The sequence below is a fragment of the Curtobacterium sp. NPDC087080 genome (genome assembly GCF_044745105.1).
GTDB lineage: Bacteria > Actinomycetota > Actinomycetes > Actinomycetales > Microbacteriaceae > Curtobacterium.
This window is the reverse complement of the sequence record NZ_JBIUZP010000004.1, coordinates 395062-485084: the sequence shown is the minus strand read 5'-3', so window position 1 is coordinate 485084 and position 90023 is coordinate 395062. Positions and strand designations below refer to the sequence as shown.

Here is a 90023-nt window from a genome sequence, read left to right as displayed (position 1 = left end):
ACCACAACCAAAGCTGCAATCGCACGGGGTCAATAAATTGGCATTGACAATGTGCACGCTGTTGAGTTCTCAAGGACCAGACGCACCCCCCACTCGACTCCCAGAAGGAGCTCCGCCAGAGGGGCATGGTGTTCTTGGTGTCACCGGCAACTCGTCGGACCGAGGTCCTGTGGCTCATCCCGTGGGAGAGGGCCAGTAGAGTAGTCATCCTAAGCGTCGAAGTGATCAAGCACAAGGCCTGATCTGAACTTCGGTGGAGGATGGTCCCGCTTGAGGCCGGCAGGCTCTGGGCTCTCGCTCCAGCCGCTCCGCCGCACCTTTGGGGTGACGAGTAAGAACTCTACGCAGCAGCGACGAGGAGCGCCAACCGGGCCGCCGTCCGGGCGTGTCGCACGGTGCAACTCCCCCGGACGCAGCGGTGCCCGGCCTCCGTCTGGAGACCGGGCACCGGGTGCACCGAGGGTGGATCGATCAGCCGAGGGTGACGCCGGCCAGGGTCTTCTTGCCGCGACGGAGGACGATGACCCCGCCGGGCAGCGCGAGGCTCGCGAGCTGCGCGGTCGGGTCGTCGGCGCGGACGTTGTTCACGTACACGCCGCCCTGGTCGACCGCCCGGCGCGCTTCGCCGAGCGACTTCACGAGTCCGGTGTCGACGAGGGCGCGAGCGACGTCGGCCTCGCCCGGCAGCGACACCGTGCCGGGGAGCTCGGCGACCGCGGCACGCAGGGTCGCATCGTCGAGCGCGGCCAGGTCGCCGTTGCCGAACAGCGCCGCCGAGGCGTCGATCGCCGCCCGGGTCGCAGCCGCACCGTGCACCAGCGACGTGACCTCGAATGCCAGCGTGCGCTGGGCCTCGCGCCGGAAGGGCTCGTCGGCCACGGCCTGCTCGAGTCGCCCGATCTCCGCACGGTCGAGGAAGGTGAACTCGCGCAGTCGGGCGATCACGTCGGCGTCCGCCGTGTTGAGCCAGAACTGGTAGAAGGCGTACGGCGAGGTCATCTCGGCGTCGAGCCAGATCGCGTTGCCCTCGCTCTTGCCGAACTTCGTGCCGTCCGAGTTCGTGATGAGCGGGGTCCCGAGCGCGTGCACGGACACCCCTTCGGTGCGCCGGATCAGGTCGGTGCCGGAGGTCAGGTTGCCCCACTGGTCCGAACCACCGGTCTGCAGCGTGCAGCCGTACTGCCGGTACAGCTCGCGGTAGTCGAGTCCCTGCAGGATCTGGTAGCTGAACTCCGTGTAGCTGATCCCCGCGTCGGAGTTCAGGCGCGCCGCGACGGCGTCCTTCTTCAGCATCGCGTTCACCCGGAAGTACTTGCCGATGTCACGCAGGAAGTCGATCGCGGACAGCGGCGCCGTCCAGTCGAGGTTGTTGACGAGCCGCACGCCGTTCTCGCCGTCCGGGCTGAGGAACCGGGACACCTGCGCCTGCAGCCGGCTCACCCACTCGGCGACGGTCTCGGGGGTGTTCAGGGTGCGCTCCGCGGTCGGCCGTGGGTCGCCGATGAGCCCGGTGGACCCGCCGACGAGCGCGAGCGGCTTGTGCCCGGCGAGCTGCAGCCGCCGCATCGTCAGCAGCTGCAGCAGGTTGCCGCAGTGCAGCGACGGCGCGGTCGGGTCGAACCCGCAGTAGTACGTGACCGTCCCGCCGTCGAGGGCCTCCTGGAGTGCCGTCTCGTCGGTGGAGACGTGCACCAGACCGCGCCAGCGCAGTTCGTCCCACACCGAGGCGAAGGTGGGGTCGTTCTGCTGGCGTGTCAGGACATCGGGATCGGTTGCGCTGGACACCGGACCATCGTAGCGACCGGCGGGAGCCGGACGGGAGGCGCGGCTCGCCCGGTCAGTCGACCGCGCGCTGGTGCCGTCGGTACGGCGAGACCGTCGGGTCACCGGTCAGCCAGGAGCGCCAGGGGAACGTCGCCCCGCCAGCGACACCGGCGACGCCGGTGCGCGGTCCGCGCGAGATCCGCCGGACCGGAGCCGTCCCCGCGGGGCCGGCCACCGTCTCGGCGAGCAGCTCCGCGACCACGTCGGCCGGGTCGGCGGTGGTGAGCCGCGCCTCCAGACCGGGTGCGAGCGTGAGCCTGAACGGTCCGGATCCGTCGAGGACCGAGGTGCCGTCGTCCTCGCCGAGCACGGCGCCGAGGGCCTGCCCGAGGTTGCCCGGACCACGCGCCAGCGCGACGTCCGCGACCGACGGACCGCGGCGTGCCCGAGCCGCCTCGACGCCGTCGACCACCTCGGCGCCGCGCAGGAGCGAGCCGGACGAGGTGCCCTCCGGCCCGCTCACCACGTTGACGCAGGTGTGGATGCCGTACGAGCGGTAGGCGTAGAGCGTCCCCGGCGGCCCGAAGAGGTGCCGGTTCCGCGGTGTCGGCCCGCGGTGGCCGTGCGACCCGGGATCGGTGGGACCCCAGTACGCCTCGACCTCGGTGATGCGCAGCGTCACGCCACGCCCCGTGATCGTCGCGCCGAGCAGCGCCGGTGCGCAGACCGGAGCGGGCTCGGCGAGGAGCGCGAGGAGCGCGTCGCTCATCGCGTGAAGGGCGCGCCCTCGGCGAGGTCGTGGACGCGACGGGTCAGGGCGGCCAGCTGCTCGGCGACGCGGTCCGGCGCCGTGCCGCCGACGCCGGCGCGGGACGCGACGCTACCCTCGATCGTCAGGACCCCGCGGACCTCGGGGGTGAGGTGCTCGGACACGGCGCGGTACTCGTCGTCGCCGGGTTCGTCGAGCTCGATGCCGCGCTCCTCGCAGTACCGGACCAGCGCGCCCGAGATCTCGTGCGCGTCACGGAAGGGGACGCCCTGCCGGACCAGCCACTCGGCGACGTCGGTCGCGAGCGAGAAGCCCTGCGGCGCGAGCTCGGCCATCCGCTCGGTGTCGAAGGTGAGCGTCGCGACCATGCCCGTGAAGGCCGGCAGCAGCACCTCGAGCTGGGCGACGGAGTCGAAGACCGGCTCCTTGTCCTCCTGCAGGTCGCGGTTGTACGCGAGCGGCAGGCCCTTGAGCGTCGTGAGGAGGCCCGTGAGGTTGCCGACGAGTCGACCCGACTTGCCGCGCGCGAGTTCGGCGATGTCCGGGTTCTTCTTCTGCGGCATGATGCTCGACCCCGTCGAGAAGGCGTCGTGCAGCCGGACGAACCCGAACTCCTTCGTGTTCCAGAGGATGATCTCCTCGGCCAGGCGGGAGACGTCGATGCCGATCTGCGCGAGGACGAACGCGAACTCCGCGACGACGTCCCGGGCGGCCGTGGCGTCGATCGAGTTGTCCGCGGGGCGCGCGAAGCCGAGCTCACGGGCGATGGCGGTCGGGTCGAGCCCGAGGGAGCTGCCCGCCAGGGCCCCGGCGCCGTACGGGCTGACGCTCGCGCGGTCGGCCCAGTCGCGGAGTCGTTCGAGGTCGCGGACGAGCGGCCACGCGTGCGCGAGGAGGTGGTGGGCGAGGAGCAACGGCTGCGCGTGCTGCAGGTGGGTGCGCCCGGGCATGATCGCCGTCGGGTGCTCGCTGGCCTGCTGGGAGATCGCGTCGACGAGGTCGATCACGAGCCGTCCGATCCGCCGGCCGTGGTCGAGCATGTGCATGCGACCCAGGGTGGCGATCTGGTCGTTGCGGCTCCGGCCGGCGCGGAGCTTGCCGCCGAGTTCCGGACCGAGGTCGGCGATGAGCAGGCGCTCGAGGGCACCGTGCACGTCCTCGTCACCGTCGTCGGGCTGCAGGGAGCCGTCGGCGTGCGCGGCCTCGAGGCGGTCGAGACCGGCGGTCATGCGCTCGAGCTCGTCCGCCGACAGGTAGCCCGCGGTGTGCAGGGCACGGGCGTGGGCGCGCGAGCCGGCGATGTCGTACGGGGCGAGCTGCCAGTCGAACTGCGTCGACCGGGACAGCGCGGCGAGTTCGGCGCTGGGGCCGTCCGCGAAGCGGCCACCCCAGAGGGCGCCCGTGTTCGTGGCGTCGGTCTTGCTGGGCTGGGTCACGTCGGTCATGTCGTCCTGCCTGGGTGGTGGTCGGTCGTGCGGGGTTCGTGGTGCCGGGGCCGGCGTTCGTGCGGCTCGGTGCCGGTGTTCCTGCGGCTCGGTGCCGGTGTGGGCGGTGTTCAGTTCGCGCGGTCGCGCCGTGTGGCCGTCCGTGTCGGTCGGGCCCGGGCGTCCGCGAGCGGGACGCCCTCGGTGGTCGCGGCCCCTGCGAGCTCGAAGTCGACGAGGCTCTGCTCCGAGCGGCGTCCGACGACGCTCGCGACCCCGCCGTGCAACGAGAGCCGGACGTCGCCGGAGACGTGCCGCTGCGTCTCCTCGATGAAGGCGTCGAGCGCGCGCCGGAGCCCGCTCGCCCACCGGCCGCCGTCGACCAGGTCCGCCCACGCGCGGTCTGCGTCGTCCTTCGCGCGCAGCACGTCGCGCTCGAGGGTCAGGCGTTCGAGGTCCCGGTGCGCGGCCACGAGTGCCGTCGCTCCCGGGGTCTCCGCCAGGCGGCGGGCCTTGCGGCCGTCGAGCAGGTCGACGACCAGGTCGTGCCGACCGACGCCGTGGCGACCGGCGAGGGCGTCGAGTTCGCGCAGCAGGCGCAGGACCGGGAAGCGTTGCCCGTCGAGGGCGACCGGGACACCGTGCTCGAAGGTCACGGTGACCTCGTCGGGCTCGGTGTCCGGCTGCGTGGCCGGGTCCGCCGTCCGCGCCCACGCCGAGGGCTCGACGGTGGCCCACGGGTCCTCGACGTCCTGCGTGGTCAGGACCCGTCCCCACACGTCGTGCTCGGTGCCACCGACCGGGACGACGCCGGTCGGGACCGGGAGGACCCGGAGGTCGGGGTCGTGCCCGGCGACCGTCGTCGTGAGGGCGACCTCGTCCGGGGCGGCGGTGAGGTGCGCCACCGCGTCGGCACCGAGCTGCCGGGCCGTCCGGACCAGGTGGTCGGCGACGATCGGCAGACGGAGCGCCGGGACGAGCGGACGCCCCGGACCCCCGGCGTTCGCCCGCACCGCCGCGACGACGTACCGGTCGGCGTACTCGGTCTTCGCGTCGACCACGACGGCGTCCACGGCACCGGCCGCACGCACGCGCTCGCGCACCGCGTCGACCTCGCGGGAGCGACCGCCGAGGTCGACCACGAGGGCCAGGACCTCGTGGTCGACGGCGAAGTGCTCGACCGCCGCCGCCGGGTCCACCCCGGCGGAGCAGGAGACGACGATGCGGTCGGTCACGGGACTCCAGTCGAGCGGGGTCAGGCGGTCGGGCTGGACGCCGCGGCCGGGCTGCCGGTCGCGTTCGCGGCGAGGAGCCAGGCGAGCAGGGCCTTCTGCGCGTGCAGACGGTTCTCCGCCTCGTCCCAGATGATGCTGCGCGGCCCGTCGATGACCTCGGCCGTCACCTCGAACCCGCGGTCCGCCGGCAGGCAGTGCAGGAACACAGCGTCGTCGGCGGCGTGCCCCATCAGCTCGTCGTCCACGCGGTACCCCGCGAAGGTGTCGAGTCGCGCCTGCTTCTCGTCCTCCTTGCCCATCGACACCCACGTGTCGGTGACCACGACGTCGGCACCCGCGACCGCTGCCACCGGGTCGGTGACCACGAGGACGGAGCCGCCGGTCTCGGCCGCACGACGCTCGGCGTCGGCGACGACCCCGGCGTCCGGGCTGAACGCTGCCGGAGCGGCGACACGGACGTGCATGCCGGCGGTCGCGCCTGCGAGCAGGTACGACTGCGCCATGTTGCTCGCGCCGTCGCCGATGAACGCGACGGTCTGACCGGCGAGGGTGCCGCGGTGCTCACGGATCGTGAGCAGGTCGGCGAGGAGCTGGCACGGGTGGAAGTCGTCCGACAGCGCGTTGACGACCGGCACGCGGGTGCCCGCCGCCATCTCCTCGAGCCCGGACTGGGCGTAGGTGCGCCAGACGATGGCCGACACCATGCGTTCGAGCACCCGGGCGGTGTCGGACGGGGTCTCCTTGCCGCCGAGCTGGCTGTTCGCGGTCGTGATCACGAGGGGGCTGCCGCCGAGGTCGGAGATCCCGACGTGGAAGGACACCCGGGTGCGGGTCGACGACTTGTCGAAGATCACCGCGACCGACTGCGGCCCGGCCAGGGGCTTCTGCCCCCAGCGGTCGTCCTTCATCCGGGCGGCGAGGTCGAGGATCGCGGACTGCTCGGCCTGGGTGAGGTCGTCGTCGCGGAGGAAGTGGCGAGTCATGCGGAGGTCTCCTGCTCGGCGGCGACGGCCGCGAGGCTCTGGCCGAGGATCGACACGAACTCGTCGATCTCGGCGTCGGTCACGATGAGCGGCGGTGCGATGCGCAGGCTCGACTCGTTCGGGGCGTTGATGATGAGGCCGCGCTCGAGGGCGGCGGCGTTGACGGCCGGGCCGACGGGCGCGGTCAGGCCGACACCGACGAGCAGGCCCGTCCCGCGGACCTCCTGCACCAGCGGCGACCCGAGGGCGGCGATGCCGGCACGGATGCGCTCGCCCTTGGTGACCGCGCCGGCCACCAGGTCTGCGCGCTCGATCTCCTCGAGCACCGCGTTCGCGACGCGCGTGCCGAGCGGGTTGCCGCCGAACGTCGAACCGTGCTGGCCGGCCGAGAACAGCTCGGACGCCCAGCCGAAGGTCACGAGGGCGCCGATCGGGAACCCGCCGGCGATGCCCTTCGCGATCGTGACGGCGTCCGGGGTGAAGCCGTGGCCCTGGAAGGTGAACCAGTTGCCGGTCCGACCGACGCCGGTCTGGATCTCGTCGAGGATGAACAGCGCGCCGTGCTCCTCGGTCAGGTGCCGGGCGGCCAGCAGGAAGCCCTCGGGCAGGTCGACCACACCGGCCTCGCCCTTGATCGGCTCGAGGATCAGTGCAGCGACGGTGTCGTCGATCGCGGCCTCGAGCGCCTCGACCGTCGAGTCGATGTGCTCGACGCCGGCGATCATGGGCAGGAAGTCCTCCTGCAGGGCCGGCTTGCCGGTGAGCGCGAGCGCGCCCATGGTCCGGCCGTGGAAGCCCTGCTTCAGCGCGAGGATCCGGGTCTTCCGACCGTCCGCGCCCTTGTTCAGCCGCGCGAGCTTGAACGCGGCCTCGTTCGCCTCGGCGCCGGAGTTGCCGAAGTACACGCGACCCGCGTCCCCCGCTCCGGTGATCCGCTTCAGGCGCTCGGCGAGCTCGAGCTGCGGCGGCGTCGCGAAGTAGTTCGACACGTGCACGAGCTTCGCGGCCTGGTCGGCGACGGCCTCGACCAGCGCCGGGTGGGCGTGTCCGAGGGAGTTCACGGCGATGCCCGCCAGGAAGTCGAGGTACTCGTTGCCGTCGACGTCCCACACGCGGCAGCCCTTGCCGTGGTCGAGCATGATCTTCGGCGGGGTCAGGGATCGCATGAGCGACGCCCCGAACCGGTCGTTCCAGGTCTGGGTCTGCGTCTCGGTGCTCACTGCTCGGTCCCCTTCTGCGTCGTGCTCGTCTGCTGCGTCGTGCTCGTGTGATCGTCCGCCGCGTGTCGACCCGGGTCCGCTGCGGACTCGGGCACCCGTCGGCCGACCTCGGCGTGGGTGTTCTGGTTCTCGGTGCGACGGCTCGGGTCCGGGATCACCTCGGTGCCGGCACCCCGCAGGGTGAAGACCTCGAGCAGGATCGAGTGCGGGATCCGCCCGTCGATGATCGTCGCGCCGCCGACCCCGCCGACCACGGCGTCGAGGCACGCGGTCATCTTCGGGATCATCCCCGACTCGAGGCTCGGCAGCAGCGCCCGGAGCTCGTCGACCGCGATCAGGTCGATGATCGAGTCGCGGTCCGGCCAGTTGCGGTAGAGCCCGGGCACGTCCGTCAGCATCATGAGCTTGGCAGCGCCGAGCGCGATGGCCAGCGCACCGGCCGCGGCGTCGGCGTTGACGTTCAGCGCCTGGTCCGGGTGGGCGTCGTCGATCGCGATGCTCGAGACGATCGGGATGCGCCCGGCCGCGATCGCGGCGAGGACGCCGGTCGGGTCGACGTGGGTGATGTCGCCGACGTGGCCGAGGTCGAAGTGCTCGCCGTCGACGACGACGCCCTTCTTCTCGCCCGTGAACAGCGAGCCGCCGTCACCGGAGACGCCGACGGCCAGACCGTCGCCGTGCTCGTTGACGAGGTCGACGATCTCGCGGTTGACCTCGCCGGCGAGCACGTCGCGCACGACGGTGATCGCCTCGGTCGTCGTCACGCGGTACCCGCCGCGGAACTCGGACGCGATGCCCTGTTCCTTCAGTGCTGCCGAGATCTGCGGACCGCCGCCGTGCACCACGACCGGGTGGAGTCCGGCGTAGCGGAGGTAGACCATGTCCTCGGCGAACGCCCGCTTGAGGTCGTCGTTCACCATCGCGTTGCCGCCGAACTTCACGACGACGGTCTTCCCCGAGAACCGCTTCAGCCACGGCAGGGACTCGATGAGCGTCGCGGCCTTGACGGCGGCGAGCTCGTGCTCTTCTTCCTTGGTCAGGTCGTCGCTCATCAGCTGGAGTACGCGCTGTTCTCGTGGACGTAGTCGTGCGTCAGGTCGTTCGTCAGGATCGTCGCCGCGTGCGCGCCCACCCCGAGCTCGATCAGCACGTGGGTGTCACGCGGGGTCAGGTCGACCTCGTCGATCGGCCGGTCCGGGGCACCGGCGTGGCAGACGCGGACGCCGTTCATGCTGACGTCGACCGCGTACGGGTCGAACTCGGCGTCGGTGGTCCCGATCGCCGCCAGCACCCGGCCCCAGTTCGGGTCGTTGCCGAAGACCGCGGCCTTGAAGAGGTTGTTGCGGGCGACGCTGCGCCCGACCGTGACGGCCTCGTCCTCGGACACTGCGCCGGTGACCTCGATCGTGATGTCGTGGCTCGCACCCTCGGCGTCCTGCTGGAGCTGACGCGCGAGGTCGGCGCAGACCGCGGTCAGGGCCTCCTGGAAGTCGCCGACCTCGGGGGTGACCCCGCTGGCACCGGACGACAGCAGCACGACGGTGTCGTTCGTCGACATGCAGCCGTCCGAGTCGACGCGGTCGAACGTCACGCGGGTGGCCGCGCGGAGCGCCTGGTCGAGTTGCTCGGGCGTCTGCACGGCGTCGGTGGTGAGGACGACGAGCATCGTCGCGAGGCCGGGCGCCAGCATGCCGGCGCCCTTCGCCATGCCGCCGAGCGTCCACCCGTCCTCGGTCACGACGGACTGCTTCGGCGTGGTGTCCGTCGTCATGATCGCCGCCGCGGCGTCGGGCCCTCCGTCGGAGGACAGCGCCGCGCTGGCCAGGCCGACCCCGCGGAGCACGCCGTCGCGGAACGTCTGGTCACCGCGGCCGATCAGGCCCGTCGAGCAGACGACGACGTCACCGGCACCGATGCCGAGGGCGTCGCCGACGGCCTCGGCCGTCATGTGCGTGGTCTGGAAGCCGAACGGGCCGGTGAAGCAGTTCGCGCCACCGGAGTTGAGCACCACGGCCCGAGCGACGCCGTCGCCGACGACCTGACGCGACCAGATCACCGGGTGCGCCTGCGCACGGTTGCTCGTGAAGACCGCCGCCACTGCGGCGTCGGGGCCGTCGTTCACGACGAGGGCGACGTCGGGCTTCCCGCTCGCCTTGAGTCCGGCGGTCACACCGGCCGCGCGGAACCCCGCGGCAGCGGTCACACCCTGGAGGCCCGTCCCGGGCTGGTCCGTCGAGGTCACGTCGGTCACGGTGCGACTCCGTCCACGCTGAGGCCGAGGGTCTCGGGGAAGCCCAGGGCGATGTTGGCCGACTGCACCGCCGCGCCGGCGGTGCCCTTGGCCAGGTTGTCGAGGGCGCTCACGGCGACCACGCGGCCCGCGGCCTCGTCGACGGCGATGCCGACGAGCGCGGTGTTCGCACCGACGGTGTCCGCGGTGCGGGGGAACTCGCCCTCCGGGAGCAGGTGCACGAAGGGCTCGTCGGCGTAGGCCTGTTCCCACGCGAGTCGGACGTCGCGGGCGCTGACCCCGGGCGAGAGCCTGGCGGTGGTGGTCGCGAGGATGCCGCGCGCCATCGGGACCAGCACGGGTGTGAACGAGATCCGGACGTCGCCGGCCCCGGCGGCCACCAGGTTCTGCTGGATCTCCGGGATGTGCCGGTGGGTGCCACCGACCGCGTAGGCACTCGCGGAGCCCATGATCTCCGACGCCAGGTAGGTGGTCGCGAGCTTCTTGCCGGCACCGCTCGGCCCGACGCTCAGCACCGCGACGAGGTCGTCCGTCTCGACGAGTCCGGCCTGGACGCCGGGCTGGATGCCGAGCGTCACCGCCGTGACGTTGCAGCCCGGCACCGCGATCCGCTTCGTCGCGGCGAGCTCCGTCCGCTGCCGCCCGGGTCCGGTGATGTCGTCGACGTCGCGCCACTCGTCGGCCGTGCCCGGTGCGGGTGCCGCGTGCAGCAGCTCCGGCAGCCCGTAGGTCCAGGCGCCGTGGTACTCGCCGCCGTAGAACGCGTCCCACGCCGCCGGGTCGGTCAGCCGGTGGTCCGCGCCGCAGTCGACGACGAGGGTGTCGTCGTCGAGCTCGGCCGTGATCGCCCCGGACTGTCCGTGCGGCAGCGCGAGGAACACCACGTCGTGCCCGCGCAGGTTCGCAGCCGTCGTCTCCACCAGCGTCAGGTGCGCCAGCGATCGCAGGTGCGGCTGCGTCGCGATGAGCGGCTGCCCCGCGTTCGAGAAGGCCGTCACCGTCCTGACGTCGAACTCTGGGTGGGCGGCGAGCACGCGCAGGAGCTCTCCGCCCGCGTAGCCGGAGGCTCCCGCCACGGCGACGGATACGGACATGGGTTCCACCTTTGGTCGGACTGGTCGTCGAGAGAGTCGGAGGCGGCGGCCCCGGGCGGTGCTGATCCGGTGGATCAGTCGCGCAGGGTCGCCCCGAATCGCTCGCCGGCACGTCGGACGGCGCCGTCACGGGCCTCGGAGGCCTCGGCAGCGGTCAGCGTGCGGTCCGTGGCACGGAAGCGCAGGGCGAACGTCAGGGACTTCTGTCCCTCGTCCACGCCCGTGCCCCGGTAGTCGTCCACGAGCCGAGCATACTCCAGCAGCGCTCCGGCGCCGGAGCGGACGGCGTCGAGCACGTCACCCGCCGGGACGTCGACCGCGACCACGAGGGAGAGGTCCTGCGTCGCCGCCGGGTAGGACACGATCGGCGCCACCGCGACGAGCTCCGGAGCCGCGGCCACCAGGGCGTCGAGGTCGAGCTCGAGGACGGCGACCACGCGCGGCAGCACCGCGGCCTCGGTGAGGACGGGCAGCAGTTCACCGGCGACGCCGACGACGGTGTCCCCGACGAGCAGCGAGGCCGCACGCCCCGGGTGCAGGGACGGGTGGCTCGTCTGCGCGACCCGGAGCTCCACACCGACCGCCCAGGCGACCTCGCGGGCGACGTCGAGCGCGTCCGCGATGCCGTACTGCTCCGGCTGCACGCCGGGCTGCTTCACGACGCGGTTGCCGGTCAGCAGCGCGGACACGTGGAAGGGCTGGGGCGGGAGCGACGCGTCGAGCGCGGCGAGGGTGTCCTGGTCGGGTCGGGCCGCGCCGGCCGGCACGGAGTCGGTACCGAGCTCCGCGTCCGTCGACGGCAGGAAGACGCGCGACGTCTCGTACAGGGCGACGTCGACGAGCCCGCGGGACACGTTGCGGCGCGCGGCGTCGACGAGGGCGGGGAGACCGCTGCGGCGGAGCAGCGACTGCTCGCTGTCCAGTGCGTTCGCGAGCACCACGCTGGGACCGCCGTCGCCGTCGATGCCCGGGTAGGCGTCCTGGGTGGACCGTGAGACGAACGGCGCGGTGACGACCTCGACGAGGCCCTGCGCGGCGAGGGCGGCGGACACGCGTCGACGGGCCTGCTGGTGCCGGGTCAGACCGCGACCGGGCGGGGCGACCGGCAGCACGCTGGGGATGCGGTCGTACCCGACGATGCGGGCCACCTCCTCGACCAGGGTCGTGTCGTCGGTGAGGTCCGGTCGCCAGGACGGCGGCGTGACGACGAGCAGCTCGCCGTCGACGTCGACCGTCGCCCCGATCGCACGGAGCGTGTCGACGACCTCGGCGTCGGTGTACTCGACACCGACGAGGTCGGCCGGGCGGGACGCACGCATCGTGGTGGTCGGGCGGGGCTCGGCGTCGACGAGCGTCGAGCCGAGGGCGTCGGCCGTCCCGCCCGCGAGCTCGACGAGGAGCTCGACGGCGCGGTTCGCGGCGGCCTCGGCCACGAGCGGGTCGACCCCGCGCTCGAAGCGCTTGGAGGCCTCGCTCGGGAGCTTGTGCCGTCGGGCCGTCCGGGCGATCGAGACCTGGTCGAAGCCGGCGGCCTCGATCAGGACGTCCGTCGTCGTGTCCGAGATCTCCGTGCGTGCCCCGCCCATCACGCCGGCCAGGCCGACCGGGCCGTCGTCGTCGGTGATGACGAGGTCCTCGGGGTCGAGCGTGCGGGTCGTGTCGTCGAGGGTGACGAGGGTCTCCCCCGCCGCCGCGCGACGCACGCCGAGCCCACCGCTGACCTTGGCGAGGTCGTAGCCGTGCAGGGGCTGGCCGAGCTCGAACATGACGTAGTTCGTGATGTCGACCGGCAGCGAGATCGAGCGGACACCTGCCAGTGCCAGACGCGACACCATCCAGGCCGGTGTCTTCCGGGTCGGGTCGACCCCCCGGACGACGCGGGTGACGAAGGTGTGCGCGCCGACGCGACCGCGGACGGGTGCCCGGTCGTCGATGGTGACGCGGAACCCCTCGCCCGAGCGGGGCGTCACGCGCTCGACCGGGTCGTGGAAGCTCGCACCGGTGGCGTGCGCGTACTCGCGGGCGACGCCGCGCATGCTCATCACGTAGCCGCGGTCCGGGGTGACGTTGATCTCGACCGCGGCGTCGTCGAGGCCGAGCAGCGCGATCGCGTCCGCCCCGACCTCGGGCTCCATGCCGAGGTCGGCGAACCGGAGGATGCCGTCGTGCTCGTCGCCCAGGCCCAGTTCACGGGCCGAGGCGATCATGCCGTCGGACACGTGGCCGTAGGTCTTGCGCGCGGCGATCGGGAACGGGCCGGGGAGCACGGCGCCCGGCAGCGTCACGACGACGAGGTCGCCCACGTCGAAGTTGTGCGCGCCGCAGACGATGCCACGGGGCTCGGACTCCCCCACGTCGACCTGGCACCAGTTGATCGTCTTGCCGTTCTTCTGCGGCTCGGGCTCGCGCTCGAGCACACGGCCGACGACGATCGGGCCGGTGAGGTCGTAGGTGTGGACGTCCTCTTCCTCGAAGCCCACCGACACGAGGGCCGCGTGGACGTGCTCGAGGGAGACGTCGTCGGGCAGGTCGACGGACTCGCCGAGCCAGCGGAGTGGGACGCGCATCAGACCACCGTTCCGAACTGCTGCGAGAAGCGGATGTCGCCCTCGAGGAAGTCACGCATGTCGTTCAGGCCGTTGCGGAACTGGAGCGTCCGCTCGATGCCCATCCCGAACGCGAAGCCCTGGTACTCGTCCGGGTCGATGCCGGCCGCACGCAGGACGTTGGGGTTCACCATGCCGCAGCCACCCCACTCGACCCACCGCGCGCCGCCCTTGGCGTTCGGCTGCCAGACGTCCATCTCGGCACTCGGCTCGGTGAACGGGAAGTAGTTCGGGCGCAGGCGGATCTGTGCCTCGGCGCCGAACACCTGGCGCGCGAAGTGCTCGAGCGTGCCGCGCAGGTGTGCCATCGTCAGGCCCTTGTCGATCGCGATGCCCTCGACCTGGGTGAAGACCGGCAGGTGCGTGGCGTCGAGCTCGTCGGCCCGGTACACGCGCCCCGGGGCGATCACGTAGAGCGGCAGGTCGCGGGACAGCAGCGAGCGGACCTGCACCGGGGAGGTGTGCGTGCGCATGACCAGGTGTCGGTCGACCGGCTCGACGAAGATCGTGTCGGCCATCGCCCGCGCGGGGTGGTCCGGGTCGAAGTTCAGCGCGTCGAAGTTGAACCACTCGTGCTCGAGCTCAGGGCCCTCCGCGACTTCCCACCCCATGCCGACGAAGATGTCGGCGACGGTCTCGTTGAGGACCGAGAGCGGGTGGCGGGAGCCCGGCGCGCGACGGACCGGCAGCGCGGTGACGTCGACCCGTTCGGCCTCGAGCCGGGCGCGTTCCTCGGCCTCGGCGAGGACCGACTCCTGCTCGGCGACGGCGGCGTTGACCCGACCGCGCGCCTGGCCGACGAGCTTGCCGGCCTCGGCCTTCTGCTCCTTCGGCACGCTGCGCATCGACGCGTTCATCCGCGCGAGCGTCGACTGCTCGCCCGTGTGCTCCGCCCGGGCCTGCTTCAGCTCGGCCACGGTCGTCGTCGCGCGGACCGCGGCGAGGGCCCGGTCGACCGCGTCGGCGACGGCCGCTTCGCTGATCTCGAGGTGTTCTGACACGAGGCCCAAGCCTACCGGCCCCCGGGATACCGCCGTCCTGCACCGATCGGACGGTGAGTGGGCGCGGACGAGGAGCGCCTGTGCAGGACTACTTCGTCCGGTGCGCGAACGCCGACTCGTACAGGCAGACCGACGCGGCCGTCGCCAGGTTCATCGACTCCGCTCGGCCGTAGATCGGCACCTTCACGGCTCGGTCGACGAGCGCGAGGTCCTCGGTCGTGAGCCCGCGGGCCTCGTTGCCGAAGACCCACGCGGTCGGCCCGTCGAGCATGCCGTCGGCGCGGACGTCGGGCAGGTCGTCACCGGACACGTCGGCGGCGAGGACCGTGTAGCCGAGGGCCTTCGCGCGGGCGACCGCATCGGCGAGCGTCACCCCGACCGAGACCGGCACGTGGAAGAGCGACCCGGTGGTCGAGCGCACCACCTTCGGGTTGTACGGGTCGACCGAACGGCCGGTCAGCACGACCGCGTCGGCGCCCGCCGCGTCGGCGGCGCGGATGATCGTGCCGGCGTTCCCCGGGTCCCGGACCTGCTCGAGGATCGCGACCAGTCCGGGCAGCGCGCCGTCCGCGGCGGACGCGCCACGCGCCTCCAGGTCGGGTCCGGCGTCCGGGAAGACGTCCTTCACCGACGTCGGGAACTGCTGGCACACCGCGACGACCCCCTGCGGGGTGACGGTGTCGGCCATCGTGTCGAGGACCTGCTCGCTGACGAACCACGTGTCGACCGGCGCGTCGTCGAGTCCGTAGCGGGCGGCGGCCGTCGGCGTCACGTAGAGCTCGCGGAGGAGCTCAGGCCGGTACTCGATCGCCTCGCGGACGGCCTGCGGCCCCTCGAGCAGGAAGAGTCCGGTGTCGGCGCGGACGTCCTTCTTGGCCAGGGCCGCGACGGCCCTGACACGTCCGGACTTCGGGTTCTCGAGGAGATCACTCACGGGTCAAGTGTCGCAGCATGCACGAAGCCCCCGCTCCGTGGACGGAGCAGGGGCTTCGGGAGCTGGCGTGACTACGCGGCCTTCGGTGCCGAGGTGTCGGCCGGCAGGGCCTTCTTGGCGGTCTCGACGAGCGCCGCGAACGTCTCGGGGTTGTTCACCGCGAGGTCTGCGAGGATGCGACGGTCGACCTCGACGCCGGCCAGGGAGAGCCCCTGGATCAGGCGGTTGTAGGTCAGGCCGTTCGCACGCGACGCAGCGTTGATGCGCTGGATCCAGAGGCGACGGAACTCACCCTTCTTGGCGTGACGGTCCCGGTACGCGTAGACGAGGGAGTGGGTGACCTGCTCCTTGGCCTTGCGGTACAGGCGCGAACGCTGGCCGCGGTAGCCCTCGGCGCGCTCGAGGATGACGCGGCGCTTCTTGGCGGCGTTGACCGCTCTCTTTACACGTGCCATGTTTTCGTTCCTTTACGATTCCGCCGGCTCAGTGGCCGAGAAGCTTCTTGACGTTCTTCGCGTCGGCCTTGGCGAGGACCTGGTCCTCGTTGAGGCGGGCCTTGCGCTTGGCGCTCTTGACCTCGAGGTTGTGACGCATACCGGCCTGCTGCTTCATGATCTTGCCGCTGCCGGTGACCTTGAAGCGCTTCTTCGACCCGGAGTGGGTCTTCTGCTTGGGCATCGTGGTGCCTTTCCGTGGGGTGGATGGGTGGGCCGCGTCATCGCGGTTCGCAGAGCGCCGCGCGGGCGATCTCCGGGGACCTACTCGGCGGGAGCCTCGGCCGGCGCGGACTCGGTGGCCTCATCGGCCTCCTTGCCCTTCGCTGCGTGCTCCGTCGCGCGACGTTCGGCCTTCTGCGCAGCACGCTTGGCGTTCTGCTCGCCCTTGACGTCGGACTTGTTCTTGAGGGGGGCGATGATCATCGTCATGTTGCGACCGTCCTGGGTCGGACGCGACTCGACGACACCGAACTCGGCGATCTCCTCGGCGAACTTCTGGAGGAGACGGACGCCCTGCTCCGGGCGCGACTGCTCGCGACCACGGAAGAGGATCATGGCCTTCACCTTGTCGCCACCGAGGAGGAAGCCCTCGGCACGCTTGCGCTTCGTCTCGTAGTCGTGCACGTCGATCTTCAGGCGGAACCGGACCTCCTTGAGGTCGGTGTTCACCTGGTTGCGACGGGCTTCCTTGGCCTTCTGCGCAGCCTCGTACTTGAACTTGCCGTAGTCCATGATCTTGGCCACGGGCGGCTTCGAGTTCGGGGCGACCTCGACCAGATCCAGTTCGGCTTCCTGCGCGAGACGCAGGGCCATGGCGATCGGGACAACGCCGACCTGCTCACCCTGGGGGCCGACGAGTCGGACCTCGGGAACGCGGATTCGGTCGTTGGTGCGGGGATCGGTGATGCGGAGCTCCTTCAATCAGGTGGTGGCCGTCCGGCGCTGCTGCGCTGGACGACGGCACGAGAGAGGAGATCTGACGCACGGATCGGAACCCGTTCGGCAGCCGCCCGACGCCGACCCCGGAGGGGCAGCCGACCGGCGCTGACGCCGGCGGAGCGGTTGGGACCCGGTAGCCTGTGGTGCACGGCCGCGGGTGGGAGAGACTCCTCTTCTACGACGCCGTCCGGAACTCGGTCCGCCCCCTGTGGAGGCGATCTGGGCACACGGACAGCATCTGCCGCCGACGAGTCTAGCAGAGGAGCACCGTGCCCGACACCCCCGAGAACGAGACCGCCGCGAACCACGACCCCGAGGACGCCGTCGGGACGGACGAGCGGTTCGACGCCGGCGACGAGGCCCGGGACATCGCCGAGGTCCCCGCGGTCGAGCTCATCAACACCGTCGCGGTGCACCTGCTCAGCGCGGCAGCCGTGAAGGTCGGGCTGGCGGACGACCCGCAGCAGCAGACCGACCTGGACGAGGCACGGAAGCTCATCACGGCCCTCGCCGGGCTCGTGACGGCGGCCGCCACCGAGATCGGCGACCACCACGCCCGTCCGCTCCGCGACGGGCTGCGGTCGGTGCAGCTCGCGTTCCGCGAGGCCTCGAGCATCCCGGACGCGCCGGGCAAGGGACCGGGCGAGAAGTACACGGGCCCCGTGAACTGACGACGTCGGTCGACGTCACCACGTGACGGACGGGAGGCGCGGTGCCGGCTGGCACCGCGCCTGCCGTCCGTCAGCGGGTCAGGCTGCGCCGTCAGCGGCCAGCCGCGCGACCGCGGCCAGCGGGATGCCGACCCAGTCGGGGCGGTTCCGGGTCTCGTAGACCACCTCGTACACGGCCTTGTCGAGCTCGAAGGCGTCGAGCAGTGCGCGGTGCTCGGTCAGGTCGCCGCCGGTGCCCCGGCGGTACCCGTCGAGGAACGCCTGGCGTGCTGCCTGCGCCCAGGTGCCCGCGTCGACGAACTCGGCGTCGTGCGCGAGCGCGCCCGCGACGTAGTCGAAGGACCGGAGCATGCCCGCGACGTCACGGAGCGTCGAGTCGGGCAGCGACCGCTCGGCGAGGGGGCGGAGCGGCTCCCCCTCGAAGTCGAGGAACACCCATCCACGGGGTTCCGGTGCAGCGAGGACCTGGCCGAGGTGCAGGTCGCCGTGGATGCGCTGCAGGTCGGGCCAGTGCGCAGCGGCGGCCCGGTCGTACACCGCACGGATGGCGTCGACGTGCGGCTCGACGGTCGGGGCCTCGCGGACGGCGGCGTCGAGCCGTGCCCGCATCGTCGCGATCGCTGCGTCGCGACGGGGCTCGTCCGCGGGCTGGGTCGGCAGGGCGGTGGCGAGCGTGCGGTGCACCTCGGCGAGCGCCTCGCCGAGCGCGGCTGCCTGGTCGTCCCACGGGGTGCCGGTCCGGGCGTCGCCCAGTGCCACGCGCCATGCGTCCTCGAGGCCGGGCAGGAACTCCTGCGCGAACGCGAGGTGTCCGGTCGCCGTGCCGTCGGGGCGGCCGGGATCGGGCCAGGTCGCCCGCTGCGCGCCGTACACGGTCGGCACACGCTCGCTGCCCGCGGCCGACAGTGCGAGCTGCGTGGTGACGTCGGGGTTGTCGCCGTGGTGGAGCACCCGGAAGACCTTGACGATGACGCGGTCGCCGGACGCGGTGTCGCAGATGACCGAGGTGTTCGACTGCTCCCCTGACAGCACCCGGGACGCGGTCACCTCGCCGATCGGGCGGAGGCTCTCGGGGTCGGCGTCGATGCGCGCTGCGAGCTGCCGGACCCAGTCGGTGTCCGTGGTGGCGTCGACGAGGTCCGCGACGTCGTCGTCCGGGCTGCCGACGACGGGCACCTGGTACAGGACCGGCCCGGTCGCGGCGTCGTCGAGCACGAGTCGCGTGCCGTCGGTCTCGGCGACGGTGCGCAGCGCCGGGGTCCCACCCTTCGCTGCGTACCAGCGCTGGCGTGCGATCCAGTCCTCCAGCGTGCGGTCGTCGACGTGCTCGGGTGCCTCGGCGCTCATGCAGCGAACGGTACGCGCCGGTCCCGGGGTGCGCCCCGAGTCGCGGACAGCCGGTTCGTGCACCGTGCTTTACAACGATGTACGGAGCGGCCAGCATGGAGGCATGACCTCGCTCGACGGCACCGTCGCCGCCCCACTGCCCCCGCTCCCGCGCGCCTCCGACCAGGACGGCTCGTACCCCCGACCGCAGATGCTCCGCGGTGCGTGGGCGGACCTCGACGGGACGTGGTCGTTCCGGAACACGGGCGACGACCCGGCCTGGCGCACCGGGTTCCCAGACGCCCGGGACATCACCGTGCCGTTCCCGCCCGAGTCACCGGCGTCGGGCATCGACGAGCCCGGGTTCCACCCCGTGGTCTGGTACGCCCGGACGGTCACCCGCGCCGAGCTCGACGCCGCCGGGTACGGCGACGCGGCACCTCGGCTCCTGCTGCACTTCGGCGCCGTCGACCACCGCGCCCGTGTCTGGGTCGACGGGCAGTTCATCGGCGAGCACGAGGGCGGGCACACCCCCTTCACGCTCGACGTGACCGAGGCGCTCGGCACCGACCCCGACGCCACGCACACCCTGGTCGTCCGCGCCGAGGACGATCCGCACGACGTCACGCAGCCGCGCGGCAAGCAGGACTGGCACGAGCACCCGCACGCGATCTGGTACCGCCGCTCCACCGGGATCTGGCAGACGGTCTGGCTCGAGGCCGTGCCGACCGCGTCGATCGGGGCCCTGCGGTGGACGAACGTCGACCACGCGACGGTGCGGCTGACCGTCCGGCTCGCCGGCGAGCGCCCGGTCGGCGCACGCGTCCGGGTCGCGGCACGCTGGCACGAGGGCGACGAGGACCTGGCGACGGTGGAGACGACCGTCCCCGCGAACGCCCACGAGGTCGAGGTCGTCGTGCCGGTCGCCCGGCAGCACAACGGCCAGGCCGAGGACGAGCTCGTGTGGACCCCCGAGACTCCGCGCCTGGTCGACGCCGTCGCCACGCTGCTGCCTGCCGAGGGCAGCGAGCCCCTGGACGCCGTGTCGTCGTACTTCGGGGTCCGCACCGTGGGTGTCGACGGTGGCGCCTTCCTGCTGAACGGCCGCGCCTACGACGTCCGCAGTGTGCTCAACCAGGGCTACTGGCCGGAGTCGCACCTGGCGGCGCCGTCGCGGCAGGCACTCCGCCGCGAGGTCGAGCTCATCAAGGAACTCGGCTTCACCGCCGCGCGCAACCACCAGAAGATCGAGGACCCGCGGTTCCTGTACTGGGCGGACCGGCTCGGGCTGCTCGTCTGGGGTGAGGCCCCCGGTGCCTACGCGTTCTCCACGCTCGCCGTGCAGCGACTGGTGCGGGAGTGGATGGACGCCGTCGAGCGCGACGCCTCGCACCCGTCGATCGTCACCTGGGTGCCGGCGAACGAGAGCTGGGGCGTGCAGCACGTCGCGACGGACCCGGCGCAGCAGGCCTACGCCCGGTCGCTCGCCGACGTCACGCGGGCCCTCGACCCGACCCGGCCGGTGATCTCGAACGACGGGTGGGAGCACACCAACTCGGACATCGTCACCGTGCACGACTACGAGGGCGACGGGGCGCGGCTCGCGGCGACCTACGCCGACGATGCCGCACGGACGGCGCTGCTCGGCGGGCGGGGGCCGGCAGATCGTCGGATCCTGGTGGGCGGCGCGGTTGACCAGGGGCAACCGGTCATGCTCACGGAGTTCGGCGGCGTGGACTTCCAACCCGGAGCGAAGCGCGAGGACGGGTGGGGGTACACCTCGGCCGTCGACGGTGACGACTGGGTCGCGCGGATCACCGCGCTCTACGACGGGGTCCGGGCGAGCTCGTTCCTGGCCGGGTCGTGCTGGACGCAGCTGACGGACACGATGCAGGAGACGAACGGGCTGCTGCACGCCGACCGCACCCCGAAGGTCCCGATCGAGCGCATCCGCGCCGCGGTCACGGGGCGCTGAGCCGAGTCCCGCGGGTCTCGCGGGTCCCGCAGGTCCCGCGAAACGCAACGTGGGCGGCTCTGCGCAGCGATGTACCGCTGCGAGGAACCGCCCACGTTGCGTCTTGCGGAAGGGGGAGGGGTCAGGACGCCAGGAAGCGCAGGACCGCCTCGTTCCACTCGTCCTTGTGCGAGGCGAGCACCCCGTGCGGGCCACCCTCGATGACGTGCGTCTGCGCGTTCGGGATCGCCGCCGCGGTGCGCTTGCCCGAGGCCTCGAAGGGCACGATGCCGTCCGAGTCGCCGTGGATGACGAGCGTCGGGACGTCGACCTTCGTCAGGTCGTCGCGGAAGTCGGTCGTGGCGAAGGCGACCGTGCAGTCGAGGGTGCCCTTCGGCGAGGCGAGCTCGGCGATCGCCAGGTCGTAGGCGCGCTGGTCGTCGCTCACGAGCGGCTTCTTCAGCAGACCCGGCTCCCCGCCCGGCGTGTAGAACATGTCGACGAACTGGTGCAGGAACGCCGGACGGTCACCCGTGATGCCGTTCGAGAACCAGTCGGCCAGGTCCTGGTCGACCGCGCCGTCCGGGTTGTCGTCCGACTTCCACAGGTACGGCGGCACCGCACTGGCGAAGACGAGCTTCTTGACCTTCGCGGTGCCGTAGGTCGAGACGTAGCGCGCGAGCTCACCGCCGCCCATCGAGAACCCGATGAGGGTGACGTTCGTCAGGTCGAGCTCGGTGATGAGCTTGTCGAGGTCCGCGGCGAACGTGTCGTAGTCGTAGCCGCCCCACGGCTGCGACGACTGGCCGAAGCCGCGGCGGTCGTAGGCGATGACGCGGTGGCCGGCCTCGACGAGCGCCGGGACCTGGCCCTCCCACGAGCGGCCGGAGAGCGGCCAGCCGTGGATCAGGACGACCGGGTCGCCGGTGCCGAGGTCGTCGTAGTGCAGGTCGATGTCGTGGCCGTTCTCGGCGCCGACGGTGATGAAGGGCATGATTCCTCCTGTTGCTGGTTTCCAGGGAACGTGCCAGATGCAACGCTCGGCAACCTGGCGATCCCTGAAGGTGCGGCGAACGGACAGTGGACGACTGCTGTGGAGGTGGGAGGATCGGTCGGTGACCGACGTGGCGGAGACGACCCGGGCCTCCCGGCCGGTGCTGCCGTCCCGCGTCCGTCACCTGTTCGTGACCGGTCTGGAGGGACGGGGCCGCGGGTGGACGGCTCCCCTGGCCGTGTGGCTGGCGTCCCGCGCGGTCAGCACCGTCCTGCTGCTCACGGTCTGGGTGCTCGCCCGGGCGAACGGCTGGCCGTTCGCGTCGGTCCGGCGCGAGGGGACGTTCCTGTCCTTCCTCGGGTCGTGGGACGCCTCGTCCTACCGGACCATCGCCGAGCACGGCTACCCGACCACGCTGCCGACGGACGCCGACGGGCACGTGCTGCCGAACCCGTGGGCGTTCCTGCCGGTGTTCCCGGCGCTCGCCCGGGTCGTGCAGCCGTTCGTCGGCGGGTCCTTCTGGGCGGCGGGTGTGCTCGTCGCCACGTTCGCAGGAGCCGGCGCGTGCGTCCTGCTCTGGCGGCTGGTGCGCGCGGTCTCCGACGACCGTCGGGCGACCCGGGCGACGGCGCTGTTCGCGTTCGCACCGACCGGGTTCCTGCTGCAGGTGGCCTACGCCGAGAGCACCTTCCTGCTCCTGCTCTTCGGCGCCCTGCTCGCCCTGGTGCGCCGGCGGTACTGGGTCGTGCTGCCGCTCGGGCTCGTCGCCGCGTTCACGAAGCCGGGGGTGCTCGCGCTCGCCGTGGCCCTCGCGGTGCACCTGGTCGTGCGGCTCGTGCAGGAGCGCCGGGCACTCCCGGTCTGGGACACCGTGGCGATCGTCGTCGCGGGGCTCGGGATCGCGGCGGCGGGGCTGGCATGGCCGGTCGTGGCCTCGGCGGTGACGGGGCGGCCGGACGCGTACCTCGAGACCGAGCTGTCGTGGTGGGTCGGGTTCGTCGGGCGGCAGCACTTCGCGCCGCTGACCCCGTGGTTCACGATGGCCTCGACGTGGCTCGGGCCGCTCGGGATCGTGCTCGTGGTCGTCGTGCTCGCCGGCGGGTTGTGGTTCTGGACGCGCCGGGGTGTGCGGGCGCTCGGCGTCGACGTCGAGTCGTTCACCGCCGCGTACGCGCTCTACCTGGTCGCGGTGTTCCTGCCGCAGCAGAGCCTGCCCCGGCTGCTGTTGCCGACGGCGCCGCTGCTCGGGGCCGACGTGTTCGCGGGGACCCGGCGGCGGACGGTCGCGTGGCTGGTCGTCGGCGTGTGCCTGCAGCCGGTCGCGATCGTGCTGCTCTGGTTCCTCGGGTACCCCTGAGCGGAGCGCGATCGCGGCGCCGCGTGCCGCGCTACGCGTCGAACGTGTGGAACCAGGCCGTGCCGCCGGGGTGCTGCACGGTGATCATCTCGTCGAGGTCGCGGTACGGCCCGTCCTGGTTGTGGCTCGCCGACTTGATCCGCACGGTGCCGTCCGGCTCGGTGAACACCTCGGACACGATCGTCACGTGGTCGGGCGACCGGTTGGCGTTCCAGTCGTAGAACACGATGTCGCCGACCTTGACCTTGCTGCGCTCGTCGAGGGACCGGCGGGTCAACCCGAACGTCGCCGCGTTCGCCGTCATCCACGGGTCCATCGCCGGGCAGTACGTCCACGTCGCACTGTGCTGCGCGCCGGCGGACCGGCTGTACCAGTCGTCTCGCTGGTCCCACCCGCGGGCGATCAGCGTCTGGCTGACGTAGTTCGCGCAGTCCCCGCCGATCGGGTTCATCGTGCCGTACTCGGCGAGGTTGTAGTCCTTCCAGTACCGCATCGCGTACTCGAGCTGCCGGTCGACGTCCGTGAGGGCCGCGTAGGCCACCGAGGTCGTCGCGACCGCGGTCGAGGCGTCCGGCGTCGGCGCGGTCGTCGGGGTCGGGTCCGCGGTCGCCTGGTCCTGCGTGGCGCCGGCCTGCCCGTCGTTCGCCGCGCTGCCGTTGCCGTCCGACGACTGGTTCGCGGAGGGGCTCGGCTCGATCGCCGACGTGAAGAGCGCGACGTCGGCCGACCCGGCCGTGTACATCGCCTGGTGCGGCGCCGTGAAGGTCACCTTCGTCGCCGAGGCCTCGACGTCACGCGCCGCGATCCCGCCGACCGTGACGCCCCGCACCGCCGCGAGGCCGGATCCCGTGACCGTCACGGTGACACCACCGGCGAGCGGTACCTGCGCGGGCGTGACCGAGGACGCCACGGCGCCCGAGGACGAGCCGGACGACGGCGCCCCGCTCGGCTCACCGCCGGCGCGGGAGGATGCGGCCGGGGACGCGTCGTCTCCGCGCGAGCAGGCCGCGACGGCGACCCCGATGCCGGCGACGCCGGCCAGCGACAGCAGGGAACGGCGGGTGAACGAAGCAGTCATGACCCGACCAGGGTAGGCGACGGTACGGCAGGATCGCTGGCAGCACACCATCCACCGGAAGGATCCGACCGAACATGCCCGAGAGCCACGACTTCTTCGTCGCCGCCGATCCCGAGTCCACCCGCGCCACCGTCCGTGACGCCCTCGTCCGCGAGGGCTACACCGTCGCCGACGGCGACCAGGGCACGCTGCTCGCCACCCGCGGCAGCCTCGGCCTGACCCTGTTCGCCGGCGGGCTGCTGAACGACCGGACCTTCCACACCCGGCTCGACGTGCAGCTCATGGTCGCGCCCGACGGCCGGACGGTCGCGCGACTGCTCCGGGGGTCGGGCCGGTCGGCGGTCAAGGGCGGAGCCCTCGGCGTGGCGCGGGGCAACCGGGCGTTCGAGCAGGCCGCGAACGCGATCCACGCGGCACTCGCGCAGGCCGGCGTCCTGACGGACAGCATCCCGAGCTGACGCGTTCGCCACCGGGAACGACGAAGGGCCACCCGATCGGGTGGCCCTTCGCTGCTGCTTGGTGGAGCTAAGGGGATTCGAACCCCTGACCTTCTCATTGCGAACGAGACGCGCTACCAACTGCGCCATAGCCCCAAGTGCTCGACCACACTAGCACCACCGGGAGCGCGAACCGAAATCGGCTCGCCACAGCCGGGCGCGCCGCACTCCGGGACCCCGGAGGGTCGCGTCAGACCGCGCGGCGCCGACGCATGACCGCGTCGAGGTCGGTCTGCTGGTAGGCCTCGTCGCCGATGACGCCCATGCCGGCCCAACGACTCGGAGCCGCCGACTGCTCGGGCTCCGGCGCAGCCGTCGCGTCGGCCACCGCGGGAGCAGGAGCTGTGGCAGCAGGAGCGGCGGGGCGGGACGCAGCAGCGGGCGCGCGCAGGCCCAGCCGCTCCGCCAGACGGCCCTGGTCGTGCGCGGACAGCGACGCCGCGGCGTCCTCGACGTCGGAACGCATCCGCGACACCCGCGCGAGCGTCGGGTCGGTCTCCCCCGCCCGGATCGCCGCTGCCTCGGCCTCGGCCTCGGCCTTCGCCTCGGCCACGCGCTCGCGGAGCCGCGCGGCGAGCTCGGCGGACGACTCCGGCGAGGGAGCGGGGACGGCGGGCCGCTCGACGTACAGGGGCTTCGGCACGCGGGCCGGGGTCCAGCTCCGGTCGCGCGCGGGCTCGGCGGGCTGCTCGGTGGACAGCGGCGGCGCCGGGTCCGTCCACGCGGTCGACGGCCGGGAGGCACGGGTCGCCTCCGCAGCGCCCGCCGCGGCACGCGCCTTCCGCGCCTGGGCCACCTGGTGCAGCTGTGCGAGGACCGCTGCGGACCCACCGGCGGCGACGAGCCCGGCGACCCCGACGAGCCAAGCGCCGGGGGCGACGACGAAGACGACCGCCGCGACGACGACACCGAGCGTCCCGAACAGGGTCGCCCCGAGCCGGGAGCGCCGCATCCGCATGGCGGTCAGTGCGGGGACCGAGGACGCCCGCTCGAGCTTCGGCTGCTGCTCCGCGAGTCGCCGGGTGATCTCACGCTGCCGCGCGGCCTCGTGCGCACGGACGATCGCGGCACGCTTGGCCTCCTCGGACCGGGCGACGCGCTGCGCCTCGGCGAGGGACTTCGCGTTCATCTCGACCCGGACCTCGTCGGGGAGCTCGGCGGTCTGCGCGAGGATGCGCAGCGTCTGCTGCAGCCGGATCGCGTTCCGTTCGGTGGCGAGGTACTGCCGACGGGCCGCCCACGACGGCATGAGGTAGACGACCCAGAGCACGGCCGCGATGAGCAGGACGATGCCGCCGCCCCAGGAGCCGATACCTGCCATGGGGACACGGTAGGGGTGCGCGTTCCCCGGACCGCCCATTGCCGGACGCGTGTTGCGCGAGTCGCGGCGGAATCCGTGGGCGGTGGGGCGAGCCTCCCTGCCGGTGCGTCGGCGTGACGGGGAGGACCGTCAGATGCGCGGTCGGGTGTCGAGCGGTGTCGCGGCCTCGTCGCGGGCGGCGGCGGGCACGCTGCCCGCACCGGGCGGGACCCGGCCGGCGACCCAACGGTCGAGGACGCCCTCGCGCACCTCTTCTGCCACGAGGGCGAAGCAGAAGTGGTCGCGCCAGTCGCCGTTGATGTGGATGTACCGGCGACGCAGGCCCTCGAAGCGGAAGCCGAGCTTCTCGACGACGCGCAGGCTCGGCGCGTTCTCCGGTCGGATGCAGATCTCGATGCGGTGGATGCCGACGACGCGGAAGCAGTGGTCGACGGCCATCGCGACCGCGATCGGGGTGACGTTGTGACCGGCGGCACCCTCGACCACCCAGTAGCCGATGGACGCACTCGCCAGCGACCCGTAGCTGATGCCGGACACGTTGAGCTGACCCACGAATCGGCCGTCGAGCTCCATCGCGAACGGCAGGCCGAGTCCGGCGCGGGCGTTCGCCTGCAGTGCGCGGATGCTGCCCCGGACGTCGGTGGAGACGTGCCCGGAGGGGTTGGTGGCCTCCCACGTCCGCAGCCACGAGCGGTTCGTGGCGAGGGCGACGTCGAGGTCACGGGTGTCCCGGAGCCGGAGGGGCCGGATGGTGACCCGCCCGTGGGACAGGGTCGGGATCGTCGTCATCGCTGTGGTTCCTCCGGTGCCCGGCGGTCGGCCGGGTGGACGCACGAACGGGCCCGGGGCGGACCCCGGACCCGTTCGTGACGGGGTGGCTACTCTCCCGCGTTGAAGTCCTTCAGCCAGGCCTTGAGGTCCGGGCCGAGGTCGTCGCGGTCCGAGGCGAGCTGCACGATCGCCTTGATGTAGTCCAGCTTGTCACCGGTGTCGTACCGGCGTCCACGGAACACGACGCCGTACACGCCGCCGGTCCACTCCTCGGCGCCCGCCATCTTCATGAGCGCGTCGGTGAGCTGGATCTCGCCGCCCTTGCCCGGCTCCTGCTTCTCGAGGACGTCGAAGACCTCGGGGCGGATGACGTAGCGGCCGATGATGGCCAGGTTCGAGGGGGCTTCACCCTGCGGGGGCTTCTCGACCAGGCCGGTGATCTTCACGACGTCGTCGGTGTCGGTCTCCTCCACCGTCGCGATGCCGTACATGTGGGTCTGCGACTCCGGGACCTCGAGCAGCGCGACGACCGTGGCGTTCTTCTCGCCCTGGACCTCGATCATGCGCTTGAGCAGCGGGTCGCGGGCGTCGATGATGTCGTCGCCGAGCAGCACCGCGAACGGCTCGCGACCGACGTGCATCTTGGCGCGGAGCACCGCGTGCCCGAGACCGAGCGGGTCGCCCTGGCGGACGTAGTGCATGTCGGCGAGGTCGGTCGACTGGTTGACCTTCTGGAGCTTCTCGTGGTCGCCCTTCTTCTTGAGGGTCTCCTCGAGCTCTGCCACGTGGTCGAAGTGGTTCTCGAGCGCGTTCTTGTTGCGCCCGGTGATCATCAGGACGTCGGTCAGGCCGGCGGTCACGGCCTCTTCCACGACGTACTGGATCGCCGGCTTGTCGACGACCGGGAGCATCTCCTTCGGCATCGCCTTGGTCGCGGGGAGGAAGCGCGTGCCCAGCCCTGCCGCCGGGATCACCGCCTTCGAAATCTGGAAGCCCATGCCGACGAACGTACCGGACGGCCACTGAGCCAGGACATGGGCCTTTCGGGGGACACGGCATCGCGCGAGCCACGGCGGGATGCCGCAAACCCGCACTCGCTAGACTCCCCGCCATGACCGCCGACCTCGGGAACGAGAAGCGCGCCCTGCGAGCCGAACTCCGGCAGCGGCGGCGCACCCGGACCACGACGGAGCGCGACACCGACACGACGGACCTGACCGCGACGCTGCAGCGCTTCGTGGAGGAACGGCAGGTGCGCTCGCTCGCGCTCTACCTGTCGGCGCCCGACGAGCCCGACGTCCGACCCTTCCTGCGGTGGGCCCAGGAGCAGGGTGTCCGGGTGCTGCTGCCGATCACGCGCGAGGACGGCCTGCTCGACTGGGCCGTCGGCGACGGGGTCTCCGAACAGCAGGGGCTGCACGGCATGCCCGAGGTCGTCGGCGAGGTGCTCTCCCCGCTCGCGCTCGGCGACGTCGACGCGATCCTCACCCCGGCCGCGGCGGTCGGGCACGACGGGTGCCGGATGGGCTGGGGCCGGGGCTACTACGACAAGACGCTCGGGTCGATGGCGAACCGGCCGCCCGTCTATGCTGTGATCTTCGACGCGGAGTACCTCGACGAGGTCCCGCGCGAGGCCCACGACGAACCCGTCGACGGCATCATCACGCCGTCGCGCATCATCACCTTCCGGAGCTAGGGTGCCCACCTACTCGTACCGCTGCACCGAGTGCGACAACGCCTTCGACGTCAAGCAGTCGTTCTCCGACGCCACCCTGACCGAGTGCCCCGTGTGCGGCGGCGCCCTGCGCAAGGTGTTCTCGCCGGTCGGCGTCACCTTCAACGGTGGCGGCTTCTACCGCACCGACTCACGGTCGACCCCGAAGAGCGAGGGGTCGTCGGGCTCGTCGACGTCGTCGAGCACGCCGGCGAAGGCGGAGCCGAAGAAGACCGAGTCGAAGCCGGCCGCACCCAGCGCCTCCTGACGAGGGTTCGTCCCCGTCGGTACGGTGGGGTCTCCTCGACACGGAAGGAGGCCCGCGTGAAGGGCTTCAAGGAGTTCCTGCTCCGCGGGAACGTCATCGACCTCGCGGTCGCGGTCGTCATCGGTGCGGCGTTCACGGCCATCGTGACCGCGATCGTGAACTCGCTCATCAACCCCCTCATCGGCGCGGTCTTCAACGCGTCGAGCCTGGACAAGGCGCTCATCGTGTCGATCCCCACCGTCTCCGGGGGTTCGGCGAAGATCCTGTTCGGCGCGATCATCGGCGCGGTCCTGAACTTCGTCATCGTCGCGGCGGTGGTGTACTTCGCCCTGGTGGTCCCGGTCAACCGGCTCAAGAAGCTCGCCTTCGAGCGGGTGAAGAACGACGAGCAGCAGACGCCGCAGGACGTCCCGCCGACCGACGTCGAGGTGCTGCTCGAGATCCGCGACCTGCTCCGCACGCAGAACGGCGTCGCAGCGGACTCGGGCGGTGGCGCGCACGTCGCACCGTCGACCGCTCCCGAGGGTCCGGGGATCGCCGGCTCGACGAAGCTCTAGCCGCGGGCCGCACCGCAACACGCAACGCAGGCGGTTCCTCGTAGTGGTCCACCGCTGCGAGGAGCCGCCCGCGTTGCGTTCCGCGGAGGGGGACGACCGGGCGGGGTCGTCAGGCGGTGCGGGCGACGGCGCGGTGCTTCGCGGCGAGGGCCCGGGCGTACTGCACGCCGGCGACCACGTGACCGATCGTGCCCGCCCAGACGAACACGAGCGCGAGCACGCGGATCCAGTCGTGCTGCGAGGCCCAGGACGTCGACGAGAACAGCAGCAGCGGCAGGCCGACGAAGAGCAGCGCCGAGCGGACCTTGCCGGTCCACGTGACGTCGAGGTCCGGGTTGCCGCGGAACCACAGGCCGGACAGCAGCGCGAGCACCGCGTCCACGAGGACGATGATCGCGACGCTCGGCCACGGGAGCAGCCCGACGAGCACGAGCGACAGCACGATCGCGATGATCGCCAGGCGGTCGGCGATCGGGTCGAGGGCCTTGCCGAGCTTCGAGCCCTGGTCGAACCGTCGTGCGATGAAGCCGTCCGCCCAGTCGCTGACGCCGAGGACGACGAGCGTGACGAGCGCCCACCCGGGGTGCCCGGACACGACGAAGCCGATGAACACCGGGATGAGCAGGAAGCGCACCAGCGTGATCAGGTTCGGCCACGTCTGCCAGTCGGGTCGCTGCCGCGCGGTGTCAGTCATCGTCCCCAGGCTACCCGTCACCAGTGCGGGGGCACGTCGCGCAGGAGCTGGGCGTCGTTCTCGCCGTCGCGGTGGCGGGCCGGTTCCGGCGCGGCCGGGTCGTAGCCCGGCACCGGCGCGGTGGTGACGCGCCTGGTGCGGCGGGGCGCGCCTCCCGGGCGACCGGTCGTGTCGGCGCCGGCACCAGCACCGGTGCCGGTTCCGGTTCCGGTTCCGGTTCCGGTTCCGGTTCCGGTTCCGGTTCCGGTTCCGGCAGCCTCATCCGCGGAGCGGACGGGAGGCTCGGCCTCCGTCACGTCGTCGGCCCGCGTCCACGAGCCCACCAGCTGGTCCGTCCCCGCCGTCACCGGACCGGCCGCGCGGGACGCGCGCCGGGACCCGCTCACCGGTGCGCTGGGCCCGACGTGGGCACGCCGGGGCGGAGATCCGACGTGCTCACCGGCGGGCGGGGATCGGTGGGATCGAGATCTCCTGCGTGGCACCGCGGTCGACGCCGAGCACCGACGCCACCGTGTCCGCGACGCGGTCCGGGTCGGAGAACAGCTGGAAGGCGTGCACCCGCACGTAGTGCCACCCGAGGCGACGCAGCACCTCGGGACGGAGCCGCAGCGACTCGCGGAGGGAGCCACGGACGAGCGACGCGTCGGTCTCGATCGTCACGCAGACGCCGCCGTGCGCAGCCACCAGGCCGAGCTTGCCGCGGTGCCCGAGCGCGACGGGGATGCCGCGCATCTCGAGGCGTCGGGCCAGGTCGACGAGCAGGGGGTCGGAGTCGTCGGGCACGTACTCGGCGGCGGTGCGGGCGCGGACCTCGGCGAGGATCTCGGCCAGCGCGACCGTACCGTGGCCCATCCGCTCGGCCTCGATGTCCGACGGCTGGAAGCACGTGACGATGACCATCGAGCGGCGCGCCCGGGTCATCGCGACCGCGAGCAGGCGCTCCCCGCCGGGCTTGCCGAGCGGACCGAAGTCGCGCAGCACGCGCCCGTGCGGCGTCCGGCCGTAGCCGATCGAGAACACGACGCGGTCGCGGCTCTGCGCGACCGACTGCTCGAGCGTCGCGACGATGAACGGCTCGGCGCGGTCGCCGATGACGAACTCGGTGAGGTCCTTGTGGCCCTGCGCGGCGGTGAGGACGGCCTGCTCCACGCGGACCGCGTGCTTCGCCGACGCGGTGATCACCATGAGCGACTCGGTCGGCCGGGTCCGGGCGTGCTCGGTGACGAGCCGGACGACGCGGTCCACCTCGGCGTCGACGCTCTCGACCGCTCCCGAATCGGGGTCCGGCACGGCCTTGCCGTCGCTGACGTAGTCGATCGCGATCGAGCCGTGCCCGAGGAACGAGCCGGCCCACGGGAGCGACTCGATGCGCCCGCCGTAGAAGCGACGGTTCACGAGCTCGGCGAGGTCCTCGCCGCCGGCGCGGTACGACCGCGTGAGCGACAGGGTCGGCAGGAGCGTCGAGAGCTTCGCGAGCGCGGAGTCGGCGTGCAGGGCGTCGAGGGTGCCCTCGTTCACCTGCAGCGCGCGGTGGTCGGGGTCGACGGCGGTCCGGAAGGGCGACGGCGTCTGCGTCACCGGGTCGCCGAAGACGACGGTCTGGCGGGCACGACGGACGGCGCCGACGGTCTCGGCGATGGTGACGGCACCGGCGTCGACGAGGATCACCGTGTCGAACGGCATCGTGTCGGCGATCTCGGGCACCTCGTACGGCGACGCGAGCCACACCGGGGCGATCGACCGGGACAGGTGCGGCGCGGAGTCCTGCAGCAGGCGCGAGGTGATCGCGCCCTCCTTGAGCTGCGTCTTCAGCGCCGTGGCCTCGTCCGGCCAGTCGACGAGTCCGACCTTCCAGTTCTCGGCGAGCTGCCACGCCAGGCCCTGGGAGACCCCGGCCGCGTGCGCGTCGTCGACGAGCCGGAAGTCGGCCTCGACCCGGTCGAGCATGTCGGTGTTGCCGCCGAGCAGCGCCCGGTCGGACTCGAGCATCGTCTCGAGCGCGGACTGCCACCAGGCGAGCTCGAGCTCAGCCGGCACCTGGGTGTCCGGCACGTGGCGGTTCGCGAGGTCGGTGATGAGCGGCTCGAGCTGCAGGTCCCGCAGGGTCTGCATGAGCTCGGTGCGCTCCTGCAGGTTGTGCAGGACGTCGGACTCCTCCGCCAGGCGGGCGACCGTCGGGACGAGTTCGTCGATCGGCAGGTTCGCCAGCTGCTCGTCGCGGGCGGTCCGGCCGAGGGGCTCGTCGAGCCGGGCCAGGTCCTGCACCACGTTCGAGAAGAGCACCTGCACGTCACCGATGCCGGTGGGCACCTCGGGGTTCACGCCGGCGGCGACGTAGCGCTGCCAGAGCACACGCTGCTGCTGCACACGGGTGAGCGCCTCGTGCAGGTCGGACACGTGCACGCCCGGGCGGACGTACTCGCGGGCGAGCTTCTTCAGCCGGCGACGGTTGGTCGACGACATCGGGGCGCCCTCACCGCGCGGGGCGGTCGCGGCGACGAGCTCCGACACCGACCGGTCGAACACGACGGGCAGGAAGCGGTCGAGGGTGTCCCGGATCTCGGTGAGCAGGCGGAGGTAGATGCCGAGCTCGTTGATCGTCGTGAACTGCCGCATGTGCGTCGACGCCACGAGGTCGTGCGCACGCCGCAGGAGCGTCGGCAGGCCGTCGGCGTCGAGGTCCTTCGCGGTCTTGTGCGCCCGCTGCGCGCCGTCGCTCGAACCGAACTTCGCGCCGTACCAGGGCGAGTCGTCCGGGCCGTAGCGGAACTCGCCCAGGTTGGCGGCGCTGACCATCGTCTCGGCGACGCGCGAACGCCCCGCGACCATGCTCGTCACGGACCGCTTGGACAGGCGCGCGGTGGTCGACGGCGGGACCGGCAGGAGCGAGAGGCGTGACAGCTCGACCAGGCAGTCGAGCACCGAGACGCCGAAGTCCGGGTCGACGCGGGTCAGCGAGCCGCGGTAGTCGGTCAGGACCTTGCGGAGCCGGACCAGGGCGTCGTCGACCTCGCGGAGGTTCGGGCGCGCGGCCTTCTCGTTCCGCGCGATGGCCCGGACGACGTCGCGGCGCAGGGTGCCCGGCGTGACGGCGACGCCCGGCAGCTGCACCTCGGCGAAGCGCGCCGAGATGCCCCGCAGGGTCGCCCGGCGCGGGCTCACCACGAGGACGCGCTTGTTCGCGGCGACCAGGCCGCCGAGCGCGTTGACGATCGTCTGCGTGCCGCCGGTGCCCGGCAGGGTCTTCACGACGATCGAGTTGCCCGCCGTGATCTGCGCGATCACGTTCTCCTGCTCGTCGTCGGCGTCGAGCAGCAGCGTGTCGGTCTCCGGGCTGCGCTCGTCCGACGGGGTCTGCTCGACCGGGTGGTACGACTGCTCGACCTGCCACTTCGCGCTCGGGTTCCCGGCGAGGGCGTCGAGCACCGGGTGCGACAGGTCGCCGGTGTCCTCGACCATGCCGCTGGCGACCTCGGCGAAGGTCGAGACGACCAGGCGCGCGTGCACCGAGAACCCGGGGATGTGCGCGGTCAGGCCGCGGAGCCGGTCGATGACGGGGTTCGGCGTGAACGAGCCGTCCTGCTGCGCGAGCGCGACGAACGACTGGGCGTCGAGGATGACGCCGTACTGCTCGTGCAGTGCGTCGGCGAGACCCGGGTTGAGCACGGGCTCGCCGAGCAGGCGGACCTCGAAGTCACGGCCGTGCCGACGGATCGCGAGCGGACGGAGCAGCACCGGGCCGCGGAAGTGCTCGTCGCCGTGCTGCCAGTCGGCCATGCCGATGCCGAGCTTCACCGCGTCGATGCCGCGCACGGTGGCGAGCTCGGTGCCCTTCGCCTCGACCTGGGCGGCGGCGACACGCGCGGCACGCAGGGCGACCTCGTCGCGGATCAGGCTCGACAGGAGCGTGGTCTTGCCGGTGATGAACTGTGCGAGTCCGCCGGGGTGCGTGGTGGAGAGCTCGATCCGGGCGCGCGGGTGATCGCTGAAGTGCGTGAGCGGGCTGGTGCCGCCGACACCGGTCAGCTGTGTCCGCCAGGCGTCCCACGTCGGCTCGGCGGCGTTGCCGGCCTGGAGGCGCGGGTCACCCAGGCTGATCGCCTGCGGGCTCGTGAGCTGCAGTTCCGGCCGCAGGGTGCGGTCCGGCTCGTCGGGCCGGTCGCCCTCCCGCTGCTCGCGTCCGCCCGTGGGCGCGTCGGCGCCCTGGACGGGGACGTCGTCATCCGCTTCGTCCGCGCCGTCGGTCACCCTGTCTCGCCACACATCCGACACTGTAGGCGGAAGCGAGCGGCCTCCCTGGCAATGACCCGACGTTTCCGGCTTTCCGTGCGGGCCCGGCACCTCGTCCGACCAGCCGGTGTGGTACCAACGTGGGCATGGCCATCGACGACCGCACCGCCCCGTCCGCCCCTGCACCCTCGTCGGCCCGGCCGGACCGGCGCCGGTCGGTCCCCGCCGAGATCTCCCGGTCGTGGCTCCTCGTGCCCGGCACCGCCGCCGACCGCTTCGAGCGGGCCCAGCGGTCGCGCGCCGACCAGATCATCCTCGACGTCGAGGACGCCGTCGACCCCGCCGCGAAGCCGGGCGCCCGGACGACCGTGGCCTCGTGGCTCGCCGGCGGCGGCGAGGCCTGGGTGCGCATCAACGACGTGACGACGGACTTCTGGGCGGACGACGTCGAGGAGCTCCGCGGGCTCCCGGGCCTGCAGGGCGTGATGCTCGCGAAGACCGAGTCCCCGGCGCAGGTCACCGACACGTGGCACCGGCTCGGCGGCCACACCCCGGTGATCGCCCTGGTCGAGTCGGCGCTCGGGATCGAGGAGGCCACGTCGATCGCGAAGGCCCAGGGCGCGTTCCGCCTGGCGTTCGGCTCGGGTGACTACCGCCGCGACACCGGCACCTCGGCCGACACGCTCGCCATGGCCTACCCGCGCTCGCGGCTCGTCGTCGCCTCGCGCGTGGGCGACCTGCCCGGTCCGATCGACGGCCCCACGGTCGGCTCGGCGCACGCGATCCTCCGCGAGCAGTCCCAGGTGGCGGTGTCGCTCGGCCTGACCGGCAAGCTCTGCCTGGACACGGAGCAGCTGCCCGTCATCAACGAGGTCATCTCCCCGACGCCGACCGACGTCGCGTGGGCGCAGGACTTCCTCGACGACTTCGAGGCCCGCGGGCAGGTCATCCGCGACGGCTCCGACCTGCCGCGACTCGGCCGCGCGCAGAAGATCCAGCGGCTCGCCCGGGCCTTCGGCGTCGAGGCGCGGTAGACCGGTCGCATGACCTGGTCGAACCCGTCCCCTCCGTCCGGTCCGCAGTCCGGCCCGGGCAGCACCGAGCGCGCCGAGTGGGTCCGCGGCGGCACCACGCTGTTCCCGGCCGGTCGGATCGCCGACCGGGTGTCGACGGTGCTCCTGCTCGCGGCCGGTGTCCTGCTCACGATCCTCACCGTGGTCATCGGGATCATCGCGGTCGCGTCGGCCACCGCGGGCTGCGACGCGGCCACCGGGTGCTCGCCCGGCCGGTTCCTCGGTGGTGCGGCCATCGCCGCGGGCGGGTCGTTCGTGATCGGGGTCGCCACCGTCGTGCTCGCGATCGGTGCCTGGGTGCGGCGACGCTCGTCGTGGTGGATCGCCGCGCTCGGGTTCGTCCTGGCGATCGTGGTCGTCACCTGGGGCGGGGTCGTGTTCGCGCAGGCCACCGGTCCGACGACGGGTACCGGCCAGGTGACCGCCCTGCAGCTCCCCTAGCGGCGCACCTGACGGACGGGAGGCCCGTGGCGGGGCCGCCACGTGCCTCCCGGCCGTCCTGTCCGGACGACGCACGCTGGGTGTCGGACCGGTCGTGCGGCGCATGCTGGGCGCATGAAGCAACGAGTCATCGGAGACGTGTCGGTCAGCGCCATCGGACTGGGCGGGATGCCCATGTCGATCGAGGGGCGCCCCGACGAGCGACAGGCGATCGCGACCATCCACGCGGCCCTCGAGGCCGGCGTGACGCTCATCGACACCGCCGACGCCTACCACCAGGCGGCGAAGGACGAGGTCGGGCACAACGAGGAGCTCATCGCGAAGGCGATCCGCGAGTTCCACGGCGACACCGACGCGGTGCTCGTCGCGACGAAGGGCGGACACCTGCGGCCGGAGCCGGGCGCCTGGGCGCAGGACGGTCGGCCGGAGTACCTCAAGGAGGCCGCGAAGGCCTCGGCGAAGCGGCTCGGCGTCGACGCTGTCGGCCTGTACCAGTTCCACCGGCCGGACCCGTCCGTGCCGTACGCCGAGTCGGTCGGGGCGCTCGCGGAGCTCCTCGACGAGGGCGTCATCCGGATGGCGGGCATCTCGAACGCCGACCCCGACCAGATCCGCGAGGCGAACGAGGTCCTCGGCGGCCGACTGGCCTCGGTGCAGAACCAGTTCTCGCCGGCGTTCCGGTCGAGCGAGCCGGAGCTCGAGCTCTGCGACGAGCTCGGGATCGCGTTCCTGCCGTGGAGCCCCCTCGGCGGCATCGCGAAGGCGGCCGACCTGGGCACCGCGTACGAGGACTTCGCCGTCATCGCCCGCGAGCGCGACGTGTCCCCGCAGGTCGTGGCGCTCGCGTGGGAGCTGCAGAAGAGCGACGTGGTCATCCCGATCCCGGGGGCGTCGCGACCGCAGTCGATCCTCGACTCCGTCGTCGCGGCGACCGTGAAGCTCCGCGACGAGGACGTCGCCCGGCTGGACGCGGCCCGTCCGGCGGCCTGATCCGCACCGCCCCCCCCCCCCCCCGCGCGACGACGCCCCGTCCACCGATCGGTGGGCGGGGCGTCGTCGTGCGCGTCCGGCTAGGACAGCGGGCAGACCGTGCGGAAGTCGTTGCTCGCGGTCTCGAGCCCCTGCACGGACGCCGAGAACGCCGTCGTGTCGGCCGAAGCCGGGTCCTGGGTGATCGCCTCGACCTGGGTGAGCAGGTCGCGGTACGCGGCCTGGAAGGCCTCCGCCTTGGGCTTGACCTCGGCGTTCTGCACCGACGAGACCCCCTCGGCCACGGACTGGTCGAGCTCGTCCAGCTTCGCCAGCGCGGCCGCCGGGTCCGCCTGCAACTCGGTCGACTGCTCCTGCAGGTCCTTCGCGGCGTCCTCGACCTTCGACTGGAACACGGTGCACGCCGCTTCCTTGGTCTGCGACGCGGCCTTCGGCGTCGCAGACCCCGGCGCGGCGCTCGCCGAGCTCGCCGACGGACCAGCCGCGGCGCCGTCGTCGTCCGAGGCCCCCGAGCCTCCGGCCGAGCAGCCGGCGAGCAGTGCGACGGCGAGCGCCGCGGTCGCGACGGCGATGGTCTTCCTGGGCATGTGTGTCCCCCTGTCCACGTCCGCGCTCCCGGACGGGCGCGGATCCGCTCCGACGCTACAGGTCGACCGTGCAGGGTGCCGCCGGGTCCGGCGTAGCGTCGAGGCATGCAGGCGATCACGGCACACGACGGCGGACTCCGACTCGACGAGCACCCGGAACCGGTGGCGGGCCCCGGCGAGGTCCTCGTCGAGGTGGCGGCGGCCGGGGTGAACAACGCCGACCTGCAGCAGGTCGCGGGCAACTACCCGCCGCCGCCCGGGGCGTCCGAGGTGCTCGGGCTCGAGGTCTCCGGCACGGTCCGCGCGCTCGGTGACGGCGTCGACGGGTTCGCGGTGGGCGACCGGGTGTGCGCGCTGCTCTCCGGCGGAGGCTACGCGACACTCGTGGCCGTGCCCGCGGCGCAGGTGCTGCCCGTGCCCGCCGGGGTGGACCTGGTCGAGGCCGCGGGGCTGCCCGAAGCGGCCTGCACCGTGTACTCGAACGTGGGGATGATCGCGGGACTCCGACCCGGGCAGACCCTGCTCGTGCACGGCGGCACGGGCGGGATGGGCTCGCACGCCGTGGTGTGGGCGAAGGCGCTCGGCGCGCGGGTGATCGCGACGAGCGGTGGGGAGCGGAAGGTCCGCGCGTCCCGGGAGCTCGGGGCCGATCTGGTGGTGGACCACCGCACGGAGGACTTCGTCGAGCGGGCTCTCGACTTCACCGACGGCCGCGGGGTCGACGTCGTGCTGGACGTCGTCGGGGCGGACTACCTGGCGAAGCACCTCGAGGTGCTCGCGCCGAACGGGCACATCGCCGTGATCGCGGCGGGCAGCGGGCAGAAGGGCGAACTCGACTTCGGCGCGATGATGCCGAAGCGCGCGACCATCAGCGCCACCACGCTCCGTGCCCGGCCGCTCGACGAGAAGGCCGCGATCGTCGCCGCCGTCCGCGAGCACGTCTGGCCGCTCGTGGCCGACGGCAGCGTCCGACCGGTCGTCGACTCGGTGCTGCCGCTGGCCGAGGCAGCGGAGGCACACCGCCGGGTCCGCGACGGCGAGGTCATCGGCAAGGTGCTGCTCGCCGTCTAGCCCCGCGCAGCGCCAGCGTGCGCGACACCTCCGCAAGACGTGGCCCGACGGTCGGCGTCGCAACTGTCGATCACGTCCAGCGCGTTGCCGTGGCACAGTCGCCCAGCACGGACCCTGTGTCATCTGCCGTCAGGCAGAGACCGCTCCGCACGTTCTGGAGTGCGCCGTTCGACATGGGACGCCAGCCCTGGTTCGAGCCGCCGTTGCACGACCAGACCGTGACCGCCGCCCCGACTGTCGCCCCGTTCGCGTCGAGACAGACTCCGGCGGTGCGCAGGCTGTCGTCGGCGCCGGCCTTCCAGTGCTGGTTCTCCCCGTCGGTGCACGACCAGAGGCCGACCGGCGCCCCGTTCCGAGCTGCGTGGTCGAACCGGTCGAGGCAGCGCTCGTCGGAGTGCATGACCTCGAGGGGTTCACCCGGCACACCGAAGCGTGTCGCCGCGTCGCAGTCCTGCAGCGTGAGGCCGGGCGTCGCCGGGGAGCCGGCAGAGAGCGACGTCGATGCGCAGAGCCCACTCCGCACGCTCGTGATGCGGCCGTCAACGATCGCCCACTGCTGGTTCGTACCACCGTTGCAGGTCCACAGTGTGACTGCCGAGCCCACGGTCGTCCCGTTCGCGTCGAGGCACTTGTACAGCGAGTGCAGCGACCCGTCCTTCGCGTGCACCCAGTTCTGGTTCGCGCCCCCGTTGCAGTCCCACAAGTCGACCTTCGACGCGTTCACCGAGCCGCCCTGGACGTCGAGACAACGACCCGCCGGCTCCGTGATGCGTCCGCCGAACGAGTTCCCGAGCCCGTTCTCCTGCACCGTCTCGTTCCCCTGCGCCGTGACGGCGGTCCAGGATGCGCACGTTCCGCTGGTGTGCGTGGAGGTCCGTGCCGCCGGTCGACCACCGGAGGCCACCGGGTTCGTCACCGTCATCTTCGAGTAGGCCTCGTCCTCACAGCGTGCCTGGCTCGAGTTCCAGTCGAAGTACTCGGTCCAGCTCCCGATGTGGGACTCGACCTGGTTGTGGGCAGTGGTCTGTACGCTCCCGAGCAGGTGGTGACGACCGGTCGTGAGGTCGTCGATCGATCCGGTCGCCCGACCATCGGCGTCGATCGAGAAGGTGGTCCGGTAGCGGTGTCCGATCTCCGGACGGAGGCCTTCGATACGGCAGCTCTGTCCGGAGCCGTCCTCGGCGAAGGTGATGCACTCGGCTTCTGGGCCCGGGACGCCGTCCGTCGAGTCCCAGATGCTCATCAGGAACAGACCGGACCCGTTCTTGAAGGTCTGCATCCCGATGTATCCGCCGGCAGTCTTGGTGAGACCGAACTGCGTGGACCAGTAGGCGTTCGCGTCCCCGGGGCTGACGTCGAGCTGTTGTTCCTGCGTGAAGCCGCTCGTTGGTCCATCGAAGTCGTAGTCGACGTAACTTCCCGGAGTCTGGCCGCCAGCAGAAGCTGACTGCGCCACGGCGGGGAGCGCCAGCACGGTCAGGAACGCCGCTGCTCCGAGGGCACAGATCCGGACGAACGAGTATCTGGTATTTCGCACGGAGCGAGCATACGGGAAGGCAGCCGGGCGGGTCAGGCGTGGACGCGGGACAGGAACTCGACGAGCGCCGGGTGCTGCGGTCGGTCGAGCACGTCGGCCGGTGCGCCCTGCTCGACCACCTCGCCGCGGTGCAGGAACACGATGCGGTCGGCGACGTTCCGCGCGAAGGACATCTCGTGCGTCGTCATCAGGATCGTGGCGCCCTGCTCCTTGAGCTCACGGACGAGGTCGAGAACCTCGCCGACGAGCTGCGGGTCGAGGGCACTCGTCACCTCGTCGAGCAGGAGCAGCTCCGGCGAGGTCGCGATCGCCCGGACGACGGCGACGCGCTGCTGCTGCCCACCGGAGAGCCGGTCCGGGTACGCGTCGGCGAACTCGGCGAGGCCGATGCGCTCGAGCAGCCGACGGGCGGTGGCCTCGGCCTCGCCCCGTGCGATGCCGTGCACCCGTCGGGACGCGAGCGTGACGTTGTCGAGCACACGCATGTGCGGGAACAGGTTGAACTGCTGGAACACCACGCCGATCCGGGCGCGGGTGGCGTCGACGTCGGTGCGCGGGTCGGCGATGTCCGTCCCCTGGAGCAGGATCTCGCCGTCGTCGATGCCCTCGAGCAGGTTCACCGTCTTGAGCAGCGTCGACTTGCCGGAACCGGAGGCCCCGATGACGCAGATGACCTCGTGGCGGTGCACGGTCAGGTCGATCCCCCGCAGGACCTCGTGCTCGCCGAACGTCTTGCGCAGTCCGCGCAGTTCCAGGACCACCGACTCGCTCACACCGTCCCTCCGATCTGCTCGCGACGCTGCTGCCGTCGCGCGATGGCGTCCGTCACCCGGATGAGCGGGAGGCTGATCACGACGAACAGCAGCCCCGCGACGAGGTACGGCGTGAAGTTGTAGGTCTCGGCCTGTGCGATCTGGGCGCTCCGCACCGCGTCGACGGCGCCGAGGATCGACACCAGGCCGACGTCCTTCTGCATCGAGACGAAGTCGTTCATGAGCGCCGGGGTGACCTTGCGGATCGCCTGCGGCAGCACGACCAGCCGCAGCGTCCCGGCGTGGGACAGGCCGAGCGACCGGGCGGCCAGTCGCTGGGACGGGTGCACGGCCTCCATGCCGGCCCGCAGCACCTCGGCGACGTAGGACGAGTAGGTCAGCACGATCGCGATGGTGCCCCAGACCTCCGGGGGCTGCCGCGGGAAGATGCCGAGCCCGGGGATGCCGAAGCCGACCAGGTACAGCACGATGATGAGCGGCAGCCCGCGGAACAGGTCGGTGTACGCGGTGGCGAGCATCCTCAGCGGGAAGAACACCGGGTTCCGCAGGCCGCGCACGACCGCCAGCAGGGTCCCGAGCACCGCGACGCCGATCGCGCTGAAGAACAGGATCCGGATGTTCAACCAGAGCCCGAGCAGGACGGCCGGGAAGGTGTCGATCGCGGTCTGCGGGTCGAAGAACGACTGCTGCACCGCAGCCCAGCCCGGGGTGTTCACGACGCCGAGCCAGACGACCGCGATCACGACGAGGGTCGAGACGACCGAGACGACGACCGAGCGGCGGCCGCGCTGCCGACGGTAGAGCCGGCGTTCCAGCTCGACCTGGCTCGGCGCCGGGGCGGTCACCGGGGCGCCGGCACCTGCTGGGGCGGTCACCGGGTCACTTCAGGACGGGGGTGTTCGTCTCCGAGGAGAGCCACTTCGTCTGCAGGTCGGCGAGCGTGCCGTCGCGCTCCAGGGCCTTGAGTGCCTCGTCGACCTTGCTCGTCAGCGCGGAGCCCTTCGGCAGCACGAAGCCGAACTGGTCGCCGGAGCCGTCCTCGGGGAACTGCGCCGACACCGTGCCGTCGTCGAGCTGCGCGGCGGACATGTAGAACGCGGTCGGCAGGTCGGTCACGATGGCGTCGATCTGACCCGACTTGAGCGCCAGCACGGCGTCGTCGTTCGAGTTGAACACCTGCGGGGTGACGCCGAGCACGTCCTTCACGGAGCTGATGCTCGTGGAGCCGGACGCGACGCCGATGGTGTCCCCCTGCAGCGCGGCGACGGTGGTGTCCTTCGCGGCCTTCGAGTCCTTCGTCGTCACGACGGCCTGCGTGGTCGTGTAGTACGGCGTGGACATGTCGACGGCCTTCTTGCGCTTCGCGTCGATCGAGAACTGCTGGACGTTGAGGTCCCAGTCCTTCGGGCCGGGGGCGATGGCGCTGTCGAAGGTGCTGCGCTTCCAGACGACGTCGCCCTTCGCGTAGCCCATCTCCTTCGCGACGGCGTAGGCCACGGCGGACTCGAAGCCCTTGCCGGACTGCGGGTCGTCGTCCTCGACCCACGGCGAGTACGCCGGTTGACCGGTCGCGATCGTGAGCTTGCCGTCGGTGACGGTGCCGTCGCTCCCGGTGTTGCCACCGGCGGAGCAGGCGGCGAGCGCGAGGGCGGCGGCCGCGGCGGTGGCGACGGCGAGGGAGAGACGGCGGGTGCGGGTCACGGGGTGGCCTTCGTCAGGAGGGTCGGGGGCAGTCGCAGTGTACTTCGGACTGGGATACCAGCGCGAAGCGGATGAACGCTCGCTACTCGGGAGCGGAAGCGCCGTCCGCCATCGTGAAGTCGTCGAACGAGAAGCCCGGCGAGACCATGCAGCTGAGGAGCGCCTCGCCGTCCCCGGGCAGCGTGCGCTGCCAGACGCCGCCGCGCACGAAGGCCTGGGCGTCGTGCAGCCGGTGTCGTCCGGCGTCCGGGCCGAGGGTGATGCGGTCGCCGGGCTCCGGACGGTCGCCGGACCCGCCGAGCTCGAGCACGACGGTGTCCGGCCCGTGCCACATCCAGATCTCGTCGCTCGTCACGCGGTGCCAGGCCGAGGCCTCGCCCGGGGGCAGCAGGAAGTGGATCAGGGTCGCGGCGGGGCGATCGCCCGCCGGGGTCTCGACGGTCGAGGGCGAAGTCCACGTGCGGACGTACCAGCCGCCCTCGGGGTGCGGCTCCATGCCGAGGGCGGCCGCGCGCTGCGGGACGTCGAGCCACTCGACCAGGTCGCCGCCGACCGTGCGGCGGGCGACCATGCCGGGGCGGGGTGCGGTGTCGGTCATCGTTCCTCCTGGGGACGGACGGGGTCGGGGACGGCAGCCGGCGCAGGCACGCCAGCAGGAGCAGGCACGCCAGCGGGAGCACGGACGCCAGCGGGCGCGAGCGCGGGGACGGCAGCGGGCGCCGCCGGGTGCACGGTGCCGTCGGTGGCGCGCACGACGCCGCGGATCACCGTCGCGACGATGCGGCCGGCCCCGTCCTCGACGAGCTCGGCGAGCGCATCGGGCACGGTCCGCGCGTCGACGTCGAACACGGCCAGGTCGGCACGTGCCCCGACGGCCAGGTGTCCGACGCGGTCGGGCCCGACGGCGAGACCCATCGCGTGGGCGCCGCCGAGCGTCGCCGCTGCGAGCAGCCGCTCGTGCAGGTCCCGGTGCCCGTAGCCCTGGGCCCGGGCGATCCGGTGCAGCGCCGTGACGTCGGCCATCGGGTCGAGGGACGGCGACGACGACAGCGAGTCGGTGCCGATCGCGATCGGACTGCCCTCGCGCAGGTAGTCCGCGACGGGCGGTGGGTCGAGGCCGATGACGGCGTTCGACCGCGGGCAGAGTGCGACCGCGGTGCCGCGCGCCCGCAACAGCGCCCGGTCCGAGGCCGTGACGTAGACGCCGTGCGCGATGTGGCAGTCGGGTCCGAGCACCCCCAGACGGTCGACGAACGCGGTGGCGCTGGCGCCGAACCCGAGCGCGCGCATGGCCCGGAAGGACGGCACGTTCGCCAGGTGCCAGTCCGCGGTGTGCCCGATGCCGTCGACCCCTTCGAGCCCGGGGACCGGCCCGAGCGCGACCCGCTCCCCCTCGAACGCCGCCTCGCCCAGGTGCAGGTGCAGGCGGAGCCCCCGCTGGCGGACGATGTCCGGCAGTTCCAACAGGGGTGCCACGTCGAGGGAGTACGGCGCGTGCGGCGACAGCCCGGCTCCGGGCGTGGTCGGGATGCGGGCGAGCTCGTCGAGCACCTGGGCGCGCCCGTGGGACTCCCACGCCGCGTTCTCCCAGTCCATGACCTCCCAGTAGGCGATGCCGCCGAGGCCGTGCTGCTGCAGGACGTCGGCTGCCTCGATGTCGGTCACCACGTCCGCGATGCTCGTGACGCCCGCCGCGATCGACGCGAGGGCACCCGCGGACGCCTCCGCGCGCCAGTCGTGCGGGAGCGCGTAGTCCACGTTGAACGCGGCCGCCCAGTCCTCGAACCCCGCGTACTGCCGCTGGCCGACACCGGACATGCCGGTGTACTGCAGGTGCGTGTGGGCGTTGACGAGACCCGGCAGGAGGGCACCCCTCCAGCGACGCTCCGTCCACGTCCGTCCGGCGGCGTCGAGCTGGTCGACCACCCAGGACCGGTCGCCGACGTGCAGGATCCGTCCGTCCTGCACCGCGACCGCCCCGTCGGCGATCGGCGGCGCCGTCATCGGCACGACGACGCGCGCCGAGTGCACCACGACCGACGTGGCCGTCACCGGGGCGTCCCGAAGCGGTGCGTCCGGACATCCGGCTCGCGGTCGGCGGGCTGCTCGGCGATCCGACCGGGAGGCGCGACCCGGCTCCCCCACGCGGCGAGCGCGACGCGGGCGGTCGCCTCGTCCACCGACGGGTCGACCGGCACGACGGCGCGCGGGAGCTCGTCACCCCGCTCGAGCAGCATCCGCAGGGCGCCGAGCTGCACCGCGAAGGACAGGTCCATGATCTCGACGGGGTTGCCCTCGGCGGCGCTCGTGTTCACCCCGCTGCCCCCGGCGAGGACGAGCACGTGGTGGCCGTCCGGCCAGGTCAGGCGCTCCACGTGCTGCGCCACGGTCGTCCGGACCGCGCCGGCGCCGTCCGCGACGGTCAGGGCGACCTCGTCGTCGACACCACCGGCGACCGACACCACCGCTCCGGCGGCGCAGGCCCGCAGGACCTCGTGGTCCACGGTGTCCGCGACCCCGGTGGCGCTCACCACGAGGTCGGCATCGCGGACCGCGTCGACGAGCGGTGCGACCGCGTGCCCGGCGAAGCGCGCCTGCAGGGCGCGGACCGGGTCGACCTCGGCGACCGTGACCCGGAAGCCGAGCGCGACGAGGACCTGGGCGACCCCCTCGCCGACGGGACCGAAGCCGGCGACGACCGCCGAGCCTCCCGGCCGGGCCCGGTGCGCGCCGGACGGCAGCGCGTCGACCAGGTCGAGGGTCGCGAACACCGTCGACTGACCGGTTCCGAACCGGTTGTCGAAGCACGTCTTGGTACGGGCGTCGTTCACGGCGACCACCGGGATGCCGAGCGCTCCGCGGTCGGCCATGAGGCGGAGGGGCCGGAGGCCGCTCGTCGTCTCCTCAGCAGCGCCGAGCATCGTCGGCAGCAGCTCCGGCCACTCCTGGTGCGCCAGGCGGATCAGGTGCGAGCCGTCGTCGAGGAGCACGTGCGGACGGGAGTCGAGCATCGTGAGGGCGAGGCGGTGCTGCTCGGCGAGCGACGCGGTGCTGTCCGCGTGGACCGGCAACCCGGCACGGCGGAGCACGTCGGCGACCGCGTCGTCGGTCTCGTCGGCGTGGGCGTACACGACGACGTCGGCACCCGCGTCGCGCAGGAGCAGGCTGAGCACGGCGGTCTTCGGCTCGAGGACCATCGCGACGCCGACCCTGGTGCCGCGGAGCAGTCCGCCGTCGCGGAGTCCCGCGGCGATCGTGCGGGCGACCGGCATGTGCCGGCGAGCCCAGCGGATGCGCGCCTCGGCGGCCGGGTCGTCCTCCGGTTCCCGTCCGGTGGACACGAGGAAGACGTCGTCGGAGAGCGTCGGGACGGCGAGCACTCCGGGGCGGGCTAGGGTGACCGGGCCGAAGGCGTCCTCGTCGACCGCGGGGACGTACCGGCCGGCGTCCACCACCACGAGGGTGCTGCCGCGTGGGCGGTCCGCCTCGCGTTCGACGGCGACCGTCGACTCCTCCGGGTCGCCGAGGCACCAGAGCTGGTCGACCGGTCCGGGATCAGCGGCGTCCCGGCCCGTGGTGGTGCGTGCGCCGAGCCCGGTGAGCAGCGCGACGAGCGCGGCGGCGTCGCGGGGGTCACCGCCGAGCACGCGGACGGTCCGGCCGGCGACGAGCAGGTTGGTCGCCGCGGCGAAGCGGCGGACGGCCGCGGAGGCCCAGGCGGCCCGCTCGGGGTCGGGTCGCTGCGGCATGGGGCCATCGTAGGGGGCACGAGGGTCGGCCTGGTGTCGGCGACGGCGGACCGCGGGAATGTCCGGCTGCCGTCGGACGTACTGTGAGGACATGACTGATGCGACGTTCGACAAGGTGACCATGTTCGGCGCGGACTGGTGCCGCGACTGCCGACGGTCGAAGGCGCTCCTCGACCGGCTCGGGGTCGACTACGACTACGTGGACGTCGAGGCCGACCTCTCCGCAGCCGACCGTGCCGAGGCGATCAGCGGCCGCAAGAACATCCCCGTCGTGGTGCTGCCGAACGGCAAGCACTTCGTCGAGCCCTCGGACGCCGAACTGCAGGCCGAGCTCGAGGCCACCGGGGCGGTCTGACCGGCAGCCGAGGCTGTGCCTCCACGCAGGCTGTGAACACGCTGGGGAAGACCGGAGTTCAATCGGGGCCGACCACGACCGCGGACACCCCCGGACCACGGCGGGTCTGACACAAGGAGGACACCGTGCTCGGTCTCATCATCAGCCTCATCATCATCGGCCTCATCGCCGGCGCCCTCGCCCGGCTCATCATCCCCGGCAAGCAGCACATGTCGATCCTCATGACGATCGTGCTCGGCATCATCGGCTCGTTCGTCGGCGGCTTCCTCGGCTTCCTGATCTTCCAGCACGACCCGATGGACGGCTTCTTCCAGCCGGCCGGCATCATCGGCTCCATCATCGGTGCCGTCATCGTGCTGTTCCTCTACACCCGCTTCGCCGGTCGGGGCGCGCGCCGCTGATCGCCGCGGCGTTCCGCTGACCGACGCGGGGGCGCCGGGTACGGACTCGAACGACCCTGGACCGGGACGGTCCGGGGTCGTTCGTCGTTCCGGGACGTCCACGAGGAACCGGGGGGACAGCGGGCTGACGGTCGCACACCGGCCGGGGCGTAGCGTCCCCGCCATGACCGACGAGAACGAACGCCCCCGTCCCGAGGACGACGCCGCACGGCTCGGACTCGTCATCGTCGGCGAGGCCGCCGCCCTGCAGTCCGGGGACGACGCCTCGCTCGACGCCAGCGAGGAGAACATCCGCGAGACCGTCGACAGCATGGTCGACGAGCCGCTCACGCCCCGGCAGGAGGAGATCGTCGAGCGGCTCGCAGCGGCCGGCGGAACGCTCACGGCCGGGTTGAGCGGGGCACTCGCTGCGAAGACGGGCGGCAAGGTCGAGGACGTGCTCGAGGGCGCAGCACGCAGTGTCGTCTGGCAGCAGCGACTGGCGGCCGAGCGCGAGGCGCTGCAGGGTCAGCCGCAGGAGTCGGCGGACGGCGGAGCGGTCACGGACCCCCGCGACGACCGCCGGGACGACCGCAGCGACGACACCCGCGAGGACGCCGGCACCCAACAGCGACGCAACGACGACGGGCGCGACCGGGGCTGATCCCACCGGGACACGACGGGAGGCGCGGTGCAGGTCGGACCTGCACCGCCTCCCGTCGTGTGGTTCCGTGGAGCGCGCCTACGCGCCCTGCTGCCACCAGCTGTCGAAGGGCGTCGCGGGCACGCGACGCTTGTGCTCGGTCGCGCGGTACCGAGCCTCGATCGCCTCGGCGACATCGTCCGGCACGTCGTGCCCCTGCAGGTACGCGTCGATCTCGACGTAGGTGAGCCCGAGGTTCGCCTCGTCCGTCTGCCCGGGCAGGTCGTCGAGCAGGTCGGCGGTCGGCGCCTTCTCGTACAGGCGTGCCGGCGCACCGAGGTGCTCGAGGAGCTGCCGCCCCTGGCTCTTCGTGAGTCCGGTCAGGGGCGTGAGGTCGACGCCGCCGTCGCCGTACTTGGTGAAGAAGCCCGTCACGGCCTCGGCCGCGTGGTCGGTACCGACGACCAGCAGCCCACGCTGTCCGGCCACGGCGTACTGCGCGACCATCCGCATGCGCGCCTTGACGTTGCCCTTCACGAAGTCGCTCAGCGCGACGCCGGAGGCCGAGGTGTCCTGCACCACGCCGTCGACACCGTGCTCGATGTTCACGACGATGCCCGGGTCGGCCGCGATGAACTGCAGGGCCAGCTGCGCGTCGTCCTCGTCCGCCTGCACGCGGTACGGCATCCGGACGGTGACGAACTCGGCCTCGCGGCCCTCGGCGCGCAGGGACTCGACCGCGAGCTGGGTGAGTCGCCCCGCGAGCGTCGAGTCCTGGCCGCCGCTGACCGCGAGGACGTAGCCCTTCGCGCCGGTCGTGGTCAGGTAGTCGCGCAGGAACGCGACGCGGCGGGCGACCTCCTGCTCGGGGTCGATGGTCGGCCGGACGTCGAGGTCCGCGGCGATGGTGGCTTGGAGTTCACGCACGCCTCGATTATCGCGCTGGTCCTGCGCGCAGGACCGGATTCACCGGGAGCACGCGGCTGGCGTTCACCCGCTGGACTCAGGCGACCGTGGGCGTGGTGGGGTGCCGGATGGTGTTGTCGTGGTCGGCGCCGATCGCGCACGTGCAGACCACGCGCAGCATCTCGTCGGTCCGGGTGAGCCGGAAGCGTTCGACGTGCGGCGGGCCGACGTGGCGGTCGAACGGATGGGTGTCGTGGTCGTGCACGTCGGGTCCTCCCTGATCCGGGGTCCCGCTGGTGAGACGGGACGGGGCACCGAGCCCTTGCGGAGGATCATGCACGCAGGTGCGCCGCGCCGCGAGTCCCCCGTCCGGGGGACCGCGGCGGGCCTGGCCGTCACGTCAGACCTGGCGGCCGGTCCGCCGCGTCAGACCTGCTCGCCGAGGAAGTCCGCGTACGAAGGCTCGTCGTGCTCGGCACCCGCGGGCACCGCGGCGTCCGAGGTGCCCCCGACGCGGTCGGCGATCAGCTCGGCGACCTCCTCGGGGGAGCGCATGCCGTGACGGTGCCAGTCCTCGGTCGGGCGGGGCGTCACGAGAGGACCTGCAGGGTCGTGGTGGCGAAGGTCGAGACAGGGGTGCGGGTGTGCCCCGCCGGGAAGTCGAGGTGCGTGGAGCACGGGTACGTGGCGGTCATGAGGACCAGCCCTTCATCGAGGTGTTGCTCACCTCGGATCCGACCGGGTCGTCCCGCTGTGCCAGACCTCGCAGACCGCGAGGGCATCGTGACGACGGGACCCTGTGAGTGAACCCGGTGAGACCAGCGTAGAAGCGAGGTCGGAGCGCGTCCAGGTCGATGCGCTTAGCGGCGTCCCCGGACGTCATCGGCCGCGGGTCGGCTGCGTCGGTAGCGTGGAGGCTCCGCACCACCACCGAGGAGCCCCATGCCCCTGTTCGGCAACCACACCACCCCCGCAGACGCGACATCGGGTCCACTCACCCGCAAGTGGACGGACGGGTTCGGGAGTCTGGCGACCCGGTGCCTGCAGGTGGTCATCGTGCTCGTGATCGCGATCGGCATCGTCTACGCCGCCGCGACCCTGAGCGTCGTGACGATCCCGGTGCTCCTCGCCCTGATCATCGCCTCCGCCATGCACCCGGTCGTGTCCTGGCTCCGTCGCCACAAGGTGCCGTCGGTGCTCGCGACCCTCGCGGTCCTGCTCGGCGTCCTCGTGGTCCTCGGCCTGGTCGGGTCGCTCATCGTCGTCGCCGTGATCGCCCAGTGGCCCGACCTGCAGAAGTCCGCGATCAGCGGGTTCCAGCAGCTGCAGGACACCGTCGACCACCTGCCGTTCTCGATCTCCGACCAGCAGGTCGACCAGGTCGTCGACGGCGTGCAGGGCTTCCTGACCAGCTCGCAGTTCGGCTCCGGCGCCCTGGCCGGGGCGTCGGCCACGGCGAACTTCCTGACCGGGCTCGTCCTGATGATCGTGGTGCTGTTCTTCTTCCTCAAGGACGGCCCGGCGATCTGGGAGTTCCTCCTCCGTCCCTTCACCGGGGCCCGGTACGAGCGCGCCCGACGCGTCGGCGACCGGGTCGTGCAGACCCTCGGCGGGTACGTCCGCGGCACGGCGAGCGTCGCGGCGGTGGACGCCGTCGGCATCGGTGTCGGTCTGGCGATCGTCGGTGTGCCGCTCGCACTCCCCCTCGCCGTCGTCGTGTTCATCACCGCGTTCATCCCGATCGTCGGTGCCACCGCCGCGGGCATCCTCGCCGCGCTCGTCGCCCTCGTCGCGAACGGCCCCGTGGCCGCGCTCATCGTGGTCGGCATCGTGGTGCTCGTGAACCAGCTCGAGGGCAACCTGCTGCAGCCGGTGCTGATGGGCAAGACGCTCAAGCTGCACGGCCTGGTGATCCTCATCGGCCTGACCGCGGGCACGGTGCTCGCGGGCATCACCGGCGCGATCATCTCCGTGCCGCTCCTGGCCGCGGCGTGGGGCGCCGTGCAGGTGTGGGGCGGGCCGGACCTGCCCGCGGAACCGTGGCGGCAGAAGCGTCCGGAGACCGCCGAGCGGCGGTAGACGCCCCCACGGGACGCAACGGGAGGCGCGGTGCCGGACGGTACCGCGCCTCCCGTCCGTCGTGTGGGCCCGCCGGCGTCGCGGGTCGGCTGCTCCGTCGGCGCGCCGTCCGCGACGCGACGCGCGTCGACCGACGCGCGGGATGTCGCACGATGCGCACGCACCCGATGCGCGTGCACGAGCCGACGTCACACGCGTCGATCGACGCGCGCGGTGTCGTGCCGTGCGCCCGCACCGGCCGCCCGGACGACGAACGGGAGCCCCCGCGCGCAGCAGGGGCTCCCGTTCGTGTCGGTGCGGTGTGGGTCAGTCGGTCCCGGAGTCGAACGCGGCGCCCTCGGACGCGGCGTCCGTCGCGCGGCCGAGTGCCTCGTCCTCGCTGGAGACGACGGCCCCACCGAGGATCTCCTCGGCCTCGCCCGCCTGCAGCTGCCCGACGAGCTCGCCCGTCGCCCCGCCGATGAGCCCCGCGGCGGCGTACTGCTCGAGTCGCGAGCGCGAGTCCGCGATGTCGAGGTTGCGCATCGTGAGCTGCCCGATGCGGTCGTCCGGGCCGAACGCTGCGTCGCCGACGCGCTCCATCGAGAGCTTGTCCGGGTGGTACGACAGCGCCGGACCCGTGGTGTCGAGGATCGTGTAGTCGTCGCCGCGACGCAGGCGGAGCGTGACCTCGCCGGTGACGGCGGAGGCGACCCAGCGCTGCAGCGACTCGCGGAGCATGAGCGACTGCGGGTCGAGCCAGCGGCCCTCGTACATGAGGCGACCGAGGCGGCGACCCTCGTTGTGGTACGCCGCGACCGTGTCCTCGTTGTGGATCGCGTTGAGCAGACGCTCGTAGGCGACGTGGAGCAGGGCCATGCCCGGCGCCTCGTAGATGCCGCGGCTCTTCGCCTCGATGATGCGGTTCTCGATCTGGTCCGAGGCGCCGAGGCCGTGACGGCCACCGATGGCGTTCGCCTCGTACACGAGCGCGACGGCGTCGGCGTACTCGACGCCGTTGATCGCGACCGGACGACCGGCCTCGAAGCGGACCGAGACCTCTTCGGTGGCGACCTCGACGTCGTCACGCCAGGCAGCGACGCCCATGATCGGCTCGACGATGTCCAGGCCGCTCGAGAGCTCCTCGAGGCTCTTCGCCTCGTGCGTGGCACCCCAGATGTTCGCGTCGGTCGAGTACGCCTTCTCGGTGGAGTCGCGGTACGGGAAGCCCCGGGCGACGAGCCACTCGCTCATCTCCTTGCGGCCGCCGAGCTCCTCGACGAACTCGGTGTCGAGCCACGGCTTGTAGACGCGCAGGCGCGGGTTCGCCATCAGGCCGTAGCGGTAGAACCGCTCGATGTCGTTGCCCTTGTAGGTGGAGCCGTCGCCCCAGATGTCGACGCCGTCCTCGCGCATCGCGCGGACGAGCATCGTGCCCGTGACGGCGCGGCCGAGCGGCGTCGTGTTGAAGTAGGTCTTGCCACCGGAGCGGATGTGGAAGGCGCCGGTCTGCAGGGCCACGAGGCCCTCTTCGACCAGGGCGCTCTTCGCGTCCACGATGCGGGCGATCTCGGCGCCGTACTCCTTCGCGCGGCCCGGGACGGCGTCGATGTCCGGCTCGTCGTACTGGCCGATGTCGGCCGTGTACGTGCAGGGCACCGCTCCCTTCTCGCGCATCCAGGCGACCGCGCAGGAGGTGTCGAGACCTCCGGAGAACGCGATGCCGACTCGTTCGCCGACGGGGAGACTGCTCAGGACCTTGGACACGGGGTCAATCGTACGGGGAGTCCAGTCGGTACATCGACCCGCATCGATCGGCCTACGTTCGACCTGAACCCCCGACGACGACTGGTGCCCCTGGAGGGACTCGAACCCCCAACCGTTTCCTTAGGACGGAACTGCTCTTCCATTGAGCTACAAAGGCTGGCCCGTCCACTCTAGCGGCGGTACGGCTCCAGGAACGCGCATACCTCGTCCATGAACAACTGCGGCTGCTCGAACGGCGCGAAGTGCCCGCCCCGGTCGAGCTCGTGGTGGTACACGAGGTTCGTCGTCCGCTCGAGCCACTCCCGCGGTGCCCGGACGATGTCGCCCGGGAACACCGAGAACCCCGATGGCACCTCCACCCGCCGGCTCAGCTGCACGGCGGGGATCGCGGCGTTCGCGTGGTACATCCGCATCGACGAGCCGATGGTCGCCGTCGCCCAGTACTCGGTCAGCAGCGCCAGGACCTCGTCGCGCGTGCAGACCGACCAGAGGTCACCGCCGCAGTCGCTCCACGACCGGAGCTTCTCGACGATCCACGCGGCGAGGCCCGCGGGCGAGTCGGTGAGCCCGACGGCGGCGGTCTGCGGCTTGGTGCGGTGCATCATCGCGTAGGCGCCCTCGGCGGTCCGCCACCGGTCGGTCTCCTGCACGAAGGCCCGCTCGGCAGGCGACAACGAAGAGGTGTCGATCCCCGGCCATGCGAGCCCGCCGTCGATCCGGTGCGCGGCGACGACCCGGTCGGGGTGGTCGAGCGCGAGGTAGCGGACGACGTGCGTCCCGATGTCCCCACCAGACGCCGCGAAGCGCTCGTACCCGAGGTCCGTCATCAGCGTCGCCCACATGCCGGCGACCTCGCGGGCGTCGAGCACCCGCGGTGGCGCGTCCGAGAAGCCGTACCCGGGCATGTCCGGCACGACGACGTCGAACCCGGCCGCGACGAGCAGCGGGAGGACCTTGCGGTACCGCCACCCGGAGTCCGGCCAGCCGTGGGCGAGCAGCAGCGGGAGGGCATCGGGACGACCGGATCGCGCATGCAGCACGTGGACCCGGATGCCGTCGACGACGTGCCGCTCGGACGGCAGCGCGGCGAGCTGTTCCCGGTGTGCGTCGAAGTCGAACCCGTCCGCCCAGTACTCGACCAGGGGCCGGAGCTCGTCCACGTCGACGCCGAGCGACCACCCGGTGCCGGCGAGAGCGTCCGGCCACCGCGTGCTGCGCAACCGGGCACGGAGGTCCTCGATCGTGGCGTCGTCGATCACGGGCGTCTCGCTCATGGCTCGCACGCTACGCCCGCCCGTTCCTTCCCATCACGCGCGCGATGGGAGGACGTTCCGCGCGTCGGAGGCCCGGAGGAACGCCACCCTACGAGCGGATCGGTCTCCCACGCGCGGGACGGTCCACGGAAGCAGCCGCGCGCCGGTCAGCGCGACCGGGGACGGACGGGAGGCGCGTGGCGGCGCCGCCACGCGCCTCCCGTCCGTCGCGGCGCGAGCCGCCGCTACGCGGCCACCAGGTACTCGTCCCACTCCGACTGCGGGCGCTCGATCCCACGGACCACCCAGGACGCCCCGTGGGGCGCCTTCGGCCGGAACCGCAGCCGCCACCCCATCTCCTGCGGGGTGCGGTCGCCCTTCGTGTTGTTGCAGGCCAGGCAGCAGGCGACGAGGTTCTCCCACGAGTCCTGGCCGCCGCGCGACCGTGGCTGCACGTGGTCGATCGTGGTGGCGTGCCGGTCGCAGTACGCGCAGCGGTTGGCGTCACGCCGCAGGACCCCGCGACGCGACACCGGTACGAGCCGGGCGTGCGGGATGCGCACGTAGTGGGTGAGGATGATGACGGACGGACGGTCGAAGCTCGCGGACGACCCCGTGACCGGGTGGTCGAGGTCTGCGGCGATGACGGCGGCCTTCTGGTTCATGACCAGCACGAGGGCCCGTCGGTCCGAGATCACCGCGAGGGGCTCGTAACCGGCGTTGAGGACGAGAGTGCGCATGGGTTCCCTTCCGACGGTGCCTGGACGGCTTCCAGGCGCTGCGGGTGCGTCGGGTCGATCGACGTCGACAGGGGACCGCGACCTGCGACCACGCCCTGAACCACGAAGAGCACCACCCGGATGGGCAGTGCTCTCGTCATGCAGGTGCGTGATGGTGCACGCAGGGGGCGGTCGACCGTATGTCCACGAGCGCGCGCCGACCCGTGGTGCGGGTCGTGCGGAACGCTGACATGAGGTCTCCCGTGTTCGGGCCGGATCGGACCGGTGCAGCACCAGGCTACGTCGGAAACCGGCCCGACACGAGGGTGTGCGGACCGGTTTCCGGGAGTGTTCACGGGAACGACACACTGGTCGTCGCCGCTGCGCGGGTGTCGGGGGTCAGATCCCGAAGCGCACGATGTGGTAGCTGCTCGTCCAGATCGGGCGGATCGACACGGAACCGCCGGGCTTCGGCGCGTCCATGATCATGCCGTTGCCCATGTAGAAGCCGTCGTGCGAGCCGTCGTTGAAGATCACGACGTCACCCGGCTGTGCCTGCGACTCGGGGATGGTGGTGCCCGCGGCGTCCTGCAGCGGGACCGAGTGCGGGAGGCTGATGCCGTACTGCGCGTAGACGTACATGATGTAGCCCGAGCAGTCGAAGCCGGACGGGTCCGCGCCGCCGAAGACGTACGGGGTGCCGATGTACTGCTTCGCGGTGGCGACGACGGCCGGCAGCGAGAACGGGGTGTTCGCGGCGGCGGCGCTCGAGGCGATCTGGTTCGCGGACGGGCCGTTGTACGACGAGTACTGCTTCGCGGTCTGTGCACGCGCAGCCTGGGTCGCTGCTGCCTGCGCCTGCGCGGCGGCGGCCTGCTCGGCTGCGGCCTTCTGCGCGGCCTCGGCGTCGAGGGTGGACTGCGCAGTCGCACCGAAGCCGTCGCGCGAGGTCCCGGCGAGGGCCACGGCGTCGGACACCGAGAACTGCTGCGCCTGGGCCGCACGGACCTGGCGCTGCGCGTCGGCGGCGGTGGTGCCGTTCTGCTGCGTCGCGGCGACGGCCGGCGCGACGGCCACCGTGCCGAACATGCCGACGGCGACCGTCAGCACGACGGGGGCGAGGAACCGGCGCTTCCGGGCCGAGCTGCTCGCCTTGGCGGCCTCGGCGGCGCGGGCGGCCTGGGCGGCGCGGCGACCGCCGGGGAGCGGGGCGTCGCGGACGGGGGTGATGCGACGGGCGAGGGCTTCGGTCTGGCGCGCGGCCCGCCGGGTGAGCGGGGCGTCGTTCGCGGTGTTCGTCGGGTTCGCGGGCGTCTGGCCGTCCGCGGCGGTACCGGTCTGCGTCAAGGGTGGTGTCTCCGGCGTCTCGTCACCGTCTCCGCCTGGGTCAGGGCGGAGGGGCGGACCCCATCCGTTCGTCATCGTTTCCGATCGAGGCAGGAGACGGGTTCGAGACGTCCTGCCACGGGTCCAGGGCCTCGTGGGCGGCCCGGGGACTCGACGAGTGTACGTGCGGGTCGTTACCTTGTCGAGATGAAACGACGGTTCGGTAACGGAACGATCACGAACCCCTGATCAGGAGCGGTCGATGCCCGTTACCTTGTGCTGATTCTCAGGCTGGGACGGCAGTCGGGGCCACGTCCGGGGTGGTCAGTCCCGCTCGATGTAGACGTGCTGCGCGACCTCGGTCGGCAGCTCGATGCCGGCGTCCTCGCCGTCCACCCGCACGGCGACGTACGCCCCCGCGCGCTGCACCCGTGCGACACGGCCCGGCATGACCCCGGCGGTGCGCAGCTGGTGCAGCAGCTCGGGCTCGAACTGCACGGGCTCCCCCAGCCGCCGGACGACACCGGTGGCCACGGCGTCCGTGCCGTCGGTCGCCGCGACGATGTTCTGCACGCCGTCGAGGAACTGCTCCGCCGCCGGACCGCCGATCTCCGCCAGGCCCGGGATCGGGTTCCCGTAGGGCGACTCCGTGGGGTTGCCGAGCATCTCGAGCAGCCGCACCTCGACCTGCTCGCTCATCACGTGCTCCCAACGGCAGGCCTCGTCGTGCACGAACGCCCAGTCGAGCCCGATGACGTCGGCGAGGAGCCGCTCCGCCAGCCGGTGCTTCCGCATCACGTGCGTGGCGCGCGAACGTCCCTCGCCCGTGAGCTCGAGGTGGCGGTCACCGGAGACCACGACCAGACCGTCGCGCTCCATCCGCGCGATGGTCTGCGAGACGGTGGGACCGGAGTGGCCGAGACGCTCGGAGATGCGCGCGCGCAGCGGCACGATCCCCTCTTCCTCGAGGTCGAGGATCGTCCGCAGGTACATCTCCGTGGTGTCGACGAGATCGGTCACGGTCCGCCTCTCATGTCTGGGCCCAGCCCGATCCACCCTACTTGAGCAGTGCGACGAAACCGCACCGCGGGGCGCGTTCCACGGCCTGGAGGCGCGGCCCGGGTCCGCCCCGTCCGGCCGGTGCAGGGTCGGTGGCGGTGGGATACCGCTGGCTAGGATCGGCACATGGCAGACATCGTCATCCCCGCCGAACTCCTCCCGACCGACGGACGCTTCGGCTGCGGTCCGTCCAAGATCCGCGGCGCGCAGCTCGAGTCGCTCGTGACCCGCGGGGCGACGATCCTCGGCACGTCCCACCGCCAGAAGCCCGTCAAGGACCTCGTCGGCAGCGTCCGCCGCGGGCTCGCCGACCTCTTCCAGCTCCCCGACGGCTACGAGGTCGTCCTCGGCAACGGCGGCTCGACCGCGTTCTGGGACGCCGCCGCCTTCGGGCTCGTCGAGCGTCGAGCCGAGAACCTGTCCTTCGGCGAGTTCGGCTCGAAGTTCGCCAAGGCCACGAAGACCCCGTGGCTCGAGGCCCCGCACGTCGTCGAGGCGCCCGGCGGCTCGCTCGCCGCGCTCGAACCGGTCGAGGGCGTCGACGTCTACGCCTACCCGCACAACGAGACCTCGACGGGCGTCATGGCCCCGGTCGTCCGCGCCGCGGGCGACGACGGCGCGCTGACCGTCGTCGACGCCACGAGCGCCGCCGGCGGAGCCGCCTTCGACGTCTCGGCGACCGACGTCTACTACTTCGCGCCGCAGAAGAACTTCGCCTCGGACGGCGGCCTGTGGCTCGCCCTGTTCTCCCCCGCGGCGATCGAGCGCGTCGAGCGCATCGCCGCGTCGGGACGGTACATCCCGGAGTTCCTCTCCCTGCAGAACGCCGTGGACAACTCGCGGCTCGACCAGACGCTGAACACCCCGGCGCTCTCGACCCTGCTGCTGCTCGACGACCAGGTCTCGTGGATCAACCAGTCCGGTGGCCTGGCGTGGGCGGACACCCGGACGAAGACGTCGTCGTCGACGATCTACGACTGGGCCGAGGCCTCCGAGCACGCCACCCCGTTCGTCACCGACCCCGCGCACCGGTCGCAGGTCGTCGCGACGATCGACCTCGACGACGCGATCGACGCGAAGGCCGTGGCCGCGACGCTCCGTGCGAACGGCATCGTGGACACCGAGCCGTACCGGAAGCTCGGCCGCAACCAGCTCCGCGTCGCCACGTTCACCGCGATCGACCCGGACGACGTCGCCAAGCTCGTCCGCGCGATCGACTTCGTCATCGGCGAGCTGCGCGGCTGAGCCCGAGAGCCGCACCGCCCTCGCGAAACGCAACGAAGGCGGTTCCGCGCAGCGTCGTACCGCTGCGAGGAACCGCCTTCGTTGCGTCGTGCGGAGGGGGCGTCAGGCGCCGTGTCGCTCCGGGTCCGTCTCGGACGGGTCGAGCCGGTCGACCTCGAGGTCCTCGTCGGGGTCGGTGGGCCGGACGCGGGACGCCCGTCGGCGCGAGCCGCGGGAGCGCGCCGGAGCGGAGGCCTCGGCGACCTCGTCGTCGGTGTCGTCGGCGTCGTCGGGGTCCTCGGAGTCGCCCGCCGCGTCGACGTCGACACCGTCGAGCTCGTCGTCGTCGGACTCGGCGAGGTCGTCCTCGTCGTCCTCGAACTCGTCGTCGTCGTCCGCGACGTCGTCGTCGGTCTCGTCGTCGTCCGGGTCCTCGTAGTCGAGGTCCTCGTCGTCATCGTCGTCCGACTCGTCGTCGTCCGACTCGTCGTCGTCCGACTCGTCGTCGTCCTCGTCCGCCTGCCCGGCGCGGTACTCCGCCATCCGGTCCGCCCACGGCACCCAGTCCGGGGCGACCAGTGACCCGTCGCCGGGCATCAGCTCGACCTCGAGCACGGTGGGCTCGTCGCCCTCGACCTGCGCGATCGAGACCGTCCAGCGCCAGCCGGGGTAGCCGGGCATCCGGTTGGAGAACAGGACCGAGACGACGCCGTCGCCCTCGTCCACGGTGCCGACCTGCTGGCCGACCGTCGACTCCGGGGTGACCTCGAGCAGCGCCTTCCGCGCGAGCTCCGTGTGGTCGACCATCAGGCGTCCAGCTGGTCTGCGACGTGGCGCAGGATCGCGGCGAGGCGCTCGCCGTTCTTCGGGTAGCGACCGTGGCGCAGGTCGCCGCTGATCCGGTCGAGCTCCTTCACGAGGTCCTCGACGATCACCGCCATGTCGTCGGCGGAGCGGCGGGACATCTTCGCGAGCGAGGGCGCGGGCTCGAGCAGCCGCACGGACAGCGCCTGCGAGCCCTTCTTGCCCTGCACGACCCCGTACTCCAGGCGGGTCCCGGCCTTGACCGAGGTCACACCGTCCGGCAGCGAGGACGCGTGCAGGAAGACCGGCTCACCGTCGTCGCCGGTGATGAACCCGAACCCCTTCTGGTCGTCGTAGAACTTGACCTTGCCGGTGGGCATGCGTGGTCTCCTCGTGGTCTGGAACGGCCGTGGTGCGTCGGATATCCTGGGTCGATGGCCAAGCCGACCCGAACCGCCGGGAACACGCGTGACTCCGCGGACACCCCGGTGACGTTCAATCGTACCGAACGCGTCCTCGGGTTCATGATCGGCGGCATCTTCATCGCCGGCCTCCTCTGCATCATCGCGATGGTCGTGATGTGGCTGACCGTCCCGAGCGCCAACGGATCGATGCCCTGGCCGGTCATCATGGCGGTCCCGCTGATCGGTCTGCCCATCGGCATGGTGCTGGTCCTCGTCCTGCTCGGACTGACCTGGACCAAGCGCGCCCGCGAGAACCGGTCGGACCGCTGAGGATCCGCGCGGACCGGAGCGGCGGACGATGACGACCACCGCCGACCTCGCCGCCCGGCTGCGGGGGATGCCCGACGACGAGCTGGAACGACTCGTGGTCGCCCGCCGTCTGCCCGCGGCCGTCCTCGCCGAGTCCGGCCCGCAGCACGCGGCCGACTTCTTCGACCTCGCCGAGGCCCTGCGCACCGACGACGCGATCGACGCCGCGCTCGAACACCTGCCCCGGACGACCCTCCTCGCCCTCCGCGACGGGTCGGCCGACGCCGACGCGCTCGCCCCGGCGGTCGCGCTCGGCCTCGCCGACGACGAGGGCGACGTCGACGACGCGGTCACCGCACGCCTGGCAGCCCGCCCCGAGCTCGGCGACCTGCGGCCGGGAGGCACGGCACCGGTCCGCCCCGCCGCACCCGACGAGCGGGTGGTCGACCAGGACCGCGCACGTGCGACCGGAGCCGAGCACGCGTTCACGACGATGACGGTGCTCGCCGAGCTGCTGCGGGCGGTCGACGCCGGCGAGGTCCGCGAGCTCGTCAAGGGCGGCATCGGCACGCCGCTCGCCCGGACCCTCGGCGAGCGCGTCGGCGCCGAGCCGGACGTCGTGCCCGACCGCCTCGCCCTGCTCGACCGCACCGGGCTCGCCGATGCCGGCGAGGGCCGCTGGGCCGTGACGCCCGCCGGTCGCACCTGGCTCGTGGCGGCGTGGCCGGACCGCTGGGTCGACCTCGCCGGACGGTGGTGGCACGCGCTCGACCCGGCCGTGCACGACGTGCTCCGGACGGCGGGCGACGACCTGCACGACCTGGCCGCCGTCGGGCGGTGGGCGTTCCCGGCCGGAGCCCGGTGGCTCGACGCCGTGCTGCTCGACGTCGCCGGCACCGCCGAGGTCCTCGGCCTCGCGGTCGACGGCACCGTGACCGCGACGGGTCGCGCGGTCCTCGAGGGTGACGCCGCCACCGCGACCGAGGACCTGCCGCCGACCGTCGAGGGCGTCTACCTGCAGCACGACCTGACGGTCATCGCCCCGGGCCCGCTGTCCCCCGCGGACGACGCGGCGCTCCGGACGGTCGCCGACCTCGAGGCGCCGGGGCTCGCTGCGCGGTACCGCGTCTCCGAGGACTCCGTGCGCCGGGCCCTCCGGGCGGGCGCCACCCGCGACGACCTGCTCGTGCTGCTGGACCGGCTGTCGGCGACCGACGTGCCCCAGCCCCTCACCTACCTCGTCGACCAGGTGGCCTCGCGCGACGGTGGCCTCGTGGTCGACGTCGCACCGGACGGCCGCGGCGCGGTCGTGCACGGGACGCCGGACCAGCTCGACCTCGTCGGGGTCGACGCCGAGCTCCGGCAGCTGACCTGGGAGCGCGTCGACCTGTCGACGCTGACCGCCCCGCACCCGCCGCACGTGGTCCACGCGGCGCTCGAGGAGCAGCGGTACCCGGCCGTGCTGACGGCCGTGGCCCGCCCGGTGACGCAGGACGCGCCTCCCGGCCGTCGTCGTGGTGCCGGCCGCACTCCGGAGCAGGCCGCGCACGCGCTGGTGGAGCGGCTGCGCCTGACGACGGAGCGTGGCGACGCGGAACCGGAGCAGGAGTGGCTCGGGCGGCAGATCGACCTCGCGGTGCGCGGGAAGACGCCGATCCGGCTGACGGTCCGGATGCCGGACGGGTCGGAGCGACCGATGTCGATCGTGCCGACGTCGGTCGCCGCCGGACGGGTCCGCGGCCGGGACACCGCGGTCGACGTGGAGCGGACGCTGCCGCTGTCGCTCGTCGTCGCGGTCGAGAGCGAGGCCTGAGCCACGCGTTCCTGCACAGCCGTGCCCCGCGAGCCGGTTCTCCACCGTTGCGCACCGGGGGCGGCGGCTCGCAGCCGCGCCGCCTAGGCTGATCCGTCATGAACGGACCGCTGATCGTGCAGAGTGACCGCACCGTGCTCCTCGAGGTCGCCCACCCCCAGGCCGAGGACGCCCGGCACGAGCTCGCGGCCTTCGCCGAGCTCGAACGCGCCCCGGAGCACGTGCACACCTACCGGATCACGCGGCTCGGTCTGTGGAACGCGCGCGCGGCCGGCCACGACGCCGAGTCGATGATCGGCACGCTCGAGCGGTTCGCCAAGTTCCCGGTCCCGCAGAGCGTCACCGTCGACATCCGTGACACCGTCTCGCGCTACGGGCGGCTCGTCATCCGCCGCGAGGAGCGCGAGGACGCCCCGGCGATCGCGAACTCCCCGACCGAGGAGCTGGAGCGCCAGCCGCTCCTGCTCCTCACCGCCGAGGACCCGTCGGTCCTGGCCGAGGTGACCCGGTCGAAGCGCATCAAGCCCCTGCTCGGCGACCAGCGCTCCCCCTCGGAGATCGAGCTGCAGCCCTGGGCCCGCGGGCAGGTCAAGCAGGAGCTCGTGAAGCTCGGGTGGCCGGCGGAGGACCTCGCGGGCTACACGCCGGGGCAGCCGCACCCGATCGACCTCGACACGGCGTCCTGGCACATGCGCCCGTACCAGGAGCAGGCCGTCGACACGTTCTTCGCGCAGGGGTCCGGCGTGGTCGTGCTGCCCTGTGGTGCCGGCAAGACGCTCGTCGGCGCCGGGGCGATGGCGACCGTCAAGGCGACGACGCTCATCCTCGTCACGAACACCGTGTCCGCCCGGCAGTGGCGCGACGAACTCCTGCGCCGGACGACCCTGTCCCCGGAGGACATCGGCGAGTACTCCGGCACCTCGAAGGAGATCCGCCCGGTCACCATCGCGACGTACCAGATCCTGACCGCCCGACGGAAGGGCGAGTACACGCACCTGTCGCTGCTCGACGCCCTCGACTGGGGCCTGATCGTCTACGACGAGGTCCACCTGCTCCCCGCGCCGGTGTTCAAGCTCACCGCCGACCTGCAGGCGCGGCGACGACTCGGGCTCACGGCGACCCTGGTGCGCGAGGACGGCCGCGAGAGCGACGTGTTCTCGCTCATCGGGCCGAAGCGCTACGACGCCCCGTGGAAGGAGATCGAGGCGCAGGGCTACATCTCCCCGGCCGCCTGCTACGAGGTCCGCATCGACCTGCCGCACCAGGACCGCCTGGAGTACGCGGCGTCGGGCGACGACGAGCGCTACCGGATGGCGGCGACCTCACCCGCGAAGACCCCGGTCGTGCGCGAGCTCATCGAGAAGCACCACGGTGAGCAGATCCTCGTGATCGGGCAGTACATCGACCAGCTCGACGACCTCGCCGCGTCGCTCGACGCCGCCGAGATCACCGGATCGACCCCGGTCGACGAGCGCGAGCGGCTGTTCCAGGCCTTCCGCGAGGGCTCGATCGACGTGCTCGTGGTGTCGAAGGTGGCGAACTTCTCGGTGGACCTGCCCGACGCGACCGTCGCGATCCAGGTGTCCGGCTCGTTCGGCTCCCGACAGGAGGAAGCGCAGCGCCTCGGCCGTCTGCTCCGTCCGAACAAGGACGGCCTCCCGGCGTCGTTCTACACGCTCGTGACGCGCGACACCGTCGACCAGGACTTCGCACAGAACCGCCAGCGGTTCTTGGCCGAGCAGGGGTACGCGTACACGATCCTCGACGCCGACCAGGTCCTGGCAGCCGCGTAGTCACCACACGACGCGCTCCCAGGAAACCTCTAGGGAACGGTCAGAGGATGGGTCCATGACCGATGGCCCCAAGATCCTGATCGTCGACGACGAGCCGAACATCCGCGACCTCCTCACGACCTCGCTGCGCTTCGCCGGGTTCGCCGTCCGTGCGGTCGGCAACGGGGCCCAGGCGATCTCGGCCGTGCTCGAGGAGGAGCCCGACCTGATCATCCTCGACGTGATGCTCCCCGACATGAACGGCTTCGGCGTGACCAAGCGCCTCCGTTCGTCCGGGTACACCTCGCCGATCCTGTTCCTCACCGCGAAGGACGACACCGAGGACAAGATCACCGGGCTCACGGTCGGCGGTGACGACTACGTCACGAAGCCGTTCTCGCTCGACGAGATCGTCGCCCGCATCAAGGCCATCCTCCGTCGCACGATGAACGACGAAGAGGACGCGATCATCCGCGCCGGCGAGCTCACCATGGACCAGGACACCCACGAGGTCACGATCGGCGACGCGCAGATCGAGCTGTCCCCGACCGAGTTCAAGCTCCTGCGCTACCTCATGCTCAACCCGAACCGCGTGCTGTCGAAGGCGCAGATCCTCGACCACGTGTGGGAGTACGACTTCAACGGCGACGCGGGCATCGTCGAGTCCTACATCTCGTACCTGCGTCGCAAGCTCGACCAGTACTCGACCGAGCCGATCATCCAGACGAAGCGCGGCTTCGGCTACATGCTGAAGGCGACCAAGGCGTCCTGACGTCGGGCACACGGCGACCGTCCGGTTTCACCGGGCGGTCGCCGCTTATCGTTGGGGCAGCATGCACACGCGAATGAGCCGCTGGTGGGACGGGATCTCCCTCCGCACCAAGATCACCGGGATCACGGTGCTCCTCGTCGCGCTCGGGCTGCTCGTCGCCGGCCTCGGCACCATGACGGTGCTGTCGACGTACCTGATGCAGCAGCTCGACAACACCGTCAAGCAGACCACCGAGCAGCTCGAGGGCCAGAACATCAGCGACGGCCAGCAGTACTGCACGCTGTCGATCGTCCTGTCGCAGAGCGCCTACGTCGCCGCCTACGACTCCCGTGGCGACAAGATCTGCCAGACCCGTGCGTCCAGCCGGCCGGACATCCGGTCGCTCGACTTCGCTGCCGCGGCGCAGAACTCGCAGCGGTTCTCGCTGTACGACAGCCAGCACGACCACGAGTGGCGTGCACAGGTCATCCCGGCGTCGCTGCAGAACCAGTCGAGCGGCACGTCGGAGACCGGGTACGTGCTCGTCGCCGTGTCGAGCGCCGACACCGACCAGACCATCGCGCGCTTCACGGTGATCTTCCTCGGCTTCGGCATCTCGGTGATCCTGCTCGGCGCGATGCTCACCCGGCTCCTCGTGACGGCCACCTTCGATCCGCTCCGCGACGTGGAGGACACCGCCGCACGGTTCGCTGCGGGTGACTTCAACCAGCGCCTCGAGGCGGACACCCCGAACACCGAGGTCGGCCGGCTCAACCGCTCCCTGAACGCGATGCTCGAGCGGATCGACTCGGCGTTCGAGGACCGCGAGCGCACCATCGACCAGATGCGTCGCTTCGTGGGTGACGCCTCGCACGAGCTCCGGACGCCGCTGGTGTCGCTTCGTGGCTACGCCGAGCTCTACCGGATGGGGGCGCTCCGCAAGGAGGAGGACGTCGCCCAGGCGATGGACCGCATCGAGAAGGAAGCGCAGCGGATGGGCCTGCTCGTGCAGGACCTCCTCCAGCTCGCGCGCATCGACGAGTCGAAGCCGCTCGAGCTCGGCCCGGTCGACCTCGTCGCCATCGCCCGCGACTCGGCGCTGGACACCATGGCGTCGAACCCCGACCGTGAGATCCAGGTGCTGGTCGAGGACGCCGTGACCGGTGTCAGCGTGCCGCAGGCCGTGCGACCCGGCGCGTTCGGGCAGCACGACACCGGCGAGACCCCGGTGTCCCCGCCGTCGGCCAACACGACCGGGCCGATCGCGTTCTCGCGGCAGACCATCGCGCGGCTCCGGGCCCGACGCACCCGGGCGATGGGCGTCGACGGTACGGTGCCGACCGACGAGACCACACCCCTGCCGACCGTCGTGCTGCCCGCTCGCCCGCCGATCGTCCTGGCGGAGGAGAACAAGATCCGCCAGGTCGTGACGAACCTGATGGGCAACGCGATGCGCTTCACCGCACACGACGACCCGATCGAGATCGGCATCGGCGTCGACGACGACCGCGGCATGGCGCACATCGACGTCATCGACCACGGCGAGGGCATCCCGCCGCAGCTGCGCGAGAAGATCTTCCAGCGCTTCTGGCGTGCCGACACCTCACGCGCGCGGGACACCGGCGGCTCGGGCCTCGGGCTCGCGATCGTCTCCGGCATCGTGCACGCGCACAACGGCTCCGTCGAGGTCTTCGACACCGAGGGCGGCGGCGCCACGTTCCGCGTCTGGCTCCCCCTGCTCCCCCGCGACTACACCCCCACCCCGAAGTCCCCCGCCGCCTGACGGCGCCCGGCCCGCCGGTCGCTGGTTCGCCGCTCGCTGGTTCGCCGCTCGCTGGTTCGCCGAGCGCGCACGCTCTGGCACGATCGGGCCCTCCACCCGACCGAACAGACCCGAGGGGCGCATCACCCGCGGCGTGTCTTGCCCGCTCGATCGGCGAACGCACGGCGCAACCGTTCGAACAACACCGCCGGGCGAGCAAGATCCACAGCGGTCGCATGGATCACGAGCCATCCGTTGACCGTGAAGCCGTTGTTCCTGCGCTGGTCGTGTCGGTACGTGTCCTGATCGCGGTGGTGATCGCCGTCGTACTCCAGGGCGATCCGGTACGTCGGCCAGGCCATGTCCACCCGTCCGAGGAACTGAGCGTCTGCACCGTGCACGTCGACGTTCAGCTCCGGCTCCGGGAAGCCGGCGTCGACCACGGCGAGCCGGAGGTGCGACTCCATCGCCGACTCCGCACCGACACGGATCCGCTCAAGCGCGAGCCGTGCCGTCCGGACGCCTCGTGCACCGGGTCGGATCGCGGCCGCGAGGTCGTCGAGCGTCGCGAGTCCGGCCTTCCCCACCAGGTGGTCCCCCAGCGCCACGAGGTCCGCGACGGAGAACGTCTCGGCGCACTCGAACCAGGCCCGGGCTGGTGGACTCACCGGTCCGTACGGACTCGAGGCGACCTCGGTGCTCGGAGAACGATGGCCGACGACCCCGGCACGCCGCATCGCAACGTCGTGCTCGGAGGAGACGTGGACGGTGTCGTCGTCGCAGAGCGCTCGCGGTACCGGTGCACCCCAGAGCCGAGCGGCGGTGACGTGGCTGAAGCGCTGCCCCGGTCGAAGGACGGCGCCCACCGCCTCGATCCTGCTGACGTCGGTGCCGGCGGGAGCGCGGACGCCGTGGATGGGTGTCACGAGGTCACTGCGCCGGAGCCGCTCGGGGCCGATGCCTGCACGAAGTGCGTCACCGACGGCGAAGGTGGTCTGGCCGAACGGGACGGGAAGTGGCGGTGGCTGGGGCACGTCTGCGAGGATCGCCCGCTCGGTGCCGGAACCAGCCCGAAGCAGCCCGCACTGTGGAGAACGACGCTGGTCGAGCCTCCTGTGCGGGACAGAGCGTCGCAGTGAGCGAGCAGGACATGCCGCGCGGTGACTGCCGTGCGAGCGCGATCCGTCGCCAGGACGGGCTGAGCGTGACGGAAATGGCCCACTGGGTGAACCCCACCCGGCCCCGCCCCGCCCCCCGTACGCGGAAGGGCCCCGCACGCAGCGCGTGCGGGGCCCTTCCGGCTACCGGGACTAGAAGTCCATGCCACCCGTGGGGTCGCCGGCCGGCATGGCCGGGTTCTTCTCCGGCTTGTCGGCGACGACGGCCTCGGTCGTGAGGAACAGACCGGCGATCGACGCGGCGTTCTGCAGCGCCGAGCGCGTGACCTTGGCCGGGTCGATGATGCCCGCGGCGACCAGGTCGACGTACTCGCCGGTCGCGGCGTTGAGGCCGTGACCCGACTCGAGCTCGCGGACCTTGGCGGCGACGACGCCCGGCTCGAGACCGGCGTTCAGCGCGATCTGCTTGAGCGGCGCGTCGATCGCGACGCGGACGATGTTCGCACCGGTCGCCTCGTCACCCTGCAGGTCGAGCGAGTCGAGCGCGACGGACGCCTGGATGAGCGCGACGCCACCACCGGCGACGATGCCCTCCTCGACGGCGGCCTTCGCGTTGCGGACGGCGTCCTCGATGCGGTGCTTGCGCTCCTTGAGCTCGACCTCGGTCGCGGCACCCGCCTTGATGACGGCCACGCCACCGGCGAGCTTCGCGAGGCGCTCCTGGAGCTTCTCGCGGTCGTAGTCGGAGTCGGTCGCCTCGATCTCGGAGCGGATCTGACGGACGCGGCCCGCGATCTGCTCGTCGTCGCCGGCACCCTCGATGATCGTGGTCTCGTCCTTGGTGATGATCACCTTGCGGGCCTTGCCCAGCAGGTCGAGGGTCGCGTTCTCGAGCTTGAGGCCGACCTCTTCCGAGATGACCTGGCCGCCGGTCAGGATCGCGATGTCCTGCAGCATGGCCTTGCGACGGTCACCGAAGCCCGGGGCCTTGACGGCGACGGACTTGAAGATGCCGCGGATCTTGTTCACGACGAGGGTCGCGAGGGCTTCGCCGTCGACGTCCTCGGCGATGATCAGGAGCTGCTTGCCCGCCTGGATCACCTTGTCGACGACCGGGAGCAGGTCCTTGATGTTGGAGATCTTCGAGTTGACGATGAGGATGTACGGGTCCTCGAAGACGGCCTCCTGGCGCTCCGGGTCCGTGACGAAGTACTGCGACAGGTAGCCCTTGTCGAAGCGCATGCCCTCGGTCAGCTCGAGCTCGGTGCCGAAGGTGTTCGACTCCTCGACGGTGACGACGCCCTCCTTGCCGACCTTGTCGATCGCCTCGGCGATGAGCTCGCCGATGGTGGAGTCAGCGGCCGAGATCGACGCGGTGGCGGCGATCTGGTCCTTGGTCTCGATGTCCTTCGCGTTGGCGAGGAGCTGGTCGGAGACGGCGGCGACGGCCTTCTCGATGCCGCGCTTGAGCGACACGGGGTCGGCACCGGCGGCGACGTTGCGGAGGCCCTCGCGGACGAGCGCCTGGGCGAGCACGGTCGCGGTGGTCGTACCGTCACCGGCGACGTCGTCGGTCTTCTTGGCGACCTCCTTGACGAGCTCCGCACCGATCTTCTCGTACGGGTCGTCGAGCTCGATCTCCTTGGCGATGGAGACACCGTCGTTCGTGATCGTGGGGGCGCCCCACTTCTTCTCGAGGACGACGTTGCGGCCGCGCGGGCCGAGCGTCACCTTCACGGCGTCGGCCAGGGTGTTCAGGCCGCGCTCGAGGCCACGGCGGGCCTCCTCGTCGAAAGCAATGATCTTAGCCATGTGAGTTTCTCGTCCCTCCCGGACGTCGTCATGGGGGTCGTGCTGGCACTCAGCGTGAGCGAGTGCCAACGCCGATTCTGGCACTCGCCGGGTGCGAGTGCAACACAGCCGGGAGGCACGGCCCGACTTCCCAGGTCACGGTGCGGCACCGGGTCCACCAGCCCGCCCGGGCGGTGCCGGCCCCGCGACCACGGCACCGCGACCACGGCACCGCACACGACGAACGCGCCGCCCCCGAGGGGACGGCGCGTCGACGGGTGGCCCCGGACTCAGGCGGGACGGACCGCCTCGGCCTGCGGGCCCTTGGACCCGGTGCCGACGTCGAACGTCACCGCCTGGCCCTCCTCGAGGACCTTGTAGCCCGACATGTCGATTGCCGAGTAGTGCACGAACACGTCCTGGCCCCCTCCATCCACGGTGATGAAGCCGAAGCCCTTCTCGGCGTTGAACCACTTCACGGTTCCGTTGGCCATGATCTCTTGCTCCCTGGTGCTGCTGTTGCGAACGACGCCGTCGCCGTCTGGCGATGACTCTCGTGCAACAACCGCCGCAAGGCAAGAGGTGTGACGTTCTTCCACGCCGATTCCGTCAAGAATCAACCTGCCCGAAACACCGCCGTCACACAGCGCGCGTCGGCGCTGTCCCGACGAGCCGGTCAGCCGCCGTAGTCGGCGCCGAGCACCACGCTGACGTCGACGTTCGGGAAGGCCGCGGACTGCTCCACCGTCGCGATGCCCAGGGCCTTCGCCACGCCCTGCGCCACGGCCTGCTGGTCGGGCTGCTGGTAGTAGACCACGGACGTGGTCGCCCCCGTCGTCCCGGCGTCGCCCGTCGACGCGACCTTCCAGCCGGCGCTGGTCAGTGCGGTGCGGCCCCGGGCGGCCAGACCGGTGGTCGTCGTGCCGTTCAGCACGACCACGCTCGTCGTGCCCTGCGCCGACGGCTCCGCCGCACTCGGCTCCTCGGACGCGGGTGCGGACTGCTCCTCGGACGGCGACTCCGACGGCGCGGCCGACGCGGACGAGCTCGACGAGGGACGCGGCGACGAGGTCGAGCCCGGGAACGAGTAGCTCCCGTTCAGCAGCGCGAGCACGAGGACGCCGACGAGCACGAGCACACCGGTGGCGAGGGCGCCCCAGGCGAACGCGATCCACCCGCGTCCACGACGACGGGCACCGCGGTGCGCTCCGACCCGGGGGCCGTCGGAGACCTCGTCGAACCGGTCTCGCGGGTATCTCTCGGTCATCGTTCCTCTTCACGGGGATCGGGCGCGGGGGCGACGAACGCGCGCGCCGCTCGTGCTCGGGTGCGTTCGTGGCGGAGCCGCTGCAGCCGACCGACCAGCTGCGGGTCGAGGGCGAGCGCGGCAGGCAGGTCGATCACGCGGTTGAGCACCTGGTAGTAACGCGCCGGCGACATGTCGAACTCGACCCGGATCTCCGCTTCCTTCGTGCGGTCGTGTCGCGCCCGGTCGTGCTCGAACGCGAGCACGCGCTGGTCGAGCTCGCTGAGCTCGTCGGTGGGGAGGGCGGTCACGGCACTTCCGGTCACGGTTCGGTCACGGGTCGTGGACATCGTAGGGGTGCCCGGCGGCCCGACCCTGGTACGCGGCTGGACTGTCGCGAGACCCGGTTCAGGCTCCCGGTCGCCGGAACCACCGGACGCGCACGCCGAACGGGTCGCAGACGGCCAGCGCCACACCGTCGAGCGAGACCGTCGCGAACGCGTCCGGGTCCGCCGGGTCGACGTCGTCCGGCAGCGTCGCGGCCACCCCGCGCAGGATCCCGGTGCGCTCGAGGGCGACCCAGTGCACGCCCCGCTCCCGCAGGCGGTCGACCACGCGCTGCCGGTCGGGTCCCGGCACGTAGACGAGGGTCCCGGTGGTGAGCACCACCGGTCGGACGCCGTCCGGCAGCGCGTCCAGTGCGCGGTCGAGGTCACCGGGCAGCGTTCCCCGGATCCGGACGGGAGGCACGGCGAGCGTCGCCCTCGCGGCCTCGCGCATCAGGGTGGTGCGGTCCGTCGCCTCGGGTGGGACGGCCTCCACCAGGCGGTCGAACGCCCCCGGCTCGGCGAGGTCGATCGGGTTCGGGTCGAGGGCGACCCGCGCCCCGATCCGGATCGGGGTGCCGGACGGCTCGGGGAGCGTCCCGCTGGCCTCGACCGTCAGGTGCACCGACGGCTCGGCGACGGCGGTGTGCACCCGGACGCGGTCGGACCGCACCCCGGGGCGGACGTCGCGCCCCCGGGCACCGGGGTGCAGCGCCCGCGAGGGGGCGCGACCGGCGTCGGGCGACCCCGCGACGACGTGGTCGAGCGTGACCCGGTCCGGGATCGAGCAGAGTCCGGCGGCGGCCCCGGCGTCGACGAGTCCGAGGGGCCGCGGGTCGTCGGCCCGCGCCGATGCCGCGGCGAGCGCCTGCAGGACCGGGACGACGGGACCGAGCCGCCGCGGGTCGTTGGCCTGCACCGTGGCGGTGGTGAGGGCCGTGACCAGCGCGGGGCGGGCCTCCCGTCCGAGCGCACGCAGCGACCCGGGGTCCGACGGGTCCGCGCCGAGCCGCCGCGCGACCGCGAACACGAGCTCCGGCTGCCGCTGCTGCTCCGGCAGCGTGTCCAGGAGTGCGACCAGGTCGTCGTCGACCGACCGCGCCCAGGCTGCGTACGACGGCGAGACCGGGGTGATGCGCTCCGCGTAGGCGGCGTAGCGCTCGCGCGTGCCAGTCACGGGCGGTGCATGCCGACGTGGCGGATGCCGGCCTCGTCGTACGGCGCACCGAACCGGACGAAGCCGTGGCGTTCGTAGAGGCCCGCGACGTACTCCTGGGCGTGCAGGACGAACGGCTCGTGCCCGTGTTCGTCGAGGACGGCGGCGACCAGGCGGCCGGCGATCCCCTGTCCGCGGTGGTCCGGGTGGGTGGCGACCCGGCCGACGACCCAGGCCGGCGGCGCCGAGCCCGCCGGGTGCTCCTCGTCGGGTGCTGGTCGGACCAGGCGGAGGTACCCGACCGGATCGTCGTCCGCTCCGAACCACCAGTGCTCGGTGTCGGGTTCGCGGTCACGGCCGTCGAAGTCGTCGGCGGTGACCCGCTGCTCGAGCGCGAAGACGCGGTTCCGCAGCCGCACGATGCCGTACAGTTCGTCCGTCGTCAGGCGGGTCCAGCGGGCGTGGCGGACGGAATGCTCGGACATCGTCGCGAGTTTACTGAAGGGGTCGGGCATCACCATCGAGTCCCGACCGGAAGCAGGAGGAAGCAATGGCGTACAACGTCGACAAGTCCGACGCCCAGTGGCGCGAGGAGCTCTCCCCGGACCAGTACGCCGTGCTCCGGCAGGCCGGGACCGAGCGTCCGTGGACGGGCGAGCTGCTCGACGAGGAGCGCGCCGGCATCTACACGTGTGCAGCGTGCGGCGCGGAGCTGTTCCAGAGCGGCACGAAGTTCGACTCCGGCTGCGGCTGGCCGTCGTTCTACGAGTCCGTGCGGCCCGAGGCGGTCCAACTCATCGAGGACAAGTCGCTCGGCATGGTCCGCACCGAGGTCCGCTGCGCGAACTGCGGCTCGCACCTCGGGCACGTGTTCCCCGACGGCTTCGGCACCCCCACCGGTGACCGCTACTGCATGAACTCGCTCTCGCTGAACTTCGCCGAGCAGAGCGAATGAGCCCCCGGCGCGCTCGCCGCTAGGATGGGCGCGTCAGCCGGCATGGCGCAATTGGTAGCGCACCGTACTTGTAATACGGGGGTTGTCGGTTCGAGTCCGACTGTCGGCTCAGAAATCCCAGATCAGGCCCCAAATTGCTTCGGCAGTTTGGGGCCTTTTCGTCGTCCCGGGCACGGAAACGCACCGCTAATCGGTGCCGAACTGGTCGAGGAGGTCCCGGACGTCCGGTCCGACGTGGATGTGCCCGGTGTAGTGGTCACGGGTCCAGCGGGTGTCGCCGTGGCCGAGCTGCTGCGCTGCGGCGTCGAGATCCTGGCCGTTGCGGATCATCGTCGCGACGGTCTTCCGGCACGTGTACGGAACGAGCCAGTCGGGGTACTCGAGCGCCTCGCGGAAGGTGCGCCACTGGGTGCGCATGTTGTTCGGGGAGCGGAGCGTGCCGACGGCGGAGGGGAACACCCACTCGGTCGTCGCTTCGGCGGTTCGGCGGACGAGCATCCGTACGGCGAACGGCGGGAGCGCGAGCGTACGGAACCCGGCGGCGGTCTTCGGCTTCGGCTGACGCTGCAGGCCCTCGCCGCGGACGTGCACGGCGGTGCCGGTGATCGTCACGGTCTTCACCTCGGAGCGGAGGTCGACGTCCTGCCAGCGGAGGGCGAGCACCTCCCCGGTGCGGACGCCGGTCGCGATGAGCATGTCGAACACGTCGGCGAGGTCGGTGAGCCGCTGGCGTCCACCGCGGTCCTTGCTCGCGTCCCACTCCTGCAGGTGGGCGCGGAGCAGGACGACCTCCTCGCGGCTGATGGTGTGGATCAGGCCGGGGGTACTCGTGACGTTCTCGGTCTCGCGCACGGGGTTCATCGCTGCGGCGCCGTGGCGAACGGCGAGCGAGAACATGCCCATGAGCACGACGCGGCAGAGCGCGGCCGTCGCCTTGCCGACGTTCTCCTCGACGGCGACGAGGTGCCGGTCGACGACGGGCACGGTGACCTCGCGCACTCGAAGCTCGCCGAGCGCCGGCCGGACGTGGTTCTTGATCGTCCGGCGGTAGACGTCGAGGGTCCCGTTCGCTCGCTTGCCGAGGAGCGTGTCGTACCAGCGGTCGGCGAGGATCGAGACGCGGGCTTCGCCGTTCAGGTCGGCACCGTGCAGGCGAACGCGGTCGCGGAGGTGCTCGACGAGCGCGTCCTTCGCCTTCTGCCGGCTCGCTCCGGTGCGGCGGACCTGCCGGGTCACGCCGTCGAAGTCGCGAAACCTGGCCGACGCGGTCCAGTCAGTGCCCTTGCCGGTCGCGCTGATGTTGCCCCAGGTGCCGAGGACGAGCGGTGGGCGGGCCATCAGACGAGGACTCGGCGGCGGCCGGCGTAGGTGCGCTCCCCGAGGCGCTGCAGGACGTAGCGCCGGAAGTCGTGGACGATCTTCGGGGTCACGTTGAGCTCCTCGGCGATGTAGTGGACATCCGGGCTGATCTGTTCGAGCTCGGCGTACTCCTCGGGATCGACGAGAAGGGTCGCCGCGTACGTGTCTGCCTGGCGCTCGAGCGGGCTGTGCGGGCCGAGGTCGCAGGTGTGGCCGTAGTAGACGTGGCCCAGCTCGTGAGCGAGCGTGGATCGCCGCTCGCAAGGCGTGAGGCCGAGGTCGAGGTAGACCCGGTCTTCCACGGGGCTGTAGCCGCCGAGCAGCCCGTCCGGAAGGTGGGTCAGGACGACGCGCACGCCCAGGGAGGCGGCACGGTGGAGCAGTTCCTTCAATCGGTCCCCCTGGTTCGCGGTGGTTACTCCGCGTGCGGCTGGTCGGTCTTGCGGCGGCCTCGCTGGGCGGCGAGGGCCACGTCACTGCGGCTGAGGTGCTCGGTGTCGAGGTCGACGTCGATGTCCTCGTCAGCCGCGGTGTCATCCTGGGCGACAGGGCTGACATCAGTGCGCGCCGCGACAGTCTGCTCGGCGTCGAGCACGACGGCCTGGAAGTCAGCACCGAGGAACGCGGTCGCACGGAACAGCTGGTCGATGTCCCAGTGCTTCCCGCCAGCGAGCATCCTCGACATCTGCGCGGGCGAGACACCGACGGCAGCGGCGAGCTTCTGCTGCTCGACTCCCCGGCGGACCATGAGGCCCTTGATGATCGCGGCGACCTCCTTGGTGAGGTCGGACGGCTCGGGGCGCGCACTTGCTGGCATGAGCAGGAACCTACCAGTTTTGGAAAGTTGTCCGCAAGAGGTCGTTTCTGGGTTGCCATATGAAAACCACAGTGGCAGGCTTTCCATATGGCAACCACGACAGCGGCATCCCGGACGGTGGCAGACGAGGTGCTGGCAATCCTGGCCCGCAAGCGTCTGACTCGTTCCTGGCTGACCGAAGGAACCGGCATCCCCATCGCGACCATGTCGCGACGCCTCAACGCACAGTCTGCGTTCACGATCGATGAGCTCGTGAGCATTGCCCAGGCGTTGGAGGTCCCCCTCGGCGAGATCCTCGCCCCCATCAGCAGCCCCGAGACGGCGGCGGTCGCAGCATGAGCGGCCGGCTCCCGGGCGACATGTACGGCGCGTACTTCCCCTGCGAGCCATACGTCGTCGACTTCGTCCCCACCGCGGAACAGACTGCTGCGACCGTCGCGGCTGCGGAGCGACGCGGGAGCTCCGACCTGCTCCCGATGCTGCTCGGAGAGGCGGTGTCCTCGTGAAGACCGCTCTGGTCCTCATGGCGTGCGCCTTCGCCGTCGCGATCCCCCGCGGCCTGTTCGGCCCCCCGACCATCGACGGAGCCACGTTCCTCGTGCTCGTGCTGGCTCTGTCCTCTCTCGCCGCGTACTGGCGCTGGTCGGTCGCCCCTCGAGGCGACCGATGACCGGTCACGGCGTGATGTGCGCCTGCGCTGCTCACCGACGTGACGACGACCTCGACGACGAGCTCGCCGGCAAGACCATCGCCCGCGCCACCGAGCACGACGAGACGGACCCCTGCGACTGATCTGAGCAGCACCCCCGCGCTCGGTCCCCTACCTCATCACCGCGCCCCGCCCTGGGAGCGCGTCATCAGCCATCCCCTCAAGGAGAACCATGACCACCACCAACCCCGCCCCGCTGCGGGTCCTCAACCTCGTCGTCGAGAACTACAAGCGCCTCACCGCAGTCGAGATCAAGCCCGACGGCGACGTCGTCCTCATCGGCGGCCGGAACGCTCAGGGCAAGACGTCCGTCCTCGACGCGATCTACGCCGTGCTCAAGGGCGGCGCCGCAGCCCGCGAGACGGTGCAGCCGATCCGGGACGGGCAGGACACCGCCGTCGCCCGCCTCGAGATCGGCGACGAGCACGGGAACGTCTCCTACGTCGCGACCCGCCGGTGGACGAAAGACGACGCCGGCACCCTCACGGTCGAGTCCGCCGACCACGCACGGTTCTCGTCGCCGCAGAAGCTCCTCGACGGGATGCTCGGCACGATCACCCTCGACCCGCTCGCCTTCACCCGCATGGACGCGAAGAAGCAGCTCGCGACCCTCATCGACGCCCTGGGCGACTCACTCGGCTTCGACCCCGTCAAGCTCGACGCCGAGCGGAAGGGCGTCTACGACCGCCGCACCGAGGTCGGGCGAGCCGTCACCCGTCTCGAGGGACAGCTCGGCAGCTACCCGGCGCCGGACCCGTCGGTCCCCGCTGAGGAGGTGTCCGCCGCGGACCTCGTCGCGAAGGTCGACGAGGTGTCGCGCCGGAACCGCGCGATCGACGCGGCGATCGACACCGCCCGGCAGGCGCACGCCGACCAGCAGCGCGCCGCCGACGCCCTCGCCGCCGCGCAGAGCGCGCTCGACGCCGCGACCGCCCGTGCCACCGAGACGGTGTCCGCTGCTCGGGCGCTCGGCGAGCGGGAGGACGCGCAGCCCTACCTCGACCAGCTCGGCGAGATCGACCACGTCAACGCGCGCGTTCGGCAGCAGCGCGACCGGGCGGCCGTCGCCGCCGAGCTGTCCGACCGGAAGCAGGAGCAGGCGCAGCACACGCTCCGCCTCGAAGAGATCGACCGGCAGAAGGCCGACGGCATCGCCGCCGCGAAGCTGCCCGTCCCCGGGCTCGGGTTCGACGCCGACGGGGTCACCCTCAACGGCATCCCGTTCTCGCAGGCGTCCACCGCCGAGCAGGTGCGTGTCTCGACCGCCCTCGCGATGGCCGGCGACCCGACGATCCGCGTGATGCGCATCGACGGCGGTGAGTCCCTCGACTCCGACTCGCTCGCGATCGTCGAGCAGCTCGCCGCGGAGAAGTCGTACCAGGTGTGGATCTCCCGCGTCGACGAGTCCCGGTCGGTCGGCTTCACGATCGAGGACGGGACGGTCGTCGCATGAGCGCCGCCGAAGCACGCGCCGCCCTCGAGGAAGCCCGACAGCACCAGCTCCGGGGCCACGACTTCGACGCCAACCAGTCCATCGCGAAGGCTCAGGCTCTCGCGACGATCGCCCTCGCCGAGGAGCAGCGAACCGCGAACCTCATCGCGCTGTTCAACGAGGAAGGCCCGGAGGTCTTCCGCGCCCCGGAGATCCCCGCGACGAGCATCGACAGCCCGGAGGAGCTGCGGAAGGCACGCCGTGCGGCCACCGAGGCCGTGCGGAAGCAGTACCTCGTGCTCGCCGCCGAGATCGCGGAACGGCTGGACCTCGCATGACCTGGCAGGACCGCATCATCGTCGACGGCCACGACCGCGACCTGTGGCTCGGCGCCCGCCGTCAGGTGATCGGCGCGTACGACGCGAAGAAGCTCGCCAAGCCGACGAGCGTCGACAAGTACCTCGCGTCGAAGCTCGCCGAAAAGTCGTTCACCGGCAACGCCTACACGGAGGAGGGGCACCGCTGGGAGCCGCTGATGCTCGCCTACGCGGGTATCCCGCAGAACAGCGCGCTGATCCACTCCCCCGACGAACCCGGCCACGCCGCGACCCCTGACGGGCTCCGCGTGAACCCGAACGGCCGTCTCACCCTCGCCGAGTGCAAGGCCCGCCTCGGCCGCATCACGGACGGTCCGGAGCGGGAGGAGTGGCGGCAGCTCGCGTGGCAGTTCCACGTCCTCCCCGAGGCCGACGAGATCGAGTTCCTGTGGGTCGAGCTCGTCCGGACGCCGGACGGCGAGTGGGACCTCCGCGAGGGCCTGCACGGCATCCCCCGCCGGCTCGTCGTCCGCCGGGACCACCCGAAGGTCGTCGAGGCGCTCGCCCTCATCCTCCCCATCGCCACTGACCTCCTCGCGCGGCTTCGCGTCGCGCTGACCTACGAACGGAGAGCCGCATGACCACCGAGGTCACCACCCTCCCGGCGAACGGCGACGTCACGACGTGGACGCCCGCCGAGAAGGCGATCGCCGACGCCGCCGGCCTCGTCTTCACCCACACCTACGGCGACCGCCAGGGGCAGCGCGAACCCGCGCCCCGAGCCGTCGTCGAGAAGTTCCTCGCTCTGTCCCGGCAGTCCGGCCTCAACCCGCTGTCGAACCAGATCTGGTGCATCGGCCGCCTGTCGAAGGGCCGCGTCGAGTGGGCCGTGCAGACCGGCATCGACGGATTTCGGCTCGTCGCCGACCGGTCCGAGAACTACGCCGGCCAGGACGCCGCCGAGTGGATGACCGACTCCGGCGAGTGGGTCGACGCGTTCATCCCGAAGCTCCACGGCGGCCACCCGCTCGCCGCGCGCGTGCGTGTCTACCGCTACGAATGGGACCGCCCCGCGGTCGGCGTCGCCGAGTGGGGTGCCTACGTCCAGACGAAGCGCGACGGCACCCCGACCGAGATGTGGGCGAAGCAGGGCGCCGGGCAGCTCGCGAAGTGCGCCGAGGCGCTCGCCCTCCGCAAGGCGTTCCCGATGGACCTCTCCGGGCTTTACACGTCGGACGAGATCGCCGCGGCGCCGGAGCAGCACATCGAGATAGCCGGCCCCTCACGGGACTGGTCGGCGGAGATCGCCGCCGCGACCACGCACGAGGAGGTCGAAGATCTCCTCGACGCCGCGGACGACGCGGGCGAGCGGACGGACGCCGTACGCACGGCGGCGATGACCCGTCACGGCATGCTCGGCGAGCCGACACGGCCCGACGAGACAGTCGTCGACCCGGAGCCGGAGGCCGCTGCCGAGGCGCCCGCCCCGGACGTCGCTCCTGCTTCGCCGGCTGGCCTGTCCGACGCCGACTGGCTCGCGCAGGCCGAGGCCGACGTCCTCCGGCAGGAGGGCCGCGCATGAGCGAGATCGCGAACCTCGCCACCGGCGAGCTCGTCACCTACGAGCCTGCGTCCCCCGTCGAGCTCGAGTACACGATCCGCGCGATCGGGGAACGGCTCGAGCACGCCGTCGGCGTCATCGACGCCCTGCAGCGCGGCCGGTACGACGCCGAGGCCGAGTACTCCCGGGCGCTCGAGACGGCCAAGCTCTCGTCCTCTCGCGCGACCTACAGCGACCGCCGCGCCGAGGCGATCCTCGCGTGCCTGCCGAAGTTCCGGGAGCTGAACGAGGCGAAGGCGAAGCTCCACCACGCCGAGAACCTGCAGGACGCGCTCGGCAAGCGCCTGTCCGGCCTGCAGACCATCGCCAAGACCCTCGCGACCGCGTACAACGCGACCGGCCGCTGACCAGGAGAACCACCATGTCCGAAGTGCTGCCCCCGCCGCTGCCCGGCCTCGACGATGTCGAGACTGGCCGGTGGACCCTCGTGCTCCCCTACGAGACCCCGCCGCTCACCGCGAACCAGCGGATGCACCACATGGCCCGCCACCGTCACGTCAAGGCGCTCCGCGGCACGACGACGATGCTTGCCCGCGCCGCTCACATCCCCGAGCTGCCCGCGTGCCGTGTCACCCTGACGTGGTTCGTGCAGACCCGGCACCGTCGCGACGCCGACAACGTGGTGCCGACGCTCAAGGCTGCCTGCGACGGGCTCGTCGACGCCGGCGTCGTGCCGGACGACACCCCGGAGCTGATGGCGAAGCTCATGCCCGTCATCACCCACCGGCCCGGCGTCCGACAGTCGCTCGAGCTGCTCGTCGAGGTGACCGCATGACCGAGCCGTACTACCAGGACGAGCTCGTGACGCTCTTCCACGGCGACTGCCTCGAGCTGGACGCCTGGCTCGGCGCGGACGTGCTGGTCACGGATCCGCCGTACGGTACGCAATTCAGCGCCGACAACCCGAAGGGCGGGTACGGCAGACGACAGAACGCAGGGTTGGGGCCGGAAGGCTTCACGATCGCGAATGACGGCACCACGGAGACTCGTGATGCTGCCCTCGCACTCTGGGGTGAGAAGCCGGCGCTCGTGTTCGGTTCCCCTCGATTGCCGGATCCACCCGGACAGTGGGCCGATCGTCTGGTCTGGGACAAGAAACGGCCAGGCATGAACGGCGGCCCCTGGCGCTACCGGCACGAATCGATCTACGTGACCGCGGGCTTCGTCCGCACCTCGAACGCATCGGTATCGATCCTCACCGCGTTCCCCGAGCAGAGCGACCACATTCACGCCAAGCCTCTCGGGCTGATGGAAGCACTTGTCGAGACGGCACCCCCTGGGACGATCGCCGACCCCTTCGCCGGCAGCGGCACGACTCTGGTCGCCGCAGCACACCTCGGTCGCCGGGCCATCGGTGTCGAACTCGAGGAGCGCTACTGCGAACTTCTCGCGAAAAGACTCAGCCAGCAGACCTTCGACTTCGACTGGGGGGATGCGTCGTGAAGAGCGCCGCACAGATCCGCGCCGACGGCGTCCGGCTTACTCGAGCTGAACGAGACGCCGTCTGCCAGACGTTCCGCGAGGAGATCGGCGGGCTGTACGCCGTCGCGGTCGCCCCGATGATCGAGGCGGATCACCCGTTTCCCGAGGACGCGCGGTGATGGGTCCGAAGGCCGACCGGCCGACCGTGGCGGACGCTCGCCGCGCGTACGCGATCGCCACCGAGCGTGACGGCGAGCTGTGCCAGCGGTGCCTCCGGGACTGCGGGCCGCTCGCCCGGGACCACCGGCAGAACCGGATGCCGGGCAACACCGTCGCCAGCAACCTGAACTGCCTCGGCCTGGCCTGCCACATCTGGAAGACCGAGCACCCGCGGGCCGCGCTCGAGGACGGGTGGGCGGTGCCCCGGTGGGCGGACCCGCACGAGTGGCCCACCCGGAGGTGGTTCCGGACGGAGGTCGGCACGCTCCGGGCCGGGTGGGCGCTCCTGGACGACGAGGGCGGCGTGCACGAAATCAGCGCCGACGACGCACGAAGACGGATGGAAGGAGGTGCCGGCTGATGCCGTGGTTCAAGGTCGACGACGGGCTCCCGTCCTCGAGGAAGGTGCTCGGCATCCCCCGCCGGGACCGCCTCGCGGCGATCGGCCTCTGGACGCTGGGCGGCGCCTGGAGCGCGAAGGAGCTGCAGGACGGCGCCGTGCCGAGCTACATGATCGTCGAGCTGGGGGCCACGCGACGCGTTGCCGAGGCTCTCGTGACCGCCGGCCTCTGGTCGCGCACCTCGACGGGCTACTCGTTCGTGAACTGGGATGAGTTCCAGCCCACGAGGGCGGACGTCGTCGCCGCGCGGGAGAAGAACGCCGAGAAGCTGCGGAAGTGGCGGCGTCGTAACCAGGAGCAGAACCAGGGTGAAACCGAGTCCGTAACCGGGTTACAGGACGGTTCGGATGAGGTTCGTAACCCTGCCCCCGACCCGTCCCGTCCCGACCCGACCTCTTCTCCTAACGGAGAAGAGAAACCCCCGCGCAAGCGCGGGACACGGCTCGACGAGCACTGGGTCCCCGCCGACGAGCTGATCGTGCAGATGCGGGACGAGTGCCCCGGCGTCGACCTCCGTGCCGAGCATCGCGTCTTCGTCGACTACTGGATCGCGCAGCCCGGGCAGAAGGGCGTCAAGACTGACTGGCCGGCGACGTGGCGGAACTGGATGCGCCGGAAGGCCGGTGACACCCGACCCGGCCGCGCAGCCCCCGCGTCCCGCGGCCAGCAGCGGCAGGACGAGCTCCTCGCGTTCGCGACGGCAGCAGACCAACCCCTCGACATCCGACAGGAGATCACCTCGTGAACGAACCCGAAGTCCGCCGGCTCCTCAGCCTGATCTCCGGCGGCTACGACAACCGGACCCTCACCGCGATCACCGCCGAGGTGTGGACGATGGAGCTCGCCGACACCGACTTCGACATCGCCTGGCAGGCGGTCCGGAACCACTTCCGGAAGCCGTCGCCCCGCGAGTACCTGTCCCTCGACGTGCTGCTCGAGCAGATCCGGGTCGACACTCGGCAGACGCCGGGCGCGATCGAGGAGGACGTCCGGTCGGCGAAGGCCCGCGGGCTGATCGAGGCGTCGTGGCCGGCACGGCAGGCGCTCCCCCGCCCGGTTGCCACGAGGCTCGCGCAGGCCCGGCAGACGTTCGCCGAGCAGGCCGCCGCGATCGAGGCGGGCACGGTGACGGACGGCCGACCGCTCGAACTCGGGACGGTCGGCCGGAAGGTGCCGGAGCCGTGACCGACGGGTGGGCGGAGCCGTGGCCGCGCCGGCAGTCGGACGGGGACGCGTGGGCGAACTTCGTCGCGCAGCTCGACCCGGCCGCCGTCGAGGCGGAACGGTACCGGGCGCCGGGACCGGAGGAGCGGCCGGGCTCGCCGACGGACCTCCGGATGAAGGCGGCGCACGAGTACGTGGCGACCGACTACTGGGAGCGGGTCCGCGCCGGGCACCCGCTGCCGCTCACGGACCACGAGTGGGCCACCCGGCGGGCCGAGCAGTACGCCGACGCCGACGCCGAGATCGCGCGGCGCGGCTTCGACCAGACAGACATCGAGGCGGCCATCCGGTCGTACTCGCAGAGACAGGCGGCTCCGGCCGCACACGGAAGGACAGCAGCATGACCAACAAGACCGTGAAGGCCACGGCCTTCCTGCAGATCGAGCCCGAGTGGCCGAGCTACCTCGGCGCGGGCGACCGCGACAACCCCGCCAGCGTCCGCGGCGCGAAGGTCGTCGCCGTCACCCAGCGCCGCTCCCCGAAGCCGCGCGCCGGTGTCCTCGAGGTCGCCGTCACCGTCGAGATCCCCGCGAGTGCGTTCGTGCCCCTGCGTCCGGAGGCAACCATCGTGATCCCCGCGGACCTGACGATCGCGCACCCCGTCGTTGTCGAGGCGACCGACCCGAACGAGGAGGCCCGCTGATGGCCGGCGAGACGATCATCACCGTCGTCGGCAACCTCACCGCCGACCCCGAGCTGCGGTACACGCAGAACGGCCTCGCGGTCGCGAACTTCACGATCGCGTCCACCCCGCGCACGTACGACCGGCAGGCGAACGAGTGGAAGGACGGCGACGCGCTGTTCCTCCGCGCGTCGGTCTGGCGGGAGTTCGCCGAGCACGTCGCCGGCTCGCTCGTGAAGGGCGCCCGGGTCATCGTGCAGGGACGACTCCGGCAGACGTCGTGGACGGACCGCGAGGGGCAGCAGCGCACCGGGTTCGTGCTCGACGTCGACGAGATCGGCCCGTCGCTCCGCTACGCGACCGCGCAGGTCACCCGCTCGCAGGGGCAGGGCGGTCGTGGCGGGGCCGGGAGCGCGCCGGGAGGCGGCCAGCAGAACCAGGGCTGGCCCACCCCGCAGCCAGGCCAGCAGGGCCAGCAGGGCGGCGGCACTCAGGGGCAGGACTTGTGGTCCCAGCAGGGAGGGTTCGACGATGAAACGCCCTTCTAGCCGCTACCGGTGGGGCGTCCGATACCGGCACGACTCGTTCGAGCCGTTCGCGATCTTCGTCACGCGTGATGACGCGGATCGGTTCGTCGCGTCGGACGTCGACCCCGGCTTGCTCGAGGTGATCGAGCTGTGACCGCCACGTTCACAAAGGGCAACGACACGGGCGGCTACGACTTCGGCGACCCGAAGTCCCCGTCCTTCCTCATCGCGGCCGAGCAGCGGGCCGCCCGTGCACGACAGCTCCGTGAGGAGCACGACACCAGGAGAGACCAGTGACCATCACCCCACCCGACGTCGACGAAGAGCTCACCGTCGCGCTGCTCGTCGAGCGTGCACGCCGCCGCCTCACCGAGGCCCCCGAGCTCGTCGAGTACGTCCGCATCCGCCGACTCCCCGGCGGCGCCGTCCGCGACGGACAGCCCGGCGCCCCGTCCCGCACCCCGCCCGCCCCGCTGCACGTCGGCGCCCTCGACGACGCCGACGCCCTCTACGTCGACCTCGTCGGCCACGTCCGCCGGTGGGCGCGGGACCTGTCGATCACGACCCTCAAGGTCGCGCTCCGCTCCGGTCAGTGGACCACCGACGGGGTGCTCCTCGGCTTCCGGTCGACCACCACCCCGCCCGGCGCCGCCGAGCTGACCCGCGACCTCACCGGCTGGCTCCTGGCCCACCTGGACCGCATCGCGGCCCACCCCGGCGGCCCCGAGTTCCTGTACGACGTCGCGCACGCCGTCGACCTGGTCTACTCCCGGTTCCCGCTCGAGGCCCGCCCCGACCGGCCGCACTGGAAGCGGCCCTGCGAGCAGTGCGGCGAGTTCGCCGTCACCGCGGACTGGTCCCCGGACTCGGAGATCCGTGACGTCACTGTCTGGTGCGAGGCGTGCTCCCACGTCCTCGTGTCCACCGACTCCGCCGGCACCGTCCACGTCCGCGGTACCGAGTCACCCGACCAGCGCACCGCCGGCCGGAAGGTCGCCCGCATCGTCCGGCAGATCGCTGTCGGCACGTCCGTCCCCCGCATCGAGGAGGTCCCCGCATGATCGACCACATCACGCCCGAGCAGGCGGAGTGCGGCGCACGCCGCCCGCACTTCCCGGCAGTCACCTCGTCGTGCACGCAGCCCCTCGGACGCGACGGCCCGCACGTCAGCGTGGACGACTACGTCCAGTGGTCGAAGGAGGACGACCGTGGCTGACCAGCCGGGGTGGGGCACCGTGCCTGGGCAGCCGCCGTGCACCCCGTCGGCGGAGCACGTGCGCGCGGTGTACGCCGCCCAGCACGGCGCGATCCTGTCGGACGAGCACGGCCGCGAGTTCGACCGGTGGCTCGCCGAGCACGACGCGCAGACCCTCGCCGGAGTCCGCTTCGCCCTCGACGTCCACGACCGGTACACGGACGCCTCCCCGTGGTTCTCGGAGTCCGCCCGCGCCACCCGCGCGCAGACGACCCTCGACGAGGTCCGGAAGGCGGTGACGTGACGGGACTCGACCCGAAGCGGCTCGTCACCCTCCGGGCCGCCGAGAAGCTCGTCGGCCGCTCCCGCCGCACCCTGCTCGCCTGGCAGGAGAACGGGATGCCGACCGAGCTTCTCGGCGGGACCCGGCACGTCCGCGTCTGCGACCTCCTCGACTGGCAGCGCACGAAGGGCCGCCGCCACGGCCGCGCACGCGACACCCTGTGACACTCGAACAGGGGGCACCCGAACTGCACCCCTCAGGTGATATGCTTCGCATGCATCACGACTCGGCCCGGACACTGTCCGGGCCGTTCGTGTATCCAGACATGGCGACTGAGCACCGCCACGAGGGTCCGAAGATCGGGGTTCGAATCCCCAGCCTCCTGTCGGCGGCATGGCCACGACGCGGGCGAAGCACAGCGGCACAGTGCAGCGGACCCTCGACACCCGAGCAGGCAGCGCGGACGCGCGCCCCCGCTCGGGGCTCCTCGTCTTCCCCGTGCCCGCCGACACGCACCGCTACCGCATCGGCCGCCGGCACCGCCCTCGGGTGGAACGCCGGCCGCCCCGCGACTCCACGCGGGCGGCGCGAGCACGGGGAGCCCCCTCACGGGGTGGGCGTCAACGCGTGTCCCGCCATGCACGCGAAGGTCCGCCGCAGTACGGCCGCTGATTCTCCCGGCCGAGACGACCTGCGCCCACCCCGATCAACGAACCTCGTTCGGTTGCCAATCCGCGGCCTCAAGCGCGGCGAAGAAGTCGTGAACCGTACGGAGCGTCTCCGCCGGGTCGCGACCCGCTAGGTGCTGTTCGTACATCGCGATCCGATGCTTGACGCGGGCACCGTTCAGGCCGTTGGGCGTCCAACGTCGGTGAACTTCCTCCAGGGGCAGCCAGGCCGCAGCGGGGATCACGACGGGTATCACGAACGGGACTGTCAGTCCTGCATCCTGTGTCGTGACCGATGCCGCATGCGAGATCCCGTTCCGAACGTGCAGGAGCCCGTGGATGAGGGGCGCCTCACGATCCCGCAGCGTCTCGTACTCCTCGCCGATGCTTTCGCGGAGATGTTCATCGAGCACCGCGGTCCAGATGGCGCCGGAGCCGGCGTTCCCGTAGAGGAAGCCGTCGCCCCGACGCATATCGCGCAGCGCCTTCTCGAGAGCCCTCAAGGCCAGCATGCGGCCCCGCACGTTCTCCCACCCTGTGTCCATCACCCGACCGTAGCGGAGGCACCATGGCCGGCCTCAACCTCGGCGCCGACTTCAACGCCGCCCTCGTCACCCTCGCAGGGTGGGACCAGAACGCCGTCGACGCGTCCACCCTGTCGATCGCGTTCCTCAACCAGGGCGGGCAGACCACCATCCGGGCCACCGCGACCGCGAACGTCGACACCGACGCGCTCAACACCCTCATCCGCGAGTACATCCCCGCACCCCCGGAGCCGACACCCGTCGACGCGCCCGTCACGGACACCGACGTCCCCGAGGTCACGGATGACCCGACCGCCTGACGCGCAGGACCCGCACCTCACCGCGCATCGCACGAGGAGCAACCACAGACCCGACCCGCCCCTGCACCCGGACGCGCTCGCCGAGCTCGACCGGGTCATGGACGACGTCTTCGAAGATCGCGGCTGAACTGTCCGTTCGCACGCACCCTCACACTCCCGGCGACCGCCCACACGCACCCCACCAGCACCCGGGGCGCGATCGCCGGGCTCACACTTCCGCCAAGGAAGAAGGCCACGCATCCGCGTGGCCTTTCGCATCAGAAGGAAAGGAGAACGCCATCTCAGATCCCTACGGAACCGTGGTGTGGCCCGTCAACCCGCACCCCACGCCCACGGGCGCCCAGGTGTATGGCTCCCCGCGTAGCTACCCCGGAGGCCACATCGGCTCCGACTACGGCGTGAGCACCGGCACCTCGGTACTCGCGATCAGCGACGGCGTCATCACGCAGTCCGCGTTCGACAGCCTCGTGGGCAACTACGTGCGCATCGACCACGACAACGGCGTGACCACCCGATCGATCCACCTCAGCAGCCGATCGGTCTCCGTCGGCCAGCGCGTCAGCGCCGGCCAGCAGATCGGACTCAGCGGCGCCACCGGCACCGCTGCCAACGGGCCGCACCTCCACATCGAGGTGTACCTCAACCGCACCAACCGAACCGACCCCCACGCCTTCTTCCTGCAGTACGTGGGACCAGGCAACGACGAAGGAGACGACATGACCCCCGAACAGGACGCACGACTGAAGAACATCGAGAGCCTCCTCGCTGTCGAGAACGGCGGCGGCATCCGCGGCCTCGTCAACAACGTCAAGGCGATCGGCAACAACATCGAGTCGATCCTCGCCAAGGAGAGCGGCGGCGGCATCCGCGCCACCGTCAACGCCATCAAGGCAAAGCTCGGCGCGTAACGCTCACGGGGCGGACCGACACCCGGTCCGCCCCCGAGGCGCTCCGCCGCATCCCCGCTCGAACCGACACCGAGCACACGCACACCTACAGCACCCGACCCACCTTCGAAGAGCGCCCAGGCGGCGCACGGAGACGAGAACCATGACCGACGAGACCGCTGGGCCTGGTCCAGTCCAGGACCCCGCCGTGCGTGCGAGGGTCGCTGCGCTCCATGCCGAGGGCAAGGGGCGCAACGCGATCGCATCGGAGCTCGGCCTCGGGAACTCGACGGTCACCCGGATCGCGAAGGCCCTCGGGCTCGACTTCTCCCGGGCGCAGACGGCGGTCGCGGTGCAGGCCCGGTCGATCGACCTCGCCGCGGGACGTCAGCGGCTCGCCGAGAAGATGCTCGGTCGGGCGGAGAAGATGCTCGACGACCTCGACGGCCCGTACCTGGTGTACGCGTTCGGCGGGAAGGACAACGTCTACAGCGACCACGAGCTCGAGAAGCCGCCAGTCGAGGTGCAGCGCACGGCGGTCACGACGGCCGGCGTCGCGTTCGACAAGGTGACGAAGTACCTCGAGAAGGACACGTCAGGGGTCGACACGGCTCACTCGCTGCTCGACACGCTCGCTGCCGGGTTCAAGGCAGCTGCGGCGTCCTACGACGCTCCGACCGAGGATTCCTGATCCGACTCACCTAGCTCATGGCGCCGCGAGGGGAGCGTCTTCATCGCCCAGACCTGACGCTCGGCGTTGAGTGACGCGAGCAGGGCGACGCTAGACATGATCATCCCGACACCCATGAGCAACACGACGACCGACAAGAACCCCGGGAACTCAGGTTCCCTCCCGTCTCCAGCACGTATCTGGTCGATCACCCAGCTCACCAGGGTGAGGGGTCCGGAGACGAGCAGGAGGTAGGCGAGGGTGCTGAAGCGGCGCAGCGCTGGCCGCAGCTCGCGGTAAGCGATGCGCTCGACGAGTCGGGCACGGACGTTCACGAGCAGCTCGCGGTGCTCTCCGGAGACGCTGGACTCTCGGAGCAGATTGTCGACCCGCTCAAGACGACGCAGGGTCGTCCGGTCGGCGATGAGGGCAGCGATCAGCGCGACGATCACGGCGCTGACCGCTGCAAGCACGGGCGTCAACCAATCCATTCCCGCATCCTCCCCGATCACGGGCAGCGTGACCACTGACGCCCGGCCCGGTGGCGCTTCAGGTCACTGCCGGGTCGGTGCACGACCGAACGTGTCTGCCGCGCTGTGTAGCGTCGCCATATGGACTGGTGGTCAGCGCCCTGGTGGGCCGGTGTGCAGGGTGTGGCATCCGTCGTTGGCATCACGGCAATCGCAATCGCTGTCGTTGACTTCCTGATACGGATGAACCTCGAGGCTCCTAACGCGATGTCGATCACGGTCAGGCGCGTCGGAGCGAACTTGGTTGATGCGCGTGCAACCGTCGAGGTCACGATCATCGCTCGACCGATGGGCCCGCACGTTCTGTACGAGCCGGAATGGCGGGTATGGGGCGACGACTCAGTGACACCACCTTGGATCGATTCCCCTGTGCTTGATGTCCGGGATGAGGCGGTCGAGATGACGATGCACGTCCACCGAGACCGGTTGAAGGACATCAAGGTCGGGATCGAGTGGGTCGTGCCCCGCCGCTTTGGCTCCTACAAGGCCGCGTCGCGTCGAGGGATCGCCGCGATGAGCGACTACGAGCGATGGGTCGTTTACCGCTGGCGGTACTGGCCGCGGAAGACCAACGGTTACTGGCGCAAGAATCGGGAGGCGAAGAAGCGCAACCCGCTGTTCGGTCCCGAGTGACCTGACGAAGGAGGTGCCGTGTCAGCCCCGGCGCTCTCCCCGAAGCAGGTCTGGTCGATCACCGCCTCCACCACCCGAAAACTGGCCCTCTGGGTCGGCGCCGTGTCCGGCGGGAAGACCATCGCGTCCCTGTTCGCGTTCCTGTTCGCCGTCCGCGCCGCCCGCGGTGTCGGCCTCATCGTCATCATCGGCAAGACGCTGCAGACGATCGAACGCAACATCATCGAGCCGCTGCAGGACCCAAACCTGTTCGGTGTCCTCGCCGCGCAGACGGTGCACACCCGCGGCTCGTCGACCGCGACGATCCTCGGCCGCGAGGTGCACCTCGTCGGAGCAAACGACGTCCGCGCTGAGGAGAAGATCCGAGGCGGCACGATCGAGGTGGCGTACGTCGACGAGGCGACGCTGCTGCCCGTCGGGTTCTGGGAGATGCTCCTCACCCGCCTCCGCACCCCGCACTCGAGGCTCCTCGCGACGACGAACCCGGGCTCGTTCAACCACTGGCTCCGGCAGCAGTACATCCTCATGGCCGAGGCGAAGAACCTGATCGTCTTCCACTTCACGATGGACGACAACCCGTCGCTCACCGACGAGTACGTCCGCGACATGAAGGCCTCGTTCACGGGGATCTTCTACGACCGGTTCATCCGCGGCCTCTGGACCAACGCCGAAGGCGCGATCTTCGACATGTGGGACCCGAAGAAGCACCAGGTTGCGTGGGACACCCTCCCGACGATGTGGAAGCTCCTCGCCGTCGGCATCGACTACGGCACCACGAACCCCACCAGCGCGATCCTCCTCGGCATCGCCCTCCACACCGACGCGTACGGCCGGCACCATCCGAAGCTGTACGCCATCGACGAGTGGCGGTACGAGTCGAAGGAAGCGCAGCAGAAGCTCACCGACGCGCAGCTCTCGCAGGAGATCCGCGCGTGGCTCGGGCAGCCGCACCTCCCTCCGGAGCAGCCCCGCCTGCAGCCCGACTACGTCATCCTCGACCCGTCGGCCGCGTCGTTCCGGGTGCAGCTCCACCAGGACGGCGTGCTGTCCACTCAGGCCGACAACGACGTCCTCGACGGCATCCGCACCGTCGCGTCGCTGCTGTCCTCCGGGAACCTCCTCATTTCAGACCGGTGCACCGGCTGGATCAAGGAGGTCACCGAGTACGTCTGGGACGCCAAGGCCGCCGAGTCCGGCGAGGACAAGCCCGTGAAGGCGAACGACCACTCGCAGGACGCCCTCCGCTACGCGATCAAGACCACCGAGAACATTTGGCGCAGTCACGTCAAGCTCGCCGCCTGAGGAGGCCCCCGATGCCGCAGCCCGCAGACGTGTGGCCCCCGCAGCCGTTCGACACCGCGTTCGCTCGGTTCGCGGAGCACGACGCCTGGTACTGCGGCGACACCGCCACCCTCGCCGAGATCTACGGCGGGAAGGGCGTGCAGACCACGCATCGTCGCGGCGGCGTCCCGTACCGCGGCGGCGTGATCGGTGCCCTGTCGAAGATGTGGTGGGGGCAGCCGCAGGACAACGGCGACGGCCGCATGAAGATGCACCTCCCCGTCCCCGCGGACATCGCGCAGCTCTCCGCGGACCTGCTGTTCGCTGAGGCACCGAAGATCCGCTACCCGAAGCCGGACGCCGCCCCCGAGGCGACTGACGAGCAGCGGCAGCA

106 protein-coding genes and 3 tRNA genes (1 of these 109 running past the window's edge) are annotated in these 90023 nt (G+C 71.7%); 54 read left to right on the top strand and 55 right to left on the bottom strand.

Translation table 11 applies throughout. The annotated features are described in order from the left end of the window. Window positions 1–471: 471 nt before the first annotated feature. From tyrS to infC, 15 genes are all read right to left on the bottom strand, one after another. On the bottom strand, window positions 472–1785 hold the full coding sequence (tyrS, locus tag ACIPEQ_RS13930; RefSeq protein WP_402715613.1) for a tyrosine--tRNA ligase: 1314 nt from the start codon (window positions 1783–1785) through the stop codon (window positions 472–474). Between the two features lie 52 nt (window positions 1786–1837). Beyond that, entirely contained in the window at window positions 1838–2533 is a 696-nt protein-coding gene (locus ACIPEQ_RS13925) for a DNA-3-methyladenine glycosylase (protein WP_402715612.1), read from the bottom strand. Then, on the bottom strand, window positions 2530–3978 hold the full coding sequence (gene argH, locus ACIPEQ_RS13920; protein ID WP_402715611.1) for an argininosuccinate lyase: 1449 nt from the start codon (window positions 3976–3978) through the stop codon (window positions 2530–2532). Before argH ends, ACIPEQ_RS13925 begins: the two co-directional genes overlap by 4 nt. Before the next feature lie 110 nt (window positions 3979–4088). Further along, on the bottom strand, window positions 4089–5192 hold the full coding sequence (locus ACIPEQ_RS13915; RefSeq protein ID WP_402715610.1) for an argininosuccinate synthase domain-containing protein: 1104 nt from the start codon (window positions 5190–5192) through the stop codon (window positions 4089–4091). 20 nt (window positions 5193–5212) lie between these two features. Beyond that, complete coding sequence (gene argF, locus ACIPEQ_RS13910; RefSeq protein WP_402715609.1) at window positions 5213–6175, bottom strand: ornithine carbamoyltransferase; 963 nt, start codon at window positions 6173–6175, stop codon at window positions 5213–5215. Further along, window positions 6172–7395, bottom strand: coding sequence for an acetylornithine transaminase (locus ACIPEQ_RS13905; protein WP_402715608.1), 1224 nt, complete (start codon window positions 7393–7395; stop codon window positions 6172–6174). The genes argF and ACIPEQ_RS13905 overlap by 4 nt, the downstream gene beginning before the upstream one ends. Continuing rightward, a complete protein-coding gene (argB, locus tag ACIPEQ_RS13900; RefSeq protein ID WP_402715607.1) occupies window positions 7392–8447 on the bottom strand; it encodes an acetylglutamate kinase in 1056 nt (351 codons plus the stop codon). The genes ACIPEQ_RS13905 and argB overlap by 4 nt, the downstream gene beginning before the upstream one ends. Beyond that, on the bottom strand, window positions 8447–9646 hold the full coding sequence (gene argJ, locus ACIPEQ_RS13895) for a bifunctional glutamate N-acetyltransferase/amino-acid acetyltransferase ArgJ (protein WP_402715606.1): 1200 nt from the start codon (window positions 9644–9646) through the stop codon (window positions 8447–8449). The genes argB and argJ overlap by 1 nt, the downstream gene beginning before the upstream one ends. Then, a complete protein-coding gene (locus tag ACIPEQ_RS13890; protein ID WP_402715605.1) occupies window positions 9643–10740 on the bottom strand; it encodes an N-acetyl-gamma-glutamyl-phosphate reductase in 1098 nt (365 codons plus the stop codon). The genes argJ and ACIPEQ_RS13890 overlap by 4 nt, the downstream gene beginning before the upstream one ends. A 74-nt stretch (window positions 10741–10814) precedes the next feature. Continuing rightward, window positions 10815–13307, bottom strand: coding sequence for a phenylalanine--tRNA ligase subunit beta (pheT, locus tag ACIPEQ_RS13885; RefSeq protein ID WP_402715604.1), 2493 nt, complete (start codon window positions 13305–13307; stop codon window positions 10815–10817). Continuing rightward, complete coding sequence (gene pheS / locus ACIPEQ_RS13880) at window positions 13307–14347, bottom strand: phenylalanine--tRNA ligase subunit alpha (RefSeq protein WP_209680219.1); 1041 nt, start codon at window positions 14345–14347, stop codon at window positions 13307–13309. The genes pheT and pheS overlap by 1 nt, the downstream gene beginning before the upstream one ends. Before the next feature lie 88 nt (window positions 14348–14435). Beyond that, window positions 14436–15281: a TrmH family RNA methyltransferase gene (locus ACIPEQ_RS13875; protein WP_402715603.1), complete on the bottom strand. Its 846-nt coding sequence runs from the start codon at window positions 15279–15281 to the stop codon at window positions 14436–14438. A gap of 71 nt (window positions 15282–15352) precedes the next feature. Then, window positions 15353–15736, bottom strand: coding sequence for a 50S ribosomal protein L20 (gene rplT / locus ACIPEQ_RS13870; RefSeq protein WP_066656427.1), 384 nt, complete (start codon window positions 15734–15736; stop codon window positions 15353–15355). Between the two features lie 28 nt (window positions 15737–15764). Beyond that, a complete protein-coding gene (gene rpmI / locus ACIPEQ_RS13865) occupies window positions 15765–15959 on the bottom strand; it encodes a 50S ribosomal protein L35 (protein WP_022903519.1) in 195 nt (64 codons plus the stop codon). Between the two features lie 80 nt (window positions 15960–16039). After that, on the bottom strand, window positions 16040–16699 hold the full coding sequence (infC, locus tag ACIPEQ_RS13860) for a translation initiation factor IF-3 (protein WP_126891830.1): 660 nt from the start codon (window positions 16697–16699) through the stop codon (window positions 16040–16042). Window positions 16700–17085: 386 nt separating this feature from the next. Here infC and ACIPEQ_RS13855 point away from each other — a divergent pair, with 386 nt between their 5' ends. Next, on the top strand, window positions 17086–17388 hold the full coding sequence (locus ACIPEQ_RS13855) for a DUF1844 domain-containing protein (RefSeq protein ID WP_126891841.1): 303 nt from the start codon (window positions 17086–17088) through the stop codon (window positions 17386–17388). A 78-nt stretch (window positions 17389–17466) separates the two neighbouring features. On the opposite strand, the gene ACIPEQ_RS13850 is transcribed toward ACIPEQ_RS13855, so the two are convergent. After that, window positions 17467–18735: a phosphotransferase gene (locus ACIPEQ_RS13850; protein ID WP_402715602.1), complete on the bottom strand. Its 1269-nt coding sequence runs from the start codon at window positions 18733–18735 to the stop codon at window positions 17467–17469. Window positions 18736–18838: 103 nt separating this feature from the next. Between ACIPEQ_RS13850 and ACIPEQ_RS13845 the strand changes: the two genes are divergently transcribed. Beyond that, a complete protein-coding gene (locus ACIPEQ_RS13845; RefSeq protein ID WP_402715601.1) occupies window positions 18839–20689 on the top strand; it encodes a glycoside hydrolase family 2 protein in 1851 nt (616 codons plus the stop codon). A gap of 121 nt (window positions 20690–20810) precedes the next feature. On the opposite strand, the gene ACIPEQ_RS13840 is transcribed toward ACIPEQ_RS13845, so the two are convergent. Beyond that, window positions 20811–21662, bottom strand: coding sequence for an alpha/beta fold hydrolase (locus ACIPEQ_RS13840; RefSeq protein ID WP_402715600.1), 852 nt, complete (start codon window positions 21660–21662; stop codon window positions 20811–20813). A 121-nt stretch (window positions 21663–21783) separates the two neighbouring features. Here ACIPEQ_RS13840 and ACIPEQ_RS13835 point away from each other — a divergent pair, with 121 nt between their 5' ends. After that, entirely contained in the window at window positions 21784–23019 is a 1236-nt protein-coding gene (locus ACIPEQ_RS13835; protein ID WP_402715599.1) for a hypothetical protein, read from the top strand. Window positions 23020–23050: 31 nt separating this feature from the next. Here ACIPEQ_RS13835 and ACIPEQ_RS13830 read toward each other — a convergent pair whose 3' ends face one another. Then, entirely contained in the window at window positions 23051–24097 is a 1047-nt protein-coding gene (locus tag ACIPEQ_RS13830) for an amidase domain-containing protein (protein WP_402715598.1), read from the bottom strand. 74 nt (window positions 24098–24171) lie between these two features. Between ACIPEQ_RS13830 and ACIPEQ_RS13825 the strand changes: the two genes are divergently transcribed. Further along, complete coding sequence (locus ACIPEQ_RS13825) at window positions 24172–24555, top strand: hypothetical protein (RefSeq protein WP_209680239.1); 384 nt, start codon at window positions 24172–24174, stop codon at window positions 24553–24555. Between the two features lie 59 nt (window positions 24556–24614). On the opposite strand, the gene ACIPEQ_RS13820 is transcribed toward ACIPEQ_RS13825, so the two are convergent. The 4 genes from ACIPEQ_RS13820 to galU form a co-directional block, all read right to left on the bottom strand. Beyond that, window positions 24615–24690 (bottom strand) — tRNA-Ala (locus ACIPEQ_RS13820). Between the two features lie 94 nt (window positions 24691–24784). Further along, window positions 24785–25915, bottom strand: a complete 1131-nt coding sequence (locus ACIPEQ_RS13815; protein WP_402715597.1) for a hypothetical protein — start codon at window positions 25913–25915, stop codon at window positions 24785–24787. A 129-nt stretch (window positions 25916–26044) separates the two neighbouring features. Further along, a complete protein-coding gene (locus tag ACIPEQ_RS13810; RefSeq protein WP_126891990.1) occupies window positions 26045–26704 on the bottom strand; it encodes a GNAT family N-acetyltransferase in 660 nt (219 codons plus the stop codon). Window positions 26705–26793: 89 nt separating this feature from the next. Further along, window positions 26794–27684 carry a UTP--glucose-1-phosphate uridylyltransferase GalU gene (gene galU / locus ACIPEQ_RS13805; protein WP_126891991.1) on the bottom strand — a complete coding sequence of 297 codons (891 nt, stop codon included), beginning with the start codon at window positions 27682–27684 and terminating at the stop codon, window positions 26794–26796. A gap of 113 nt (window positions 27685–27797) precedes the next feature. On the opposite strand from galU, the gene ACIPEQ_RS13800 reads away from it, so the two are divergent. The 3 genes from ACIPEQ_RS13800 to mscL are packed head-to-tail and all read left to right on the top strand — an operon-like array spanning window position 27798 to window position 29225. Then, window positions 27798–28382, top strand: a complete 585-nt coding sequence (locus tag ACIPEQ_RS13800) for a 5-formyltetrahydrofolate cyclo-ligase (protein ID WP_126891992.1) — start codon at window positions 27798–27800, stop codon at window positions 28380–28382. A 1-nt stretch (window position 28383) separates the two neighbouring features. After that, on the top strand, window positions 28384–28668 hold the full coding sequence (locus ACIPEQ_RS13795) for an FmdB family zinc ribbon protein (protein WP_209823860.1): 285 nt from the start codon (window positions 28384–28386) through the stop codon (window positions 28666–28668). Window positions 28669–28724: 56 nt separating this feature from the next. Beyond that, a complete protein-coding gene (gene mscL / locus ACIPEQ_RS13790) occupies window positions 28725–29225 on the top strand; it encodes a large conductance mechanosensitive channel protein MscL (protein ID WP_402715596.1) in 501 nt (166 codons plus the stop codon). A gap of 109 nt (window positions 29226–29334) precedes the next feature. Here the strand turns inward: mscL and ACIPEQ_RS13785 are convergent, their stop codons facing one another. Together ACIPEQ_RS13785 and ACIPEQ_RS13780 are read right to left on the bottom strand one after the other, a co-directional pair. Continuing rightward, window positions 29335–29919, bottom strand: coding sequence for a CDP-alcohol phosphatidyltransferase family protein (locus ACIPEQ_RS13785; RefSeq protein ID WP_209823859.1), 585 nt, complete (start codon window positions 29917–29919; stop codon window positions 29335–29337). Between the two features lie 435 nt (window positions 29920–30354). Beyond that, on the bottom strand, window positions 30355–34053 hold the full coding sequence (locus ACIPEQ_RS13780) for an AAA family ATPase (protein WP_402715618.1): 3699 nt from the start codon (window positions 34051–34053) through the stop codon (window positions 30355–30357). Window positions 34054–34295: 242 nt separating this feature from the next. On the opposite strand from ACIPEQ_RS13780, the gene ACIPEQ_RS13775 reads away from it, so the two are divergent. The 3 genes from ACIPEQ_RS13775 to ACIPEQ_RS13765 all read left to right on the top strand — a co-directional run bounded on the left by ACIPEQ_RS13775 (window position 34296) and on the right by ACIPEQ_RS13765 (window position 36653). Beyond that, complete coding sequence (locus ACIPEQ_RS13775; RefSeq protein WP_174234740.1) at window positions 34296–35183, top strand: CoA ester lyase; 888 nt, start codon at window positions 34296–34298, stop codon at window positions 35181–35183. Window positions 35184–35192: 9 nt separating this feature from the next. Then, window positions 35193–35663, top strand: coding sequence for a DUF6264 family protein (locus ACIPEQ_RS13770; protein WP_402715595.1), 471 nt, complete (start codon window positions 35193–35195; stop codon window positions 35661–35663). Window positions 35664–35777: 114 nt separating this feature from the next. Next, on the top strand, window positions 35778–36653 hold the full coding sequence (locus ACIPEQ_RS13765; RefSeq protein ID WP_209680258.1) for an aldo/keto reductase: 876 nt from the start codon (window positions 35778–35780) through the stop codon (window positions 36651–36653). A gap of 80 nt (window positions 36654–36733) precedes the next feature. Here the strand turns inward: ACIPEQ_RS13765 and ACIPEQ_RS13760 are convergent, their stop codons facing one another. Then, window positions 36734–37240 carry a hypothetical protein gene (locus ACIPEQ_RS13760; protein ID WP_402715594.1) on the bottom strand — a complete coding sequence of 169 codons (507 nt, stop codon included), beginning with the start codon at window positions 37238–37240 and terminating at the stop codon, window positions 36734–36736. 105 nt (window positions 37241–37345) lie between these two features. Between ACIPEQ_RS13760 and ACIPEQ_RS13755 the strand changes: the two genes are divergently transcribed. Next, complete coding sequence (locus ACIPEQ_RS13755) at window positions 37346–38311, top strand: NAD(P)H-quinone oxidoreductase (protein WP_402715593.1); 966 nt, start codon at window positions 37346–37348, stop codon at window positions 38309–38311. A 70-nt stretch (window positions 38312–38381) separates the two neighbouring features. Here the strand turns inward: ACIPEQ_RS13755 and ACIPEQ_RS13750 are convergent, their stop codons facing one another. The 7 genes from ACIPEQ_RS13750 to ACIPEQ_RS13720 all read right to left on the bottom strand — a co-directional run bounded on the left by ACIPEQ_RS13750 (window position 38382) and on the right by ACIPEQ_RS13720 (window position 46071). After that, window positions 38382–39848, bottom strand: a complete 1467-nt coding sequence (locus ACIPEQ_RS13750; RefSeq protein WP_402715592.1) for a ricin-type beta-trefoil lectin domain protein — start codon at window positions 39846–39848, stop codon at window positions 38382–38384. Window positions 39849–39880: 32 nt separating this feature from the next. Next, window positions 39881–40621 (bottom strand): amino acid ABC transporter ATP-binding protein, encoded by a 741-nt coding sequence (locus ACIPEQ_RS13745; protein ID WP_126892000.1) that lies wholly within the window; start codon window positions 40619–40621, stop codon window positions 39881–39883. Further along, window positions 40618–41496 carry an amino acid ABC transporter permease gene (locus ACIPEQ_RS13740; RefSeq protein WP_250367976.1) on the bottom strand — a complete coding sequence of 293 codons (879 nt, stop codon included), beginning with the start codon at window positions 41494–41496 and terminating at the stop codon, window positions 40618–40620. The genes ACIPEQ_RS13745 and ACIPEQ_RS13740 overlap by 4 nt, the downstream gene beginning before the upstream one ends. A gap of 4 nt (window positions 41497–41500) precedes the next feature. Beyond that, window positions 41501–42322 carry an ABC transporter substrate-binding protein gene (locus tag ACIPEQ_RS13735; RefSeq protein WP_402715591.1) on the bottom strand — a complete coding sequence of 274 codons (822 nt, stop codon included), beginning with the start codon at window positions 42320–42322 and terminating at the stop codon, window positions 41501–41503. 82 nt (window positions 42323–42404) lie between these two features. Then, window positions 42405–42920 carry a cupin domain-containing protein gene (locus ACIPEQ_RS13730; protein WP_402715590.1) on the bottom strand — a complete coding sequence of 172 codons (516 nt, stop codon included), beginning with the start codon at window positions 42918–42920 and terminating at the stop codon, window positions 42405–42407. Beyond that, a complete protein-coding gene (locus tag ACIPEQ_RS13725; protein WP_402715589.1) occupies window positions 42917–44374 on the bottom strand; it encodes an amidohydrolase family protein in 1458 nt (485 codons plus the stop codon). Before ACIPEQ_RS13725 ends, ACIPEQ_RS13730 begins: the two co-directional genes overlap by 4 nt. Then, complete coding sequence (locus tag ACIPEQ_RS13720) at window positions 44371–46071, bottom strand: adenosylhomocysteinase (RefSeq protein WP_402715588.1); 1701 nt, start codon at window positions 46069–46071, stop codon at window positions 44371–44373. Before ACIPEQ_RS13720 ends, ACIPEQ_RS13725 begins: the two co-directional genes overlap by 4 nt. Before the next feature lie 91 nt (window positions 46072–46162). Between ACIPEQ_RS13720 and ACIPEQ_RS13715 the strand changes: the two genes are divergently transcribed. The 3 genes from ACIPEQ_RS13715 (at window position 46163) to ACIPEQ_RS13705 (ending at window position 47470) form a co-directional block, all read left to right on the top strand. Beyond that, window positions 46163–46426, top strand: coding sequence for a glutaredoxin family protein (locus tag ACIPEQ_RS13715; RefSeq protein WP_058749273.1), 264 nt, complete (start codon window positions 46163–46165; stop codon window positions 46424–46426). 125 nt (window positions 46427–46551) lie between these two features. Continuing rightward, a complete protein-coding gene (locus tag ACIPEQ_RS13710; protein WP_066656492.1) occupies window positions 46552–46827 on the top strand; it encodes a GlsB/YeaQ/YmgE family stress response membrane protein in 276 nt (91 codons plus the stop codon). A gap of 163 nt (window positions 46828–46990) precedes the next feature. Beyond that, window positions 46991–47470, top strand: coding sequence for a hypothetical protein (locus tag ACIPEQ_RS13705; protein ID WP_402715587.1), 480 nt, complete (start codon window positions 46991–46993; stop codon window positions 47468–47470). 78 nt (window positions 47471–47548) lie between these two features. On the opposite strand, the gene nadE is transcribed toward ACIPEQ_RS13705, so the two are convergent. The 3 genes from nadE to ACIPEQ_RS13690 form a co-directional block, all read right to left on the bottom strand. Beyond that, window positions 47549–48376: an ammonia-dependent NAD(+) synthetase gene (gene nadE, locus ACIPEQ_RS13700; RefSeq protein ID WP_250367981.1), complete on the bottom strand. Its 828-nt coding sequence runs from the start codon at window positions 48374–48376 to the stop codon at window positions 47549–47551. A gap of 76 nt (window positions 48377–48452) precedes the next feature. Beyond that, entirely contained in the window at window positions 48453–48620 is a 168-nt protein-coding gene (locus ACIPEQ_RS13695) for a hypothetical protein (protein WP_153257448.1), read from the bottom strand. A gap of 161 nt (window positions 48621–48781) precedes the next feature. Continuing rightward, window positions 48782–48910 (bottom strand): hypothetical protein, encoded by a 129-nt coding sequence (locus tag ACIPEQ_RS13690; RefSeq protein ID WP_402715586.1) that lies wholly within the window; start codon window positions 48908–48910, stop codon window positions 48782–48784. A 387-nt stretch (window positions 48911–49297) separates the two neighbouring features. Here ACIPEQ_RS13690 and ACIPEQ_RS13685 point away from each other — a divergent pair, with 387 nt between their 5' ends. Beyond that, window positions 49298–50434 carry an AI-2E family transporter gene (locus ACIPEQ_RS13685; protein WP_402715585.1) on the top strand — a complete coding sequence of 379 codons (1137 nt, stop codon included), beginning with the start codon at window positions 49298–49300 and terminating at the stop codon, window positions 50432–50434. Window positions 50435–50740: 306 nt separating this feature from the next. On the opposite strand, the gene argG is transcribed toward ACIPEQ_RS13685, so the two are convergent. The 6 genes from argG to ACIPEQ_RS13655 form a co-directional block, all read right to left on the bottom strand. Next, on the bottom strand, window positions 50741–52180 hold the full coding sequence (gene argG / locus ACIPEQ_RS13680; protein ID WP_402715584.1) for an argininosuccinate synthase: 1440 nt from the start codon (window positions 52178–52180) through the stop codon (window positions 50741–50743). 82 nt (window positions 52181–52262) lie between these two features. Next, window positions 52263–52337, bottom strand: a tRNA-Arg gene (locus tag ACIPEQ_RS13675). Between the two features lie 13 nt (window positions 52338–52350). Continuing rightward, window positions 52351–53454, bottom strand: a complete 1104-nt coding sequence (locus ACIPEQ_RS13670) for an epoxide hydrolase family protein (protein WP_402715583.1) — start codon at window positions 53452–53454, stop codon at window positions 52351–52353. A gap of 224 nt (window positions 53455–53678) precedes the next feature. Continuing rightward, entirely contained in the window at window positions 53679–54173 is a 495-nt protein-coding gene (locus ACIPEQ_RS13665) for an HNH endonuclease (RefSeq protein WP_126892399.1), read from the bottom strand. Between the two features lie 378 nt (window positions 54174–54551). Continuing rightward, complete coding sequence (locus tag ACIPEQ_RS13660) at window positions 54552–55499, bottom strand: C40 family peptidase (protein ID WP_402715582.1); 948 nt, start codon at window positions 55497–55499, stop codon at window positions 54552–54554. A 303-nt stretch (window positions 55500–55802) separates the two neighbouring features. Continuing rightward, window positions 55803–56498, bottom strand: a complete 696-nt coding sequence (locus ACIPEQ_RS13655; RefSeq protein ID WP_126892660.1) for a metal-dependent transcriptional regulator — start codon at window positions 56496–56498, stop codon at window positions 55803–55805. A gap of 165 nt (window positions 56499–56663) precedes the next feature. Here ACIPEQ_RS13655 and serC point away from each other — a divergent pair, with 165 nt between their 5' ends. Beyond that, window positions 56664–57782 (top strand): phosphoserine transaminase, encoded by a 1119-nt coding sequence (gene serC / locus ACIPEQ_RS13650; RefSeq protein ID WP_402715581.1) that lies wholly within the window; start codon window positions 56664–56666, stop codon window positions 57780–57782. 102 nt (window positions 57783–57884) lie between these two features. Here serC and ACIPEQ_RS13645 read toward each other — a convergent pair whose 3' ends face one another. Next, window positions 57885–58568: a DUF3027 domain-containing protein gene (locus ACIPEQ_RS13645; protein ID WP_402715580.1), complete on the bottom strand. Its 684-nt coding sequence runs from the start codon at window positions 58566–58568 to the stop codon at window positions 57885–57887. Next, window positions 58568–58945, bottom strand: coding sequence for a cold-shock protein (locus ACIPEQ_RS13640; RefSeq protein ID WP_126892663.1), 378 nt, complete (start codon window positions 58943–58945; stop codon window positions 58568–58570). The genes ACIPEQ_RS13645 and ACIPEQ_RS13640 overlap by 1 nt, the downstream gene beginning before the upstream one ends. Before the next feature lie 54 nt (window positions 58946–58999). Here ACIPEQ_RS13640 and ACIPEQ_RS13635 point away from each other — a divergent pair, with 54 nt between their 5' ends. From ACIPEQ_RS13635 to ACIPEQ_RS13615, 5 genes are all read left to right on the top strand, one after another. Continuing rightward, window positions 59000–59299, top strand: a complete 300-nt coding sequence (locus ACIPEQ_RS13635) for a hypothetical protein (protein WP_250367989.1) — start codon at window positions 59000–59002, stop codon at window positions 59297–59299. 28 nt (window positions 59300–59327) lie between these two features. Further along, window positions 59328–61091 carry a helicase-associated domain-containing protein gene (locus ACIPEQ_RS13630; RefSeq protein WP_402715579.1) on the top strand — a complete coding sequence of 588 codons (1764 nt, stop codon included), beginning with the start codon at window positions 59328–59330 and terminating at the stop codon, window positions 61089–61091. Window positions 61092–61189: 98 nt separating this feature from the next. After that, entirely contained in the window at window positions 61190–62884 is a 1695-nt protein-coding gene (locus tag ACIPEQ_RS13625; RefSeq protein WP_126892318.1) for a DNA repair helicase XPB, read from the top strand. A 55-nt stretch (window positions 62885–62939) separates the two neighbouring features. Then, window positions 62940–63635 carry a response regulator transcription factor gene (locus ACIPEQ_RS13620; RefSeq protein WP_069713320.1) on the top strand — a complete coding sequence of 232 codons (696 nt, stop codon included), beginning with the start codon at window positions 62940–62942 and terminating at the stop codon, window positions 63633–63635. 61 nt (window positions 63636–63696) lie between these two features. Beyond that, on the top strand, window positions 63697–65397 hold the full coding sequence (locus ACIPEQ_RS13615; protein ID WP_209675402.1) for a sensor histidine kinase: 1701 nt from the start codon (window positions 63697–63699) through the stop codon (window positions 65395–65397). Window positions 65398–65519: 122 nt separating this feature from the next. Here ACIPEQ_RS13615 and ACIPEQ_RS13610 read toward each other — a convergent pair whose 3' ends face one another. Continuing rightward, window positions 65520–66044 (bottom strand): hypothetical protein, encoded by a 525-nt coding sequence (locus tag ACIPEQ_RS13610; RefSeq protein WP_402715578.1) that lies wholly within the window; start codon window positions 66042–66044, stop codon window positions 65520–65522. A gap of 42 nt (window positions 66045–66086) precedes the next feature. On the opposite strand from ACIPEQ_RS13610, the gene ACIPEQ_RS13605 reads away from it, so the two are divergent. After that, window positions 66087–66515, top strand: coding sequence for a hypothetical protein (locus ACIPEQ_RS13605; RefSeq protein ID WP_402715577.1), 429 nt, complete (start codon window positions 66087–66089; stop codon window positions 66513–66515). A gap of 171 nt (window positions 66516–66686) precedes the next feature. On the opposite strand, the gene groL is transcribed toward ACIPEQ_RS13605, so the two are convergent. From groL to ACIPEQ_RS13575, 6 genes are all read right to left on the bottom strand, one after another. Next, complete coding sequence (groL, locus tag ACIPEQ_RS13600; RefSeq protein ID WP_250367993.1) at window positions 66687–68306, bottom strand: chaperonin GroEL; 1620 nt, start codon at window positions 68304–68306, stop codon at window positions 66687–66689. A 269-nt stretch (window positions 68307–68575) separates the two neighbouring features. Next, window positions 68576–68779 (bottom strand): cold-shock protein, encoded by a 204-nt coding sequence (locus tag ACIPEQ_RS13595; protein WP_066656547.1) that lies wholly within the window; start codon window positions 68777–68779, stop codon window positions 68576–68578. Between the two features lie 182 nt (window positions 68780–68961). After that, the gene (locus tag ACIPEQ_RS13590; RefSeq protein ID WP_402715576.1) at window positions 68962–69552 is read right to left on the bottom strand and encodes a LytR C-terminal domain-containing protein; all 591 of its coding nucleotides are present in this window, start codon (window positions 69550–69552) and stop codon (window positions 68962–68964) included. Continuing rightward, window positions 69549–69842 (bottom strand): DUF3263 domain-containing protein, encoded by a 294-nt coding sequence (locus ACIPEQ_RS13585; RefSeq protein WP_238638234.1) that lies wholly within the window; start codon window positions 69840–69842, stop codon window positions 69549–69551. Before ACIPEQ_RS13585 ends, ACIPEQ_RS13590 begins: the two co-directional genes overlap by 4 nt. A 97-nt stretch (window positions 69843–69939) precedes the next feature. After that, a complete protein-coding gene (locus tag ACIPEQ_RS13580) occupies window positions 69940–71034 on the bottom strand; it encodes a DUF2332 family protein (protein ID WP_402715575.1) in 1095 nt (364 codons plus the stop codon). Then, on the bottom strand, window positions 71031–71498 hold the full coding sequence (locus tag ACIPEQ_RS13575; RefSeq protein ID WP_402715574.1) for a GNAT family N-acetyltransferase: 468 nt from the start codon (window positions 71496–71498) through the stop codon (window positions 71031–71033). Before ACIPEQ_RS13575 ends, ACIPEQ_RS13580 begins: the two co-directional genes overlap by 4 nt. Window positions 71499–71563: 65 nt before the next feature. On the opposite strand from ACIPEQ_RS13575, the gene msrB reads away from it, so the two are divergent. Continuing rightward, window positions 71564–71968 carry a peptide-methionine (R)-S-oxide reductase MsrB gene (gene msrB / locus ACIPEQ_RS13570; RefSeq protein ID WP_126892672.1) on the top strand — a complete coding sequence of 135 codons (405 nt, stop codon included), beginning with the start codon at window positions 71564–71566 and terminating at the stop codon, window positions 71966–71968. 36 nt (window positions 71969–72004) lie between these two features. Continuing rightward, window positions 72005–72077 (top strand) — tRNA-Thr (locus ACIPEQ_RS13565). A 77-nt stretch (window positions 72078–72154) separates the two neighbouring features. Here the strand turns inward: ACIPEQ_RS13565 and ACIPEQ_RS13560 are convergent. From ACIPEQ_RS13560 to ACIPEQ_RS13550, 3 genes are read right to left on the bottom strand one after another with little or no spacing between them, the layout of a single operon-like run. Beyond that, window positions 72155–73306 (bottom strand): tyrosine-type recombinase/integrase, encoded by a 1152-nt coding sequence (locus ACIPEQ_RS13560; RefSeq protein WP_402715573.1) that lies wholly within the window; start codon window positions 73304–73306, stop codon window positions 72155–72157. Then, the gene (locus tag ACIPEQ_RS13555; protein WP_402715572.1) at window positions 73306–73719 is read right to left on the bottom strand and encodes an ImmA/IrrE family metallo-endopeptidase; all 414 of its coding nucleotides are present in this window, start codon (window positions 73717–73719) and stop codon (window positions 73306–73308) included. The genes ACIPEQ_RS13560 and ACIPEQ_RS13555 overlap by 1 nt, the downstream gene beginning before the upstream one ends. 23 nt (window positions 73720–73742) lie before the next feature. Continuing rightward, entirely contained in the window at window positions 73743–74144 is a 402-nt protein-coding gene (locus tag ACIPEQ_RS13550; RefSeq protein WP_402715571.1) for a helix-turn-helix domain-containing protein, read from the bottom strand. An 87-nt stretch (window positions 74145–74231) separates the two neighbouring features. On the opposite strand from ACIPEQ_RS13550, the gene ACIPEQ_RS13545 reads away from it, so the two are divergent. From ACIPEQ_RS13545 to ACIPEQ_RS13430, 24 genes are all read left to right on the top strand, one after another. After that, window positions 74232–74483: a helix-turn-helix domain-containing protein gene (locus tag ACIPEQ_RS13545; protein ID WP_402715570.1), complete on the top strand. Its 252-nt coding sequence runs from the start codon at window positions 74232–74234 to the stop codon at window positions 74481–74483. Continuing rightward, complete coding sequence (locus tag ACIPEQ_RS13540) at window positions 74480–74650, top strand: hypothetical protein (RefSeq protein ID WP_402715569.1); 171 nt, start codon at window positions 74480–74482, stop codon at window positions 74648–74650. Before ACIPEQ_RS13545 ends, ACIPEQ_RS13540 begins: the two co-directional genes overlap by 4 nt. Beyond that, a complete protein-coding gene (locus ACIPEQ_RS13535) occupies window positions 74647–74814 on the top strand; it encodes a hypothetical protein (protein WP_402715568.1) in 168 nt (55 codons plus the stop codon). Before ACIPEQ_RS13540 ends, ACIPEQ_RS13535 begins: the two co-directional genes overlap by 4 nt. Continuing rightward, window positions 74811–74936, top strand: coding sequence for a hypothetical protein (locus ACIPEQ_RS13530; protein WP_402715567.1), 126 nt, complete (start codon window positions 74811–74813; stop codon window positions 74934–74936). Before ACIPEQ_RS13535 ends, ACIPEQ_RS13530 begins: the two co-directional genes overlap by 4 nt. Window positions 74937–75025: 89 nt before the next feature. Beyond that, the gene (locus ACIPEQ_RS13525; RefSeq protein WP_402715566.1) at window positions 75026–76306 is read left to right on the top strand and encodes an AAA family ATPase; all 1281 of its coding nucleotides are present in this window, start codon (window positions 75026–75028) and stop codon (window positions 76304–76306) included. After that, entirely contained in the window at window positions 76303–76623 is a 321-nt protein-coding gene (locus ACIPEQ_RS13520) for a hypothetical protein (RefSeq protein WP_402715565.1), read from the top strand. Before ACIPEQ_RS13525 ends, ACIPEQ_RS13520 begins: the two co-directional genes overlap by 4 nt. Further along, entirely contained in the window at window positions 76620–77243 is a 624-nt protein-coding gene (locus tag ACIPEQ_RS13515) for a hypothetical protein (RefSeq protein WP_402715564.1), read from the top strand. The genes ACIPEQ_RS13520 and ACIPEQ_RS13515 overlap by 4 nt, the downstream gene beginning before the upstream one ends. Further along, window positions 77240–78184 (top strand): RecT family recombinase, encoded by a 945-nt coding sequence (locus tag ACIPEQ_RS13510; RefSeq protein WP_402715563.1) that lies wholly within the window; start codon window positions 77240–77242, stop codon window positions 78182–78184. The genes ACIPEQ_RS13515 and ACIPEQ_RS13510 overlap by 4 nt, the downstream gene beginning before the upstream one ends. Continuing rightward, complete coding sequence (locus tag ACIPEQ_RS13505) at window positions 78181–78570, top strand: hypothetical protein (RefSeq protein ID WP_402715562.1); 390 nt, start codon at window positions 78181–78183, stop codon at window positions 78568–78570. The genes ACIPEQ_RS13510 and ACIPEQ_RS13505 overlap by 4 nt, the downstream gene beginning before the upstream one ends. A gap of 14 nt (window positions 78571–78584) precedes the next feature. Then, complete coding sequence (locus ACIPEQ_RS13500; protein ID WP_402715561.1) at window positions 78585–78998, top strand: hypothetical protein; 414 nt, start codon at window positions 78585–78587, stop codon at window positions 78996–78998. After that, the gene (locus ACIPEQ_RS13495; protein ID WP_402715560.1) at window positions 78995–79666 is read left to right on the top strand and encodes a DNA-methyltransferase; all 672 of its coding nucleotides are present in this window, start codon (window positions 78995–78997) and stop codon (window positions 79664–79666) included. Before ACIPEQ_RS13500 ends, ACIPEQ_RS13495 begins: the two co-directional genes overlap by 4 nt. Next, entirely contained in the window at window positions 79663–79824 is a 162-nt protein-coding gene (locus ACIPEQ_RS13490; RefSeq protein WP_402715559.1) for a hypothetical protein, read from the top strand. The genes ACIPEQ_RS13495 and ACIPEQ_RS13490 overlap by 4 nt, the downstream gene beginning before the upstream one ends. Next, entirely contained in the window at window positions 79824–80225 is a 402-nt protein-coding gene (locus ACIPEQ_RS13485; protein ID WP_402715558.1) for a hypothetical protein, read from the top strand. The genes ACIPEQ_RS13490 and ACIPEQ_RS13485 overlap by 1 nt, the downstream gene beginning before the upstream one ends. Beyond that, complete coding sequence (locus tag ACIPEQ_RS13480) at window positions 80225–81010, top strand: hypothetical protein (RefSeq protein WP_402715557.1); 786 nt, start codon at window positions 80225–80227, stop codon at window positions 81008–81010. The genes ACIPEQ_RS13485 and ACIPEQ_RS13480 overlap by 1 nt, the downstream gene beginning before the upstream one ends. After that, the gene (locus ACIPEQ_RS13475) at window positions 81007–81450 is read left to right on the top strand and encodes a hypothetical protein (protein ID WP_402715556.1); all 444 of its coding nucleotides are present in this window, start codon (window positions 81007–81009) and stop codon (window positions 81448–81450) included. Before ACIPEQ_RS13480 ends, ACIPEQ_RS13475 begins: the two co-directional genes overlap by 4 nt. Then, on the top strand, window positions 81447–81833 hold the full coding sequence (locus ACIPEQ_RS13470; RefSeq protein ID WP_402715555.1) for a hypothetical protein: 387 nt from the start codon (window positions 81447–81449) through the stop codon (window positions 81831–81833). Before ACIPEQ_RS13475 ends, ACIPEQ_RS13470 begins: the two co-directional genes overlap by 4 nt. After that, on the top strand, window positions 81830–82132 hold the full coding sequence (locus ACIPEQ_RS13465; protein ID WP_402715554.1) for a hypothetical protein: 303 nt from the start codon (window positions 81830–81832) through the stop codon (window positions 82130–82132). The genes ACIPEQ_RS13470 and ACIPEQ_RS13465 overlap by 4 nt, the downstream gene beginning before the upstream one ends. Further along, window positions 82132–82659, top strand: a complete 528-nt coding sequence (locus ACIPEQ_RS13460) for a single-stranded DNA-binding protein (protein WP_402715553.1) — start codon at window positions 82132–82134, stop codon at window positions 82657–82659. The genes ACIPEQ_RS13465 and ACIPEQ_RS13460 overlap by 1 nt, the downstream gene beginning before the upstream one ends. Then, a complete protein-coding gene (locus ACIPEQ_RS13455; protein WP_402715552.1) occupies window positions 82643–82792 on the top strand; it encodes a hypothetical protein in 150 nt (49 codons plus the stop codon). Before ACIPEQ_RS13460 ends, ACIPEQ_RS13455 begins: the two co-directional genes overlap by 17 nt. Further along, the gene (locus tag ACIPEQ_RS13450) at window positions 82789–82935 is read left to right on the top strand and encodes a hypothetical protein (protein ID WP_402715551.1); all 147 of its coding nucleotides are present in this window, start codon (window positions 82789–82791) and stop codon (window positions 82933–82935) included. Before ACIPEQ_RS13455 ends, ACIPEQ_RS13450 begins: the two co-directional genes overlap by 4 nt. Next, window positions 82932–83699, top strand: coding sequence for a hypothetical protein (locus tag ACIPEQ_RS13445; RefSeq protein ID WP_402715550.1), 768 nt, complete (start codon window positions 82932–82934; stop codon window positions 83697–83699). Before ACIPEQ_RS13450 ends, ACIPEQ_RS13445 begins: the two co-directional genes overlap by 4 nt. Further along, window positions 83696–83854 carry a hypothetical protein gene (locus tag ACIPEQ_RS13440; RefSeq protein WP_402715549.1) on the top strand — a complete coding sequence of 53 codons (159 nt, stop codon included), beginning with the start codon at window positions 83696–83698 and terminating at the stop codon, window positions 83852–83854. The genes ACIPEQ_RS13445 and ACIPEQ_RS13440 overlap by 4 nt, the downstream gene beginning before the upstream one ends. Beyond that, window positions 83847–84137 (top strand): hypothetical protein, encoded by a 291-nt coding sequence (locus ACIPEQ_RS13435; protein WP_402715548.1) that lies wholly within the window; start codon window positions 83847–83849, stop codon window positions 84135–84137. Before ACIPEQ_RS13440 ends, ACIPEQ_RS13435 begins: the two co-directional genes overlap by 8 nt. After that, entirely contained in the window at window positions 84134–84340 is a 207-nt protein-coding gene (locus tag ACIPEQ_RS13430; RefSeq protein WP_402715547.1) for a hypothetical protein, read from the top strand. Before ACIPEQ_RS13435 ends, ACIPEQ_RS13430 begins: the two co-directional genes overlap by 4 nt. Window positions 84341–84822: 482 nt before the next feature. On the opposite strand, the gene ACIPEQ_RS13425 is transcribed toward ACIPEQ_RS13430, so the two are convergent. Next, window positions 84823–85329 (bottom strand): hypothetical protein, encoded by a 507-nt coding sequence (locus ACIPEQ_RS13425; protein WP_402715546.1) that lies wholly within the window; start codon window positions 85327–85329, stop codon window positions 84823–84825. Window positions 85330–85352: 23 nt separating this feature from the next. Between ACIPEQ_RS13425 and ACIPEQ_RS13420 the strand changes: the two genes are divergently transcribed. The 3 genes from ACIPEQ_RS13420 (at window position 85353) to ACIPEQ_RS13410 (ending at window position 87206) form a co-directional block, all read left to right on the top strand. Further along, window positions 85353–85628: a hypothetical protein gene (locus tag ACIPEQ_RS13420; protein ID WP_402715545.1), complete on the top strand. Its 276-nt coding sequence runs from the start codon at window positions 85353–85355 to the stop codon at window positions 85626–85628. Window positions 85629–85927: 299 nt separating this feature from the next. Beyond that, complete coding sequence (locus tag ACIPEQ_RS13415) at window positions 85928–86536, top strand: M23 family metallopeptidase (protein WP_402715544.1); 609 nt, start codon at window positions 85928–85930, stop codon at window positions 86534–86536. A 187-nt stretch (window positions 86537–86723) separates the two neighbouring features. Next, window positions 86724–87206 carry a hypothetical protein gene (locus ACIPEQ_RS13410; protein WP_402715543.1) on the top strand — a complete coding sequence of 161 codons (483 nt, stop codon included), beginning with the start codon at window positions 86724–86726 and terminating at the stop codon, window positions 87204–87206. Here the strand turns inward: ACIPEQ_RS13410 and ACIPEQ_RS13405 are convergent. Further along, window positions 87179–87676, bottom strand: a complete 498-nt coding sequence (locus ACIPEQ_RS13405; protein ID WP_402715542.1) for a hypothetical protein — start codon at window positions 87674–87676, stop codon at window positions 87179–87181. The genes ACIPEQ_RS13410 and ACIPEQ_RS13405 overlap by 28 nt on opposite strands. A 120-nt stretch (window positions 87677–87796) precedes the next feature. Between ACIPEQ_RS13405 and ACIPEQ_RS13400 the strand changes: the two genes are divergently transcribed. The 3 genes in view from ACIPEQ_RS13400 to ACIPEQ_RS13390 are tightly spaced (at most 18 nt apart) and all read left to right on the top strand, a layout consistent with a single transcriptional unit that may run on beyond the window. Beyond that, window positions 87797–88348, top strand: a complete 552-nt coding sequence (locus tag ACIPEQ_RS13400) for a hypothetical protein (protein WP_402715541.1) — start codon at window positions 87797–87799, stop codon at window positions 88346–88348. A gap of 18 nt (window positions 88349–88366) precedes the next feature. Next, on the top strand, window positions 88367–89650 hold the full coding sequence (locus ACIPEQ_RS13395; protein WP_402715540.1) for a PBSX family phage terminase large subunit: 1284 nt from the start codon (window positions 88367–88369) through the stop codon (window positions 89648–89650). Window positions 89651–89661: 11 nt separating this feature from the next. After that, on the top strand, window positions 89662–90023 hold the 5' portion of the coding sequence (locus ACIPEQ_RS13390; RefSeq protein ID WP_402715539.1) for a phage portal protein. It continues 1372 nt past the right edge of the window; the window shows 362 of its 1734 coding nt (coding positions 1–362); its start codon is at window positions 89662–89664; its stop codon lies beyond the right edge, outside the window.

What these genes read in the sequence shown, in the direction of transcription:
- ACIPEQ_RS13505 (WP_402715562.1), top strand. Translation starts at nt 78,181, where the DNA reads ATGAGCGAGATCGCGAACCTCGCCACCGGCGAGCTCGTCACCTACGAG.
- ACIPEQ_RS13460 (WP_402715553.1), top strand. Translation starts at nt 82,132, where the DNA reads ATGGCCGGCGAGACGATCATCACCGTCGTCGGCAACCTCACCGCCGAC.
- ACIPEQ_RS13770 (WP_402715595.1), top strand. Translation starts at nt 35,193, where the DNA reads ATGACCTGGTCGAACCCGTCCCCTCCGTCCGGTCCGCAGTCCGGCCCG.
- ACIPEQ_RS13775 (WP_174234740.1), top strand. Translation starts at nt 34,296, where the DNA reads ATGGCCATCGACGACCGCACCGCCCCGTCCGCCCCTGCACCCTCGTCG.
- ACIPEQ_RS13705 (WP_402715587.1), top strand. Translation starts at nt 46,991, where the DNA reads ATGACCGACGAGAACGAACGCCCCCGTCCCGAGGACGACGCCGCACGG.
- ACIPEQ_RS13850 (WP_402715602.1), bottom strand. Translation starts at nt 18,735, where the DNA reads ATGAGCGCCGAGGCACCCGAGCACGTCGACGACCGCACGCTGGAGGAC.
- ACIPEQ_RS13815 (WP_402715597.1), bottom strand. Translation starts at nt 25,915, where the DNA reads ATGGCAGGTATCGGCTCCTGGGGCGGCGGCATCGTCCTGCTCATCGCG.
- ACIPEQ_RS13515 (WP_402715564.1), top strand. Translation starts at nt 76,620, where the DNA reads ATGACCTGGCAGGACCGCATCATCGTCGACGGCCACGACCGCGACCTG.
- ACIPEQ_RS13800 (WP_126891992.1), top strand. Translation starts at nt 27,798, where the DNA reads ATGACCGCCGACCTCGGGAACGAGAAGCGCGCCCTGCGAGCCGAACTC.
- ACIPEQ_RS13925 (WP_402715612.1), bottom strand. Translation starts at nt 2,533, where the DNA reads ATGAGCGACGCGCTCCTCGCGCTCCTCGCCGAGCCCGCTCCGGTCTGC.
- ACIPEQ_RS13640 (WP_126892663.1), bottom strand. Translation starts at nt 58,945, where the DNA reads ATGCCCACCGGCAAGGTCAAGTTCTACGACGACCAGAAGGGGTTCGGG.
- argB (WP_402715607.1), bottom strand. Translation starts at nt 8,447, where the DNA reads ATGAGCGACGACCTGACCAAGGAAGAAGAGCACGAGCTCGCCGCCGTC.
- rplT (WP_066656427.1), bottom strand. Translation starts at nt 15,736, where the DNA reads ATGGCACGTGTAAAGAGAGCGGTCAACGCCGCCAAGAAGCGCCGCGTC.
- ACIPEQ_RS13545 (WP_402715570.1), top strand. Translation starts at nt 74,232, where the DNA reads ATGGCAACCACGACAGCGGCATCCCGGACGGTGGCAGACGAGGTGCTG.
- ACIPEQ_RS13440 (WP_402715549.1), top strand. Translation starts at nt 83,696, where the DNA reads ATGATCGACCACATCACGCCCGAGCAGGCGGAGTGCGGCGCACGCCGC.
- ACIPEQ_RS13605 (WP_402715577.1), top strand. Translation starts at nt 66,087, where the DNA reads ATGGCCGACGACCCCGGCACGCCGCATCGCAACGTCGTGCTCGGAGGA.
- ACIPEQ_RS13510 (WP_402715563.1), top strand. Translation starts at nt 77,240, where the DNA reads ATGACCACCGAGGTCACCACCCTCCCGGCGAACGGCGACGTCACGACG.
- ACIPEQ_RS13760 (WP_402715594.1), bottom strand. Translation starts at nt 37,240, where the DNA reads ATGCCCAGGAAGACCATCGCCGTCGCGACCGCGGCGCTCGCCGTCGCA.
- ACIPEQ_RS13405 (WP_402715542.1), bottom strand. Translation starts at nt 87,676, where the DNA reads ATGGATTGGTTGACGCCCGTGCTTGCAGCGGTCAGCGCCGTGATCGTC.
- ACIPEQ_RS13765 (WP_209680258.1), top strand. Translation starts at nt 35,778, where the DNA reads ATGAAGCAACGAGTCATCGGAGACGTGTCGGTCAGCGCCATCGGACTG.
- ACIPEQ_RS13665 (WP_126892399.1), bottom strand. Translation starts at nt 54,173, where the DNA reads ATGCGCACTCTCGTCCTCAACGCCGGTTACGAGCCCCTCGCGGTGATC.
- ACIPEQ_RS13500 (WP_402715561.1), top strand. Translation starts at nt 78,585, where the DNA reads ATGTCCGAAGTGCTGCCCCCGCCGCTGCCCGGCCTCGACGATGTCGAG.
- ACIPEQ_RS13400 (WP_402715541.1), top strand. Translation starts at nt 87,797, where the DNA reads ATGGACTGGTGGTCAGCGCCCTGGTGGGCCGGTGTGCAGGGTGTGGCA.
- ACIPEQ_RS13455 (WP_402715552.1), top strand. Translation starts at nt 82,643, where the DNA reads ATGAAACGCCCTTCTAGCCGCTACCGGTGGGGCGTCCGATACCGGCAC.
- ACIPEQ_RS13830 (WP_402715598.1), bottom strand. Translation starts at nt 24,097, where the DNA reads ATGACTGCTTCGTTCACCCGCCGTTCCCTGCTGTCGCTGGCCGGCGTC.
- ACIPEQ_RS13635 (WP_250367989.1), top strand. Translation starts at nt 59,000, where the DNA reads ATGGCCAAGCCGACCCGAACCGCCGGGAACACGCGTGACTCCGCGGAC.
- ACIPEQ_RS13645 (WP_402715580.1), bottom strand. Translation starts at nt 58,568, where the DNA reads ATGGTCGACCACACGGAGCTCGCGCGGAAGGCGCTGCTCGAGGTCACC.
- ACIPEQ_RS13670 (WP_402715583.1), bottom strand. Translation starts at nt 53,454, where the DNA reads ATGAGCGAGACGCCCGTGATCGACGACGCCACGATCGAGGACCTCCGT.
- ACIPEQ_RS13615 (WP_209675402.1), top strand. Translation starts at nt 63,697, where the DNA reads ATGCACACGCGAATGAGCCGCTGGTGGGACGGGATCTCCCTCCGCACC.
- ACIPEQ_RS13485 (WP_402715558.1), top strand. Translation starts at nt 79,824, where the DNA reads ATGGGTCCGAAGGCCGACCGGCCGACCGTGGCGGACGCTCGCCGCGCG.
- ACIPEQ_RS13525 (WP_402715566.1), top strand. Translation starts at nt 75,026, where the DNA reads ATGACCACCACCAACCCCGCCCCGCTGCGGGTCCTCAACCTCGTCGTC.
- pheT (WP_402715604.1), bottom strand. Translation starts at nt 13,307, where the DNA reads ATGCGCGTCCCACTCCGCTGGCTCGGCGAGTCCGTCGACCTGCCCGAC.
- ACIPEQ_RS13550 (WP_402715571.1), bottom strand. Translation starts at nt 74,144, where the DNA reads ATGCCAGCAAGTGCGCGCCCCGAGCCGTCCGACCTCACCAAGGAGGTC.
- ACIPEQ_RS13730 (WP_402715590.1), bottom strand. Translation starts at nt 42,920, where the DNA reads ATGACCGACACCGCACCCCGCCCCGGCATGGTCGCCCGCCGCACGGTC.
- ACIPEQ_RS13625 (WP_126892318.1), top strand. Translation starts at nt 61,190, where the DNA reads ATGAACGGACCGCTGATCGTGCAGAGTGACCGCACCGTGCTCCTCGAG.
- ACIPEQ_RS13425 (WP_402715546.1), bottom strand. Translation starts at nt 85,329, where the DNA reads ATGGACACAGGGTGGGAGAACGTGCGGGGCCGCATGCTGGCCTTGAGG.
- ACIPEQ_RS13845 (WP_402715601.1), top strand. Translation starts at nt 18,839, where the DNA reads ATGACCTCGCTCGACGGCACCGTCGCCGCCCCACTGCCCCCGCTCCCG.
- ACIPEQ_RS13540 (WP_402715569.1), top strand. Translation starts at nt 74,480, where the DNA reads ATGAGCGGCCGGCTCCCGGGCGACATGTACGGCGCGTACTTCCCCTGC.
- argF (WP_402715609.1), bottom strand. Translation starts at nt 6,175, where the DNA reads ATGACTCGCCACTTCCTCCGCGACGACGACCTCACCCAGGCCGAGCAG.
- ACIPEQ_RS13810 (WP_126891990.1), bottom strand. Translation starts at nt 26,704, where the DNA reads ATGACGACGATCCCGACCCTGTCCCACGGGCGGGTCACCATCCGGCCC.
- groL (WP_250367993.1), bottom strand. Translation starts at nt 68,306, where the DNA reads ATGGCTAAGATCATTGCTTTCGACGAGGAGGCCCGCCGTGGCCTCGAG.
- ACIPEQ_RS13715 (WP_058749273.1), top strand. Translation starts at nt 46,163, where the DNA reads ATGACTGATGCGACGTTCGACAAGGTGACCATGTTCGGCGCGGACTGG.
- ACIPEQ_RS13465 (WP_402715554.1), top strand. Translation starts at nt 81,830, where the DNA reads ATGACCAACAAGACCGTGAAGGCCACGGCCTTCCTGCAGATCGAGCCC.
- ACIPEQ_RS13595 (WP_066656547.1), bottom strand. Translation starts at nt 68,779, where the DNA reads ATGGCCAACGGAACCGTGAAGTGGTTCAACGCCGAGAAGGGCTTCGGC.
- ACIPEQ_RS13480 (WP_402715557.1), top strand. Translation starts at nt 80,225, where the DNA reads ATGCCGTGGTTCAAGGTCGACGACGGGCTCCCGTCCTCGAGGAAGGTG.
- ACIPEQ_RS13685 (WP_402715585.1), top strand. Translation starts at nt 49,298, where the DNA reads ATGCCCCTGTTCGGCAACCACACCACCCCCGCAGACGCGACATCGGGT.
- ACIPEQ_RS13590 (WP_402715576.1), bottom strand. Translation starts at nt 69,552, where the DNA reads ATGACCGAGAGATACCCGCGAGACCGGTTCGACGAGGTCTCCGACGGC.
- ACIPEQ_RS13620 (WP_069713320.1), top strand. Translation starts at nt 62,940, where the DNA reads ATGACCGATGGCCCCAAGATCCTGATCGTCGACGACGAGCCGAACATC.
- ACIPEQ_RS13630 (WP_402715579.1), top strand. Translation starts at nt 59,328, where the DNA reads ATGACGACCACCGCCGACCTCGCCGCCCGGCTGCGGGGGATGCCCGAC.
- ACIPEQ_RS13420 (WP_402715545.1), top strand. Translation starts at nt 85,353, where the DNA reads ATGGCCGGCCTCAACCTCGGCGCCGACTTCAACGCCGCCCTCGTCACC.
- galU (WP_126891991.1), bottom strand. Translation starts at nt 27,684, where the DNA reads ATGGGCTTCCAGATTTCGAAGGCGGTGATCCCGGCGGCAGGGCTGGGC.
- ACIPEQ_RS13560 (WP_402715573.1), bottom strand. Translation starts at nt 73,306, where the DNA reads ATGGCCCGCCCACCGCTCGTCCTCGGCACCTGGGGCAACATCAGCGCG.
- ACIPEQ_RS13520 (WP_402715565.1), top strand. Translation starts at nt 76,303, where the DNA reads ATGAGCGCCGCCGAAGCACGCGCCGCCCTCGAGGAAGCCCGACAGCAC.
- ACIPEQ_RS13530 (WP_402715567.1), top strand. Translation starts at nt 74,811, where the DNA reads ATGACCGGTCACGGCGTGATGTGCGCCTGCGCTGCTCACCGACGTGAC.
- ACIPEQ_RS13575 (WP_402715574.1), bottom strand. Translation starts at nt 71,498, where the DNA reads ATGTCCGAGCATTCCGTCCGCCACGCCCGCTGGACCCGCCTGACGACG.
- ACIPEQ_RS13495 (WP_402715560.1), top strand. Translation starts at nt 78,995, where the DNA reads ATGACCGAGCCGTACTACCAGGACGAGCTCGTGACGCTCTTCCACGGC.
- serC (WP_402715581.1), top strand. Translation starts at nt 56,664, where the DNA reads ATGGCAGACATCGTCATCCCCGCCGAACTCCTCCCGACCGACGGACGC.
- rpmI (WP_022903519.1), bottom strand. Translation starts at nt 15,959, where the DNA reads ATGCCCAAGCAGAAGACCCACTCCGGGTCGAAGAAGCGCTTCAAGGTC.
- ACIPEQ_RS13840 (WP_402715600.1), bottom strand. Translation starts at nt 21,662, where the DNA reads ATGCCCTTCATCACCGTCGGCGCCGAGAACGGCCACGACATCGACCTG.
- ACIPEQ_RS13825 (WP_209680239.1), top strand. Translation starts at nt 24,172, where the DNA reads ATGCCCGAGAGCCACGACTTCTTCGTCGCCGCCGATCCCGAGTCCACC.
- ACIPEQ_RS13755 (WP_402715593.1), top strand. Translation starts at nt 37,346, where the DNA reads ATGCAGGCGATCACGGCACACGACGGCGGACTCCGACTCGACGAGCAC.
- argH (WP_402715611.1), bottom strand. Translation starts at nt 3,978, where the DNA reads ATGACCGACGTGACCCAGCCCAGCAAGACCGACGCCACGAACACGGGC.
- ACIPEQ_RS13785 (WP_209823859.1), bottom strand. Translation starts at nt 29,919, where the DNA reads ATGACTGACACCGCGCGGCAGCGACCCGACTGGCAGACGTGGCCGAAC.
- ACIPEQ_RS13690 (WP_402715586.1), bottom strand. Translation starts at nt 48,910, where the DNA reads ATGCGCTCCCCCGAGGAGGTCGCCGAGCTGATCGCCGACCGCGTCGGG.
- ACIPEQ_RS13720 (WP_402715588.1), bottom strand. Translation starts at nt 46,071, where the DNA reads ATGCCGCAGCGACCCGACCCCGAGCGGGCCGCCTGGGCCTCCGCGGCC.
- msrB (WP_126892672.1), top strand. Translation starts at nt 71,564, where the DNA reads ATGGCGTACAACGTCGACAAGTCCGACGCCCAGTGGCGCGAGGAGCTC.
- ACIPEQ_RS13890 (WP_402715605.1), bottom strand. Translation starts at nt 10,740, where the DNA reads ATGTCCGTATCCGTCGCCGTGGCGGGAGCCTCCGGCTACGCGGGCGGA.